Raw genomic sequence first — 115,343 nt, 5'->3', positions numbered from 1 at the left:
TATCCCGGCGCGACCTCGCCCGAATTCACCGGCGATTTCGATGACGCCGCCAGAAAGGCGCGCGCTTTCTCCGAACGCTGGAAGGGCCATCTGGCCGAAGCCGCCGAAAAATCCGGCGATGACGGGCTGGGGGCAGCAACCGAAACCTATGAGGCGATCGGCGACACGCTCGGCCGGCTTGGCTCGTTCGCCGGCCTTTCCTACTATGCCAATGCCGCCGATCCTGCGCTGCGCAAGCTTTACGGCGACACCTCCACCCGGATTACCGAAATCTACGCCGACCTCCTGTTCTTTGAGCTGGAACTGAACCGGCTTTCCGAGGAGGCGATCGAAAAGGCGCTTGCAAACGATCCGAGTTTTGCCCGCTACCGGCCCTGGGTGCTGGACCTCAGAAAGGAAAAGCCGCACCAGCTTGATGACCGGCTGGAACAGCTCTTCATGGAAAAGTCGACCACCGGCAGCCAGGCCTTCAACCGCCTGTTCGACCAGACCATGGACCGGATGCGCTTTACCGTCGATGGCGAGGAGATGCCGATCGAAAAGGCGCTCAACCTGCTTTCCGACAACAAGGAACCGGTGCGCCGCAAGGCGGCCGAGGCGCTTGCCGCCACCTTCAAGGACAATCTGCCGACCTTCTCGCTGATCATGAACACGGTCGCCAAGGATACCGAGATCAACAGCCGCTGGCACGCCTTCGAGGATATCGCCGACAGTCGCCACCTTTCCAACCGCGTCGAGCGCGAGGTGGTGGATGCACTGACCGAAGCCGTGCGCGACGCTTATCCGCGCCTGTCCCACCGCTATTACGCGATGAAGGCGAAATGGCTAGGCATGGACCAGATGAACTACTGGGACCGCAACGCGCCGCTGCCCGATACCGCCGAACGGGTGATCCCGTGGGAGGAGGCGCGCGAGACCGTGCTTTCCGCCTATGGCGCGTTCTCGCCGGAAATGGGCGGCATCGCACAACGCTTCTTCGACGAGCGCTGGATCGACGCCCCGATCCGCCCCGGCAAGCGCACCGGCGCTTTCGCCCATCCGACCGTGCCCTCGGCCCACCCCTATGTGCTGGTCAACTATCTCGGCAAGCCGCGCGACGTCATGACGCTTGCCCATGAGCTGGGCCATGGCGTCCACCAGGTGCTCGCCGCCAAACAGGGCGCGCTGATGTGCTCGACGCCGCTGACGCTCGCCGAAACCGCCTCCGTCTTCGGCGAAATGCTGACCTTCCGCGCGCTGCTGGCAAAGACCGAAGACAAGGCGACCCGCAAGGCCATGCTGGCGCAGAAGGTGGAGGACATGATCAACACGGTCGTGCGCCAGATCGCCTTCTACCAGTTCGAGCGCAAGGTCCACACCGCGCGCCGCGAGGGCGAACTGACGGAGGACCAGATTTCCGAAATGTGGATGTCGGTACAGGGCGAGAGCCTGGGCCCTGCGATCAAGCTTGCCGATGGTTACGAAACCTATTGGAGCTATGTGCCCCACTTCATCCATTCGCCGTTCTACGTCTATGCCTATGCCTTCGGCGATTGCCTGGTGAACTCGCTCTACGCAGTCTACCAGAACGCCGAAAGCGGTTTCCAGGACAAGTATTTCGACATGCTGACCGCCGGCGGCACCAAGCATCATTCCGAGCTGCTCAAACCGTTCGGGCTTGACGCCTCCGACCCCGCCTTCTGGGGCAAGGGGCTTTCGATGATCGAAGGGCTTATCGACGAACTCGAAGCGCTGGAATGAGATGACGCGCGGCAAGCAGGTCGTTTTTACCGACGATCTTTCGGGCCGGATGCTCAGCTTTCGCGCACCCGAAGATATCATCGTCGCCGAAACCGCCGAGGAATTTATTCCTGCGCTGGAGCGGATGGAGACCGTCAGGGCCTCCGGCCGGTTTCTCGCGGGCTATATGTCCTACGAAGCAGGTTTTCTGCTCGACCCCGCGCTTGCGGGCCTCGCGCCCCAAAAGCCGGACCTGCCGTATCTCTGCTTCGGCGTCTTCGACACGCCGGAGCAGGCAGCGCCGCCAGCACTGCAGCCCGAAACCGGTTTTCTCAGTGACATCCGCCCCGCCTGGGATTTTGACGATTATCGCCCCCGTTTCGACCGTCTGCATGCGCATCTGATGGCCGGCGATTGCTATCAGGGTAATCTGACCTTTCCGGTTCATGCGCGCTGGAGCGGCGATCCGCTGACGGCCTTTCACGGCCTCGCCCGGCAGCAGCCGGTGCGCTATGCAGCCTTCGTCGATCTCACCGGCCCGCGCATCCTGTCGCGCTCGCCGGAACTGTTCTTCCGCACCGACGCCGGCGGCATGATCGAGACCCATCCGATGAAGGGCACGGCCCCGCGCGGCCAAACCGTTGCGGAAGATGCGGCGATCATCGCGGCGATGGGCGAGGACGACAAGATGCTCGCCGAAAACTGCATGATCGTCGACCTGCTCAGAAACGACATCTCGCGGATCGCCGAGCCGGGTTCCGTCCACGTGCCGGAACTCTTCGCGATCGAAACCTATTCGACGCTGCACCAGATGGTGAGCAAGGTGCGCGCAAGACTTAGCCCGCAAGCCACGATCGAGGACATCTTCCGCGCGCTGTTTCCCTGCGGCTCGATCACCGGCGCGCCGAAGATCTCCGCCATGAAGATCCTGCACCGACTGGAAGCCGCCCAGCGCGGCGCCTATTGCGGGGCGATCGGCCATATTTCACCGGACGGGGCGATGCAGTTCAATGTGGCAATCCGCACCGTGAGCCTCTACGATGACGGCCGGGCGACCTTCAATGTCGGCGGCGGCGTGGTGCTCGATTCAACGGCGGCCGGCGAATACGAGGAAGCTCTTCTGAAAGCCCGTTTCGCCGCCCCCGCGCCCTTTTGCGCTGCCGCCGAGTGAGTTTGCCATGATCCTGATTTCCCTCACCTATATCCAGCCGCTCGAAGAGGTGGAAAAGCACTTCGAAGGCCATATCGCCTGGCTGAACAGCTATTATGAATCCGGCGACTTCGTTGCATCCGGCCGCAAGGTGCCGCGCACCGGCGGCGTGATCATGGCGCGCGGCACGATGGCCGCGGTCGAGGAAATCTGCCGGCAGGACCCGTTCGTCGCCGAAGGCGTCGCCAGTTTCGAACTCACCGAGGTCAATTTCACACGCACCCTTCCCTCCCTTGAAGGCCTGAAGGATGGCGACTGAGCACCTGAGGCTGATGCCCTATGGCCGCGACTACAAGCCGTTCTCGATCGGTCTCTCCGCGCTCGATCCCGACAAATGGCTGGAGCCCGGCGCCGATCTCGCGCGCTATCTCGCCGAAAAGGATCGCCTGCTGGCGACCCGTCGCGAGGAAATCTTCCGCGCCGAGGATGACAGCCTTGCGGCCGGGCGCGAGGCGCTGGCGCTGATCGCCGGCCACCTTGAGACGCGCCACGACGGCCTCTACCGGCGAGACGGCGGCAAGCTGCACTTTCTGGACCGCGCCGTTGCCCTCGACGATCCCGCCACTCCGCCGCTTTTGACGGCCGGCATGCTGATCGAGGATGATCTCGCGATCCTGATCAAGCGCGAGGATCGCTGGCATCTTGCGGCGGGCTTCATCGCCTTTCCCTCCTCCTGGTCGCTGACCGAGAAGGCCGGCCGGCCGATGGAGGAGGTCCATGCCGATGTGCCTGGTTTCTCGGCGGGCACCCGCAACGCCGCGCTGGTTGCCCGCATCTTCGACAATCTCAAGCCCGGCCTGCCCGCCGAACGATTCAACTGGTCGTTCAAGGGCGCCGATGCGCTGGCCATGCCGGTTTCAAAACATTTGCCCGAAGACCCGTTCCGCCCTGTGCGCCCGATCGCCGCCAATTTCATGCGGGTCGAGCGCCAGACGCTGACGCGTCTGCCGGAAACGGGCGCCATCCTGTTCACCATCCGCATCTACATGGATCCGGCAGAAGCGATCATCCGCCACCCGGAACGCAAGGCGATAGCAACCGCCATGATCGGCCAGCTTCAGGGGCTGAGCGCCGAAGAGCGCGGCTACAAGGGCATGATGGATGCCGACATAGATGCGCTGATCGCCTGGCTCGAAGCCCTTTTGCGCTGACGAACGGCATTGACGGCTGGCACTGTGGCCATAAATCCGCTTTACTTGAGCGCGTTGGTATGATCTCGCTTTGCGCGAGGGAACATTAACGCCGCGTCACAATTCCACTTTATAGCGCGTCCGGAAAGCCGGCCTGCGCGAAGTCGAGAAATGACCGCCGGTCACCCGCCAGGCAAACAAGAAGGACATGGAAATGCAGCAGGAATTCCCGATCCACGCCGAAATTACCGGCCCCATCGTCATGATCGGCTTCGGGTCCATCGGCCGCGGCGCATTGCCGCTGATCGAAAGGCATTTCCGTTTCGACAAGTCGCGCATGGTCATCATCGATCCGAATGACGGCCACGCAAACCTCGCCGCCAATCACGGCGTCCGCTTCATCCACGCGGCGGTAACCAAGGACAATTACGAGGAACTGCTGGAACCGCTCCTGACCGAGGGCGAAGGCCAGGGCTTCTGCGTCAACCTGTCGGTCGACACCTCCTCGCTCGACCTGATGAAGCTCTGCCGCTCGCTGGGCGTGCTCTATATCGACACCGTGATCGAGCCCTGGCTTGGCTTCTATTTCGACGAAAGCCAGGGCAATGCCGAACGCACCAACTACGCGCTGCGCGAGACCGTGCGCAAGGAGAAGCGCAAGAACCCCGGCGGCACCACCGCCGTTTCCTGCTGCGGCGCCAATCCGGGCATGGTGTCCTGGTTCGTCAAGCAGGCGCTTGTCGATGTTGCCCGCGAAACCGGCGTGAGCTTCGCCGAACCCGCCGCCGACGACCGCGAGGGCTGGGCGGCGCTGATGAAGGAGACCGGCGTCAAGGGCATCCACATTGCCGAACGCGATACCCAGCGTTCGAAATTCCTGCGCCCGCAGAATGCGTTCTGGAACACCTGGTCGGTGGAAGGCTTCGTGGCCGAGGGCATGCAGCCGGCAGAACTCGGCTGGGGCACCCATGAGAAATGGATGCCGAAAAACGCCAAGAAGCACAGGAAGGGCTGCAAGGCCGCGATCTATCTCGAACAGCCCGGCGCCAATACCAGGGTCAGAAGCTGGTGCCCGACGCCCGGCCCGCAATACGGCTTCCTCGTCACCCATAACGAGTCGATCTCGATCGCCGACTTCTTTACCGTCCGCAACGATCGCGACAAGGTCACCTATCGTCCGACCTGCCACTACGCCTACCATCCGGCCGATGTCGCCGTGCTTTCCCTCGACGAAATGTTCGGCAATGGCGGCACGCCGCAGAAGGACATGCTCGTGCTCGAGGAAGCCGATATCCTGACCGGGATCGACGAACTCGGCGTCCTGCTCTACGGTCACGACAAGAATGCCTACTGGTACGGCTCCAGGCTTTCGATGGAGGAGACCCGCAATCTGGTGCCCTACCAGAATGCGACAGCGTTGCAGGTAACCTCCGCGGTGCTCGCAGGCATGGTCTGGGCGCTGGAAAACCCGGAGGCCGGCATCGTCGAGGCCGACGAGATGGACTACCGCCGCTGCCTCGAGATCCAGATGCCCTATCTCGGCCCGGTCGAAGGCCATTACACCGACTGGACCCCTCTCACCGCCCGCCAGACCTTCTTCCCGGAAAAGAAGGACGAGAAGGACCCGTGGCAGTTCAAGAATATTCTGGTTCAGTTCTGAGGAAAGGCCGGCGAAAGCACCGCAACTCACAATCTCCCCCCTTGAGGGGGAGATGCCCCGACAGGGGCAGAGAGGGGTGAACCCTCTCCTCAAACTCGGAGTATGCGGCTTATGCCCTATACCCCTCTCTGTCGCTTTCGCGACATCCCCCTCAAGGGGGGAGATTGGAGGCTACCGGCTCAGCAGGAGCCGGCAGCATACCAAGACTATACCTCAGTCCTTCTTGGACTTCGCGCGCTCGATCGCCTCGACGATCAGCTTCTTGGCCTCGGCGGCGTCGTGCCAGCCGAAAATCTTGACCCATTTGCCGGGCTCCAGATCCTTGTAGTGCTCGAAGAAGTGCTCGATCTGCTTGAGCTGGATTTCCGGAATATCGGTGAAGTTCTCAACCTTGTCGAACCGGGCGCTGAGCTCGCGCGAGGGAACGGCGATGATCTTCTCGTCCTTGCCGGAATTGTCTTCCATCATCATCACGCCGATCGGGCGGACATTGATGACGCAGCCCGGCATCAGCGGACGGTGATTGCAGATCAGCACGTCGATCGGATCGCCGTCGTCAGAGAGCGTGTGCGGCACAAAGCCGTAATTGCCGGGATACATCATCGGCGTATAAAGAAAGCGGTCAACGACGAGAACGCCGGCGTCCTTGTCCATCTCGTACTTGATCGGCTGGCCGCCGAGCGGGACTTCGACAATAACATTGATATCATCGGGCGGGTTCTTGCCGATCGCAATCGCTTCAATACGCATCTAGGTCTCCAGAAAAGGGGAAGAATTCGCCGCCTTGGATAGCCAAAATGCCCCGACAAAGCAACCGCGTGAAAAGAGTTGCAGCAATCGGGGTAAACGCGCAAAAAGCCACTCAGTCCCAGATATAGGAAACCTTGCCGAGCACCTTGCCGCCATGCTCCTCCTCCGCAAAGGCGAAGGGCTTGCCGCCGAGCGCGGTGAAGAAGATGCCGGCGTGATCGAGCGCATCGAAACACCAGCAGATCGTGCCCTTGCAGCCGAGCGAGGCGAGCAGCCGGCGCGCCTCGGCGAAAAGCGTCCGGCCGAAGCCGAGGCCCTGATACTCCGGCAGAAGATAGATCTCGTAGATTTCGCCTTCCTGCGGCAGCGCCTTGACGCGATTGAGGCCGACGCTGGCATAGCCGACGGGCTGGCCCTGGACCTCCAGCACCAGCAGCGTCTCCTCGCTGGCGATCGCGTTCTTCCACCAGGCGATATTGCGGCTTGCGATCATGTCCTGAAGCGCGTGGTGAGGAAGGATGCCGGCATAGACCTGCTGCCATGCCAGCCAGTGAACCCTTGCGATTTTCTCGGCGTCGGCCGCCTCTGCTGGCCGCACGTCGCTGGATAGTATCCTCATCGTCTCCAACCGGCATGTCATTGCGGTTAAGACCCAAGGATATGACAAACTGAGCCAATTGCCCATCAAAAATAATTTACCGGTTGCCGACAGAGCGGCTCACCGCTTTTGTCGCTCCGCTTCAACGCGGCGGCGGAAGGCATCGAGCGTGGCGACGACCATGCCGGCAGGCATGGCCTTGTTTTCGAAAACGGCGGTGATCTCCACCACGCGGCTCTTCTCGCGCAACGCCGATATCGCCGGCCCGCCGCCGCCCTGAAGCCGGGCCATGTCCTTTGCAGTCGTGACCGGCAGCAGGGCCCCGGCATCGGCGAGCAACGAACGCGCCAGCGCCTCGGAGATCGGCTGGTGATCGGCAAGGGCGACGGCCCGGCGCACCCGCGCGCCAAGCGCTTCCAGCGTTGCGAAGAACTTCTCCGGATCGCCAATACCGGCATAGGCGAGCACTTCCTCGCCGGCAAATTCTCCGCTGTCCGACGTCGGCTGCTGATGCAGAACCTCGACCGGGCGACGGGCGCTGCGGGCAAACTGGCGCACCTCTTCCTCCGCGCCGCCGGCGCCATTCAGCAGCACGGCATCCACCTTCGGAAACTGCGCCGCAAGCGGCGCGCGCAGCGGGCCGGCGGGCAGGCAGCGCCCATTGCCGAAGCCGCGCTTGGCATCGACCACGGCCACGGCGAAATCCGGCTTCAGCCGCCCGCTCTGCAGCCCGTCATCCATGATGATGAAATCGACGCCCGCCTGTTCCAGAAGCGCTGCAGCATCCACCCGCGCGGGCGAGACTGCCACCGGCGCCAGCCGCGACAGCATCAGCGCCTCGTCGCCGACATCGCGAAAGCTGTGGCGCTCCGGATCGACCAGAACCGCACCTTCAACCTTGCCGCCATAGCCGCGCAGCAGAAAGCCGGGCCGTTTGCCAGCTTCGCGCGCCGCGCGCGCCAGAGCCTCGGCCACCGGGGTCTTGCCGGTTCCGCCGACAGTGAAATTGCCGACGCACAGAACCGGCACGCCCGCGCGAGCGCCTGCCGCCTGCCTCATCCGGCGGCCGGCGACAGCGGCGTAAATCCAGGAGACGGGAAGAAGAAGCAGGCTCAAAGGATGGCCGCGCTTCCACCAGAAGGCCCGTGTCGTTTTCTTCATATCGGGCACAACTCTCTGTCAGACCCCGGAGCAATGCGCTCTGTCAAGCAATCGCATTACGGTTCAACCAACAGATAGACCAGACAGACACGCCCGTGAAGTGCCGCTCCGCTTCACGAAGAGCGAGCCGCACGCCGCAAGGCCGCGTCCGCGCCGGTGCGGCCACGAAAAACCGTTACTGCAGCGCCTTGCGCAAATTCTGCTCAGGCAATTGCTCCGGAACGATCGGCAGGCGTTTCTTCTCGGGCACGGCCTTGGGACGCGCGGAAAAACGGGCCTCGAGAATGAGCGGCGCAAGATAGCGTTCCAGCCCCTTCATGGTGCGGATCAGCGCGCCGCGCATGTCGCGCACCCCGGCATAACCGGCGGCGATCATATGCTCGCGCGCGGCCTCGTCCCGCAAGAGAAGGTCGACGGACTGCAGCAGCGCTTCTGTACTGTCGACGGTGCGCACCGCGCCACGCTGGCGCAACTGACGATAGGTGTCGCGGAAATTGTCGACATGCTGGCCCGTCAGGATCGCGGTTCCCAGCATGGCGGGCTCCAGCGGGTTCTGCCCGCCGCGCGCCGTCATCGAGCGGCCGACGAAGGCGATATCCGTGAGGCGGAGATAAAGCCCCATATCCCCGATCGTGTCGCCGAGATAGATATCGGTCTCCGCGTCGGGGCTTTCGCCGAGCGAGCGACGCTTGACCGAAAGTCCGTCGGCCGAAAACTGGGCGGCAAGCGCATCGCCGCGATCGGGATGGCGGGGAACGATGACGGTCAGAAGACCGGGATGGGTTTCCTTCAGCGCGACATGCACGTCGGCGGCATTCTTTTCCTCGCCATCGAAGGTCGAGATCGCCGCCCACACTGGGCGCGCGCCGATTGCGCTCTTCAGCGCCTGCAGGGCCTCATCATCAGCGGGCGGCGCGCTGCGGTCTACCTTGAGATTGCCGGTGACCGAGACATGCAGCGCCCCGAGATCGGCGAAGCGTTCGGCATCAAGATCGGTCTGCGCCATGACCAGCGAAAACCGCGAGAACATGGTGCGGGCAAGTTCACGGCGCTGCATCCAGCGCTCGAACGAACGATCCGAAATCCGGCCATTGACCACAACCTGCGCGATCTTGCGCTTGGCGAGTTCCGCGATCGTGACCGGCCAGACTTCGGTTTCAACATTGATGGCGAGGTCCGGACGCCAGTGATCGAGAAAGCGTGTTACCGCTGGCAGGGCATCCAGCGGCACATATTGATGAATGACCGTGTCCCCGAAACGCTCCGCCGCCAGGCGCGCGGATGTCACCGTGCCGGTTGTCAGCAGAACCGAGATGCCGAATTCATGGATATTCTGGACGACCGAGGTGACGGCGAGCGTTTCGCCCACGCTTGCTGCGTGTATCCAGACGAGCGGGCCTTCCGGTCTCTGCCGGTCGGAGCGGCCAAGGCGCTCCCCCAGACGCGCCTTGTCCTCCTTGCCGCGGCGGACGCGATGATAGAGGATCGGCCGTAACAGCGGATAGCCGAGAATCCCGCCAAGTCGGTACGTGTTGCGGGCCAACCAAATAGAAATGCCTGATACCATTCCCTTGTCCGTTTACCCCGTTCTCGTGCATCGGATCAGCGGCCGCACCCACCACCATTGCGCGAATCATCCTACTTCAGAAAATAACATTTAGGAACAGGAAGAACCACATCCTAAATATTCTATCAAACGTCTTCAGGCTGACCCGGAACGAAGTTCTTTTTTTCTTCTTATAAAGACTTCATCTGCATTATTTTAAAGCAATTGCTTATTTTCAAGCCACAGAGCATTGCAGGAGCGCCGTCTGGCGAAAACGCTTCGGAGGCTAAAGCAGTCGCCTATACTGCGTCCGGAGCCATGAAAACACAATACTCACGATTCCGGGTCGAGAAGCCGGTGGAGATGGACGATGAAGTAGCGCATATGGGCGTTGTCGACGGTCTGCTGCGCCTTGGACTTCCAGGCTGCATGGGCGCTGGCGTAATTGGGGTAGATACCGACGATATCGAGCGCGTCCAGATCGGTGAACTTGACGCCCTTCAGGCTTTCGAGCTCGCCGCCGAAGACCAGATGCAGGAGTTGCTTGTTTTCAACCGTATCAGCCATTTCATATCTCTCTTTGCTCATAGCCTCCCGCCATAGCGTGTCTCGGGTTTGGCCGTTTTTGTCAAGTGACGGGTCACATGACGGGCGGCGGCGCGAATTCGCGCATCAGCGTGCCGACCAGTGCCGGATTGCCCGCAAACAGCGTCCCGTGGCGCAGCGTGCGGCGATTATAGGTCAACGGCCGCCCCGCGTCATCCACCAGCGACGCGCCGGCTGCGGTAAGGATGATATCGGCGGCGGCCAGGTCCCAGTCATGGGAGTTAGGCCTTACAAGTGTGGCATCAAGACGGCCATCGGCAACCAATGCCAGCCTGTAGGCGAGCGAAGGAATATGCGCGGCCTTGTTGACCCGCGCGCGAAAGGGCGGGCTGAAGCCGTCGAGCATCATTGCCGGCAGGCAAAGCTCCAGATTTCCGCTCTCGCCCTGCTGCGTTGAGGCCGCAATCGGCAGGCCGTTTTTCAGCGCCGGACCGCCGAGGGCGGCGGTAAACACCTCGTCAAGCGCCGGCGCGACGAGAACGCCGACCACCGGGCGCCCACCCCGGACCACCGCCACGCTGACCATCCAGTTCTTCTTGCCCTTGAGAAAACCGCGCGTGCCATCGATCGGGTCGACCACGAAGGTGGCATCGGCTTCCAGCCGGGCGAAATCATCGCCGCTTTCCTCCGAAAGCCAGCCGTAATCCGGCCGCGCCCTCAGCAGCAGGTCCTCCAGGCACTCATTGGCGGCGAAATCCGCGGCGCTGACCGGCGACTGGCCTGAGTTCTTCCACCAGACTTCCGGGTTCTGGCCGAAATGGGAAAGCGCGACCGCACCCGCCTCGCGCGCCGCATCGGTGATCAGCGCAAGATCGGCCTGGATATCGGCATCCGACAGTTCGGCCACGGCGGACCTCACGATCCCGCGAGGGTGACGCCCTCGACAAGAATGCTGGGGGTGGCGATCGAGAACCGGCGGTCGATGTCGCTTGCCGGCGTCATCGCCATGAACATGTCCTTCAGATTGCCGGCAATGGTCATCTGCGACACGGGATAGGCGATCTCGCCATTCTCGATCCAGAAACCGCTTGCTCCGCGCGAATATTCGCCGGTGACCATGTTGACGCCGTGGCCGATGAGTTCCGTGACATAAAGCCCGGTTCCGATCTCGGCCATCAGCTCCGCAGGCGTCTTCGGGCCGGTCTCGAGCACCAGGTTGGTCGGCGCGGCGGACAGCGAATTGCCGGAGCGGGTGCCGCGGCCATTGGTCTCGAAACCAAGTTCCCGGCCGAGCGCCGTCGACAGGAACCATTGCTGCAACACGCCATCCTCGACCATGACGAGCCGTTCGCTCAAAACGCCTTCGCCATCGAAGGGTTGCGAGCCCGCGCCTCGACGGATCGACGGATCGTCAACCAGATTGAGACCGGCCTTCAAAACCTGCTTGCCGAGCCTGTCTCTCAGAAAACTGGTCTTGCGCGCGACCGAAGATCCCGAAATCGCGCCGGCGAGACTGCCAATCAAGCTTGCGGCAAGGCGCGGTTCGAAGATCACGGCGGCGTTGCGCTGCGTCGGCACCTGGCGCGGTGAGAGCCGGGCTGCGGCCCGCTCGCCGGCCTTGCGGCCGATCTCTGCCGGCGGATCGAGATCGCCGTCATGGGAACGCGCGTCATAATCGTGATCGCGCTGCATGCCGGCGCCCTCGCCCGCCACGACAGAGACCGACACGGAGGAATAGGAGCGGCGGTAGCCGCCGGAAAAACCGTCGGAGGTTACCAGCACGAAGCCGACCTCACCACGTGACGCGCCTGCGCCGGAGCTTCTGGTGACGCCCTCGACCTCAAGCGCTGCCGCCTCGGCCTCAAGCGCGCGCTCGGCCAGCGCCTCGGGCGAGACATCGGTCTCGTCGTAAAGATCGAGGTCCGGTGCTTCGCGGGCAAGCCGGTCGCTGTCGGCAAGGCTGGCATAGGGATCTTCGGGCGAGACGGTGGCCATGGCGAGCGCGCGTTCGACGAGGGTATCGATATCGCTGTCGTCATTGGTGGAAACGCTTGCGACCTTCGCCCCGCGGAACACGCGCAGCGAAAAGCCCCGGTTCTCGGACGCCTTGGCGTTTTCGCGCTTCGCCTCGCGCACCGAGATGCCGTGCGAGGCGCCCTGCGAGACGACCACATCGGCCGCATCCGCGCCCTTCTTCTTCGCGACGTCGAGAATCTGCGACGCGGTGTCGATCAATTGATCGGGAACCCTTGATGATGACATGGCATTTGGCCTTTCCTTGCGCCCTCATTTATTGTTCACTTCATTGCGCATCAAGTGCCGTTCCTCCGGCGCTTCCGTTTTCTTGCAGCCCAGGACCCTTTTTATGGCAGCCACCCAGAGCCTCTTTACCGAAACCGTCTGGATGCTGGGAGCGGCAACCATTGCGGCCCCGCTTTTCAAGCGGCTCGGGTTGGGCACGGTTCTCGGCTATCTGGCGGGCGGGATCGTGATCGGTCCGGTGCTGCAGCGAATCAGCAATGGCGAGGAGGTGCTGCACGTCGCCGAGCTCGGGATCGTGTTCCTGTTGTTCATGATCGGGCTGGAGCTGAAGCCGGCCCGGCTCTGGACAATGCGCAAGGACATTTTCGGCCTTGGCCTTGCGCAGGTGCTGATCACCGGCGCGGTGCTGGTGCCGCTCGCCAAGTTCGGCGGGCTCGGAAACTGGCAAGCGGCGGTGATCGCCGGTTTCGGCCTGGCACTGTCATCGACCGCCTTCGCCATGCAGATCCTTGATGACAATGGCGACGTCAACACCCGCTATGGCCAGCGCTCGTTCTCGATGCTGCTGTTTCAGGATATCGCGATCGTGCCGCTTCTCGCGCTCGCCAGCATTCTGGGCGGCGGCGTGGAGGAGGCGAGCACTTCGGACATGCTGACGAATGCCGGGCTCGCCGCCCTTGTCGTGGTGCTGATGATCGCCGCCGGGCGCTATGTGCTGACGCCGGTGTTTCAGATCATCGCCGCCACCGGCGCGCGCGAGGTGATGATCGTGGCTGCGCTGTTCGTCGTCATCGGCGCGGCGATGATGATGCAGATCGTCGGGCTGTCGATGGCCATGGGCGCGTTCCTCGCCGGCGTGATGCTCGCCGAATCCTCCTACCGTCATGAGCTCGAGGCCGATATCGAGCCGTTTCGCGGCGTGTTTCTCGCGATCTTCTTCATCGCCGTCGGCCTGTCGCTCGAATTGTCCGTGGTCTACGAGAATATCCTTCTGATCCTCATCGCCGTTCCGGTGCTGCTCGTCGTCAAGGCCGCCGTCATCTACGGTCTGTGTCGCCTGACCGGCTCGCCCCACGAGGACGCGATCCGGATCGCGGCGCTTCTGCCGCAGGGCGGCGAGTTCGGCTTCGTGATGTTTTCGACGGCGGCTGCCGCCGGCATCTTCTCCAACGCCACGGCCTCGCTGCTGATCGCGATCGTGACGGTCTCGATGGTGGCGACGCCGCTGACCGTCCGTCTCGCCGAGCGGCTCTATGCCCGCCACGAGGCTCATGAGGAGATGGAGGAGGATTTCGACGGCGCGGGCGCCGACGTGCTGATGATCGGTTTCTCGCGCTTCGGCCAGATTGCCGCGCAGATCCTGCTCGCCAGCGGCCGCGACGTGACGATCATCGATTTCTCCGCCGATCGCATCCGCCAGGCCTCGGCCTTCGGCTTCCACATCTATTTCGGCGACGGCACCCGCAAGGACGTGCTGATCGCAGCGGGCATCGAAAAGGCCAAGATCGTCGCGGTTTGCACCCAGAAGCGCGAGATCACCGACCGGGTGATCGACGTGGTGCAGGAGAATTTCCCGCGCGCCCACATCTATGCCCGCTCCTATGATCGCAGCCACACGCTGGCGCTCAGGCAGCGGGGCGTCGAATACGAATTGCGCGAGACGCTGGAATCCGGGCTCGTCTTCGGCCGCGAGACGCTGGTGGCACTTGGCACCAGCGAGGAGGAAGCGATGGCGATCACCGACGATATCCGCAAGCGCGATGCCAAGCGGCTGGAGATCCAGGCGGTCGAGGGCATCATGGCTGGCGCGGATATGCTCCACACCCATCCGGTGAGCCCCGAACCGCTGATGCGCCCCAAGCGCCGACAGATCGACCCCACGGTGAAGGTGACCGGCAAGGACATGGCGTAGGTCCCGGACTTTAGTCGGCGCTGTACACGCGCTCGCCGGCTATATAGCTGGCGGAAAGCGCGAGATCTTCGGAAAGCAGCACGAAGTCGGCGTCCGCGCCCGGTTTCAGCCGCCCCTTGGACCGCGCGCCCACGGCCTCGGCCGGATAGAGCGAGGCCATTCTGAGCGCCTCTTCCAGTGGCAGGTCCAGCATATCGCGGACATTCTTCACGCAGGACAGCAGATCGGTATCGGCCCCGGCGAGCGTGCCATCGGCAAGCGTCAGGCGGCCATCCCTGCGATAGATCGTGCGACCGTTGAGCTCGAAACTCTGAAGATCCGTGCCGGTGACCGACATCGCGTCCGAGACCAGGAATATTTTCCCAGGCCCGGCCTTTGCCCTCAGCGCGATCCCCATCGCCACCGGGTCGACATGGTATCCGTCGGCGATCAGCCCGCAGGAAAAACCGCCATCGCCGAGCACCGCGCCGACCATGCCCGGTTCGCGATGGCCGAGCGGGCTCATGGCGTTGAAGAGATGCGTCGCCATCGTGGCACCGGCAAACCGGTATTCCCGCGCCACCGCGCAGGCGGCATCGGTGTGGCCGAGGCTGACGATATAGCCGGCCTTGCTGAGACGGGCGACCTGCTGACGGGTGACGTTTTCGGGCGCGACGGTCAGCAGCCCGACGCCGAAACTGCCGGCATTTTCCACCAGATAGTCACAATCGTCCGTCTCCATCGGCCGGATCAGCGCCGGATCATGCGTGCCCTTTCTGGCCAGCGAAAGATGCGGGCCTTCAAGATGCAGGCCGAGATAGCCCGGAATACCCGCCTCCCATGCGGCCTTGCCGGCTTCGACCGCTGCGCGCACCACATCGGGCCGGTCGGTGATCAGCGTCGGCAGCAGCGCGGTGACGCCGGAGCGGATCTGGGCGGCGCAGATGGTGCGCAGCCCATCAAGATCCGGCGCATTGTTGAACAGCAGCCCGCCGCCGCCATTAACCTGGAGATCGATGAGGCCCGGCGCCAGGAGCTGCCCGTCCGCCGGGATGATCTCGCATTCGTTCGGAATATTCCGCGCCGAGACGATCGCCTCGATGCCGGCTGAGGAAAACACCAGCGCCCGGCCTTCCAGAAAGCTCTCGCCGTCGAATATCCGCGCGCCGCTTATCGCCTTCTTCATGATTATTCGGTCTCCGTCACCTTGTTGAGCGCCACCGGCGCATCCGGGTTGAAGCCGCGGGCGCGCGACAGTTTCTCGATGACGCTGTAATAGGGCACGATCAACGCCAGCGCATCGGTCAGCGGATGGCCGGTCGCGACATGCGGCAGCAACGCCGTGCCCTCGCCGCGTTCCGACGACAGAAACACAGACGCGCCCTTTTTGGCCAGGCCGGACGCGATCTTGACGACGCTGTCCTCGGCCTTGTCGCGAGCGGCGAACGCGATCACCGGAAAGCGCGGCTCGACCAGCGAGACCGGGCCATGCATCACCTCCGCCGAGGAATAGGCCTCGGCATGCAGTTCCGAGGTCTCCTTGCATTTCAGCGAGGCTTCGCTCGCAATCGCAAAGCTCGGGCCACGACCGAGCACATAGAGCGACTGGGCGTCCTTCAGCGGTTCGATCAGCGCCGACCAGTCGCAGGCAAGCGCCTTTGCGAGATCGTCGGGCAGTTTGGCGAGCGCCGCCTTGAGTGCGGCGTCATCGGCCCATTCGGCAAGCAAGGCGAGGCCGGCGACTATGGAATTGACGTAGGATTTGGTCGCCGCCACCGCCTTTTCCGGCCCGGCCGCGATATCGATCGGCTGATCCGCCATTTCCGCCAGCGGTGAGGCAATGGTGTTAACGAGCGCAAGCGACAGCGCGCCGCCATCGCGCGCGGCCCTTGCGAGCGCCACGATATCCGGGCTCTTGCCGGACTGCGAAACCGCGATCGCGGCAGCGTTGTTCATTTTGAGCTTCGCGCCATAGATCGAGGCGAGCGAGGGGCCGAGGGAGGCGACCGGAATGCCGACGGCCAGCTCGATCGCGTATTTCAAAAAAAGCGCCGCGTGATCGGACGAGCCGCGGGCGATGGTGACCACCACCGCGGGGTCCTTTTCGGCGAGCGCCCTGCCGGCCGCCGCAAGCGCAGCGCTCTGGCCATCGAGCAGCCGGGCGGCGGCTTCGGGAATTTCGTCGATTTCGCGGCGCATATTGGTGATGTCGGTCATAGTGTCATCTTCCGTTTCATGGGTCGCCGGCATAGGTGAGCTCGGCGACTAGGTCATAAATATCGCTTCGATAATAGGTTCTGGTCAGTTCCACCGGCCGGCCGCCGGCATCGTAGACAGTGCGGCGGATCGCAAGCGCCGGGGCGCCGGGGGTTACCGTCAGAAGTGCGGCCTGTTCGGCGGTCAGGTTGCAGGCGGTGATCCGTTCGGTGGCTTTCGCCATGGTGACGCCGCGTTCGGCAAGCGCGGCATAGAGCGAGGTCTCCACGAGGTCGGGCCGTTCGAGAATATCGGCGGGCAGCGTCGAATGCTCGATCGCCATCGGCAAGTCATCGCCATAGCGGATGCGGCTGAGGCGGGCGACGGCGGCGTTTCGGGGAAGCTTCAGCGCCTCCGTCTCCTCCGCGCTGGCCGCATGAAGGCCGCGCTCCAGCCAGTGCGAGCGCGGCGTGAGGCCGCGCGCCTGCATATCCTCGGTAAACGAGGTCAGCCGCTGCAGCGGCTGCTCGATCCGTGTCGGCGGGCGCAGCACGAAAGTGCCGGCCCCGTGGCGGCGCTGCAGAAACCCCTCGCTGGTGAGTTCCGCGATCGCGCGCCGCACGGTGACTCGGCTGACGCCGACGAGCCGGGCGAGGTCGCGCTCGGGCGGCAGCGCCTCGCCATGGGCAAGCTTGCCGCTGTCGATAGCCCTGGCCAGTTCGGCTTTCAGCCGCCGGTAGATCGGCCCGTCACCCGAAATGTCGAAATTCTGGAAAACCCGCACGACCAACTCCTGCTACCAGAAAGATACCAATTTAATACCAAATAACAAGACCGTCGCAAAAATTCATGAATGGATCGTGCACGACCGGCCTTGCGTTGCAGCCCGCCGGATGGCTCAAATGTCTCTTCGGCAAATGCGAGACCGTCATGCAGATCGAGGCTCTTATCTATTTCAACGAACTGACGCGTTCGCGCTCGATCCGGCAGGCGGCCGAAACGCTGGGCGTGTCGCCGATGGCGGTCAGCCGCCAGCTTGAAAATCTCGAGGCCTATTTCAATGCCGTGCTGATCGAACGCGGCGCGCGCGGCATTGCGCTCACCCCCGCCGGTGCGCTGCTGGCCGAACGCGTCGATGCCATGATCCGCGATCTGGAAGGCGCACGGCAGGTGATCGACGATCTCAGGGGGCTGAATGCCGGCCATGTCTCGCTCCACGTCAACGGCGCGGTGATCAATGCGATCCTGGCCCCGGCGCTCGCCGAATTCTACGCGCTCTATCCGAAAATCTCGATTGCGGTGACGGTCACGTCCGCCGAAATCGCGCTCAACGCTGTGACAACCGGCGAGACCGATATCGCGGTGACGATGTTCTCCCCCTCGGATGCGCGGATCGAGACGCTGTTTTCGCTGTCGGTCCGGCATGATCCGGTTATGGCTCCGGACCACCCGCTTGCCGGCGAGCGCGAAATCACACTTGAAGCGATCCGCCGCCACGCGATCGCCATGCCCGACCGGGCCTTCAGCATCCGCCGCGATTTCGACGATCGCCAGCGCGCGGCCGGATTTGCGCCGGTGGAGGTTGCCTTTACCACCTCCTCGCTGGAGCTTCAAAAGGAGCTTGCCCGGCGCGGCACCGCGGTGCTGATCCTGCCGGCGATGACGGTTGCCCGCGAGCTTCGCGACGGCCAGCTTGTGCTGCGTCCCTTTGCAAAGGGCGCGGAAATCGCTAGCGACATGCGGCTTGTGCGCGCCGAGGGCCCGACGCCGACCTTTGCCGCGCTGAAGCTCGCGGAATTCCTCGAAGCCTACCTGCGCGAGCACGGGTAGTGCCGGTCAGACCTCTCCGCCCGCGAAGATCGTCTGCACCCATTCGAGAAACACCCGCAATCGCGGCGCGGTGTGGCGGTTCTGGGGATAGAGCGCGGTGAGCGGGGTCGGCGGCGGCGGGAAATCCGGCAGCACCTCGACCATCTCGCCTTCCGCCAGCGCCTCGGCAAAATGATAGCGCGGGGCCTGCACCAGCCCGAACCCAGCCCGCGCCAGCGCATTGGCCGTGCCGGAATCATTGGCGGTCACCCGTGTCTTCAGCGTCACGTAACGGGTGCGACCGTTCTCGATCAGTTCGAGCGGCATCACCTCTCCGGTGCGCGACGAGATGAAGCCGACGGCGATATGACCGGCAAGATCATCCGGCGTTTGCGGCACGCCATGCCGCGCAAGATAGTCGGGGCTCGCCGCCGTGACCTCGCGGAGCGCGCCGAGGCGGCGGGCGATCAGGCCGCTATCCTCCAGTTCCCCCGCCCGGATCACGCAATCATAGCCCTCGCGCACCAGATCGACATAGCGATCGCCCTGCCCGAAATGAATTCTGAGATCGGGATAGCGCGCCAGAAAGGCGGGCAGGCCCGGCAGCAGGAAATTGCGGGTAAGATGCGGGTGTGCATCGATGCGCAACAGCCCGTCCGGATTGCCGGCCCTGAAGGCAGCGTCGGCTTCCTCGACCTCGGCGAGGATGGCAACGCAGCGCCGGTAATAATCCTCGCCATCAAGGGTCGCCGCGACATGGCGGGTGGTGCGGTCGAGAAGCCGGACGCCGAGATCGGCCTCCAGCCCCTTGATCGCCTCCGTTGCGGTCGAGCGCGCAAGGCCGAGATCGAGGGCGGCGGCGGAGAAGCTGCCGCGCTCGACGACGCGGGTGAACAAGCGCATGCGATCAAATCTGTCCATTCACATTGTTCACCACAGGCGAATTATGTTGTCAATTTCCCGGTGATTGTTTCGCACATGCCAGAGCATATCTTTGGCGCGGTTCAACGAACATGGAGTGCATCATGACCAGAACAGCCATCATCACCGGCGCCTCGCGCGGCATCGGCGCGGAAATCGCCAGGCGGCTCGCCACCGACGGCATCGACGTCGTCGTCAACTACGCGTCGAACGCTGCCGCCGCAGGAGAGGTGGTTGCGTCGATCAGGGAAAAAGGCGCTAAGGCGATCGCGGTCAAGGCCGATATCGGCAGCGACGACGGCATGGCGGTGCTGTTCGATGCCGCCGAAGCCGAGTTCGGCAAGGCCGACATTCTCGTCAACAATGGCGGCATGCTTTCGCTCGCGTCTCTCGCGACGGTCACCGACAAGGATTTTGACCGCCAAGTCACCGTCAATTTCGGCGGCACGTTCCGCGGCCTGCGCGAAGCGGCGAACCGGCTTGCCGATGGCGGGCGGATCGTCAACTTCTCGACCAGCGTCGTCGGCACCAAACTCCCCGCCTATGGCGTCTATGCGGCAACCAAGGCCGCCGTCGAGACCCTGACCCATATCGCCGCCAAGGAACTGGCCGCGCGCGGCATCACCGTCAATGCGATCGCGCCGGGCCCGGTGGCGACCGAGCTGTTTCTCGACGGCAAGAGCGAGGAACTGGTCGCCAACATCACCCGCACGATTCCCGCCGGACGCCTGGGCGAACCGGACGATATCGCCGGCGTGGTCGCCTTTCTCGTCGGCGATGAGGCCCGCTTCATCAACGGTCAGGTGCTGCGCGTCAATGGCGGCATGACCTGACAAGGAGAACCGAGATGCCATTCGTCAACATCAAGACCCCCGAGGCGGCGCTGACCCGCGCGCAGAAGGAAGACATCATCCACCGCGTCACCGATATGCTGGCCGAGTATTTCACCGAGGCCGCGCGGCCCCACACCATGGTGCTGATCGAGGAGGTCCGCGACGGCGGCTACGGCCGCGCCGATGAGGTTTATGTCACACCCGAGGCCTGGCGCGCGGCCGGCTGAACACCTTACGCGTGCCGGCGCGTTGGCGGCCGCCGCCCGGCGGATGCCAGCGCGCGGAAAACGCCATAACCTCAATGCTCACCGCAGCCGCTGTCTCCCCTCACCCGGCGCATCCGCGCCACCCTCTCCCCTCCGGGGCGAGGGGAACCAAGCCGCCGCCACAAGCGTACGCGGCACGGCAGAGCCTCACAGGCGTCCCCTTCTCCCCGTGGAGAGAAGGTGGCCGAAGGCCGGATGAGGGTCGGCCGAAGGCCATCGGCACTGAGGCGATGTGAAGCCCAGCGAGCGCACGCGCGGCATTTACCAGGCTCGCGCGCAGAGCAAAGCCGCCACCTCAAGGCACGCGGCAGGCGCTGTCGCCCCTCACCCGGCGCATCCGCGCCACCCTCTCCCCTCCGGGGCGAGGGGGAACCAGGCCGCCGCCGCAGGCCATACACGGCACGGCAGAGCCTCGCCGGTGTCCCCTTCTCCCCGTGGGGAGAAGGTGGCCGAAGGCCGGATGAGGGTATAGGGCGCCGCACCACGCCCGGCCTTTCGGCTGATACACCCGCTTCACCCACATGACATAAATCAATTTCAGACCGCGCCCGTTCGGCTACACCGGAGGCAACAGATCGGCGGCTTGCTTTCCGTCAAGTATCGGTATACATAATTTTCAGAAATTTCTGAAAATTCAGATAGAGCAGGAATATCGATGCCATTGTCGCCGATCGTGCAGGATTTCGTGGCCCATTTCGGAGAAATGGGCAGCCGCTGGGGCATCAACCGCTCGGTCGGGCAGATTTACGCCCTGCTTTACGCCACGCGCGAGCCGCTCTGCGCCGACGACATGGTGGAAGCGCTGAAGATGTCGCGCTCGAACGTGGCCATGGGGCTGAAGGAATTGCAGGGCTGGGGCCTGGTCCTGCTGCGCCACAAACCCGGCGACCGACGGGATTATTTCACCACGCCGGAGGATGTCTGGGCGATTCTGAGGACGCTCGCCGAAGAGCGCAAGAAGCGCGAGATCGACCCGACGCTGACCATGCTGCGTGAAGTGCTGATGCGCGAGCCGGAGAACGAGGAGGAGCGCTATGCGCAGGAAAGACTCGGCGAAATGCACGCATTGATTGAAAAGCTTTCCGACTGGTACGATGATGTGAAGGTGATGGAGACCGACCGGCTTCTAATGTTGCTCAGCATGGGCTCGGCGGTGACGAAGCTGCTGGAAACGGCGGACAGGCTCCCCGGCTTCGGCCGGAAGGGCGCAAAAGACAGCAAGGTTTCATGATGGACGCGCTTGTCGAAAAATCCAGGGCAGAAGACGCCGCTCCCGCGCGGAGCGCCGCTCAGAGCGATGGCCGGGCCGCGTCACCGAAAGGCGCGGCACCGGGGCCCGCCCGTCAGAAATCCCGCGCGCCGAAAACCCGGGCGCTGAAGCTTGCCGCCTGGCTTTCCACCCTTGCCGAGCTGATGTGGCTGCCGCAAGCGGCCTGTCTTGCCTATGGCATCGGGCAGGTGGCGGCGGGCAATGGCGTCGCCGCGATCTGGCAGCTGGCCGCCGCCGTGCTGGCGCTCGGCCTTGCCAAGGCTGTGCTGGAGCGGGCGGGCAACCGCATGGCCTATCGTGGGGCCCGCAAGATCCTCTCGCAAAAGCGCGCCGCCGCGGTTTCCGCGCTTGCGCGCCGGTCGCCGCTCGATACCAGTAGGGCCGCCTCGGGCGAGGCCGCCAGCATTCTCGCCGAGCAAGCCGAACATATCGTGCCCTATCTCGCCCGCTTCCAGACCGCCCGCTTCAAGGCGAGCGTGGTGCCGCTCGCCATTCTGGCGGTGGTGCTACCCTATTCCTGGATCGCGGCGCTGGTGCTTTTGATCACCGCCCCGCTGATCCCGATCTTCATGGCGCTGATCGGCTGGAGCGCGCAATCGGCAAGCGAAAAGCACCTCGTCGATATGGGCACGCTCAACGCCTTCCTGCTCGACCGGTTGCGCGGTCTGCAGACCATCCGCTCCTTCGATGCCGTCGAGCAGGTCTCGCGCCGCCTCAGGCTGCGGGCCGAAAACCTGCGCCGGCGCACCATGGCGGTGCTGAAGATCGCGTTCTTGACATCCGCCGTGCTGGAGCTGTTTTCCGCCCTCGGCGTTGCGATGGCTGCGGCCTATATCGGCTTTCATTTGCTCGGCCAGATCGGCTTCGGTGCCTGGGGCGGCAAGCTGACGCTGTCGGAAGGCCTGTTCATATTGCTGCTGGCGCCGGCCTTCTTCGATCCGCTGCGCATGCTGTCGTCGGTCTGGCACGACCGCGCCGCCGGCGAGGCCGCGCTTTCCGCGCTCGACAGCCTTGCCGAGGACGGGCTTTCCATGGTCGGCGGCGCGACAGCCGATGCCGCACCGGCCACGGCCCGCCCGGCAAGCGTGGAGCTGCGCGATCTCGGCTTCGTCCATCACGGCTCGAAAGACCCAGTCTTCGATGGCTTCGACCTGACCGTCAAACCGGGAGAACATGTCGCCCTGCTCGGCCCGTCGGGCAGCGGCAAGTCTACGCTGCTCGCCCTCATCGCCGGCCTCGCCGAGGTCCGCCACGGTCGCATCGTCATCGACGACGTGACGCTTGGCGACGATACCGCCGACAGGCTGCGCCGGAAGATCGCCTGGATCGGCCAGAACCCGCATCTCTTTGCCGGTTCGATCGCCTCCAACGTCCGCCTTACCCGCGACAACATCAGCCGTGACGATATAGCGGGCGCGCTGAAGCTTTCCGCGCTCGACACCGTCGCCGAGGCCCATGGCAACGCGATGATCGGCGAAAACGGCGCGGGTCTTTCCGGCGGCGAGGGTCTGCGGCTGACGCTGGCGCGCGCCGCCGCCAGCAGGGGCGCTGGCCTTATCCTCGCCGACGAGCCGACCGCCCATCTCGACCACCAGACCGCCGCCGAAATCACCGAGGCGCTGCTGACGCTCGCCGCAGGCAAGACCCTTGTCGTTGCGACCCACGACCCGGTGCTGGCGGCAAGAATGGATCGCGTCGTCCATCTCGCCGAGGATTTCAGGGAGAACCGGTCATGAAACGGACCGCGAGAAGAACGGGCTTTGCAGCCCTTGGCCCGATCATCCGCCTGTTCTGGCGCGAGCGGCGCGGCGGGCTTGTGGCGGGTGCTGCCCTTTCCGCCTTCACCGTGCTCGCCGGCATCGCGCTGCTGGGCGTCTCCGGCTGGTTCGTAACCGCCACCGCGATTGCGGGGCTGAGCATGGCGACGGCGCTTGCATTCGACGTCTTCGCCCCCTCCGCCGCGATCCGCTTCCTGGCGCTGTCGCGCACCGCCGGGCGCTATTTCGAGCGGCTGCAGACCCATGATGCGACGCTGCGGGTGCTGGCGGGTCTGCGCGTCAACCTGTTCCGCGGCTTTGCGGCACCGGGTGCCGCCCGCGCGCTGGCGCTCCGCCCGGCGCGCCTGCTGTTCCGCCTGACCGCCGATGTCGACGCGCTCGATTCGCTTTATCTGCGGGTGCTGGTGCCAGGCGCTGTTGCCGTCATCGCCGGGCTTGCCGCAATCATCGCGCTCGGCATTCTGTCATGGCCGCTGGCGCTTGCCGTCGGCGCGGCGATCGTGCTGCCGGGGCTCGCCCTTCCCGCCCTTGCCGCGCGCGCGGCCGAAAAGCCCGCCCGCCGCCGGGCGCATGCGCAGGAGGCGCTGCGCGCCCGCGCCGTGGACATGGTTGCCGGCCAGAGCGAACTAGCCTTGGCCGGCCGGCTCGATGCCCAGCGTGCTCGGGTGGAGGATGCCGACAGCAGAGAATATGCCGCCGATCTGGCGCTCAACCGGATCGACAGCAATACCGGCTTCGGTTTCGACATGGTGACGGCGCTGATTCTCGCCGGCGTGCTGCTTGCAGGCGCCGCCCTTGCCGAGGCGGGGCAGATCACAGCCCCGCTTGCAGCGCTCGCGCTCCTCATCGCCTTTGCAGCACTTGAACCGTTTGCGGCGCTGCGGCGCGGCGCGATGGAGCTTGGCCGCACGCTGCTTGCCGCGCGCAGGCTGTCGCCCCGGCTGGAAGCGGAACCCGCCGCCAGCGCCGTTCACGCCGCGCCGGACGCCGGCATCGCGGTAGCGCTCGAAAATGTCGCTCTGCGCTATTCTGGACGCGGCAGCGCGGCCCTTTCCGGCCTGACATTGACGATCGCCGAGGGCGAGAGGGTAGCGCTGATTGGCGCGAGCGGAGCCGGAAAATCCTCGATCATGGCGCTGATTGCCGGCGAGGTCGCGCCGGACGCCGGCACCGTCGTCGCCCTGCCGGCCACGCTGTTGACCCAGCGCACCGAGCTGTTCCAGGATACGCTACGCGCCAATCTGAAGCTCGCCTTCCCCGCCGCCGGTGACGAACGGCTGATGGAGGCGCTCGACGCCGCCGGCCTCGGCGACACCGTGCGCGCTCTGCCCCACGGTCTCGATACCGAGCTTGGCGAACAGGGTCTCGGCCTTTCGGGCGGCCAGGCCCGGCGGCTGGCGCTCGCCCGGCTGGTGCTGCGCGACACGCCGGTATGGCTGCTCGACGAGCCGAGCGAGGGTCTCGATGGCAAGACAGCACGCGACGTCATGACAAAGATCAAAGCGCGCGCGGGAAAACACCGTAGTTTGCTGATCGCGACCCATATCCGCCGGGAGGCAGAAATTGCCGACCGACTGATCATGATCAATTCGGGGCGGATCATTTCCGCCTACAGAAGAGGCGAGCCCGGCTTTGCCGGAGCGCTTGCCGCACTGAGGCCGGACTGAAACCCGGCCTCCAACAATAATGCGGCTGCCGGTCAAACGGCGGTCGATGAACTGAGACCCGGTTTGAACGCGGGAGAGACGCAATGGAACTGGACATCGTGGCGCTATCGCGCCTGCAATTCGCTATGACGGCGCTATATCACTTTCTGTTTGTGCCGTTGACGCTGGGCCTTTCCATGATCGTTGCGATCATGGAAACGACCTACGTCATGACTGGCCGCAAGATATGGCGGCAAATGACAAAATTCTGGGGCGTGCTGTTCGGCATCAACTTTGCCATCGGCGTTTCCACCGGCATCGTGATGGAATTCCAGTTCGGCATGAACTGGAGCTATTACAGCCATTATGTCGGCGACATCTTCGGCGCGCCGCTGGCGATCGAAGGGCTGATGGCCTTCTTCCTGGAAGCCACCTTCGTCGGCCTGTTCTTCTTCGGCTGGGATCGCATGTCGCGGGTCGCCCACCTGATCATCACCTGGTGCGTCGCCATCGGCTCGAACCTTTCGGCGCTGTGGATCCTGATCGCCAATGGCTGGATGCAGAACCCCGTCGGTTCGGCCCTCAACCCGGCAACGATGCGCATGGAGGTCACCAACTTCTTCGAGGTGCTGACCAACCCGGTCGCGCAGGCGAAGTTCGTGCATACGGTTTCTGCCGGTTATGTCACGGCCTCGGTCTTCGTGCTCGGCGTCGGCGCATGGTATGTGCTGAAGGGCCGCCACGTTGAGCTTGCCAAGCGTTCGATGACGGTTGCCTGTTCCTTCGGTCTTGCCGCTGCCCTCTCGGTGGTCGTGCTGGGTGATGAAAGCGGGTATCTGACGACCGAACACCAGAAGATGAAGCTCGCCGCGATCGAATCCATGTGGGAAACGGAACCGGCGCCTGCCTCGTTCACGCTGTTCGGCATTCCCGATACGGAAAATCGCGAGACCCATTACGCGGTGAAGATCCCGTGGGTCATGGGCCTTATCGGCACCCGCTCGCTCGATACCCCGATCGAGGGCATCAACGAGCTGGTCGAAAACGGCAAGACCAAGATCGAAAACGGTATCCAGGCCTATGGCGCGTTGCAGAACATGCGCGCGAATATGGGCACCGGCACGCCGGACCCGGCCGACCAGGCGATCATGGAGGAATACGGCAACGACCTCGGTTACGCCTATCTCCTGAAGCCGTTCGTGGATAATCCGGCAGACGCAACGCCCGCCCAGATCGAACAGGCCGCAAACAGCCTCGTTCCCCCGGTCGGTCCGCTGTTCTGGTCGTTCCGCATCATGGTCGGCGCCGGCTTCCTGTTCATCGCCGTCATGGCTACGTTCTTCTACCTGTCGACCCGTCGCCGGCTGGACAGCCATCGCTGGCTGCTGCACCTCGCGGTCTGGATCATTCCGCTGCCGTGGATTGCCGCCGAATGCGGCTGGATCGTCGCGGAACTCGGCCGTCAGCCTTGGATCATCGAGGGCATATTGCCAACGGCGCTGGCCGTCTCGAGCCTCGGTGCCAGCACTGTGCTGCTCACCATCATCGGCTTTGTCGGAATCTACACGGTGCTGTTCATCGTCGAAATGGGCCTGATGCTCGCCGCGATCCGCAAGGGACCGCAGCCGGACAACGGACCCGACATGCCGGTTCTCGGCGCCCGCCGGGTTCAGGGCACCATGGCACCTGCGGAGTAAAACATCATGGTACTGCACGATCTTATCTCATACGAAGTCCTCCGCGTGATCTGGTGGTTGCTGCTCGGCGTTCTGCTGATCGGCTTCGCCATCATGGACGGCTTCGATCTCGGAACCGCCACCCTGCTTCCCTTCATCGCCAAGAACGACAACGAGCGCCGCGTCGTGATCAACACGGTCGGCCCGGTCTGGGAAGGCAATCAGGTCTGGCTCATTCTCGGCGGCGGCGCGATCTTTGCGGCGTGGCCGGCCATCTACGCCGTATCGTTCTCGGGCTTCTATCTGGCGATGTTCGCGATCCTGTTCGCGCTCATCCTGCGCCCGGTCGGCTTCAAGTATCGCTCCAAGCGCGAAAGCGCCACCTGGCGCAATACCTGGGACTGGCTGCTGTTCATCGGCGGCTTCGTGCCGACGCTGATCTTCGGTGTAGCGCTCGGCAACGTTTTGCAGGGCGTTCCCTTCCGGCTCGATGACGACCTTCGCATCTTCTACGACGGTTCGTTCTTCGGCCTTCTGAACCCCTTCGCGCTGGTTGCGGGTCTGGTCTGCGTTGCCATGCTGGTCATGCACGGCGCGGCCTATCTTTCGACCAAGACCGAAGGTCCGGTCAACGACCGCGCCCGCGGCTTCGGTTCGATCGCGGCCGTTGCCCTGATCGTGCTGTTCGCGCTGGCTGGCGTCTGGCTCTATTACGGCATTGACGGCTACGCCTTTACCGGCGCTGTCGATGCGGCCGGTCCGTCGAACCCGCTGATGAACGATGTTGCCCGCGAGCAGGGCGCATGGTTCGCCAATTACGGCCGTTATCCGTGGATGATGCTGGCGCCCGCGCTCGGCTTCCTCGGCGCGATCGGCGCGTTCATCGGGCTGAAGGGCAACCGCCCGGCGCTTGCCATGCTGTCGTCGTCGGCTTCGGTCTTCGGCGTGGTGGCAACGCCCGGCGTTGCGATGTTCCCGTTCATCCTGCCGTCGTCGGAACAGCCCGGCGCCAGCCTGACGGCCTGGGACTCGTCATCGAGCCACCTGACGCTGTTCATCATGCTGGTCTGCGCGCTGATCTTCGTGCCGATCATCCTCGCCTACACCTCGTGGGTCTACCACATCATGTGGGGCAAGGTGACCAATGCGGACGTGACCAATAAGGACAAGCACGCCTACTGAACAAGCCGGCGGGCTGGAAGGCCCGCCCCCTTTCACGAAAGGAGAATTCTATGTGGTATTTCGCCTGGATCCTCGGTCTGCCGCTCGCAGCGCTCTTCGCGGTGCTGAACGCCATGTGGTACGAACTGATGGACGACCGCGCCCGCGAGCGCGAAAACAAGGGCAGCGGCATCTGAACCGCTTCGCCTCAAGGTTACAAACGGCTCGCAGAGATGCGGGCCGTTTTTTGTTTATGGTGGGAATATCGTTGAGCGCTGGAGAACTGCAGAAGGGAATCGGCGTCACCGCAAAGCCCCCAATCTTCTCGCCCCGGCGGGGAGAGATGTCGCGAAAGCGACAGTGAGGGGGGAGTCTATCACCGCGAGCGCCTTCACGAGACGAGAAGCCGCGCCACCCTCACTGCCCCTGTCGGGGCATCTCTCCCGCCAGCGGGAGAGAGTATTGGGAGCAAGCGGTACGATCCGATGCCACTCATCTGCCCCGGCTGCTGGCTGCATCGCCCCGGGAAAACTACGCCTCGTGAAAGGCAGAACTCGGCTTACGTGCCACGCTGCAGATCCTCCGCCTGCGCGGCCAGCATCGCACGGACCTCTTCCACCAGCGCGTCTTCCGGCACGGTCTTCTGCGCCACGCGGGCCTCGCGCCATTCGGCGTTGTCCTCGATCTCGCCGGATAGCCGCTTGCCCTCGATCAGGTCCTTGATCTGGACCACGCCTTCCGCGCGCTCGTCGCCGCCCTGGATGATCGCGATCGGGCAGCCGCGACGGTCGGCATATTTGAGCTGGTTGCCGAATTTCTTCCAGTTGCCCTGATACATCTCGGCGCGGATGCCGGCCTTGCGCAGTTCCTGCGTCATCTTCTGATAGCGCCCCATCGCCTCGGCATCGCCATCCATAACGGTGACCAGAACCGGCTCGATGATCTCGGACGCGCCGAGCTTGCCGAGATTCTTCAGCGCCGTCATCAGCCGCGAAACGCCGATGGAAAAGCCGGTCGCCGGCACCGGCTGGCCCATGAACCGCGACACCAGCCCATCATACCGCCCGCCGCCGCCGACCGAGCCGAACACGACCTTTTCACCTTTTTCGTTGGTGACGTCGAAGGTGAGTTCGGCTTCGTAAACGGGGCCGGTGTAGTATTCGAGGCCACGGACGACGGAGGGGTCGATTTTGATGCGGTCGGGACCGTACCCTGCCGCCGAAAACATAGCAGCAAGCGACGTCAGACTCTCCCCTGCATTGATCAAGATTTCTGACTTAGAGCGCTCGCCATAACGAAGTACGCGGAGGGCATAGTCCATATTGGGGTTGTCAGATAGAGGAGTAGCGTCACCGGATATCGTTTGATTGATTTCGTGATCGGTCAATGTCTGAACGGGAATGTCGTCCACGAAATCCATTACTCGGTCTATTTGTTCTTCGTTCAGCCCCGCACCCTTGGTGAAATCGCCACTTTCATCCTTCCGGCCCTCACCCAACAGCAGCTTCACGCCCTCGACGCCAAACTTGTCCAACTTGTCGATCGCCCGCAGCACCGTCAGCCGCTGCGCCGCGTTCTCCTCGCCGCCAAGTCCGATCGCCTCCAGCACCCCATCCAACACCTTCCGGTTATTCACCCGGATCACATAATCCCCGCGCGCGATCCCGAGCGCCTCCATCGTGTCGGCCATCATCATGCACATTTCGGCATCGGTCTGGACGCCGGGGGCGCCGACGACGTCGGCGTCGAACTGCATGAACTGGCGGAAGCGGCCGGGGCCGGGCTTTTCGTTGCGGAACACGTAGCCGGCGCGATAGGTGCGGTAGGGAAGCTGGATTTCGTTGAAGTTTTCGGCGACATGGCGGGCGAGCGGCGCAGTCAGGTCGTAGCGCAGGCTCATCCACTGGTCGTCATCATCCTGCAGCGAGAACACGCCCTCGTTCGGGCGATCGCTGTCCGGCAGGAATTTGCCCAGCGCATCGGTATATTCGAACATCGGCGTTTCCACCGGATCGAAGCCGTAATTCTCGTAGACCGCCTTGATCTTCGCCACCATTTCCTCGGTCGCGCGGATATCGGCGGCGGAGCGGTCGCCAAAGCCGCGCGGCAGGCGGGCCTTCAGCTTCTGCGGTTTCTTCTTCTTGTCGCTCATGGTTGACCTATCCGGAACACAGCTTCATTTTCCGGGCCCTGATTAACGGATCGCCGGAAATCCGGCAAGCGCCAAGGCCGCAACCGGCGCGGCGCGGCGGAACGCGGCGGCGAAAAGGAGGACCGATCGTGATCGCAACCACATCCCTGCCCGAACTCGTCTGCATCGGTCTGATGGTGCGTGGCGCGTGGCACGACCTGCCGAGAGCGGTTCCCGCCGGCTGGGAGCGGCTGTTCGCCGCCGCCCCGGAGGCCGAGAACTTTCTGGAGGTCTCCCGCAGGCAGGAAGATGGCACCTATGCCGAGTTTCTCGGCTTTCTGGTCGCCGGCAAGACCGAGATACCGGACGGCCTGGAACGCCATGTGGTTGCGCCCGGGCGCTATCTTCGCCTTCGCCATGACGGGCCGCTTGCGGATATCGCCGGAGGCTTCACACGCCTGCACGCCCATGCCGAAGCGGCGGGCATGACGGCCGGCGCCCTGAAACTCGATTTCGGCTACCGGCGCGGCCTGCCCGATACGCCGCACGAGCTTTACCTGGAGATCGCGCCAGAACCGCTGGCCCTTGGCGGCAGCGCATCGGGCTGAGCCTCGATGCTGAAGGCCACCAGCGCGGCCGCCGCCTTGCTCAGATGCCGCTCCTTGTGGCTGAGCAACTGGAACGCGCGCGAGGGGAGATCGAAGGCGACGCGCTTCAGCCCGCCGGACGCCAGCCATGGGGCAGCGACCGCGCCGGAAACCGCCGTCGCAGCCCGGCCTGAGCGCACCGCCGAAAGCACCGCCTCGTTGGAGGGCAGCACCATCACCACGTCGAGATCGGAAGCCGCAATGCCGAAACCGGCCATCGCATGCTCGAACTCGAAGCGCGTGCCGGAGCCTTCCTCGCGCAGCACGAAGCCGGTGGCGGCGACCAGTTCCTCCGCCGTCACCGCCCGGCCATCGGCCAGCGGATGGCCGGGGCCGACAACCACCATCAGCGCGTCGTCTGTCAGGTGCCGTTTTCTCAGCCGCGGATTGTCGAGCGTGCCCTCGATATAGCCAAGCTCCGCCTCGCCCTTCGCCACCGCATCGGCCACCGTGGTGGTGTTGCCGATGGCGAGCCTCAGCTCGATGCCGGGATAGCGCGCGTGAAACCGCATCAGCACGTCCGGCAGCCAGTAGCTGGCGATCGTCTGGCTGGCATAGACGGAAAGCTGGCCGCGCTCCAGCCCGCCAAGCTCGCCCAGCACCTGCTCGGCGGAGCGGATGCGGGCAAGCGCCGCCCGCGCCTCTTCCAGAAACACCCGGCCCTCCGCCGTCAGCACCAGGCCCCGGCCAACGCGGTCGAACAGCGCCACCTGATAGAAGTCCTCGAGCTTGCGCAGCGCGCTCGACACCGCCGACGGCGTCAGGCGCAGCGCCTCGGCCGCCCGGGTCAGGTGTTCGCGCTCGGCCACGGCCACGAACACAACGAGTTGTTCCACGGTCATCATGGAAAAACATTCTCCAAAATCGAATGAAACGTCAATTATTATTCGATGGAACGCGACATTCAAGAAGACCATGTATTGCGCAAACGAGGAAAGACCCGCATGCGCATTGCCATTGCCCACCAAACCGACCGCTCCTGGACCGCGCCGATCATGTCGCTTGCGCCGGGCATCATCCTGTCCTGTCTGGTGGCGCTGGCCGCCTTCGGGCTGGAGGCGTTGGAAGTGCGGCTTTCCGGCCATCGCTTCATCGAAAACCTGGTGCTGGCGATCCTCATCGGCACGCTGATCCGCTCGCTCGTGTCGCTGTCGGAAGTGTTCAAGCCCGGCATCCGCTTCTGCGAGAAATTCATTCTTGAAGTCGCGATCGTGCTGCTCGGCGCGTCGATCAGCGTTCAGGCGCTGAAGGCGGCGGGCCCGGCGCTGGTGCTCGGCATTATCGGCACGGTGGTGGTCGCGATCGCGATCTCCTATGGCATTGGCCGCGCCCTTGGGCTCAACAGGAAGCTTGCAACGCTGGTGGCCTGCGGCAACTCGATCTGCGGCAATTCGGCGATTGCGGCCGCCGCGCCGGTGATCGATGCCGAGCCGCGCGACATCGCCTCTGCGATCGCGTTCACCGCCGTGCTTGGCGTGATCATGGTGCTGGCGCTGCCGCTGGCGCTTGTCGGCCTCGGCATGAGCGGCGCGCAATATGGCGTGCTCTCCGGCCTCACCGTCTACGCCGTGCCCCAGGTTCTGGCCGCGGCCCAGCCCGGCGGCGTGATCGCGGTGCAGACCGGCACGCTGGTAAAGCTGATCCGGGTGATGATGCTCGGCCCCGTGCTGTTTGCGCTTGGCATGGCGGCCCGCAGCAGCGCGGGCGGCGCCCAGGTCAAGCTCAAGCATATCGCCCCCTGGTTCATCATCGGCTTCGCGCTGATGATGGCGCTGCGCTCGGCCGGCGCCTTTCCCGAAGAATTCATCGAGCCGCTCGCCCACACCTCCAATGCGCTCACCGTGCTCGCCATGGCAGCCCTCGGCCTTTCAGTCGATATCCGTTCGCTCGGTCGCGCCGGCGGCCGGGTGGTCGCCACCGCCGTGCTTTCGATCGTGGCGCTGACGGCGATCGCGCTGGCGCTGATCTTCGCGCTGCAGATCGGCTGATCAGGACGGAAGGGGCCGCTTCAGCGCGGCCCGCAAACGCTCCACCTCGTCGCGGCAGCAGCAGCCTTCGAGGTGGTCATTCACAAGCCCCATCGCTTGCATGAAGGCATAGACGGTGGTGGGGCCGACGAATTTCCAGCCGCGCTTCTTGAGATCCTTCGAAATCCGCACCGAAACCGGCGTCGTCGGATTTGCCCTGAGCGTTTCGAGATCGACCACCGCGGGCCGGTCCTCCGGTCCCGGCTCATGCCCCCAGAAATAGGCAGCCAGCGAGCCGAATTCGGCCTCCATCTCGATGGCGCGGGCGGCGTTGTTGATCGCCGCCTCGATCTTGCCGCGATGGCGGATGATGCCGGCATCGGCCAGAAGCCGCTCGACATCCTTCTCGTCGTAGCGGGCGACCTTGTGAAAATCGAAACCGTCGAAGCCGGCGCGAAAATTCTCCCGCTTGCGCAGAATTGTCAGCCATGAAAGCCCGGACTGGAACCCTTCCAGGCAGAGCTTCTCGAACAGCCGGAAATCATCGGTGACCGGCCGGCCCCATTCCTCATCGTGATATCTGAGATAATCCGGCAGATTTCCATGCCAGAAACAGCGGTCCCTGCCGTCGTCACCCGTTATCAGCCCCGCCGTTTCGCTCACAGTCGCCTCCTGATTCTCAATGGAACAAAAAGGAAACATGATTTCGCCGGCACGGCAAGGGCCAACATCCCGGGCCGACATGAAACGCCGCTGTCGCGAGCGTGACCATTCACGAAGCCTTAACCAATTTATACTTTATTTAAAGTTAATATTAGGCCGCACCAGAGAGTCTCCATGCTTCGCCTCACCGCCTCAGCGGGCCTGCTCCTGCTTGCCGCGTCATTTGTCGCTTCTGCAGACCGCGCTTCCGCCGAAACCGCCTTCTCCGTCTATGGCGGCTATCAGACCGCGCCGCATTCATCGGTCGAGATCAATGGCGCTGACGCTTTCACCGCGGGTTGGGAGGGACGTTCGTTCAACTGGCCTGCCTATTGGGGCGCACGCGCAACCTATTGGCTCGACCGCTACCAACAGCCCAATCTCGGCGTCTCGCTGGATTTCAGCCATGCCAAGGTCTATGCCGATGACGCCACGCTCGCCAAATCGGGCTGGAGCCATTTCGAATTTACCGACGGCCTCAATCTGCTGACGCTGAACGCGCTCTATCGCTTTCCGATAAAAGACAGCAAGTGGACGCCCTATCTCGGCCTCGGGGCTGGCATCAACGTGCCCCATGTTGAGGTCACCCGGCCGTCGGGCCGCACCTATGGCTACCAGTTCGGCGGCCCGACCGTGCAGGCCCAGGCCGGCGTTTCCTATAGCTTCGCCAGGAACTGGGACGCCTTCGTGGAATACAAGGCAAACTATTCCTGGGTCGACGTCAAGATCGACAGCGGCGACCGGATGAAGACCGGAATTCTCACCAACGCCGTCAATTTCGGCATCGGCTTCCGGTTCTGAAACCAACTTCCCTTATGGCCGCGGCGGCTCGTCCGGCGGATCGGTCGGGTCGGTCGCAGCGGCTGCCGGCGGATGCGGCGGCGGGGTTTCGATCACGTCGGCCTTCCGGCGTTCGCGCCGCGCCATCATGCCGTGGCCGCAAAGCGCCGCCATGGCGCCGAAGCCCAGCAATACGACAACGATGTTTGCGATCCAGCCGAAGAACGGCAGATAGTGCAGCAATGACATCAGCACCAGCCCGCCGGCGATCGCCAGCAGCCGGTTGACGAGGCTGGGCTTCAGCGGCTTGATGCTGGTGACCACCCACCACGACAGGGCGTAGACCGCGAGCAGATAGGCGAAGGTCCACAGGACCACCGTTGCCAGAATGATGAACGGGATCAGCGGAATGGCGATGATCGTCATCAGCGCCAGCGGCACCGCGCCGAACAGCGTGGAAAGCGCAACGAAGCCGTAGCCGAGCGAGGCGAAGGGCCGGGTGATCAGCCGCACCCTGGCCGTTTCCGTCCGCTGCGGGGCCAGCACCAGGAACACCGTCGCCAGCGCCAGCATGAAGACCAGCATGGAAATGAAGCTCGCGACCACGGTCGTGTCGGAGACGACCTCGGTATCCTCCTCTTCCTCCGGCGCCGCTTCGGGCGTCAGCTTGCGGAAAGTCACCTTGTCGGCGGCGATCACCGATTCCGGAATGGCCACTTCATCGGGCGCGTAATAGGTCAGCGTGCCGCCGATCGTGGCATCCGGCCCGAAGGCAATATCGTCGCCCATGATCCTGACATCCCCGGAAACCGCCGCGTTCAGCGTCAGATCGCCGCTGCCGACCAGGAGACTACCCGCGATCGGCGCGTTGATGGCCACCGAGCCGCCCGCAAGCCGCGCATTGCCGCTGACGGCGGCATCAGGGCCGATCTCGATGTCCGCGCCGGCGGCCGAAAGATCGCCCGCGACCGTGCCGTCAATCCGCACGGAAAAGCCTGCGGCATAAAGGTCGCCGTTGACGGCAGCGTTGGAGCGAACCCTGGCGCCCGCCAGAAGCGCGTCACGCCCGACCGCGCCATCAAGCCGCGCGGTGAGACCGGAGACGAAAGCGCTGCGCGGGCTGTCCTGGTTCAGCACGGTTGTCGTGCCGCTGGCATAGGTATCGCCGCCGAAGACCATGATCTTGTCGTCGTCCGCCATGGCCGCGGCGCTGCCGAGCGCCAGAACCGCGAATGCCGTCGCCAGAATGCGTTTTATTCCGTTCATGACCAAAGCCCCTCTCGCCCGTCAGCCGGTATTCTTCGCTGGGTCATACTATCCCGCTTGTGATGCCATTCGTAAAGAGCCAATGCGGGCGGTCAGCCGGCGCGGCAGCCAAGCACCGCCGCCGACAGTGCCTCCATGCTGTCGCGCCGCCTGTCGGAACGCCGCCAGCAAAGCCCGATCCGTCGTGCCGGCTGAGGCTCGGCAAAGGGCAGGATGGTCAGCGGCGTGCGCGCGGTCTCCGCCGCCACCGCCATTTCCGGGATCAGCGTCATGCCCATGTCGTTCGCCACCATCTGCAGCAGCGTGGTCATCGACGTCGCCCCGACATTGACGACATTGCGCTTCGGCTTCTGCTCGCAAAGCGCCAAGGCCTGGTCGCGCAGGCAATGACCCTCCTCCAGGAGCAGCAGGCGATCCGCCTCCAGATCGGCCTGGGTCAGCGGCGAGGCGAGCACGGTTTCATGATTGCGGGCGACCGCCATGAAGAACCGGTCGGCGAAAAGCTCCGTCGTCTGAATGCCATCGCGCTCGATCGGCAGCGCCGCCACCACCGCATCCAGCGTCCCCTCCTCCAGATGGTCGAGAAGCTGGTCGGTGACCGCCTCCTTCAGGGCGACCTCCGCATCCGGGTAATGAAGCTTCAGATAGGGCACGAGTTTCGGGATAAGATAGGGCGCGACGGTGGGAATGAGGCCGATCGCCACCGGCCCCGATAGCGGCCCCGCGGCCGGCCGGGCGGCGTGTTCCAGAGCGGCCATGGCGGAAAGCACGCTTGCCGCATGGGCGAGCACCCGCTCACCCTCGCGCGTCAACAGCACCTGTTTGCGGGTGCGTTCAAACAGCGCCACGCCGAGCTCCGCCTCCATATCCATGATCTGGGCCGAAAGCGCCGGCTGGCTGATATGCACAGCCTCCGCTGCCCGGCCGAAATGGCGCTCGCGCGCCAGCGCCTCGAAGTAGCGCAATTGTTTGAGTGTAATCATGATAGGAAAAACCTATCGTATTTGCAGGAAATCGCAATTGGAAACTATCGACGCTTCGTGAGACCATCGCCATCAGCAACAATGGAGGAAACCATGGCCGATAAACCGACCCTGACGACAACCGCCGGCGCGCCGCTGCCGGATAACCAGAACTCGATCACCGCCGGCCCGCGCGGCGGTGTGATGATCCAAGATTACCAGCTCATCGAAAAGCTGGCCCACCAGAACCGCGAACGCATTCCCGAACGCGTGGTTCACGCCAAGGGCTGGGGCGCGTTCGGCACGCTGAAGATCACCGGCGACATTTCGAAATACACCAAGGCCAAGTGTCTCCAGCCCGGTGCGGAAACGCCGATGCTCGCCCGGTTTTCGACCGTTGCCGGCGAACTGGGTGCTGCCGATGCCGAACGCGACGTGCGCGGCTTCGCCCTGAAATTCTACACTGAGGACGGCAACTGGGATCTCGTCGGCAACAACACGCCGGTGTTCTTCGTCCGCGACCCCTACAAGTTCCCGGATTTCATCCACACCCAGAAGCGCCATCCGCGCACCAACCTGCGTTCGCCCAAGGCCATGTGGGACTTCTGGTCGCTGTCGCCGGAAAGCCTGCACCAGGTGACGATCCTGATGTCGGACCGCGGCATCCCGGTCGATCCGACCTTCATGAACGGCTACGGTTCGCATACCTATTCGCTCTGGAACGAGGCCGGCGAACGCTTCTGGGTCAAGTTCCACTTCAAGACCGAGCAGGGCCACAAGCACTACACCAATGACGAGGCCGAAACGCTGATCGGCAAGAGCCGCGAGACCTATCAGGAAGCGCTGTTCGACAAGGTCGAAACCGGCAATTATCCGCGCTGGAAGGTGCAGGTGCAGATCATGCCGGAAAGCGATACCGGCAAGACGCCCTACAACCCCTTCGACCTCACCAAGGTCTGGCCGCATGGCGACTATCCGCCGATCGATATCGGCGTGATGGAGCTGAACCGGAACGCCGACAATTACTTCGCCGAAATCGAGCAGGCGGCGTTCTCGCCCTCCAATATCGTGCCCGGCATCTCGCATTCGCCGGACAAGATGCTGCAGGCCCGCATCTTCTCCTATGCCGATGCCCACCGCTACCGCCTCGGTACGCATTACGAGGCGCTGCCGGTCAACGCCCCGAAATGTCCGGTTCATCACTACCACAAGGATGGCCAGATGAACTTCTTCGGCCAGAAGACCGGCGCGACGGATGCTTATTACGAGCCCAACAGCATGGGCGGCGCTGTCGAGGACACGTCGGCGATGGAGCCGCCGCTCGCGATCGAAGGTGCGATGGCGCGCTACAACCACCGCGAGGGCAATGACGACTTCGCGCAGCCCCGCGCCCTGTTCGAGCTCTTCGACAATGGCCAGAAATCACGCCTGTTCGACAATGTGGCGGCCGCCATGGGTGGCGTGCCGGGCGAGATCATCGAGCGTCAGCTCGCGCTGTTCAAGCAGGTCCACCCGAACTACGAGGCCGGCGTTCGCGCCGCGCTGAAGGAAGCCCACGGTTACGAGGCCAACGCGATCTCGACGCCGGGAACGCCGGACGCGGCTGAATAGGATCAGGCTTTCAGACTATCGAAGGCCGGCGCCCATCGCGCCGGCCTTTTTCATGTGTTTTGCGCACGCAGTGCTGCACGCGGTGAGCGGCCCTTGATGCGCTTGAAGGCGACGCCGAAGGCGCTTTGCGAGCCGTAGCCGAGGAGACCGGCCACCTCCGAGACGCTTCTGCCGCGGTGGATGAGGTCTTCGGCAATCTGCATGCGCCAGCGCAGGACATAATCGATCGGGGCGCGGCCGATCGCCTTGCGAAACCCCTCCGAAAACGCCGTGCGCGACATGCCGGCGATGCCCGCCAGCGCGGCGACCGTCCAGTTCCGCTCGGGGTTTGCGTGGATCGCGTCCAGCGCCGCGCCAAGACGCCTGTCGGCCAGCGCGCCGATCCAGTTGCTCTGGCCGGGGGCCGCAGCGGTCTCGCCCTCGCGGGCGGAGATCGCCCGCAGCATCTGCACCAGCAGCATGTCGGTCAGATGCCGTCGCATCGTCTCCGCGCCGATATCGGTGCGGGTGAATTCGCTCTCCAGGCTCTGCAGCGTCCGGCTGATCTGGGCGGCGGACGGCGCTTCCGCGGGGATCAGCATCAGCGGCGGCAGGGCGTCGCCCAGCAAATGCTCGTGCAGGGGGCTGGCGCGATAGGCCCCGCCGATCATCACCACATCGTCACCGCCATAACGGCCGGTATCGGACTGTGTCCAGTCGATGACGCGCGCGCCATCCTCCGGCGGAAGGGCCGGATCGCTTGCAAGCACGTAGGACGGATACTGCGACAGCAGGAACACATCGCCAGCGCGCAGGCGTATCGGCGGCCTGTCGCCATGCAGCATGAAGCAGGCGCCCTTGAGGACGGCAGCAAACTTGATCGCGCTCTTTTCGGGAAACCGCAGCGACCAGTCGCCGCCCGCCTCAAAGCGGGTGCAGCGGGCGCTGCGCAGATTGAGCAGGTTGAAGAGCGTCGTGAGGGTATCGGTCATGGGCTGAACGTTCGCTACAACAATATGAACGAAACACTATAGAACGAACAGAGGCCGCGCGATATCTCCTTCAGCAGAAAAGGAGATCATCCATGGAAAATGTGAAGGACAAGGTCATCGCGATCACTGGCGCCAGCAGCGGCATCGGCCGCGCCACGGCCTTGATGCTGGCGGAAGCCGGCGCGCGCCTGGTTCTCGGCGCCCGCCGCGCCGAGCGACTGGAAACGCTTGCCGCGGAAATCGAGGCCGCCGGCGGTACCGCCATTGCGCACGAAACCGACGTGACCGACCGCGCCTCCGTGCAGCGTCTCGTTGATCGCGCGACGGAGACCTTCGGCCGGCTCGACGTGTTCATCGGCAATGCCGGCGTCGGGCCGATCTCCGGCCTCGACGATCTGCGCGTCGCGGACTGGGAGGCGATGGTGGACGTCAATTTCAAGGGCGCGCTCTATGGCATCGCGGCAACGCTGCCCGTTTTCCGCCGCCAGTCGGCCGGGCACTTTATCAGCGTGATATCCGTTGCCGGCCTGAGCGTGGCGCCCGGAATGGCGGTCTACGCCGCCACCAAGAATGCCGTGCGCACCCTGCATGAGGGCCTTCGGCAGGAGGCGGGACCCAATCTGCGCGTTACCGGCATCTCGCCCGGCTATGTCCGCACCGAATTCGGCGACGCCATTCCTGATGAGAGGCTGAGAGAACAGGTCGCAAGCGGCATGGACATGGCGATCTCGCCGGAAGCCATCGCCCGGTCGATCCTGTTCGCGATCGCCCAGCCGGCCGATGTCGATATCGGCGATATCGTCATCCGCCCGACGGCGCAGGGCTGAGGCGGTTTCATTCCGCCGCCGCCTTGATCTCCGCCCGTGCGAAATGGGCGGGGGCGAGGCCGGTATGGCGGGTGAAGGCGAGGCTGAAGGCGCTGGAAGAGCCATAGCCGACCCGTTCCGCGATGGCGGCCACCGGCAGTTGACCGCGCTTGAGCAGGTCCTTTGCGAGGATCATCCGCCACCGATAGAGATATTCCATCGGCGGCACGCCCATTGTGCGACTGAATCGGGCGAAGAAGGACGAGCGCGACAGGGCGGCGAGAGCGGCAAGCGCGTCCACCGTCCAGGCGCGGGCGGGGTCGCGATGCATCGCCCGGATCGGCTCGGAGAGCCTCTGGTCGGCGAGACCGCGCAGCAGGCCGGGTGCGGAATCGGAAGCCGCCGTCGACCTCAACGCCTCGATGAACAGCACTTCCAACAAGCGTTCGAGCACGACATCGCGCGCCGCGCGTCTCGACAGCGTTTCGTCGCGCACCAGCCTGGCGAGCGCGGCAAGCCGCTCATCGCGGCGCACGACCACGGTTTCCGGCAGCAGCGCAACCAGCAGCGCCGCATCGGGCGAGCCGAAGACGCAATGGCCGACGAGATACTGGCAGTCGGCCGGCCCCTCCGCGCGTCCGACCCTGAGCGCGCCATTGCCGAGATGAACCGGCGTCGTCACGATCCCGGCTTCCGGCCTCTCGGTGGCGCTGGTGGTGGTGAAGCCGAATGAGGACGGTACCAGCACGAAATCGCCCTGGGCGAGCTCCACCTCATCCCGTCCATCCGTCTGAAACCGGATCGCGCCCTCAAGCACAAGCGCATAGAACACCTGGCCGGTCTGTTCCCGGCGAATGCGCCACGGACCGGCGCCGGTGACCCATTTGGAATAGGGCGCGCGCGGTTGCAGGAATGAGACGATATCGGCAAGCGGATCTGTCAAAACCGGACTTTCAATGATGTGAACGCGATGCTCCATTATGGTGCGTCCGGGTGCGGCTGTCTATATTGCCATTGTCGGCACGGCGTTTCGTGCCTGTCGTTTTCACCCGTTCAGTTCAGCCGGCAGCGGGCGCCTCCGCGCCTGTCGTGCCGTGCGAAGGAGTTCCCATGAAAACCGTTCTCATCACCGGCTGCTCGTCCGGCTTCGGCCTTGAAACAGCGAAAACCTTTCTCGATCGCGGCTTCAGGGTCATCGCCACGATGCGTAAACCGGACGCCAGCCTGCTTCCCGCATCCGACACCCTCGAACTGCTGCCGCTCGATGTCACCGATCCTGACAGCATCGCCCGCGTCGTGGAGGCCGCCGGCCCGGTCGACATTCTCGTCAACAATGCCGGCGTCGGCTGGCTCAACGCGCTGGAAGGTTCACCGGTCGAGGTCATCCGCAAGGTTTTCGAGACCAATACGATCGGCGTCATGGCGCTGACGCAGGCCTTCCTGCCGCAGTTTCGCGCCCGCCGCGCCGGCATGATCGTCAATGTCACCTCGACGGTGACGCTCGCCCCGCTCCATCTCCTGTCGGTCTATACGGCCAGCAAGGCGGCGATCAACGCATTCAGCGAATGCCTGGCGCTCGAACTCGCGCCCTTCGATATCGGCGTCCGCCTCGTGCTGCCCGGCCGCGCGCCCGCCACGGATTTCGGGAAGAACGCCGCTTCGCTTTCGCCCGATGGCATGCGCATTCCGGAAGCCTACAAGGAGATTGCCGACGGTGTGTTCAGGCAATGGGCGGAAGCGCCGGCCGATCTGGTGACCCGGCCGCAGGATGTCGCCGAAGCCGTCTATCGCGCGGCGACCGACCCCTCGACGCCGATGCGCATACCGGCCGGCGCGGATGCTGAAGCGGACATGGCCAAAAGCCGCCCGGCACACACCTAAACGCAAAAGCGCCTCTACGGGTCGGGATCATCCATCGCGTCGTGCTCCCCGGCATGGGCGATCATGTCGGAGACGATATGTTCGATATGGTGATCGGCGGCCTCGTAATACATCTGCCGCGCCTTTCGGGTGCGCCGCACCAGCCGGGCGCCCCGCAACAGGCGCAAATGGTGGCTGACGAGCGAGGGCGAGGCCTCCACCTTGCTCGCGATATCGCCGACGGCCACCGGCTCGCTCAGGCAGGCGATCAGGATTTTCAGGCGGGTGGGGTCACCGAGCAGCTTGAAAGTCTCGGCGACGACCGCAATCTGCGCCTGCCTGTCGGCGAGCGTCTCCTCGAAATGCACCGGATCATCGTCCGGACAGACGCTCATGCCGGGGCCTCCAGCGGGCAATCCGCCGGGTGCTGGCCCCAGTTGATCTCGATCGTGGCGTGGCGGATATCGTAGCGCCTTGCCAGCACCGCCTTCACGCGATCGACGGCGGTGGCGGCATTGCCATTTTCCGCAAGGCTGATTTCCATGGTTGCCGCCGGCCGGCCCGAGGTGATCGACCAGACATGGACATGGGCGACATCGCTGACGTCGGCGACTTCATTCAGCACGTAGCGGCGCAGTTCCTCGATCTCGATATTGCTCGGCGTTCCCTCCATCAGGATCTGCGCAGCGCTGCGCAGCAGCGCCCAGGCGGCCCTGAGGATGAGGACCGACATCAGAACCGACAGGATCGGATCGGCCGGCGTCCAGTTGGTGTAATAGATGATCACCGCTGCGGTGATCGCGCCGACGGACCCCAGGAGATCGCCGAGAACATGCAGCAGAGCGCCCTTTATGGTGACATGGTCGCGGTCGCCCCGCATCAACAGCAGGAACACGCCGATATTGACGAACAGCCCCAGAATGGCAACGACCAGCATCGGCCCCGCCAGCACCGGTTCCGGCGTGATCAGGCGTTCGACAGCCTCATAGGCAATCCAGATGGTGAGCAGGAACAAAGCCAGCGCATTGACGAAGCCGGCCAGCACTTCGGAGCGCATATAGCCGAAGGTGCGCTTCTCATCGCCGCCCCGGCGACCGAAGCGGAACGAGGCCCAGGCAAGCCCCAGCGCCGCCGTATCCGTCAGCATATGCCCGGCATCGGCGATCAGCGCCAGCGACCCCGACAGCCAGCCGCCGACAAATTCCGCCACCATGAAACCGGCCGTCAGGCACAGGCCGATCAGCACCACGCGCTCATTGTTGCGCGACACGGAAGGCGCATGGCTGTGGTGTCCATCGCCGTGGCCATGCGCGTGGTCGTGATGGTCACCATGGTCGTGTTGGTGCTCGTTGTGCTTGCCTGGCTCGCCGCTCTTGGCACCATCGATCATTTTCAAAGCTCCATCTCGAAATATGAATATATAAATATACATTCATACATCAGGTCAAGATGAAAATTGGCGACTTATGATCGCGAGCGCGACCTCACATGCGGCGTAGTTCAGTGCCGGCTCTTGCTGTCCTCGGACGGCAGGGCGTCGAACAGGGCGCGATAGGCGGAGGAGAAGCGGCCGAGATGGCGCATGCCGACGCGCCGGGCGGCGGCGCTGGCCGACAGCCCGTCCTCGACGATCAGTCGCCGGGCTTCCTCCATGCGAATCCGGGTCAGCATTTCATAGGGCGTCTTCTGGTAATGGCGCTGAAAGCCTTCATAGAGGGCCCTTTCGGAGACACCGATCTCCCAGGCGACCGCCGACATCGACAGCCGTTCGCCGAAACGGGCGTGGAACAGGTCCATCACCCGTTTCACATGGCGCGGCGTGGCGCTGAGGCGATCAGGGACGACGGACTGGCCGTTCAGATAAGGAATATTGCCTAGAATCAGATCGATGATGCGATCGGTGATCGCCTCGCGGTGCGGATCGTTCGCGTCGCCGCCCTCGGAAAAATCAGCCGCCAGCACCTGAAACGCTTCCACAAGACGCCTGCCATGCGCGGTTTGCAGATCGATCAGCGGATCGAACACCGGCGCCTCGGCCTGGGCGCGATGGGTGAGCCGCGCGATCCGCTGTTCCAGCCGGCAGCGATCGATCTGGAGCATCCATTGCCGGGTCGCGGCCTGCCAGCGCGAACGGAACCGCGGCCCGGGCGACAAGAGCAGCGCCTGACCGGGGGCGGAGCTGATCTCCTCCTTGCCGAAGTCGATCCGCACCCCGCCGCTCAGCGGCATTTCCAGCATGTAGAATTCCTCGAAACCGTGGGCGCTGACCTCGATCTCGGCGCCGTATTCGAGGCGATTGAAGGCGCCGCAGGCCGTCTTCACAGCATGGTGGCGGAAACCGACCTTGCTGCCGGCATAGACCTCGAGACGATGATCGCAGAACGACCGGGTCATGTAGTGTTCGGCCTCGAGCGGATCGCTCGCCCGATAGCTCACGGTGTTCTCGAACATCGCCCCCTCCAGGACATGCGGCCACCTGCCGCGGCGAACGAGCATATTGGAACAATTCGTGGCATCAAGTCCACCATAGCGGATGCGGAACAGGGCCGCGCTGTAGTCCGCGGTCGGGGTCCAGGGCGGAGAACACTTCCTCTGTGGGGAACAGAAGGGAAGGTCATGCCGCCCTGGATGCCGACTCAAGGCCGGCATGACGGAGGTGGAGACCCTGCCCTTAAGCGGCAAGCCGTGTCAGATAGGCGTCCGCCTCTTCGGGAACCGCGAACCACGGGAAGAAATCGCGCGGATCGTTGAAGCCGTTGGCGATGCGTTTCGCCAGTTCCGGATAGGCCTGGGCCGAGCCCATGATGTTGAGCACATGCGGCGGCGGCGGGGCGAGCAGCGCGTTGGTCCAGCCGACCACGAACTGCGCGTAGGCCCAGTAGGCCTCGAAGGTGGCGACCATGAAGGCCTCGTCGAAGGCGTTGTCGCCATGGGCAAGGATGGCGTCGAGATAGCATTTCGCCGCCTTGGAGGCGTTGTTCGATCCCTGCCCGGTGATCGGGTCGTTGAGGCAGACGGCATCGGCCATTCCGAGGACGATGGCGCCGGATGGCAGACGCCCGACCGGCTTGCGCACCGTGGGCGGAAACGCGCCGGCGAGAATGCCGTTGTCGTCGGTGAGCGCGATATCCGTATTGCGCTCGGCCTCCCAGGGCAGGAAGGTGTCGAGGATCCATTTCGACTTCGCCAGATGCTCCTCCGGCGTTTTCACCTCTTTCCAGCAATCCATCGGCCCGCCGGGAATGCCCTCGAACACCATGATGTCGCACGGACCGGTCGTGGTCAGCGCCGGGAAGGTGAAATATTCGCCGACCGTGGGGATGAGATTGAAGCTGACCGCCGAGTGATCCGGGCGCGGCGCCATGCCGGTGACATAGGTCAGCGCCAGCGCGCGCTGCGGCCTGTCATAGGGCGAGCGCTCGGCGTCGCGTTCGAACATTTTGGCGATGTCGCCCTTGCCGGCGGCGACGATCACAAGGTCGCTCTCCTTCGCATAGGTTTCGAGATCGTCGAGGCTTGCGTCATGGATCACCATATCGCCGCCGAGGCGGGTGAATTCCTTCATCCAGCGCGGGATCTTGACCCGCTGGTCGACGCTCTGGGCGTAGCTGTCTAGCTTGCCGTTCCAGTCGATCGCCTTGACGCCCGGCGCATCCGGCGCGGGCACTGTGAAGTTGATGGAATCGACCGTCGGGCATTCGGCCTCCCAGAAATTGATGCCGAGATCGCGCTCGTTCTGGAGTGCTGCATCAAACATGCACTGGCTGGAAAGGACCTTACCCTTTTCAATTTCCTCGCCGGTGCGGTTCTGGACGATGCGCACCGCATGGCCGGCCTTCAGAAGGCCGATGCCGAGCTGGAGGCCGGACTGGCCACCGCCGACAATGGTGAAATGTTTTGTCATGTCATTCCCCTTTTCGTGGATTGTTTGTTGTTGTGGTATCAGTCCATCAGCAGCGGGATCGCCGGTTCGGCCTGTTCCGGCCCCATCGCCGTGTAGCCGCCGTCGACGCGGATATCCGTGCCGGTGATGAAGCTCGCGCTGTCGGAAAGCAGGAAGGCGACCGCCTCGCCGACCTCGTCCGGACTGCCGGTGCGCCCGAGCAGATGGAAGGGCTTGGCGACGCTGTCCGCCTTGGCGCGGGTGTCATGGGTCAGTTCCTGCATGATGTTCGACCATGTCCAGCCGGGCGAGACCGCGTTGACGCGAATGCCCTCGGGCGCGAGGTCCATCGCCTGGTTGCGGGTCAGTTGCAGGATCGCGGCCTTCGAGACCGGATAGACCCAGCGCCCGGTCTGGGCGACGCGGGCGGAAATCGAGCCGAAATTGACGATCGCGCCCTTGTTTTTTGCAAGGTGCTCGCGCGCGGCCTGCATCAGCATGACGGAGCCGACAATGTTGACGTCGAGGGCTGCGAGCCAGTCGGCGCGGCTGGTTTCCGCACCCTCGTCCAGATAGGTACAGGCGACGTTGACGAGATAGTCGAGCCGGCCGGTTTGCTCGACCGCCTTTGCGACCAGCGCTGCGATCTCCTCGTCTTTGGTGATGTCGGTGGCGATAAAGCGCGCGCCGGTGGCCGCCGCCGCCTTTTCGCCGGCCTCGGCGTTGATATCGGCGATCACGACGTTGATGCCGTAGCCCGCGAGCACCGTTGCGATGCCCTGCCCGATCAGCGTCGCGCCGCCGGATATGATGGCGGTCTTTCCGTTCAGACCTTTCATGATGGCTTCCCCTTTATTGTTGCAAGAGATTTCGAAAAATCAGGCCGGCGATGCCGCCAGGCAGGTCGTCAGGAAAGCGCCGTCGCCATAAAGCAGCGGCGGCGCCTCGCCTTCGGCGCAGCGCGTCGCGGCGACCTTGCCGATCAAAATCATGTGGGTGCCGAAGGTAACGGTTTCGGCGAGCCGGCAATCGAAGCTGACGGCGGCGTCGGCCAACACCGGCGCGCCGGTTTCCGCAACGCCCCAGTCGCCGACCGAAAACCGGTCCTCGCGCGAATGTCCGGTGCGGCCCGCAAAGGTTTCGGCAACCGCGCGCTGGGCTGTCGCCAGCACATTGACGGCGAAGACGCCGCGCTGTTCGACAACCGCCGCGATCGAGGTCTCGCGATTGACGCAGGCCACCAGCGAAGGCGGATCGGTCGACAGCGAACAGACCGCCGTTGCGGTGATCCCGCAGCGCCGCCCTTCGGCATCCAGCGATGTGATGATGGTCACGCCGCCGGCAAGACGTCGCATGCCGGCCCGGAAGAGTCCGCTTCCCATATTTTCGTTCCCGCGATTGCGAATGGATTTCCCATTCATTTTATGTTTAAATTAATCTTCCGCCGAACTTGACGAACCGCAATCCGGATTGCGCAACGCCTTGTCCGTTTTCGGCAGACGTGCCTTGTTTTCGATTGGGAAGCCCCCGATGATCGATGCGCATGCCACACCTTTGAAGCATCATGGTCTCGTCGATACGAAGAGCGTCGATGAGGCGCGCGACGCGATCGGACGCATTTTCTGTCCCCATTTCCTGACCGTGCATGACAGGCGCGCCGGCGGCTTCCACGCCGTCCACAACGCCGTCGAGCAGCCGGGCTACTCGGTCAATTTCGTTTCGTACGGCGCGGAGGTTGAAATCGACCCTGGCGAGCTTTCCGATTTCTTTCTGCTGCAGCTTCCCGTCGCCGGCACCGCCCATGTGCGTTGCGGCACGCGCGTGACCGAGGCCGAGGCCGGCCGGCGCGCCTCGCTGCTGTCGCCGACGCTCGCCTCGCGCATGGTCTGGCGCGAGAATTGCGAAAAGCTGATCGTGCTGATGCGCCGCCGCGTGGTCGAGGACTTTTTCGAGACGCTGACCCATCGCGCCGTGACGCCGCTCGAATTCGAACCCGGCGTCGATCTGACGACGCCGGTGGGCGCCAGCGTCATGTCCCACGCCCGGCTGCTGTTCGAGGCGGCGGAAGGCGGGGCGGCGCTGCCGGATTCCTACCGCGTCATGCTGCGCGACGGGCTGCTGTCGCTGCTCCTCACCGGGCTGGAGAACAACCGCTCCGAAATGCTGCACGCCCCCGCCGCCGCGGCGGGTCCGCTATCGGTGCAGAAGGCCGACGAGTTCATCCAGTCGCGCGCCGCCGATACGATCGCGATGGCGGATATCGCCGCTGCCGCCGGCCTGCCGCTGCGCACACTGCAGGATGCCTATCGCAAGGCCCGCGGCCACACCCTTTCCGACGCCGTGCAGACGGCCCGCCTTCAGAAATTGCGCGAGCTGCTTCTCAAGCCCGGCCCCGGGCTTTCGGTCGCCGACGCCGTTCTGGCCTCCGGCTTCGGCCATCTCGGCCGCGCCGCCTCGGCCTACCGCGCAGCCTATGGCGAAAGCCCCTCCGAAACGCTGCGGCGGACGCGATCGGCGTAACCGCTTCAGGCCGGGCACGCCCGGTAAATTCGAACCGCAAACCGCTCGCAACCGGTCAGCGGAGATATTGGGCAAAGGTCATGGATGACCGCGGCGACGTAATATTGTAGGATGGGACGCCGGTCGACGGAAAAGGAAGCGGCCGGCGGGAGGAGACAGCCGGTGGCGCCATGACGCCGCATCGCCGGGCGCGGCGGGAAATATCAGGCTGCGTGACATGGGAGGAAATGCCGATGGTTTTTCCATCAAGGGTAACGGATGCTCATATCCATGCCGAAACCGTTTTGGCGACGGCACTTTCTTCAAAAGAACCGGCCTTCTCGCCTGTCGCGGCATCGTGGTGGCGGTCGTTGGTCCAGCACAAGCTCGATCCGACCGGCGCAACCGACACCGGGGAAAGAAGGCTCGGCAGCGCCGAACTGCGCGAACGGCGCGAACGCGCCGATCCGATGGTTTCGATCGCCGGCGCCCGTCTCGACCGCCTGTTCCGCTGTGTTTCACAGTCAGCCTGCGGCGTATTCCTGAGCGATGCCGACGGCTTCGTTCTCGAACACCGCTATCGCGACGCGGACCGCGAGAGTTTCGAGCTTTGGGGATTACGGAAGGGACGAAGCTGGTCGGAATCCGTTGAAGGCACCAACGGCATCGGCACCTGCCTTGCCGAGGGTCGCGCGCTCATCATCCATCGCGACGAGCATTTTTTCAATCGCAACACCGCCATGAGCTGCATTGATGCGCCGATCTTCGGGCCGGACGGGCGGTTGATCGGGGCGCTCGACGTTTCATCGGCGCGCGCCGACCAGACCGCATCCGCCAATCAGATGATTGCCGCGCTGGTGCAGCAGACAGCGCGGCAGATAGAAGCTGACTGCTTTCGGGCCAGCCATCCGGGCTATCGCATTCTGCTTGCCGATGGCGGCACCGGCGGCGACGATGCGGTCACCGCGCTGATCGCGGTCGATAATGACGATCTGGTGGTCGCGGCGACCCGTTCGGCCCGGCAGGCGTTGGGCCTGGCGCTCTCCGGCGACTTCACACCGATACCGGCGGCGGATCTGCTTGGCAACGATACCGGCAAACGCGGCTTCGACGCCGCTGAGCACGCCGTGGTGATGCAGGCGCTCGCCCGGATGAACGGCAACGTTCAGGCTGCGGCGCGCGCGCTCGGAATCAGCCGGGCCACGCTCTACCGCCGGATGAAACGGCTCGGCATTACCGGATTTTGACGCCGGGTCGCTTTTTCTTCCCGGACTGTTTCAGAATTGAGACAGAACGCGTCACACTCCCTGTTCGTACAGGTGACAACAGGCATTCGGTCGCCCATTTTTTCCTCATCATTCAACGTTCAGAACGTTATGGGAGGAAAAGCCATGAACGAGATGCCAAAACACGAAGGATTGCTGAAGTCCCCCTTCAAGGACCGTTATGACAACTTCATCGGCGGCAAGTTCGTGCCGCCGAAAAACGGTCGCTATTTTACCAACACCACGCCGATCACCGGGGCCGCGATCAACGAGATCGCCCGTTCCGACGCCGCCGATATCGAGCTGGCGCTCGATGCCGCCCATGCCGCAAAGGCCAAATGGGGTTCGACATCGCCGGCCGAACGCGCCCGCGCGCTGCTGAAGATTGCGGATGTGATCGAGGCCAACCTGCCCTTCATCGCCACCTGCGAGACCTGGGACAATGGCAAGCCGATCCGCGAGACGATGAATGCCGACATTCCGCTCGCAGCCGACCATTTCCGCTATTTCGCCTCTGCGCTGCGCGCCCAGGAAGGCACGATGAGCGAGATCGACGACGACACCGTCGCCTACCACTTCCACGAGCCGCTCGGCGTGGTCGGCCAGATCATTCCCTGGAACTTCCCGATCCTGATGGCCGCCTGGAAGCTGGCACCGGCGATTGCCGCCGGCAACTGCGTGGTGCTGAAGCCCGCCGAACAGACGCCCGCCTCGATCCTGGTGCTGGCGGAACTGATCGCCGACATCCTGCCGCCGGGCGTTCTCAACATTGTCAACGGCTTCGGCCTTGAAGCCGGCAAGCCGCTGGCGCAGAGCCCGCGCATCTCCAAGATCGCGTTTACCGGCGAGACCACGACCGGCCGGCTGATCATGCAATATGCCACCGAAAACCTCATTCCGGTGACGCTGGAGCTTGGCGGCAAATCGCCCAACATCTTCTTCAAGGATGTGATGCGCGAGGATGATGGCTTCCTCGACAAGGCGGTCGAAGGCTTCGTGTTCTTCGCGCTCAACCAGGGCGAGGTCTGCACCTGCCCGTCGCGCGCCCTGATCCAGGAAGACATCTACGACGCCTTCATGGAAAAGGCGATTGCCCGCACCAAGGCGATCATCCAGGGTGACCCGCGCGCCGACAACACCATGATCGGCGCGCAGGCATCGAGCGAGCAGAAAGAGAAGATCCTCTCCTATTTCGATATCGGACGTCAGGAAGGCGCGGAGGTGCTTTTGGGCGGCGCTGCGGCCGATCTCGGCGGAGAGCTGTCGAACGGCTACTACATCCAGCCGACGATCCTCAAGGGCCACAACAAGATGCGCGTGTTCCAGGAGGAAATCTTCGGGCCGGTCGTTTCCGTCACCACCTTCAAGGATGAGGCGGAAGCGCTCGAAATCGCCAACGACACGCTCTATGGCCTCGGCGCCGGCGTGTGGTCGCGCGATGCCAACACCTGCTACCGCTTCGGCCGCCACATCCAGGCGGGCCGTGTGTGGGTCAACAACTATCATGCCTATCCGGCGCATGCGGCCTTTGGCGGCTACAAGCAGTCCGGCATCGGGCGCGAAACCCACAAGATGATGCTCGATCACTATCAGCAGACCAAAAACCTGCTGGTGAGCTACAGCACTGAAAAAGTCGGCTTCTTCTGAGGCTGACGGGATCTCCTCCCAGGTGGCGGGCGGAGCTTCGGCTTCGCCCGTTCGCTTTCGGTTCAACAAGGAGACGGATATGGAAAAGCCTGACATCCACTGCGTCACCGATGCCGACCTGCCTGCCGGCGCCGAAAAGGGCAGCCGGGTAACCGCGACGCTTGCCGCGCGGGAACTCATCCGCGAGATCAAGGCCGACCACGGCGAGATCATGTTCCACCAGTCCGGCGGGTGCTGCGACGGCTCGTCGCCGATGTGCTATCCGAAAGCCGAATTTCACCTCGGTAGCGGCGACGTCCTGCTTGGCGAAGTGGAAGGAGCGGAAGTCTGGATATCCGGCCCGCAATTTCAGGCCTGGAAACACACCCAGTTGATCCTCGACGTGGTGCCCGGTCGCGGCGGCATGTTCAGCCTTGATAACGGCCGCGAAAAACGCTTCCTCACCCGCTCGCGCGTATTGACCGAAGACGAGCTCGAAGCGCTGGAAACCCCGCGGTCTTAAAACATCTCTGGCTCAATAGCCGTAATAAAGCGTCACCGTGTGGCGCGCTTCGGCGAAGAACAGCCAGCGTTCGACCAGCATGCCGGCAAGTTGCAGGGGCACTGCGGCAAGGGCGAACGCCAGTGCCAGCGGTCCGGGGACCAGCAGCGACAGCGCAAGACAGGCAGCCGGCAGGGCAAAGGCAAGCGCTTGGGCGATCAGGCGCAGCATTGCGGCATGCTTGCGGGCGACGCGATAGCCCATTTCCTTGAGCAGGTAATTCTGCTCGCTGTGCGGGGACTGCACCTGGCGAATTTGGCCCTCGCCGAGGCCGAGCGCCTGATTGGCGGTGGGTTGGGTTTGACCGCTGTCGCGCCAGGCCCAGTAGCCGCGCTTGACCGCCCATCCCGCCAGCGCAAGGATCACGGCCAGCACGGCAACGAGCCGGCTTGCCGGGCCGAAGGTGGCCAGCAGGGCGTTGAGCAGCGTCAGGCCGGTCATCGCCGCGAAGACGAGGTAGCAGGGCAGCGTCCAGGGGCCGTGCCATTCCGCTATCGGCTTGAGCGAGGCGTAGATCATCGCCGTCATGATGACGGTCGCGACCGCGCCGAGAGCGGCAAGCCCGCCGGCGAGCACCATCCAGCCGCCGCTGGCCTGCAGGATCACCCAGCCGAAGGCGAGCGCGACGGCGGGAACATAGGTCGCCACGGAGGAAACGCCTTCGCGCGAAAGCCATGACGAGCGCCACTGGCTGAAGGCGCGCCAGGCGCGCTCCGGGCGGCCGAGATGGGCGGTGGATGACAGCAGGCCGGCCGAGATCAGGCCGAGCGAAAGGCCGAAGCCGACGAGACCGAACCACGGGTCGGGCGGCAGCAGGCCGAAGACGGCGGCAAGGCCCAGCAGGAAAAGCAAGCCATAGCCCGCGCCGGAAGCGGTGGTGAAGAAGATGACGGAAAAGGCGGGATGCATCGGCGTCTACCTCGAAAGCATGCGGTCGACCCAGCCGAGAAAGCCGCCCTCTGGCGAAGCATCCTCAAGCGGCAGGGCATCCGTCGCGGTAGCCGCATCGCGTCTGGGGCGCGGCGGCAAATAGCGGTTGGTCGGGTTGTAGCCGAGCTCCGGCATCAGCGCGACGCCGCCGCGTTCCTCCGAGAGCTTCGAAATCGCCGAATCCGGATCGCCGAAATCGCCGAAATGGCGCGCGCCGGTGGGACAGGCGGCGACGCAGGCGGGTACCCGGTCCTCCTCGGCGAGGTTTTCATTGTAGATCCGGTCGACGCAGAGCGTGCATTTCTTCATCACGCCGACATCCACGTCGAATTCCCGCGCGCCATAGGGACAGGCCCAGGAGCACAGCTTGCAGCCGATGCACTTGTCCTCGTCCACCAGCACGATCCCGTCTGCGGCGCGCTTGTAGGACGCGCCGGTGGGACAGACCGTGACGCAGGCCGGCGTCTCGCAATGAAGGCACGAGCGCGGGAAGTGTATGGTCGCGCCGCCCTTCGGCGTGTCCTGCTCATAGGTGTGGACCCGGTTGAAAAACACCCCGTCGACCTTGTCGGCATAGGGGTTCAGGTCGGTCAGCGGCGCCATGTGCCCGCCCGCATTCCACTCCTTGCAGGAGGTGACGCAGGCATTGCAGCCGACACAGGTATCGAGGTCGATGGCAAGGCCAAGCTTGCGGTCGGTCCTTTCGGGAAGACAGGTCATTGCGCGCGCTCCTTGGATGAGTGGGTTGGCTTGAACTCCGCGCCGTAGGTCAGCTTGTCGGGGCCATCGGAAAGGCCGGGCGGCAGTTCCGCCGGCGGCTCCAGCGGGGCGGTGCTCCCCGCCTCTTCCGGCGTGCATTTGATCAGCCGGATGCGCAGATCGAACCATGCCGCCTGCCCGGTCACCGGATCGGAATTGGAGAACCGTCGGCCCTTGGCATCCGGCGGCAGCAGTTCGGTGATGGCATGGTTCAACAGAAAGCCACGGTTCGATTCCCCGGCATCCTTGTGCAGGCCCCAGGTTCCGCGCCGCTTGCCGATGGCGTTCCAGGTCCACACCGTCTGCGGGTTCACGCCCTCGACCAGCGAAATCTGGCCGCGCACCCTTCCGTGCGGGCTTTCGATCCAGACCCAGTCGTCGTCGACGAGGTTCAGGCTTGCGGCGAGATCGCGGTGCACGAACAGCTTGTTCTGGTTCATCACCTGCCGGAGCCAGGCATTCTGCGAACCCCAGGAATGGTACATGAACATCGGCCGCTGCGTCAGCGCGTGGATCGGGTAGTCGTCGGTCGAAATCACCCCCTCCTCGAGCGGCTCGGACCAGAAGGGCAGCGGATCGAAATGGGTGGCGACCCGCTCGCGCTCGTTCTCGGGCGGCTGGACAGGGCCGTGCCCCAGGGCCGCAAGCCGAAAGCGCTGCAGCGGCTCGGAATAGATCTGGAAGATGATCGGTTCGGGTTTCGACAGAAAGCCGAACTGGACCGCGGTTTCCAGATAAGCCTTGTTGGCCATCTTGTAGAACCGCTCTTCCGGCTTGAACTCGTGATGCCAGAAACCGCCATGTTCGATATAGCGCTTGAGCTGGTCCTGGTTCGGCGCGCCGCGACCTTGCTGGTCGCCGTTCTCGCCGCGCCAGCCGGCAAGCGGGCCGATGCCGGGGCTGCGTTCATGGTTGACGATGTAATCGGCATAATCGCGGTATTTCGCGCTGCCATCATCGTTGACGAAGCCCGGCAGGCCGAGCCTTGCGCCGATATCGATCAGCACCGACTGGAAGCCGCACACATCGCGGTCGGGTTCAAGCACCGGATGACGGATCGCATCGCCCGGCCCGTCGGCATGGCTGATCGGCCGGTCGAGCAGGCTGATGCAGTCGTGGCGTTCGAGATAGGTGGTATCCGGCAGCACCAGATCGGCGTAGGACACCGTCTCGGAATGATAGGCGTCGGAATAGATGATGAACGGGATCTTGTAGTCGCCGTTCTCGTCCGTGGCCGTCAGCATCCGCATCGTCTCGGATGTGTTCATCGACGAGTTCCACGCCATGTTCGCCATGTAGAGAAACAGCGTGTCGATCGGATAGGGATCACCTTCATACGCGTTGCGGATCACCATATGCATCAGCCCGTGGGCCGAAAACGGCGCCTGCCAGGAATAGGCCTTGTCGATGCGTACCGGGCCGCCGTTTTCGTCCACCAGCAGATCGGCGGGGTCGGTGACGAAGCCGAGCGGCGGGCCGCCAAGCGGCGTGTTCGGCTTGCCGCCATCCTTGCCCGCGGGTTTCAGCGGCGGCGGCACCGGCTTCGGATAGGGCGGCTTGTAGCGGAAGCCGCCGGGGACATCGACGGTTCCAAGCAGGACCTGAAGCAGGTGAATGGCGCGACAGGTGTGAAAGCCGTTGGAATGGGCCGAGATGCCGCGCATGGCGTGCATCGAGACCGGGCGGCCCTTCATGGTCTTGTGTTCCCTGCCCGCCCAGTCGGTCCAGGCGACGGGAATCTCGATCTCCTCCTCGAAGGCGACCTTCGCCAGTTCCGCGGCGATGCGGCGGATGGTGTCGGCCGGAACGCCGCATTTGTCGGCGACCGCGTCCGGCGCGTAACCCTTCGACAAATAGCGCTCGGCGAGAAGTTGGAAGGCCGGGCTGACGGTGCGCCCGAGCGCCTGGAAGGTGCCGGTCAGCGCCGGGGCAATTGTCGGATCGCCGGAGATGGCCGTGGTGCCCTTCTCCCGCTCCCAGCTCAGGATATTGCCGTCGCCATCGCGCAGGAACAGGCCGTCATCGGCGGCGCCCTCGTCGCGGATCACCAACTGATGCAGATTGGTGTAGCGGATCAGGTAGTCGAGATCGACCTTGCCCGCCCGCAAAAGCTCGTGCACAAGCGCCAGCACGAACAGCCCGTCCGTGCCCGGGCGGATGCCGATCCACTCGTCGGCGATCGCGTTATAGCCGGTGCGACAGGGATTGATCCCAACCACCTTGGCGCCGTTGGCCTTGAGCTTGCCGAGGCCGATCTTGATCGGGTTGGAATCGTGATCCTCGGCGACGCCGAACAGCATGAAATATTTCGAGCGCTCCCAGTCGGGCTCGCCGAATTCCCAGAACGCGCCGCCGATGGAATAAAGCCCGGCGGCGGCCATGTTGACCGAACAGAAACCGCCATGGGCGGCGAAGTTGGGCGTGCCGAACTGCGTCGCCCACCAGCCGGTAAGCGATTGCGACTGGTCGCGACCGGTGAAGAAGGCGAGCTTTTTCGGGTCGGTCGCGCGGATGCGGGCAAGGCGCTCGGTGACGATGCTAAGCGCTTCCTCCCACTCGATCTCGCGATATTCGCCCTTGCCGCGCGGGCCAGTGCGCAGCAGCGGCTTTTTCAGCCGCGCCGGGCTGTAGTGCTGCATGATGCCGGCGCTGCCCTTGCCGCAGAGCACGCCGCGATTGACCGGGTGATCCTTGTTGCCGTTGATGTAGCGCACCTTGCCGTCGCGGATATGCACGTCGATGCCGCAGCGACAGGCGCACATGTAACAGGTGGTTTTCGCCACATGGTCACCGATCTTCGGGGACGTGACGACGCCATCGCCCTCATCCGGGGCGGGGCTGTCACGCAGGGCTTGCTGCGAGGGGGCGGCGTTCGCGCCGCGGTCATTGCGCGCCATCTGAGGCTCCTTCAGGCGTGAGGTCGGTCGGAAACAACGGGCGCGTCGCCGCGATCAGCGCACAGCGATCATCAGGAGCGTGATCGCCCCCAGCAAGGCGACAGAGACGCCGGTGAGCAGCACCTCCTGTCTCGGCGCGAGATCGCGTGGCAGCGGGCGCAGGCGCAAAAGCCGCGTGCGCCGGGAGCCGGTCAGCATCATCATGATCGAAAGCGCCAGGGCGAAACTGCCAGCGAGAATTGACAGAAGGTCCTGCGGCGCGCCTTCGCGCAGCAGCAACAACCCGCCATTGATGGCCACAACCAGCGCGGTGCGCACCCAGGAAAGGTCTGTCCGCTCGGGCTGCAAACCGGGTCGGCCTGGTATCAGACGTTCGCTCATGGGCTAGTCCTTGTCCGATCACACGAGACCTCCGCTCACAAGCGCCGTGATCCCGGCGAGACTGCCGGTCAGGATGATGAGGCCGGACAGGAACCAGATGGCCGTGCCGCCGGGCAACGGCGCGTCATGCGACATGGCCCGCTGTACGCTGTGCCAGCGCCAGGTCGCATAGATGATCACCAAGAGGCCGGCTGAAGCCAGCGCAATGCCGAAGAGCTTGTCGGGGTCGAGGCCGGCCAGCGGTTTGGCGAAATGCATCAGCCCCACCGCGCCGGCCAGAAGCGCCAACGCCGTGCGCACCCATGCAAGGAAGGTCCGCTCATTGGCAAGCGTGAAACGGTAGTCGGGCTCATGGCCATCCGCAGCCTGTTGCGGCGGTTGCGGCCCGGTCAAGGCGCTCCCCGCATCCGGGCGTTCGACCCTATGATCGGCCTGCGGTTTGATACCTTCGTGACTGGCGTTGCGCATTGTCGGCTTCCTCATCCGGAATTCCGGTTAGCGCAAAGGTAGAGAAGCCGGGCAAGGCGGTCCAATACTGTGATCGGATGCAATCAATCTGGATTCAAGATGGATTGCGGACACGAAATCCGGTCCATCGATCATTTTATGAGAGGCATCGCCCATACATATCGCCGAGCCCAAGCCTCAACCCTGCCCTTCGGTCTCCGCGCCATTGACCGCCTCGACAATGCCAAGCTGGTTCAGGAACGCCGTTACCGCCCGGGTGGGGCGGCGGGCGGCGAGGCGCAGGGCGCTGAACTGGCGTTCGGGCAATTCGATCGGCACGTGATGCAGCAGTCCCGCCTCCAGGCTGGGCGCTGCGACCGAGGCCGACATCGCCGCCGCCCCGAGCCCGGCCTCGACGGCGGCGCGCACCGCCTCGTTGGACGGCAGTTCCATCGCGATGCGGAAACCCGCCACATCCGCGCCCATCGCGCTGGCGGCATGTTCGAAAGCGGAGCGCGTGCCCGATCCGGTCTCGCGCCGCACCCAGTCGCTCTCCGACATTTTCGCGGGATCGAGCCGCTTCAGACCCGCCCAGGGATGGTCGGGCGCGACGACGACGATCAGCCGATCGGCGGCGACGGGGTGGCAGACAAGCTGCGGATGCACGACCTCGTCTTCGACAAAGCCGAGCTCCACCGCACCCGTCAGCACCGCATCGGCAACCTGCTGGGTGTTCTCGATCTTCATACGCAGGTTTATGCCGGGATGCGCGCGGCGAAACGCGGCAAGTCGCGCCGGCAGCCAGTAGCTCGCAATCGTCTGGCTCGCCTCGACCTGCAGCGTTCCGCGCAACAGCGTGCTGAACTCGCTCAGCGCCAGTTCGGCGCGCTCCACCTGGCCAAGGATCGCGCTCGCCTCGGCAAGCAGCGCGCGGCCGGCCTCCGAGAGCTCGATCCGGCGACCGACGCGGTAGAAAAGCTGCACGTCGTAGCGCGCCTCGAGCTGGGCGATGGCGTGGCTGGCGGCGGACTGCGCGATGTTGAGCGCCTGCGCGGCCTGCGTAACGTGCTGCCGTTCGGCCACTTCGACAAAGATGCGCAATTGCTCGAACGTCATCACGGCTCCAGCCAAAAGTCTTGTTTGCTATCGCTGTTATTTCAATAGCTTTCCCTCATCCGATACGCAAATGGCAGCCTGCACGCAGGAGACGGCACGGTTTTGTCTGTTCAGGGTGCAAGGCAATGGCCGCACATGGCGGCCATCCCAGAAACGCTTGAGCGTATTGTCGAAACTGTTCTGCACGAGCGGTCGCGGCCCCAACGATCCGCCGTGCCGCGCGATCAGGCGTGGAAGTCGGCATTCTCAGAAAGTAAGCGTGAGCCGGCCCTGCACCGAATTGTCGCTCGAACCGTCGCCGAACTGGCCGGCGTAGAACACGCCGAGCGCGGCCCGCCCCTTGCCGTCCCTGCCGAAGGCGCCGAGATCGAAATCGAGGCCGGCCTCGACAACCGCCGCGTTTTCGGCAATCGGCGCGCCATCGACGACGAACGGCATGCCGCCGGCAAAGCTGTTCGCGGCCGTCGGCACCGTTGTGCCGAAGGCGTGGCGCCAGCCGATCATGCCGGAAAGGCTGGCGGAGCCGCCATTGGCGATCTCGAAATCGGTCGAGGCGCGCAGGCCAAGCGTCGAAAACGTGGTGTCGGTGTCGCCGGAGGCAACCGCCAGCGCTGCCGACCCGCCGGTCTCGCTATAGCCGTCGGTATGCAGGTTGACATAGGCAAGATTGGCGAAGGGCTGAAGCGCGGCCGCGCCCAACTCGAACTTGTAGCTGGCCTCGCCGAAGACCTGGGCCGTGCCCGCATCTGTCGAGCCGGAAAGGTATTCGGAAAAGCCGGGGAACGCCGCCGTTCGGGCGGTGTCGACCGTTGACCAGCCATAGGCCGCGCCGGCGCTGAGGCCGAAGCCCTGCCATTCGCCGCCGCCATAGACGCCGAGCAGGAAGGTATCGGCTGTCGCCTTCGCATCGCTGCCGTCTTCCTCATAGCGCGAGGACTGGTAGCCGGCGATGACGCCGGCGCGAGCGCTGTCGCCAAGGGCGAAGTCGCCGCCGCCAAGGACGCCGCCGGTGTTGCGGTCAAGCCCGCGCGCATTGCCGTCGCCATCCGTCGTGCCCCAGCCGCCAAAGGGCTGCAGCCAGAAACCCGGCGCGCCGGCTGCTTCCTCAAGGCGCGAGAAGGCAGCAGCGCGGAGATAGCGGCTATCCTCGATCAGGCCGGTCTTGAGGCTGGCGTGGATGTCGCCCGAAAGCGCCTCGAAAGCCTCTGTCGCCCCGGCTCCATCCTGCACAACGACAGCGCCGTAGAGCGCGCTCGACTGCGGAAGGGCATCGAGTGCATTGGCGGCGGCCCTCTCATTGGCCGTCACCGCGTAGTCGGCGAAGGCGACATTATTGCGCGCCATCTGCACGGTCACGGCGGTCGCGCCATAATCGACCCCGGTCGCAAGGAAGGTCGAGCCGGCATTGGAGGACACGGTGTCGAAGCTTCCGGTCACGCCGCCATCTGCGGTCAGGACGGTGTAGGCGTTGCTCCAGTTCGCGGCCGGATCGGCCATCATCAGCGACAGGGTCCCGCCCGAAAGCGTGGCGCTGCCGGTCGCGGCCGCCCGGTCGGCGTTGCCCGAAACGCCGTCGGTTTCAATGATCAGCGTCGAGCCGGGCGCGAAGCTGACATCGCCCGCAACGTTGATCAGGCCGATGGAATTGCCGGGCGAAACGGTTGCGCCGTCGCCGACCGTCAGGTAGCCGATCGTGCCATTGCCCGCAAGCCACGCCCCCGTACGCATATCGAGCGCAACATTGGCAAGCGACCCGTCAAGCCTGAGCGTTGAGCCGGAAAGCGTCATGGTCGACGCGATTGTCGTCTCGCCGGACAGCGTCCAGTTCGAGCCCGCCGCGAAGGCAAGCGCCTCGAAATTGCGATAGGTGGCGGCGCTGCCGAGAAGGCCGAGGTCGAACGCGCCGTCGCGCGCGCCGAATTCGAACGTGTCGGTTCCGCCTTCGGCATCGACATAGCCGATCACGCTGCTGCCGGCCTGATAGACGAAGCGGTCATCGCCATTGCCCATCGAGACGGCGTATTCCGTGCCAGAGATCGTGCCGTAATTGATCAAGGTATTGCCGAACGTGCCGGCATTATTGACCATCTTGATGCCGAAGCCGTTCTTGCCTTCGATCGTGCCGTAATTGGTGACGGTCAGCGCATAGAAGGCATCGCCATTATTGCTGTTGTCGTCGAGAATGCCGTTATCGGCGCCGGAGATCAGCGCCTCGGTGTAATCCGCGCTGCCATTGACGATGATGCCGCCGCCGGTCGCGATCGCCTCGCTGGTGCTCGGCCTGGTCTCGCCGCCCTTGGTGCCCTTGGAGCCAAGCCCGAGAATCTGGCCATAATTGTAGAACTCGCCGCGGTGGTCGAAATCGACGCCGTCGCCATCGCCGAAATCGGCGGCTGGGTCGAACGTGCCGGAAATCAGGCCGTAGTTGACGATGCTGCCCGAGCCGTTGGAATTCACCCCGGAGCCGTTACGGCCTTCGATCGTGCCGCCAGCGGCGTTGGTCACCGTCAGGACGTCGTTTTCGCCGGACGCCTTGACGCCGTGATAGGCGCCGGTAATCGTCGCGCCGGCGTAATTGTTGACGGTCATCGCCATGCCGTCGGCACCGTCATTGTCGAGCTTGATGGCGCTGTTGTTCTGATCGCTCGCCTCGCCTTCGGCATAATCGCTGCGGATCATGCCGTAATTTTCGACAATGGTGCCGTTGCCGGCCCTGATGCCGTCATTGTCGGCGGCCGAGATCGTTCCGGTCTGCCTGTTCGTGATGGTGATGCTCGAGCCGGCGGCAATGATGTCGGCAAGATCAAGCGCCTGTCCGCCATCGGACGAGGAGATTTCGCCGGCATTGTCGATGGTGATGACCGCTGCGTGGCTGCTGTCCTTGTCGGCCTTGATCTTCAATGCGTCGTCTGTGGCGGTGATCACGCCGGACGCGCCATTGGTCAGCGAGAAGGAGGCAAGCGTCTCGAAATTCCCGTCGTCATCGAAGGAAATGGCGCGCTTGTCCGCTTTCGTCGTCGATATCGTGCCATCGTTGACGAGCGTTATCGTGCCGGCCCCCAGACGGATGGCGTCGCTATCGCTCGAGGTGATGGTCGCGCCGGCGCTGTTGGTGATGCCGACGACCGCGCTTTCTGCCGTGGCGTTGTTGAAATCAAGCGCCTGGCCGCCATCCGTGGTGATGATGCCGGAATTGTCGACGATCACCGCGCCGTTCTCCAGCGCGCTGTCGACGCGGAACGCATCGGCTTTCTTCGACTGGATCGTGCCGGTATTGGTGAGCGTGAAACGGCCGCTGACGTCGTCCTCGGTGTCGATGGCGCGCTCCTTCTTGCCGTCGATCGTGCCGTGATTGACGATGGAAATGCCTTCCCCGGTCGCGGACCCTTCCCAGAGGATCGCCTGATCGTCCGTCGCCGTGAGCGTCGCGCCGCTTTCAATCACGCCGCTGTCATCGCCCGAAACGGTCTGCGAGCCGGACGCGGGCGGAACATTGAAATTCGCAACCTCGGCCGTCGCCATGAGAGACAGGCCGCCCAGCACGAAGACGCTGGCGCTCAGCATGAACAGCGTGCGTCTGTTTCGGATGGAAGACTTGCGGAAATGGGGCGAACGGGACATCAAAAAACTCCGGCTTCCGCTGCTGCGGAATCACATTGGCGATAGGCAACGCGCACCTAACCAGAGAGCTGTTTCAGTTTTGCGACAACGGCATTTGCCTGCGCGCCTGCCCTTGTCCGTGTCATGATCGTCGCATCGCCGATGCTATGTGACTGGCTCACCTGCAGAATGCCTAACAGGAGATTTTCGGCGCGGCGCGCGGCATGCGTGATGGTGTGAAATCGTCAGGACTTCGCCGCGCCCGCCGCATGGCGGTAGCGCCAGCCGGACTGTGCCATGATGGCGAGATGGATGGCGAGCGCCGCGGCAAGGCCGAAAGCGTGATCCAGAATCGTGATGCCTGGCATCGCGCTCGCGCTCAAAAGCGTGGCGATGCTCAGCGGCAGGAACAGCACGATCGCGGTAACGAGACCGGGATTGTAGCACCGCAGCCGCAGCGTGGTCACGATATGCAGCACGGCGTTGACGAAGAGAAGATAGGGCGCCACGAGAGCTGCGGCCGGCCACAGCAACAACGCGGCATAGAATGCGAACAGGTTAACCCCCCAGACAACCGGAAGATTGACCACGATGACGTCGACCGGGCGCAGCACGTCTTTCCCGCCGAACAGCCGCTCATTCGCGAAACGGCGGAACCGGTCACCCTCATGTTCCTCGAATTGATGAAACATGTAGATCGGCAGGTGCAGATAGACAAGCGTTACGAAACCGGAGAAGGCGAGGAAGATAGCCGGCGCCAGCGCCACGAAGCCGCACGCCATGAACAGCGCCGCGGAAACCCATCGCCTTGCCAGCCAGTCCACCATCGCCACGTCCCCCGCCTGCCAGTTTTAAAGATCACAGGCCGTGACGGTGCATGAAGGCCGCAGCGAAAGCAAGTCTCTCACGCTCCGCAACGCTGGCGATCGCAGGGAGCGGCGGCACCGCTGCGGAAGGTGTTCGCGCCGGGCTGCACCACCGAGGATCACAGTGCGCGGGAAAGCCGCCAGCGCGCGCTGACTATTTTTCAATATGTGAAATTTGTAAACTTCGCTGCTCCAGTGTAGAAGCGTTCAATCGAAGCGAGGATGCACCGGAAAGAGGGCATGGCGGGCAAAACCTTTAAGTCTATGGAAGATTTCGCCAAGGCCTGTGGCGTATCGCGGCCTACGATCGCGAAATATTTCAACAATCCGCTGGACGTCAAACCGGTGACCCGCCGGCGTATTGAGGCGGTTCTGAAGCAGTCCGATTTCGAACCGAATTCGTTCGTGCGCCACCTCAGCAGCAAGATGGCCATCAATGTCGGCATTATCGTGCCGACAATCTACGACCCGTTCTTTGCCAAGTTCACGTCTCACATCGAAACCGCCCTGCGCGGCAGCGATATGCGGCCGATCCTGATTTCATCCAAGACGGCGGCCGACCTTGAGGAAGAGGCCGTCCAGCGGATGCTCGATTTCAAGGTCGCCGGCGTCATCGTCGCCCCTCTGGGCAACCAATCGCGGCCGGGCGTTTTCGACCGTTTGAAGAGCGAGATCCCAGTTGTCAGCTTCGATGTGCCGATGGGAGACGACGTGCCGTTCGTCAGCAACGACCATGATTTTGGCATGAGAGCCATGGTCCAGTATCTCTGCCGCTCCGGCGAGCCGCCCGTGCTGATAGAAGGGCCGCACCTTACCGACAATGTGCTGATCCGGCAGAATGCCTATCGCCAGGCCATGAAAGCCGAAGGGCACGAGCCGCTGATCGTGGATTTCGATTCCGAGGTCTCATGGGACATGGAGCGCCTGGGTCGCGAGCAGATGCAACGGCTTCTGGCAAAGGGCCTGCCGGGCAAAACCCTGCTTTGCTCCAATGATCGCATCGCCTTCGGCGTTATTTCGGCTGCCTGCGAGGCCGGGCTGAAGGTCGGTCGGGAACGGGATGACGATATTCGCGTCGCCGGACATGACGACCATCCCCTCAGCCAGTATTTCTGGCCGTCGCTGACAACCACCGCTCAGGACACCGAGACAATCGCCTCCGAAACCGTGCAGCAGCTCATCGAAGTCATTGAAACCCAGGCGCTTGGCGTGAAGGTCGTGCCGCGCCGCAAGCAGATCCGGTCGACCCTGATGATGCGTCGATCCGCCTGAAGCCACGAGGCGGTGTATCAGGGCGCGATGTCCAGCCAGGCATCGCACAGCCAGTTGGCGGCTTCGACTGCCTCGGGGATCAGGGCCGACATCGACAGGAAGCCGTGGATCTGACCCGGCCAGCAGCGCACAACCGCCCTGCCCTCATCCGTCAGCCGCGCCGCATAGGCAGCGCCCTCCGCATAAAGCACATCATGCCCGGCGAGAATGACCGCCGCCGGCGCGACGCCTTGAAGCGAGGGGGCCTTCAGCGGCGCGGCGCGCCAGTCCGTCCGGTCAGCTTCCTTTGGCAGATAGTGATCGCGAAACCAGCCCATTTCCCGCGCGGTCAATCCGTAGCCCTCGCCAAAACGGCGAAAGCTTTCGCTATCCTGGGTCTGGTCGGTATTCGGATAGATCAGCAATTGCGCGGCGATATCCGGGGCCTTTCCATCATGCGCCAGAAGAGCCAGCACGGCGGCCAGATTACCGCCTGCGCTGTCACCGCCGACAGCGATCCGCGCCGGGTCGATATCGAGCGCGGCAGCGTTGCGGGCAAGGTGAGAAAGGACTGCGACGCAATCCTCGACCGCGCCGGGAAAAGGCGTTTCGGGCGCGAGTCGGTAGTCTGGCGAAACAACGACGGCGCGCGCGCGATTGGCGAGCCGCCGGCATATCTCCTCATGCGAACCAATGCTGCCGATCACCCAGCCGCCGCCATGCAGGTAAAGCAGCGCGCGGCCATTGGGCTCGGCCCTGTGCCCGCGCCAGATCCTGACACGGTGCCCGTTCCAGTTAGCGTCAGCGACGTCTGCCACATCCTCGTGCCGCAACTGATTGACGGCATATCCCGCATTGAACTGAAGGCGGGCCGCCTCAGGCGTCAGCTCCGCGATCGAGGGCGCGTTCGAGGACGCCATCGTTTCAAGCGCATATGCCGCGGAAGCATCAAGTTCGGTCATGCCAAAAGTCCCTCGGCTTCATCCTCATCCAGGATAGCGGGCTGGCAATCGACCGGATCGACGGCCACGGCTTCGCCGGTCCCGCCCGCGTTCAGGATCGCCTCCATCACATCGAGAACATGCAGCGCCAACGCGCCGGATGCGCGGGGGGTCCTGCCTTCGACGAGAGCCTGTGCCATGTCCGCAAGCCCCAGCATCCGATAATTGCCGCGGTCCGGCGCATCGAGTGGCCAGTTCAGCGCCCCGAAGGACATCGTCGCGGTATCCACATCCTGCCACGGCGCGCCAAGCCTGGAGAGGCTGACCACGCCGCTGAAATTGTCGGGGTCGGGCAGGCCAAGCGACCCTTCGGTGCCATGCAGCTCGATCTGGCGGCCGGAATGGCGGAAGACATCCCACGAGGCGACAAAGGTGATCTGCGCGCCCTTGTCGAACTCCAGCAGGGCGGCGACCGTTGTGGGCGTGTTGACCGGTATCGTTTTCCCCTTCAGCGGACCCTCGGCGCTGACGAAACGCTCCGCGTAAGCGCTGGTCGCCGTCGCCTGAACGCGCCTTACCGGCCCGAGCAGGTTGACCAGCATGGTCAGGTAATATGGCCCCATATCCAGAACCGGCCCGCCGCCGGGCTGATAATAGAAGGTCGGATCGGGGTGCCAGTGCTCCATGCCGCGCCCCATCATGAAGGCCGTGCCGCTAACCACCCGGCCGATTACACCTGTCTCGATCTGCTGACGCGCATAGCGGCCGGCGGCGCCGAGAAAGGTGTCGGGCGCCGATCCGATCAACAGGTCCCGTGCCCTGGCCTCGTCAACCAGCCTGCGTCCCTCCGCGAAAGTGGCGCTGAGAGGTTTTTCGGTAAACACGTGCTTGCCGGCCTGAAGCGCCTGCATCGAGACATCGAAATGCGCGGTTGGCACCGTCAGGTTGAGGATCAGATCGATTTCAGAAGACGCCAGCATCTCGTCATAGGCCACGGCCCTGATCCCGAAAGCGTCCGCGCGCGCCTTTGCGACGCTGGAATTGAGATCGGCGCAGGCCACCGGCCTGATTGCCGGAAACATTGCGGCGTTATGCAGATAAGCCTTTGAAATGTTTCCGCACCCCACGACCCCGATCCGGATCTGAGGCTTGACGTCCTTTGGCATGCTGGTCTCTCCCGACATTTTTTTATTTGACGTATTGTAAAAATAAATTTTACATTATGCAATAAAGTTATCGGACTGGCGCGCCGGGAGGGTGCGCCTGCCGCAGCGCTCTGCCAAAGGCGAGCGTGCAGAGGAGAGGGAGGACGACCATGGCAGGACGCCGCATCGCGTGTCAGACATTCACCTGGGAAATGCTCGGCGATGGCTGGGCCGGCGGGCCGGACGATCTGGTGGAGGCCATCGCGACGGCCGGATATGCCGGCATCGAGATCACCGACACCATGATCGGCCGCTACGCCGATCAGCCCGAGGCTTTCGCCCGCCGCCTCGCCGAGGCCGGCCTGACCCTTGCCGCCTTTGCCTATGGCTCTGAGGGCGGCTTTTCCGAAGCCGGCCAGGCCGAGGCCGATTACGTCGCCTGCAGACGATGGTCCGAGTTTGCAGCGCACTTTCCCGGGGCCGTGCTGTCGATGGGGTCTGCGACCGCCATGTCCGAGGGCGCGCGCGCCGACAAGATCGCCCTTGCCGCCGACATCTACAATCGCTCCGCCGAAATCGCGCGCGCGGCCGGCGTTCCGCTGGCCCTGCATCCCTCTTCGCACAAGAACACGCTGCTGTTCGACAAGGCCGATTACGATCTGATCTTCAGCCTTCTCGACAAGGAGATCGGCTGGGTTCCCGACACCGGCCACATTCTCAGGGCAGGACAGAAGATCGACGTGACCCTCCGCGATTTCGGCGATCGCATACGCTACGTCCATCTCAAGGATGTCGATGCCAGCGGCGACTGGGCGATGCTGGGCGAGGGCATCTGCGACCTCGCCACCGTGCTCGCGACCGTCGAGCGGGCGCCGCGCTTCAACGGCTGGATCGTGGTCGAGGAAGAATCCGACGAGGCCGCGATAGACCCCGCTGCCGCCGTTCGGCGCAATTTCGATACGATCAGCGCTCTGACGCAAGCCTGAGCCGCATACGGCGACAATCTCAACAATCACAGGAGGAAACTGCAATGACCCTGGGTACCACGGTGCGTCTGGCGCGCCTGTTTTCGCACCCTTCAGGAAACCTTTTCGGCGGCGCCGTGGACCACTTCGTCGGGTATGGCGATGTCCGCAAGGGCGGCCTTGCCGACCTACCCGGCGCGCTTGATCGCGTCATGCAGGGCAAGCCCGACTATGTCAGCATTCAGCCGGGCGCGGCGCGGCTTTTGTGGGCGCGCTACGCCGGTCAGGCATCGCTGGTCATCCAGGCGGGATGCTTCACCCCGGACGACCGGATCAGCCAGTTGATCGCGACGCCGGAAGATGCCGTGCGGGCAGGCGCAGATGCGCTGGCCGTCGCCATTCCGGTGCGCGGCAGCACGGAAGGGCAGTACATCCGGTGGCTCACCGACTCCGTCAATGCAGCGGCACGCTTCGGCATGCCGATTGTCGCCCATATCTATCCGCGCGACTTCACCGACGGCGCAAAGATTGTCTTCACCCCGGAAGAGATCGCCTATGCGGCGCGCATTGGCATCGAAACAGGCGTCGACGTGATCAAGATCGGCTACACCGGCGATTTCGACGGCTACAAGGAAATCGTCCGCACCAGCCCGGTTCCGGTCGTGATTGCCGGCGGCCCCAAGACGCATACCCTGCTCGGCGCACTGGAGCAGACGGCGGAGGCCATTCAGGCCGGTGCCCGCGGCGCCGTTGTCGGGCGCAACCTCTGGGGGCACGGCGATCCCGTCACTGCGGCGCGCGCCTTCCGCGGCGTCATTCACGACGGGCTTGCCGCCGAGGACGCCCTAAAGAAGGCGCAGGGCTGACAATGTCCCGGCCCGCCAGGATCATCGGCTTCGGCGCGCTGTCGGTCGATGACATCTATTATGTCGATGCGCCGTTGCAGGCGGGCAAAGGCCGGGTGGTGCGGCGCGCCAGCGCCTTCGGCGGCAATGTAGCGACCGCTCTGGTCGCCGCAGCCCGCCTCGGCGCCGAGGCAAGCTTCATCGGCTGGCTCGATGAGAAACCCGATGATCCTGTCGTGGCGGCGCTGCAGGCCGAAGGCGTGTTCACGGATGACGCGCCGCGCGCGGCCGGTTGCCGACCGGTCCGTTCCACGATCACCGTCGGCTCGGACGGCGACCGGTTCATCGCCTTCGACGACGACGTCCGGCTCGGCGCCGCGCCGGACCTGCCGGATACAGTTTTGACATCCGCCGGCGCGCTGCTGATCGATGGCTATGCAACGCGCTCGCCGGAAGCCGTATTCCGGGCGGTGAGCCTCGGCCTGCCGGTGATCGCCGATATGGAATGGAGCGAGGGCGAGACGACCGACCTGCTGCTTGAGGCTTGCGATCATCTGGTGCTGCCCTTCGGTTTTGCGCGCCTTTATACAGGGCAGAAACGGCCGCGGGACGTGCTCCACGCCTTGTGGAGCGATCGGCGCAGCGCCGTCGTGCTGACCGATGGGCAAAACGGCGCCTATCTGCTGGACGCCGATCGCCGCCCCCGCCATCTGCCATCGCACGCCGTCAGTGTGGTCGACACCACCGGGGCAGGCGATTGTTTTCACGGCGCCTATGCCGTGGCGCTTGTCCGGGGGCATGACATCGGCGATTGCGTCAGGTTTGCCGCGGCAGCGGCCGCGTTGTCGGTCTCGGGCCGCGGCGGAAGGGAGGCGCTTCCGACAGGCCGGGCTGTCGACGCTCTGCTGGAAGCGAGTGGCGCTCCGGCATTTCAGCTCTTGTGAAAAATTCGAAACAGTCATTTTTTTACATTAAGTAATTTTATAATTTGTATTTTGTAATTTTTATCGTATAGTTTTTTTGAGGAGAAAGTGTCCAGCGCGGTCAACGCGCGGAACGAATCGCTTCGGCGCCGGGCTTTTCACCAGCGTCGCCGGCGTAGGGAGGATTTAGATGGCAGAGGTCGTTCTCGAGAACATCTGCAAGACCTACGGAAACAGCTTTCGCGCGATACAGGATCTCAATCTGACGATCGCGGATGGCGAATTTCTGATCCTGGTCGGCCCCTCTGGTTGCGGCAAGTCGACAGCTTTGAGAATGATCGCCGGGCTGGAGGAGACCACCAGCGGGCACCTCTATATCGGTGGGCGCGATGTGGTGGACATGGCCCCGAAAGACCGCGACATCGCCATGGTCTTCCAGTCCTACGCGCTTTACCCGCATATGACCGTCGCCGAGAACATCGGGTTTTCAATGCGGCTTGCCCGCAAAAGCAAGGCCGAGCGCAAGGCGCGGGTCGCCGAGATCGCCAATATTCTCCAGCTCACCGACCTGCTGGACAGCAAGCCTGCCAATCTCTCCGGCGGCCAGAGACAGCGCGTGGCGATGGGCCGCGCCATGGTGCGCGAGCCGGCAGCCTTCCTGATGGACGAGCCGCTGTCCAACCTCGATGCAAAACTGCGCGTGAAGATGCGGGGCGAAATCGCCGGCCTGCAACGTCAGCTCGGTGTCACGACCATCTATGTCACCCATGACCAGACCGAAGCGATGACGATGGGCGACCGCGTTGCCGTCATGAAGGGCGGCATCCTGCAGCAGGTCGATGTGCCGAAACGCCTTTATAACGAACCGGTCAACGCCTTTGTCGCCGGCTTCATCGGATCGCCTTCGATGAACCTGTTCGAAGCGGATCTGGACGCCGGTGCCCTGAAGACGCCGGGCTTTGAATTGCGCCTGCCCGAAAGTGTGCTTGCGCGCCTGCCGTCCCTGGAGCGCTACAACGGAAACAAGGTCGTTTTCGGCATCCGCCCGGAGGATCTTCACGACAGCAGGCTGGAAGCGGCGCGCGGCTATCAGACCATTCCGGCGGAGGTGGTCAATGTCGAGGAACTCGGTTCCGAGCACATGGTTCATCTGCGGCTGAATGCCATTGAGGTCGATTCAGGCGACCCGGACGCCGTTGCCGATCTTTCGGGGCTTGCCAATGCCGTGGCCCGGTTCGGTCCGACGAGCGAAGTCAGGGCCGGCGATCCGATCGCGGTGGCCGTCGACTGTACGAAACTGCATTTTTTCGATCCCGACAGCCATGTCGTCATTCGCTGATATTGCAGCCCGGCCCGCGACGGCCAGTTTCGGCCGCCCCTGTAAACGGCGCGGAGGAGGCACCGTCGGATCGAGATAAACGAGGTGCAATCAATCAACGGTCAAGGTCCGGACATTTGGGAGCGTGCGGGGCCAGCGGCCATAATTCACCAGGCCAGGAGGGCCTATTTCAGCAAGGGAGGAGAGACCATGAAATACTCTGGAAGAATGAACCTTTTGAAAGGCGCGGCCGCAATATGGCTGATTGGCGCCACGGGCGCGCTCGCGCAGACGGAAATCGAGTTCTCGCAATGGTGGGAGCCGGAGCTTCCCGCGGGATCGCTGCGCGCCATCATGGATGATTTCGAGGCCGAGAACCCGGACATCAAGGTGACGCTGATCAGCGGCCCCTACGCAACGACCCGCGATCAGATCGCGATCGGGGCGGCAAGCGGCACGATGAGCGATGTCGTCGGCCTCGACGGCGCCTGGGTGAACAGCCTTACCGCGCAAGGCGCGATTGCGGACATGGCGCCGCTCATGGACAGCACCGGCTTCGACAGAAGCGAAGCCGCCGACATCATCAAGATCGATGGCAAGTCCGTCATGATGCCCGTGGCATCCTTCGTCTATCCGATCTTCGTGAACCTTGACTTCGCCGAGGAGGCCGGCGTCACCGAACTGCCATCGACCAGGCCGGAATTCCTTGAAGCCGCCAAGAAGATGACGAACGCCGAAGAAAACAAATATGGCTGGGCGCTGCCGCTTTCGCTGCAATCGCCGTCGAGCGTTCTCAACGACATGATGTCATGGGTCTGGGCGTCCGGCGAAAGCATGCTGGACAATGGACAGCCCGCGCTCGACAAGCCGCCGGTGATCGACATGCTCGCCTATATCAATTCGCTGAACGAGGCCGGCGTCATCTCGCCCGGCATTGCCACCAAGACCGAACAGGAAAAGGTCGAGGAATTCGTCAACGGGCGCATCGGCATGATGGTCGACACGCTGGCCCATGTGAACCTGATCCGCGAGCGCAACCCTGATCTGAACTTCGACGTGACCCCGATCCCTGTGGTCGAGGGCTACGAAGGCAAGCGCGGCCTGCCTTACGCCTCCTGGGGCATCGGGATTTCAGAATCCACCGAACATCAGGAAGAGGCCTGGAAGCTGGTGGAATACATGATGCGGGAAGATGTGAATGCCCGTCTCGTATCGCTCGCCAACGCGTTTCCCGGCAATGTCAACGCAAAGCCCGATTTCGTGACCTCCGACGATGTCTATGCCAAGGCATTCGAGATTTTCCAGGAGGGGTATCTGGCAAACGAATTCACCGGGCTTCCCGTCGCCGTGGACCTGATGCGCCAGTTCGCAATCGAGAGCCAGAAAATGCTCGAGGGCCAGCAGACGCCGGAACAGACCGCCGAGGCGGCGCAGGCCGACTGGGTCAAGGAGTTCTGATCTCCAGGCTCTGATATAGACGTGCTTTCGGGGGCGCGAAAATCGCGCGCCCCCGATCAGACCGAGCGTATCGCAAAACCCGGAAATCTATGAGCGTGCCAATGATCAACCCGACCTCGATGGCGAGCTACAGGCTCAAACGGAAGGCAGCACCCTATCTATATCTGTCGCCCTCGCTCATCGTCGTGGCGCTGCTCATGCTGCTGCCGATGTGCATGGTGATTGCCTATTCCTTTCAGGAAAGCGCCGTGCTGCGTCCGGACGCCAGCTTTGCGGGTTTGAAGCATTATCGCGAGATCTTCAGCGACAACGTTTACTGGGCGGCGCTCTGGCACACGCTGTATTTCACCATCGTCAGCGTCATCATGCACATGATCCTCGGCCTTACATTCGCGCTGATGCTAAACAGCGACCGGGTCAGCCCGTGGCTGCGCAGCCTGCTGCGCGTGCTCTATATCCTGCCCTGGCTGTTCACCCAGGTCATTATCGCCGTGATCTGGCGGCTGCTGCTGGAGCCGAATGGCGTGGTCAACAGCGTGCTGATGAATCTCGGCATCATCGGCTCCAAGATCCAATGGTTCGCATCGACGGAAACTGCCCTGCAGGCCGTGACCTTCGCCAATATCTGGGCGGGTTATCCGCTGTTCATGGTCAGCCTTCTGGCCGGCCTTCAGGGCATTCCGAAAGATCTTTACGAAGCCGCCGACATCGATGGCGCTTCGGGGCCGCAGAAGCTGTTCTTCATCACCATTCCGCAGCTCATGCCGATCATTATCAGCATTTCGCTGCTGGACTTCATCTGGACGATGCAGGTTTTCCCGCTGATCTGGCTGACCACCGGCGGCGGCCCGATCTATGCGACCGAAGTGCTCAGCACATACACCTACAAGCTGGCCTTCGCCCAATATGACCTGTCCCAGGCCGCCGCCAGCGCCGTGACCATCCTGCTGCTCTCGATCGGCCTCACCCTGTTCTACATCCGTCATCAAAAAGCGAGGTAGATCCGATGCGCAGACGAAACAGCAGACGCGAACGACTGATCACACTCTCGCTTTATCTCGGACTTGCCGCCGGCCTGTTCTTCGCAGCCTTTCCGATTTACTGGATGCTGGGCAGCTCGTTCAAACCCAACAGCGAGATCTTCGCGCTGCCGCCGACGATCCTGCCGCGCGCCTTCACGCTGGAGGCCTATACCGCGATCTTCACCGATCCGGTCAAGCTGCGCTTCTTCTTCAACAGCTACCTCGTCGCCATGCTGGTCACGATCTTCACCGTGGTGTTCGCGCTTCTGGCCGCCTATGGCTTCAGCCGTTTCAATTTCCGCGGCAAGGGCGTTTTGAGCACGCTGTTCATCAGCACCCAGACCCTGCCCCCAATTACGCTTTTGATACCGTTCTTCGGGCTGGTGGTGTCCTACGGGTTGTTCAATACCTATGCGGCGCTTGTGCTGACCTATCTGGTCTTCACCCTGCCCTATGCCATTCTTCTGATGACCGGCTATCTCAATACGCTGCCGCGCGATCTGGACGAGGCCGTGGCCGTCGACGGCGGCTCGAGCTGGACGGCGCTGTGGCGCGTTATCGTTCCGATCTCGCTGCCGGGCATCGTCGCGACCGCGGTCTACACGTTTCTGCTGTGCTGGAACGAATTCCTGTTCGCGCTGACTTTGACCAAGTCGACCGACATGCGCACCGTGCCGATCGGCATTCAGCTTCTCATGGGCCAGCACGCCTTCGAGTGGAACCAGATGATGGCGATGAGCGTGCTGGGCTCCGTGCCGCTTCTGCTGATCTATCTGCTGGCACAGCGTTATTTCCTCGCCGGCATGTCAGCCGGCGCGGTGAAATAGCCACTGCCGCAACGAAACGGAACACCACAACCGGAGAAGGACAACTGACATGGCCACTTTCGGAAAAGGCCCCATTCTCGTAACCGGGGCCAGCGGCGGGATCGGCGCGGCCACCGTAAGGCAACTGGTTGCCGCCGACGCCACCGTTATCGCCAATGGCCGCAACACCGAGACGCTTGCCGCGCTTGCCGCGGAAACCGGTTGCGCCACCCTGCCATTCGACCTGACGAGCGAGGACAGCATCCGCGAGGCGCTCGACGGGCTTGATCTCTGGGGCGTGGTCAACTGCGGCGGATTTGGCGGTGAAATCGCGACGCCGATGGAAACCGATATCGACGTTTTCGACAAGGTCATTTCAGTCAATGCCCGCGGCGCGCTGCTGGTCACCAAATATGCTTCCCGGTCGATGATCCGGCTCGGCAATGGCGGCGCGATCGTCAATGTCTCGAGCCAGGCTTCGCTCGTGGCGCTGAAAGGCCATATCTCCTACGGCTCTTCGAAGGCGGCGCTCGACAACATCACCCGCGTCTCGGCGCTGGAGCTGGGCCCCCACAATATCCGCGTCAACAGCGTGAACCCGACCGTGGTCATGACCGAGATGTCCGCCTTCTATTGGGGACGCCCCGAAATCGGCGAGCCTTTCCTGGCGAACATGCCGCTCGGGCGCTGGGCAAGCGAAGACGAGATCGCCGCCCCGATCGTATTCCTGCTAAGCGACGGGGCTTCCATGATCACCGGCGTATCGCTGCCGATCGATGGCGGTTTCACGGCCTGCTAGGGTCAATTGAAGCTGACCGAAAAGCCAGCCGGAGAAGAAGCTGTCTTCAACCTCTGGCAACGCTCAAGGAAAGCTGGGCGGGGATGGTGAGATCGCGCACGATCGCGGCGACGCGCTCCGGTGTGTAATGATCCGTCTCGTGCAGCATGTTGACCGTCGCGACGAGCTCGCCGCCGAGAATCACCGGCAGGTTGACGACCGACTGGCAGCCGAGTGAATCGATCAACGCGTAATCCGGAAACACTTTGGCGATGTCCTCGATCGTGTTGGCGACGAAGGGGCGGCGTTCGATATGGACGATATCGAACCAGGCATCGTGATGGATCGGCTTGGTGCCGGTTGCCGGATAGGATTTGGGGTCGCTGGTATAGGCGCGGCGCGCAAGGCCCGCTTCCATGTCCACCGTCATCACCGTGAATAGTTTTACGCCGACGGTGGCCTCTGTCAGCGCCTGAAGCGCTTCGAAAGCGGCGTCGGCCGTGGTGGCGGCCGCGATGTCGGTGGCAAAGCGGGCGAGCGCCGTTTCGGTGGTCATGTCAGTGTCCTTCGGTATGTCCGCCGCTCGCCGCATAGAGCTCGCGGGCGTAGGGGTGGGTCAGAGTGCCGGTCTTGAGCTTGTCGACGCCGGCGATCTCGACGATTTGTCCGCGCCGCATCACCGCCAGCCGGTCGCAGAGAAACGAGACCACGGGCAGGTTGTGGGTGACGAGCAGGAAGGTGAGGTTCTGCTCGGCGCGGAGCCGCTTCAAGAGGTTGAGGATCTCGGCCTGCACCGAAACGTCGAGCGCCGAGGTCGGTTCGTCGAGAAGCAGGATTTTCGGCTCCAGCATCAGCGCCCGGGCAATCGCCACCCGCTGGCGCTGGCCGCCGGAAAGCTGGTGCGGAAAGCGGAACCGGAAGCGCCGGTCGAGGCCGACAGCCGCCAGCATCGCCTCCACCCGTTCGGACCGGTTGCCGATGCCATGAACGGCAAGCGGTTCGGAGAGCGTGGCATCGATGGTCTTGCGCGGATGGATCGAGCCGTAGGGGTCCTGAAACACCATCTGGCAGATGCGGGCGAAATCCTTGTCGAGTTTCTTGCCGCGCGGTTTGCCGAGAACGGAAATTTCGCCGGTCCAGTCCGGCGCGAGCCCGGCGATCGCGCGCAGGATGGTCGATTTGCCGGAGCCGCTCTCGCCGACGAGGGCAAAACTCTCGCCCTCGGCCACATCGAGCGAAGCGCCGAAGACGACCTTGGTGTCACCGTAGGAAATATCGACATTGTTCAGGGAAAGCGCGGTCATCACGTGTCTCCCCGTTCGAGAACCGGCAGGAAGTCGCGGTTCTCGTCCATGCGCGGCATCGCCGCCAGCAGGCCGCGCGTATAGGGATGGCGCGCCTGGGAAAGCTCGGACGCCACGCATTCCTCGACGATCTCGCCGGAGCGCATCACCAGAATACGGTCGCAATAACGCGAGACGAGATCGAGATCGTGGCTGATGAAGATCAGCCCCATGCCCTTGTCGCGCACCAGCCGGTCCATGATGTCGAGCACCTGGCCCTGCACCGAAACGTCGAGCGCCGAGGTCGGCTCGTCGGCGATCAGGAGGTCCGGTTCGGGGATCAGCATCATTGCGATCATCACCCGCTGGCCCATGCCGCCGGAAATCTCGTGCGGATAAAGCCCTATCACCCGTTCGGGATCGTCGATCCTGACCGATTCCAGCATAGCGATGCTGCGTTCGCGGATTGCGCGCCTGGAGAGCGAGAAATGCGCGGCCAGCGCCTCGCCGATCTGGGCGCCGATAGTCAGCACCGGATTAAGCGAGAATTTCGGGTCCTGCATCACCATCGAGATGCGCGCCCCGCGGATCTTGCGCATCTGCCGGGACGATTGAGCCAGAATGTCGATGCCGTCGAAATCGAGCCGGTCGGCGATGACGCGGCCGGGCGGAGCGATCAGTCTCAGGACCGAACGGCCGGTCATCGACTTGCCGGAGCCGGATTCGCCGACGATGCCCAGACGTTCGCGGCCGAGCGTGAAGGACAGCCCCTTCACCACCTCGACGCGGCCCTTGTGGGTCGGGAAGGAAACGCGGAGGTTTTCGATATCGAGCAGCGCCGTCATCGTCCCGCTCCCTGTTTCGGGTCCAATACGTCGCGCAAACCGTCGCCGAGGAAGCAGAAGCCGAGACTGACGACGAGGATCGCAAAGCCCGGCATGGTCGCCACCCACCACTGGTCGAGAATGAAGGCACGCCCGCGCGAGATCATCGCGCCCCATTCCGGCAATGGCGGCTGCGCGCCAAGCCCGATGAAGCCGAGGCCCGCCGCCGTCAGAATGATTCCGGCCATGTCGAGCGTGACGCGGATGATCATCGAGGAGGTGCAGAGCGGCAGGATGTGGCGGAAGATGATTCGCGCCGGGGATGCGCCCTGCATCCGGACGGCATCAATGAATTCGGAGTTGCGGAAGGTCATAGTTTCGGCGCGGGCGATGCGGGCATAGGCCGGCCAGGCGGTGATCGCGATGGCGATGATCGCGTTCTCGATGCCGGGGCCGAGGGCGGCGACGAAGGCAAGCGCAAGGATCAGCTTCGGCATCGACAGGAACACATCGGTGATGCCCATCATGATCCGGTCGGTCCAGCCGCCGAAATAGGCCGAGACCGCGCCGGCGAGAAGGCCGATTGGCGCGGAGATGATCGCAACCAGAGCGACGATCATCAGCGTGATCCGCGCGCCATAGATGACGCGGGAGAGAATGTCCCGGCCAAGCTCGTCCGTGCCCATCCAGTGCTCCATGCTCGGCGGCTGCAGCCGTTCGCCGAGCGACTGCCCGAAGGGCGAATAGGGCGCCAGCCACGGGGCGAAGATCGCCATGACGATCAAAAGCAGCACGATCACAAGCCCGATGGCGGCGAGCGGATTGCCAAGCAGCGCGAGACCGGCGCGATAGGATGCGCCAAGCCGCGCCTGCAGGAGCGATGTGGGAGAATCGGCCAGAAGCCAGTCGCGTGTGGTCATCGGCGGGCCCTCGGGTCGATGACGCAGTAGAGCATGTCTGAGAGTTTGTTGATCAGGATGAACACCGCGCCGACCACCAGCGTCGCGCCGAGTACGGCGTTCATGTCGGCGTTCAGGAGCGCGGTCGTCAGGTAGTTGCCGATGCCGGGCCAGGAAAACACCGTCTCGATCATCACCGAGCCCTCGAGCAGGCCGGCGAAGGAGAGGCCGATCACGGTGATCAGCGGCACCAGGATCGGCCGGAAGGCGTGACGCCAGATCACCAGCCATTCGGCGACGCCCTTGACCCGGGCGGTGGTGACGAAATCCTGCCCGAGCTGGTCGAGCATGAAGGAGCGGGTCATGCGAGCGATATAGGCGAGGCTGAAGAAGCCCAGCACCGAGGCCGGCAGGATGATGTGGGAGACGGCGTTGAAGAAGATATCGGTATCGCCGGCAATCAGGCTGTCCACGAGAATGAGGCCGGTGACCGGCGGCACCAGCCCGTCATAGAAGATATCGAGCCGGCCCGGCCCGCCGACGAGGCCGAAGCGGGCGTAAAACAGCGCAAGCCCGACAAGGCCGAGCCAGAAGGCGGGCACCGAATAGCCGAGCATGCCGATGACGCGGATGACCTGATCGAGCGGGCGGCCCCGGTGGGCGGCGGCATAGACGCCCATCGGCACGCCGAGCACGACGCCGATGATGATGCCGATCGTCGCCATTTCCAGCGTCGCCGGAAAGAAGCGGGCGAGATCGTCGGAGACGAGCCGACCGGTGGAGACCGAGCGCCCGAAATCGCCCGACAGCACATTGACGACATAATGGAAGAACTGCACCGGCAGCGGCTGGTCGAGCCCCATCTGCACGCGGGCGGCCTCATAGACTTCGGGCGTCGCGCGATCGCCGACGACCGCAAGCACCGGATCGATCGGGATCACCCGGCCGATGAAGAAGGTGATGGCGAGGAGGCCAAGAAAGGTGAACGCGATGGTGACCAGCACAGAGGCGATGGCGCCCAGCACGCGCCCGCCGCGCTTGACGCGTGACGGTCCGGCCACGGGCATGGTTTCGTCTGTCGGGCCGGCTGGCTCAAAACTCAATTCGGGTCTTTCCCTTGTCTGGCGGGAGGCTCTGCCGCCGCGAAGCGCGACGTGATGAATATTTTCGCTTGGATAATACAAGTATTTTTGCTTAGATCAAAAAAATTTTGATCGGGATGAAATATGCGCGAAACGCTCGCCGCCATGCGGGACACGACACAACCCCGGGTCGGATCGATTATCCGGGCCCGCCGGCAGCAAATGCAGATGACGCTGACGGCACTCAGCCAGGCATCGGGCGTTTCCGTCGGCTATCTGAGCCAGGTCGAGCGCGATCAGGCCGTGCCCTCGCTCGGCACGCTGGCGCAGATTGCCCGGGCGCTGGCGGTCGGTATCGATTATTTCATCGCCGCGCCGACGCCGCGCGACGCGCTGACGCGAGAGGGCGCGCGCACCAAATTCTCGGTCGACGGCTCCTCGGTGATCTATGAGCGCCTCGGGTCCGATTTTCCCGGCAATACGCTCTCCTCCTTCGTGATGACGGTGCCGCCCGGTTACCGCTCGGAACTTGTCAGCCATGAGGGCGAGGAAATCATCTACGTGCTGGAGGGGTCGATCACCCAGCGCGTCGATAATGAGGAAATGATCATGTCCGCGGGCGACAGCCTGCATTTTCGCGGCAGCCAGCCGCATGCATGGTCGAACCATACGGACAGGCCGGCAAAGCTTCTCTGGGCGGGAACGCTGGCGCTCTTCCGATCCAATGCCGCCCCGAAACCAGCCGCACAGACGGCGAAACCGAACCAGAAAGAGGAGAACTGACCATGAAACTCTTCAAAGCCGCATTGCTCGCGGCAGCGCTGACCATGCCGATGGGCGCGGGCGCCGCCTTCGCCGACACGCCCGCAAACATGCTGGTCGTGGCGCAGAATATCGACGATATCGTCGCCATCGACCCGGCCCAGGCCTATGAATTCACCTCCGGCGAGCTCGTCACCAACACTTATGACCGGCTGGTGCAGTATGATGCCGAGGACCCGACCGTGCTTTCGGTCGGCCTTGCCAGCGACTGGACGGCCGATGACGAGGCCAAGACCATCACCTTCACGATGCGCGACGACGCCACCTTCTCCTCCGGCAATCCTGTCCGTGCCGAGGATGTGGCGTTTTCACTCGGCCGCGTCATCAAGCTGAACCTGACGCCCGCCTTCATCCTCGCCCAGCTCGGCTGGACGCCGGAGAATGTCGACGACATGGTGACCGTCGACGGCAACACCGTCACGATCAAGTATGACGGCGACTTCTCTTCCGCCTTCGTGCTCAACGTGCTCGCCTCCCGTCCGGCCTCGATTGTCGACGAGAAGGAAGTGATGGCGCACGAGACCGATGGCGACATGGGCAATGCCTGGCTGAACTCCAATACCGCCGGCTCCGGCCCCTTCAGCCTTGCCGATTACCGTCCGGCCGAGCTGATCCGGCTGACCGCCAACCCGGATTACTTCAAGGGCGCGCCGGCGATGGAATCGGTGATCATCCGCCATGTGGCGGAATCGGCGACGCAGCAATTGCTGCTGACCTCCGGCGATGTCGACCTCGCCCGCAACCTGACGCCGGACCAGATCGCTTCCATCGAAGGCGACGGCATCAAGGTCGAGACCTTCCCGCAGGCCGCCGTTCACTTCCTGTCGTTCAACCAGAAGACCGAGGCGTTGCAGCCTGAAGCCGTCTGGGAGGCCGCGCGCTACCTCGTCAACTACGAGGGCATGACCGACAGCTTCCTGAAGGGCCAGATGGAAATCCATCAGGCGTTCTGGCCGAAGGGCTTTCCGGGCTCCTATGACGAAACGCCCTTCACCTACGATCCGGAAAAGGCCAAACAGATCCTCGCCGATGCCGGCGTCGAAACGCCGATCGACGTGACGCTCGACGTCATCAATGCGGCGCCGTTTACCGACATGGCGCAGTCGCTGCAGGCAAGCTTCGCCGAGGCCGGGATCAATTTCGACATCATCCCGGGCACCGGCGCGCAGGTGATCACCAAGTACCGCGACCGCACCCATGAGGCGATGCTGCTCTATTGGGGCCCGGATTTCATGGACCCGCATTCCAACGCCAAGGCCTTCGCCTACAATTCCGACAATTCGGACGACAATTATCAGGCCACCACCACCTGGCGGAATGCCTGGGCCGTGCCGGACGAGATGAACAAGGAAACCATGGCCGCCCTTTCGGAATCCGATCCGGAAAAGCGCCTCGACATGTATGTCGACCTCCAGAAGAAGGTGCAGGAAACCTCGCCGATCATCATCATGTTCCAGGCTGCCTACGAGGTCGCCATGCAGGATGATGTCGATGGTTACGTCAACGGCGCGACCTCGGACTTCGTCTATTACCGGCTGGTGACGAAGTAGGCTCGCCGACGGGAGGCGAGCCCCCAAGACCGCGAGAAACAGCGCAAAACCCCCGGCAATCGCCGGGGGTTTGTTCGCAGTAGAAAGCCGGAGATATTTCCCCGGCTTCCTTTTCGACTATGACACTGACCTACCACTTCACGCGGAAGCCGAGATTGCCGCCGTAGGAGTAGGAGCCGCCGCTGAGGCCGGTGGCGGCGGTGACTTCGCCGTAGACGCCGTAGTTGACGTTGTTGGCGTCGGTCCAGTCATAGGTCCCGCCGAAACCGATCTCGCCGGTCCAGGGATCGAGTTCGGACGATGCCGTGAAGGACTGCTCGATCACCGCTTTCGTCTCGCCCATGAACTCATGGTAGATATTGGCGATGCCGTAGACATTGCCGCGGCGGGCGAGGCCATTGGCATCCGTCGATATGAATTCCTTCTCCACCGCCAGTCCGAGGCGCGCCTTCAGGCTGTCGCCATTGTCGAAGGTCGCATCGTCGTTATAGGCGCCGGTGAAGCTGTCGATGTCGACCGACGACCAGGCGAGCTGGCCCTGCGGCGTCAGGATCAGATCCTTGCTGTCCAGCAGGAACTGCTGGCCGGCTTCCACCGACACCGCGTAGCCGAAGGCGTCGGAGTTTTCGACGCCCTTGTAAAGGTCGTCCGCCTTCAGTTCGCTTGAATACCAGGTCGCCTGGGCCTGACCGTCGGTGTAGAAACCGTTGTCCCCATACCATGTCAGCGTGCCGCCGAAGCCGTAGCCGTCCGGATGAACCTTGCTGTCGCCATAGACGGAGTCGAACTTGGCCTCGCCCGTGCGGTAATGCACCGTCAGCCCGCCGACCAGAGCGCCCGGCCCGTCATCATAGAACAGCCCGTCCACGCCGGCCTGCATCTCGAAGGTGGAAAGATCGTACTTGTAGCCGGTCGTGGAGCTCGTGGGATCGAGGTGCGAGAAATCGCCGCTGATGCGTCCCCAGACGTTTTCAAGAGCCGGCGCGGACTGCTGGAGCGGGATCGCGAAGGTGGTCTCGCTTTCGTTCTGATCCAGCTTGGGCGCGCCGTCGCTGTCAACGGAGACGCTCGCCTGCGAATAGTAGCCGGGGTCCTTCGGCGTCAATACAGGCGCGGGCGGCGGAACAATCACTTCCCTGCCGAGCCAGGCCCGCTTGCCGACGCGCTGGCGCAGGGTCGGCAGCGTGTTCATGTCCAAAAGCGCCGACTGATAGCCTTCGTAAAGCGGTACGAACGGCTGGAGGCGGGGCTGCGGTGGGCTGGGAGGCGTCGGCCCCGGAGCGCCGGTCGCCGAAAGGTAGACGCCGGGCGGATAGCCGTTACCGGGGTCGCCCTCAAGGCTGTATTCCAGCCCGTAGGCATAGATGCCCGATGCCGTCATCTGCTTCTTGTCGAGCGTGAACTCGTTCTTGTCGATACCGGTCCCCGTGGTGGTGTCGACGATCAGGATCGCGCCGGGATTGCCGGTCGTGCCGATATCGGCGATCTCGAGCTGGGTGACGCCGCCGAGATCCTTCCCGACGGTCAGCACGTCGGCCTTCAGATCGCCGAAGTCGACGTCCAGGCCAAGCCTGCCGCCATCGCTGGTGTAATCGCCCTCGACGATGAAATTGCCGCCATAGGCGCCATCCTGCATGGTCAAAAGGCCCTTGTTGGACAGGTTGCCGTTGAGGGTGAAGCTCTGCCCGGTGCGGGTGCCGCCCGTCACACTCGAACCGGCGAGCATGTAGAGGTCACCCATGCCATTGGCGTTGCCGCCGTCATAGCCGTCGAGCGTCATGCCGTCATCGATGAACTTGATCGCGACATTCTCGTTGACGGTGAACTTTTCCCAATTGTTGATGTTGCGACCGGCAACGCTGTCGTTGTTGGCGGCGAAGGTGATCTGGTCGATGTCGGAACTGATCCGGTTTTCCGGTGCGCCGCCATCCTCGCCGCCATCCAGAATGGCCGCCGCGAAATTGGCCGAACCCGGCACGTAGATCGTGGCCGTATCATTGCCGCCCTGACCGTAGAACCCGCTGTTGAGCGTGCCGCCGGACCAGATGAAGTTATCGACGCCCTGGTTGGCGGCCGGCGTTTCCGACGGATCGAAATCGCCGTAGATATTGCCGGTGAAAGAACCGCCCGCCAGCGTGAAGGTGGAGTTGCCGCCGCCCATATTTGCCGAGCCGGTTACCGTGCCCCAGGTCGTGAGGTTCATGTTGGTGCCGGCCTGATCGTCGGCATTGTAGAAGGCATGCTGGCCGGCGGCAGCGGAGGCGTCGATGACGAGACCGCCGCCGAAGGTGATCGTGGCCTGGGTCGCCGCCTGACCGGCGCTCCAGCGCTCGGCAAAGCCGACCGCCGCCTTGGCGTTGCCTGTGGCAGTGATCGTCATGGCGTCGAGCGAAAGCGTGGCGGTGTTACCCTGACTATAGGCGCTCACACCAAAGGCGTCCGAACCGGAAACATTGATTGAGGACGCATAACCGTTGCTGGTCGTCGTAACATCTGCCGTGCCGGAACCAAGCGCTTCGGCATAAAGGCCGTAGGCGCCGTTGCCCGTCGTGGTAATATGGCCGCTCTGGTAGCCAATGCTGACCTTGCCGGCAGCACCCGTGTCCTGGTTGGTCACATAAATCGCGTGGGAGCCGCTGCCGCTCGTATTTATCTTGATGACGTCCCCGGTAAACTGCGCGGTGCCGTCATTCGACGACTCCAGATACACTGCATGGGAGCCATCGCCCGCTGTGGAGATGCTTGAGCCATTGGCCTCCTCTCCCGAAAACGTGCCGACCACATTACCCCTGCCATGGTTGTTCATGTATATGCCGTGGGATCCCGCACCTTGCGTTGAAATATCGGCGTTACTGACGGTCGCGGTGATATCTGGCGCGGCTGTGCCCGTGCCAAGAAATTCGGCGCCGACACCATAGGACGCCGCGCCCGTTGTTTCGATCTTGCCCTTGATGAAGAGGTCGATCGCGCCTCCCCTTGACGTGGCGTAAGCCCCGTGCGCGCCGTCGCCCGAGGTGGAAAGCTTCTGCCCCCGATCCGGATAGTTCTGCAGGATCATGCTGACATTGCCTGCTCCCGCCCGGGCGTAAACGCCGTGAGCGCCATCACCGGCGGTGGTGATATCGCCCCAGAAGTAATTGGTCTCGACGTCCCCATCGCCGGTGGTCGCGGCAATGCCATAAGAGCCATCGCCCGACGTTTCGATCTTGCCGCCCTGCATCCCGGCATAAGCCGTCCCTGTATTGGCAGCCTCGGCGTAAATACCATAGGCGTTTGCGCCATAGGTCGTGATCGTCAGGGGAGCTGCCTGCCCCGAGGCAAAAGCATAGGCCTGGCCGGAGGGGCTCACGCTTGTTGCGTACAAGCCGTGAGACCCGCTTCCCTTTGTTGCATCCGACGAAGAACCCGTCGTGACCGACCCCGCGGTGGCATAAACCTTGGCGTCGGATAGGTCGTAGATAGTATTGATCTCGGCAACAAGAGCGGAGGAATCTTTGCCCGTTGTCGTGACTGTGCCGCCCGTCAGGTTGACCTGAACTTCGCCATATCGCCTGCCCAGGGCGTAGACCCCGTAGCTGTTGTCGCCTTCGGTCGAGACCGTGCCGCCCCCGATACTGGCATTCGCGGTTCCCGAGGTGACACTGTAGGCATAGACTGCGGGGGCAGTGGAGCCCTTGGTCGTGACCGTGCCGCCCAGAACGGAGACCCCTGCCGTGCCCGTCGATGAGTCGCTGCCTTGCACCCGCGAGTGCAGTGCCGGCGAGTAGTCGCCTTCGGACGTGACGCTGCCGAGGGTCATCGTGATCTGGGAGTTACCGCCATTGTCAGCTTCCCCGATCACCGTGGAAGAGGCATTGCGATAGTTTTTTGCGTCGTTCGCCGCGCCCTGCCCGGTGGAGACCACTGTCGTTCCCTTGAGGTTGATCGCGACATCATTCGGGCCGCCCGCGATCGCGATCACCGCGTTGGACTGGTCGGCATTCATCGTGACGGTGCCGCCCGACAATTCCACGAGATTCAGCGCGGAAGCAGGCGCGTTGAAAAACGTTGCACTCTGGATACCGCCCAGATTTGTCGCCCCCGGGCTTGCGTTGGCGGTGATCGTGCCTCCGGTCATCTTCACGACCGACGAACCGGTGCCGATGTTGTTGACCGTAATGCCGCCCGCCTGATTGCCTGAAACCTCGATGCTGCCGCCCGAAAAATCGACCTCCATATCGGAACTCGCTGTCGAGTCGCCAGTCAACATCAAGCCCGCAGTGTACTGGCCGTTGTTTTGGGCCGCACCGCTCTTCATGACGACGGTAAGTTTGCCAGACGCCCCTGCGCCCGCTTCGATCCGGACAGCCCCTGGAAAATGGTCGACAACAGGATCGCTGCCGGTGGGCGAGGCGACGACGCCCGGCCCAGTATCGAGATTCACGGTGACATCTCCGGTTGAAGACGGCGCTGTTGTAATGGTAACGCCATCGGTGACGCTGACGCCGCTAGGCAGGCTGAGCGAAAGCGCATTCACGCCGGAATAAGTAATCCCCGACGGGTAGGAACCCGAACAGGTGGCAGTCGGCGGCGCTCCGCAGTCAGCGGCATAGACCGCGCTTGCCGGAAACCCGATCGCGGCTGCCGCGACGATTGCCCCGGCAGAAACGGACGCCAGCATCGATGAAGACGAGGCGTAGGCTCGTATTTCACTGTTCCCATGAAATAACATTTCAGCTCTCCTGAACTTACGAACAAATCGATGAATAAAAAATCTGCTTTAATGGTTAATATTGATTTAAAACCGTTTAAAACTGCCGGTCATCTTCCGTTATATATTTAATCTACAATTATATTATTATAAAAGCATATATAATATTACAATAATAACAAATATATCTCATGATTTTGCGGCGCATTATCCGTAGGAAGCAAAAGGCGCCCCGCATGCAACCGCACTCGGAATCATCCGACAGGAGTAATCTTTTCTGATTTTGCTCGAATACATCGTGCCACGGGACGTGGCGTGGCCTGATCCAGCTTGGCGAGCCGCAAAGATCGTGCCGCGGGCGCAATGACGGTGTTGGCCCGAAACGCGGGTCATCGCCTCGCAGAGAACTGCATTTTCAAAATTCACCGCTTCGGTTGACAGCCATACGTACTGCCGCCTGCCCGCGCGACATAAACCCTCCGCATCGCCTAATTAAACCATAGGTTGTATTTTTATATGGACAACCTATGATGGTTTCCGCTACCTTTTCATCTGGCGTCGCGCAAAAGCCCGTTGCCGAAGAAGTTCCAGATCAACGCACCATCTTGGAGAGCAACCATGTCTATGGAGACCGGGGACCTGATGTCCCTTAAACCCGAAGCCGAGCGGCCGCTGCCGCCGGAGATCAGCTTCGATCCCGCAACCGGGGTGTTTTCCGGCGCGACGTCGCCGGGCACGTCGATCAAGATCGAAAGCAGTGACGACAAGCAGTCGTTTACGGCCAAGCCCTGCGCCGACGGCAAATGGGAAGTGGCGCTTGGCAAGCCGCCACGCTGGTATACTGTGTTCACCCTCTGGGCCGAGCATTTGGGTTCGGGCGCAGCCTCCGAGAAGGTCCAGTTCACCTTTGGCGGCAGCACTGCGAAACTGAAGGATATCTATGTCAGCGAGACATTTGCCTGCGGCATTTCCGACGCGCCTGCAGACGTCAGAGTCTATGGCGCGAACGGTAATCTCCTCGGTTGCGCCTACGCCTTCGGAAAAAAAGGCTGCTGGAACGTCAAGTTCCTCGAAAAACTCGCTGCCGGAGATCGGGTCTGCATCGTCGCCAAGCTGCCGAACGGCAATAATTCCATGCCGCTGTTCGCCGAGGTGAACGCATTCTCGGTCGAAGAGCGCTGCCCCTCTCATTTTGCAGGCACCGGGGCGCTTCCGGGCGACAGAATCCAGATTTTTGACGCTGGACGCACGGCCTTGCTGGGCACGGCCAAGGCGACGGCGACCGGCGCCTGGTCCGTTTCGTTCGACACGCCGCTCGCGGCAAACGAACGCGTCTACATCCGCCGTGTCCACAAGAACGGGACCACCGCCGAAGGTCTGACCATTTTCGGCTTCACATCCTCAGTCGTTTCCGCCGACATTGACGGCGTCAATAGCCAGATCGCATGGGGAACCGGCACGCCGTACTATTATGTCTGGGTTGAGCGGCACTCGAATTACGGTCCGGTCAAGACTTACGGCCCGGTTATGATCAGCAGCAATGGCAGCTGGTTCATGAACGCACCGGCTCTCGGGCATGGGGATCAGTTCAAGACCATAACCGCAAACCAGACTAGCAACCCCGAATATGCAACCTACTACAGTTGCGCCGAATACCTTGGCAGCCGGCCAAACCCGCCTCATATTTCCACGATCGATTCTTCCGGCGCTACAGGTTACGCGAATGCTGGCACATATGTCTTCATTTCCTCGACCGACCACGGTGCGATCACGACGGTTCTCGCGGATAAAAACGGCTATTGGTACTTGCCGAGCACGTGGTCGGATTATGGCGTGCATCCGGCCAACCAGGTTTTCACCTTCGCCATGGCCTTGGATCCCAACGGAACCAACGTAACATCTTCTTCCTCCGCCAATTTGGCGTCGGATCCGGATGACACCGTTCCGGCTAAACCGGTTATGACCCAATATGACGGTTACACCTTCGCCGGCACCGAGCAGACGATGCCCACGGATATCAAGGTCTTCGACGTTGATCAAGGCTCCTCCATTACCCAGCAACCGATGCCCGTCAACAATAACGCGTGGACATCGGCCAATTCGGTACTCGAAAACCTCCACAATGGCGAACAACCGCCAATTCCGTACGGCGATCGTGTCTATCCGCAGGCGCGCTACATCAAGACGACCGGCGAACCCGGCGCGACCCACGACGGCGATATTGTTTATGTGGGTACACAACCCAGCGCCCTCATAGTCCCCTTCCCGCCCCAAATCGACTCCCCCAACGGCACGGAGATAAGCGGAACATCGCAAATCAATGTCAATATCAAGCTGACGTCGAATTACCAGGGTCAGATCGTGGACTATCCGACAATTCCATTCACCACAGACGGAAACTGGTCTATCGACATTCCGGCGGCAATGCCATCAGGCACGGTTTTCACTGCTGTAGCCTATTATGAAGCGGACCAGCCATCGGATCCCTACATCAGATGGGTTAACCACACGACCAAGGTGACCCCCACTATCACTGCGCTCACGACGTCGAGTGTGACGGTTAATAACCTCGACCCAGGTCCACAGCAGATCCTGGGCTGGCGCTCCAGCGACGGGCTGAAGATCGTTGACAGCACACTCAATCCCCAAGCGCCGTCGCCGACCCAGAAGGACCCGCATCCTACTTACGACTCGAGCACGCCTTTCACTCTTGACTTCATCGGGGGCAACACGCTTTCCGCACACGACCAGCTCAATCTGGTCTCAGCCCTCCCGGATGACGGCACGATGTCGCCCTACAACTCCAAACCGGAGGGCTACCCACAGGTGCAGTAACGTCATCGAGGGCAGACAGCGCAAACGAGCCGCCTGCCCTCCTCGACAGCCGACGCAGCGCCGCCGGCTGTCGCTTCCACGAACACATCCGCGCGCCGGCCAGCATCAGGCTCGCGTGCGCCCAACATTTGCCGAGCGGAAGCCAACCTGAAGCGTCCGAACCGGACCACAACACTTACTGCGGAGAACACCATGTCTATGGAGACCGGGACTACCGTGCCCCACACCCCGAATACGCAGCGGCCGCTGCCGCCGGAAATAAATTTCCACATCCCCACCGGCACCTTCTCCGGCACGGCAGAACCGGGCCAGGTCATCAAACTCACGAACACCGTCGACGAACATACCCGGTTGGCGACAGCCGACAAGGACGGCCGATGGAAAATTGTGATGGGAAGGCAACCGCGGTGGTACACCATATTTAAAATCTGGGCCTGCGACCCCGCCACCGGAGCGACCTCGCACACCACGAGTTATACTTTCGGCGGCAACCCGGTGATGCTGAAAGACGTCTACGCCAGCCGTTCGCTCGTCTCCGGCCGTGCGCGGCCCGGCACCGAGATCACGGTGTTCGGACCGGCGGGCCAGACCCTCGGCCGCGCCTTCGTCTTCGGACGGGGCTCTGGATGGGCCGTCAAATTCCGCGAACCGCTCGACGCCGGGGAAAAGATCTGCGTCATTGCATCACGCACCGACGGCAGCACGTCCATGCCCCTTTTTGTCAAGGCCGAAACCTTCTCGGTCGATGACCGCAATGTGGGCCGGATCGCCGGCGCTGGCGCCAACGCCGGAGACAGAATCGAAATCATCGACGTCGCATCCGACCAGAAGATTACAGAGGCAACGATCACGGAGGCGGGCAATTGGTCGGCAGAATTCTCCGATCTGCTTGAGCCCGGCACACGGATCGGCATCGAGCGCTTTCACCAGGACGGATCTTCGTCCAAGGCGCCGATCGTGGCTGTAACGACGCATATCTGCCCCGCTCCCATCCTCGACCTGATTTCAGCTTCTGAAGTCGCGGGCACCGCGCGACCCGGTCTGCTCGTCCATTACGAGCAACGTCGAGATGACCAACTGGTTGTCTCCAAAATAATCCGCGTTCCCTCTTCCGGCACATGGGCCGTTCCGGAAACCGACCTAAGGGAGGGAGACAGCATTGTCGTGACGACGGCGGACGGGTCCGGGAAGACGACGTCGCAACTCTATGCCTCTGCCATTGTGGGACGTGCACGACCGGGCATACCGCTCGTGACATCGATGTCAGTGGATTGCGCCTCGGGATACGCGAATCCAGGCGATTATATCGTGGCTTCCACCATTGCGGATGGCGTGATCGGCTGGAGCAAGGTGGAAGACGACGCGTCGTGGGAAGTGCAATGGACGCCGCTGCCGGACTGGAGCGACGAAACGCTGCTGGTGCACTTCACCGTCCATACCGCTCTTGCCGGAACTGGTCACGACAAGCCATCTTCGCACGCGTGCATTCGCTACGCCAGTGAATCCCAGACTATCCCGCCAAAACCCGTGATTACGAGCTGGACTCCAGCCACCGCGATCTTTGCGGGCACAGAAGGCATGATTAAAACCAAAATCAAGATTTTCGATACCAATACCGGTTCAACCGTATCGCGAGATCCGAAGGAAATTACCAGCACTGACTGGACGGAATACGCCGACAATCCTCCTAGCCCCGGGGACCAGGTCTACGCGCAGGCTATCGGAACGACGGATAGTGGCGACCCCGGCGCCACATCACAAAGTTCGGGATTTTTCTATTGCTAATCCGATTTTCGCAAGCGCGTCGAAAGTGAACCCTTGAGTGCGCTTGATTCAAAAAACAATCTAAAGATGAATAATGCGGCCAGGTGACGATGCCCCATCTGGCCGCCTTCACATGATCCCAAGGATCAATCACGCACACAGCCGCTCGTATTAGGACGCTCGCCGCCTTCTAAACTTTTCACGCACCGCATACTTCTTGAAGCATTTCGCTGTCAGGCGATATCACCTGACGCCCGTTAAAATGCGTCAAAACAAGGTGATAGAGCGGTTCCGAACTTTCGTGGAACGCGATCCCACTCCAGAGATTTGCGCGACCGGCCACCTCTCGTGGAACGGAGCCGAAACTGCCGCACGCGGAATCAACAGCGATACACGACAAGCGCTACCATCCTATCGACTCACAAATCAAAAGTTGCAGTTTTATATAGACAACCTATGGTTGTTTTTTGTATCATTAGAGAGGCATCGCGCTCCAATCCACTCGTCGCGAAGCTCCACGAAGAAACAACCTATACGGAGATGAACCATGTCAATGGAGACAGGGGACCTGAGGGCCCTTACACCCGATACCCAGCGGCCCTTGCCGCCAGAAATCAAGTTCAATTCAACGGCCGGGACATTTTCCGGGACCGCCACACCAGGACTGTCCGTTAGGCTGACAAGCAGCGTCAACCAGCAGATGAGGACGGCGGAAGCGGATGCGGACGGCAACTGGAAAATCACCATTGGCCAGCCCCGCTGGTACACCATTTTCAAGATATGGACCTGCGACCCCGCAACGGGCAAGTCTTCCGAAACGATCAAATTCACCTTCGGCGGCAGCAGCCCCAAGCTTGATGAAGCCTATGCCAGCGAAACGGTCGCTTTCGGCCGCACCGGCGCGGGCACGGAAATTTCGGTTTTCGGCCCGGCTGGACAGGTTCTCGGGCGCTGCTTCGCCTTCGGCAAGCTTGGCGTGTGGGCGGTGAAGTTCCATGAACGGATCAATGCCGGGGACAAGGTGTGCATCGTCGCCAAACTCCCGAACGGCAACACCTCCATGCCGCTGTTCGTCGCCGCAACGGCATTTTCCGTCGACGACCGCAACGTCGCCCATATCGCAGGTTCGGGCGCGGCGCTCGGCGACAGGATTCGCCTCTTCGATGCCGCATCCGGAGAGCAGATCGCCGAAACGGCGGCGACGGATTCGGGCAGTTGGTCGGTATCATTCTGCAACGCGCTCGAAGCCGGCAAACGCATCGCCATTCAGCGGCTGCACGAGAACGGCACGACCACCCGGGGCCCGGTCTTCACAGCCACCAAATACGATTGCCCCGTTCCGGTGATCGAGACTTTCGCAGGCAGCCAGCTGGGCGGCATGGGGGAACCCGGACTTAAGGTTGGCTACGCGCAGATCCGTGATCACGTCGAGATCCGTAGCGGCACCGTGACGGTTGACGAAACGGCGCTCTGGAACACCTCAGACGGACCGGACAACACGCCGTTCGATTTCCAGCCCGGCGACATCCTCGTCGCCAGGAGCCAGAGCACCGACGGAACCGCTGAATCGGTGGTTTCATCAAATGTCACGATCGGCGACACGCGGCCGGGTTCCCCGTTTATTGAATCTATAGACCAGAACAGCGCAAGCGGATGGGCAGAGCCGCACACCTTCGTGCTGGCGTCAACGGCGGACAAGGGCGTGATCTGCGCTGGAAGAACCACCTGGGAAGGCCATTGGTATCTCGACTGGTCGAGCCATGTCGGATCGCTGCCGACGACAACGGTGGTTACCTTTGAGGTCTTCGAATCCCTGATGCCGACTACAGACGCGTCGACATCTCTGTCTTCTGCCCGCTACGCGGACGCAGCCGCCGCCTATCCCGCCCAGCCCACGATCGACCTCTATACCGGTGAGCAGTTCGCCGGTGGGGAAACCGTTATCAGTCCGGCCACCTGGGTGAGGGTCACCGCGGGCGGCTCGGTTCTCAATCCAGGAGGTGCCAAGACCGATCCCACCCAGCGGTGGAGTCTTGATCTGAGTGCGACCCCCGGCCTCATTCCGGATGATAGCACGCCCGCCTACGCCCAGGCTTGGTTCAAGTCAGGCACAACCCTCACCCTTGCCGGGCCGCAATCAACCACGGTTACCGTCGACAGCTACACCCCGCCGGCCCCGGATGTTACAACCTCTTATACCAACGATATCAAGGGTTACGAGCCTGTATCGCTAGCCGACCAAACGCAAATTCCGAATATCACGATCTATATTTGCGATGCGGCAGACCTGACCCGAACGCCGGTTGCAAATAGCGGCCACCTGACCAGCCGGCAGTGGGAGATAACGCCCGCCCCGCCCCGAACGCCCGGCGAAAATATGCTTGCATGGGCGCAGACCGATGCGGGCGCGAAGTCTAGCTATACGCCCTTCACGATCGCGGCGGCTTCCAAGCCTATCCCCCCCGAGATCACAATCGATCAAGTGGCGGATGTCAGCGGCTCGGGCACCTATCAAACAACGGTGGAGCTGTCGAAGGATGGGACCGTCGTGGGCACGACCACGGTTCCGGCAAGTTTGGCCTGGACGATCAATGTCGGCTCGACGCCTACGCCCGGCACCAAATTCAAGGCCGTCGCAATCGACAGTTCGAGCAATAGATCGGATCCTTTCTACGCAATCGTTGGAGACACCCCGACGACCCTTACAATCGATCCGGCAAATGTGACGACCACGAGCGTGACCGGCACCGTCACCGACCCCAATCAGAGACTGCAGGGGTGGCGGTTGTCCGATGGCCTGAAGGTGATGGACACGCTGCTTAACTCAACCAGCTTCACAGCGAACTACATCTCCACCGTGACCGTCGTCAGCGGAGATATCATCGAGTTCACGGCGCAAGACACGCGAACCGACGCCACCGAGGGCACGATGACCCACTATGACGGTAAGCAGGTCAACTAAACGGCTTGTCCCAAGGGAAGACAACCGGCGGAGCGTCCGCCGGTTGTCCGCTCATCGGGCCAGTACCGCCAACCGGCCCCAGAGTAGCGCGACGCAAAGCCACGGCGGACTATCGCCCTGCGCAATACAACCTGAGACAGCATTTCATCTGCTCGCGATCATCGCGCGATGCCGCCGGTGTGACAGATCCGGCTCAAACATTTTTACGGAGAACAGATATGGTTATGGAGACAGGGAGCTTCATGCCCCTCCCCACGAGACTTCCGCGGCCGCTGCCGCCCGAAATCAATTTCAATGCGGCATCCGGCATTTTCTCTGGCACTGCCCGACCAGGCGTATCCGTCCGGCTGACGAGCAGCACCAATCCGCGCCTGCAATCCGCAACCGCGGACAGCGACGGCAAATGGGTGATTGACCTCGGCGGGGCCCCGCGCTGGTATACGATCTTCAGCCTCTGGACCTGTGACCGAGCGACGGGCGCTGGATCGGAAGAGATAAAATACACCTTTGGCGGCAGGCGTCCGACATTCGAAGATGTCTATGCGAGTAGCACCGTTGCGTTCGGCCGCATCAGGAACGGCAACGAAATCAAAGTCTATGGGCCTGACGGCAACCTGCTCGGACGTACATCCGTCCTTGGCAAGGAAGGTACATGGGCTGTCACCTTCCGCAAACCGCTCAAGGCCGATGACAGGATCTGTATCGTCGCGAAAATCCCCGGCGGCGACACGTCCTTCCCTCTGTTCACATCCGCCAACGCCTTTTCGGTCGATGACCGCAGTGTCGACCATATCGCAGGCTCCGGAGCTCAGCCGGGCGACAGAATCCAGCTCTTCTCCGCAGACGCAAATCTGCTCGCAGAAACCGATGCAGCACCGTCGGGCACATGGTCGGTTTCATTCTGCAAGGCACTTGCGGCCGGCACGCGCATCAGCATTCGCCGCGTCCACCTCAACGGTTCAACGTCCGAAGGCCCGTTCTTCACGGCCAATACCAAGCAATGCCTGCCCCCTGTTATTGATACTTTGACGGGCTCGACAGTCAGCGGCCTGGCGCTTGCAGGTCTGATTGTGGATTGCAAGCACTATCGAGACGGAATCCTGATCAAGTCACGTGAGGTGACCGCCGACGAAAATAATCGCTGGCAGACCGAAGCAGTTTTCGGCTCTTACCAGGAATACGACACCATCGTCGCCACGACCAAAAGCAAGGACAACGGGCAAGTCTCGCTGATCCATTCAGCTATAACCATCGGCATGCAAAGGCCTGGCATGCCGGGGATAACGTCAATTGACCAGAACGGCGCCAGCGGGACCGGCCAGGATGGCCAGTTTATCGTGATCTCGACCGCCGAATACGGCCTCATCGATATGGTGCTCGTCAGCAGCCAAAACACATGGAGTATCGACTGGACCGGAAGCGTCGGCTCTCTTCCGAAATCGACCATCGTCTACTTCATTCAAATAGAAGAGTTTCTTCACAACTTTCATCAACCCACCTCGCAATACGCCGCGCGGTATGCGGATGCGGACGCCGAGATCATCGAACCGCCGGTAATATCCGGCTATCGCAATGAACAGATCTTTTACGGAACGGAAGCGACAGCCGACGTCTTCATTCGCATGTTCAACCACACCCAAGACGATAACGAAATGAAGCGGGGCGACTCGCCAGTCTTGCTTGGAGAATGGACGTATAAACCGCAGTATCTCCCCAACCAGGGCGATCAAGTCTACGCGACTGCCAGCACCAAGACCGACAACAACTACGGCGTGACATCGGAACCCTCGAAATTCTTTACCGTCGGCGGAACGCCTGCGGCGAAAGTCCCCTTCCCGCCCGAGATCGACTATGTTTTGGGCGATCCAATCAGCGGAACAGCCCAGCCGGGAACCTATATAACGCTGACGCTCTCCGTAAAAGGCTCAAGCCCGCAGACATTCCCCGCAGTCCCCGCGAACGACGGAAATTGGCAGGTTCAGACTGGCACCGTCGCACCGCCGGACGCGGTGTTCTCCGCAACGGCAACCTTCGGACAGACCGGCGATCCGTCAGACCCGTATTTCAAGGTTGTGGGGCAAAACCAGCTGGGGCCTCTGGACGTCGACAGCGTCAGCGAGACCAACGTCACAGGAACCGCACCTCAACCCGGGCAAGTGATCATAGGCTGGCGATCGAGCGACGGAAAAAAGATCGTCGAGCAGACGCTGAAGGGCATGGAAACAGCGTTCGATATTTCCTATCTCGACAGCCATAAACTGGCTCAACACGATCAGCTGAACCTCGTATCCGCCTTTCCCAACAACGGAACGATGACGCCTTACAATTCCAAGCCCGAGGGGTATCCGAACCAGTAGCACGCATTTGCCGGCTGTGCTCACTATGAAAGGCCAGTAGCGCCACCCGGGAGACTATGAAGTGCGGTCGGGGAGGTTGCACCCGACCGCCGAATGAGGACGACCTCCATTGTCGTTCTCACGGCAATACGCCATCTCTTTCGCGCGTATCCGCAAGGGTCATGATCTGATTCACGATCAAAATTCCGCGCGGGATCTGCTGTTGAAGCCTTCGGTTTTCGGTTTGACGGGCTCAGGCCCGCCGTGTGTGTCGCCGGTGGCTCTGCGGCGCCCGCTGAACGCCTCCCTCCACCCCCGCCAGGAACAAAACCGCCTTCCGCCTGTTGTGGCCGCGTTCGAACGCAAGGAGGTTACGCTCATGCATACACGACAGAACGCGGTGGGCAGGTATCCCTACCGCTCCGTATTCGTCCCGTTTCCGCTGGTGGCATTCAGCTTCGCGCTGATCACGGATATCCTCTATTGGCGGACGTCCGTTTTGATGTGGCAGCACTTCTCCGAATGGCTGTTGCTGGGCGGGCTCGTTTTCGGCGCGCTTGCGGTGCTTGCCGGCATCGGCGATGCGTTGCGCCCCAACGCCCGCCATTACCGGCCCGGCTGGGGCGAAACGGTCGGCTACATCGTCGTTCTCGCACTCGCGATCCTGAACAGCTTCGTCCACGCTGGCGACGGTTGGAGAGCGGTGGTCCCGGGCGGCCTGATCCTCTCCGCGATCACCTTCATCGCGATCCTCGCCACGCTCTGGCTTTCCGCCGTCCGCCCGTTTTCCTATGAATGGAGGATCCTCCATGATTAAGTTCAGCCTTACACGAAAACGCGTCCTCGCCCTTGCGGCGGGTTCGGCGCTCATCACGCTGTCCGCCTGCGGCGACGGCGGCCAGGTCGATCCGTCGGAGCAGATCGGCGCCGATCCGGTGCTGCCCGAGCCGGAGCATTCCCTGCTGCCGAGCATGAAGGTCGCCGAAGTCGTCGGCTGGGACGAGGGCGAGACGCCCGATGTGCCCGATAACCTGACTGTCTCGGCCTATGCCGGGGATCTCGCCAATCCGCGCACGGTGCACACGCTTCCCAATGGCGATGTGCTGGTTGTCCAGGCGCGCGGACCGGCCGGCCAGCCGCCGGACCGGCCGAAAGACCTGATCCGCGGCTGGATCATGTCGATGGCCCATGGCGGCGGCGGGCAGCCGAAGGAAAGCAACCTGATCACGCTGCTCAGAGACACCGATCGTGACGGCGCGGTCGATGAACGGCACGACCTTCTGACCGACCTGAACTCGCCCTTCGGCGTCGCCTGGGCCGACGACACGCTCTATGTCGCCGCGACCGACGCCATCCTGACCTATCCCTACGAACTCGGCCAGACCGAGATCACGGCAGCGCCAGAGGTGCTGACGCCGCTTCCGGGCGGACCGATCAACCACCACTGGACGAAGGATCTGGCGCTGAGCCCGGATGGCGAAACGCTTTATGCCTCCGTAGGGTCCAACTCCAACATTGCCGAAAACGGCATCGAAGCCGAAAAGGGCCGCGCGGCGATCTGGCAGGTCGACCGCGAGACCGGCGCCGCGCGTATCTACGCCTCCGGCCTGCGCAATCCCAATGGCCTTTCGATCAATCCGGATACCGGCGCGCTCTGGACCGTCGTCAACGAACGCGACGAACTCGGCCCCAATCTCGTGCCGGATTACATGACCTCGGTTGAAGACGGCGCGTTTTACGGATGGCCATGGAGCTATTACGGCGATCATGTGGACGCGCGGGTTCACCCGCGGCGCCCGGACATGGTGGATCAGGCGATCGCCCCAGACTATGCGCTCTCCAGTCACGTGGCCCCGCTCGGCATGGCCTTTTCGCAAGGTTCGGCACTGCCCGAGGACTATGCCGCCGGCGCATTCGTCGGCGAGCACGGGAGCTGGAACCGGACCGTGTTCAACGGCTACAAGGTCGTGTTCGTGCCGTTCGTGAACGGCGAGCCGGCTGCCGCTGCGGTCGACGTCGTCACCGGGTTTCTGGACGGGGATGAGGCGCGCGGCCGGCCGGTCGATGTCGGCATCGACGGAACCGGCGCATTGCTCATTGCCGACGATGCCGGCAACACGGTCTGGCGGGTCGCCGCCGCCGATGGCGCGATCACGCCGGAGCCGCTCGGAACCGACGAAATGCCGGCAGGCTCCATGGCCGCTGGCATGGCGGCGGCAGGCGGCGAAGGCAACACCGGTTCACAGCCCTCGGAGATACCTGCCGCGGCGGCCGGCGACGACGGCAATGCGTCTGGCGACGGGGAAGCCCCGCCGCCCTCCACCGACGAACAGCTCACCGGCCAGGAGCCGGTGGAAGGCGGGCAGGCGGACACGCCCCCGCAGACCGATATCGTTCCGGCCACGGAGCCGCCCGGCAGCATCGAGGACACGCAATAACCGATAGACGCGGCGGGCGCAGGGCGTCCGCCGTTTTTGAACGGTCGCCGGTTACCCTGAAAGGAGATAAGCATGAGAGGTTGGAGCATTGCGGGCGCAGCCATCATCATCGTGGTGATCATCGCTGCCTTCGCCATCGGCAGGAGCAGCGCCGACAATGAAGATCAGGCGGATAAGGCGCCCCCTCACGCGATGAATCCGAGCAACTGATCGGCGAAAGAAAAGCGCCGGACGCAAGCCCGGCGCTGCTATTTGGAATCGAACTTCACGCTACTTGCGGCGGTTGGCGTTGTGGTCCTTGTATTCCTCGTTCTGCACATTCTTGCCATCAAGCCCGCGCTCCTCGGAGTGGCGGGCCTTGTCGCGGTTGGACAGAACCTCGTTCTTCGGCAGGATTTCGTCCTCAAGGTCCGTCATGGCGCCTTCGCCGCTGCTCTTGCCCTTGGAACCCGGTCCGAAATGTTTCTTGTCGGCATTTGCCATCGGTTTCTCCTATCGTTTCGGTCCGTCAAAGACCGGCCTTTGCGCCTAACCGGAGAGAGGTCGCGATGTTCCGGGAAGAGCGGAATCATGTCCTGTCGTCGATCAGGCGGGCATTGCGCTGGCCCGTGAGGAAGGTCCAGATCCACTGGACGCTGACGAGCAGCCGTTTTTCGAAGTTCACCAGCAGGTAGACGTGGATGATCGCCCAGAGCCACCAGGCAAGGCGACCACTCAGCTTGAACCGGCCGGACTGGAACACCGCCGCATTGCGGCCGATGACCGCGGTGATGCCGCGATTGCGGAAGCGGAACGGTGTATCATCATCACGGCCTTCGGCTTTTCGTCGCAGCTTTCTGCCGAGATATTTGCCCTGCTGCTTGGCGACCTGCGCCAGCGCTGGAAACGGTCCGTCTTCGCTCTTAACCGAGGCCGCATCGCCGAGAATATAGATATCCTCCAAGCCGATGGCGCTAAGGTCGGGCGCGACCGCAACCCGGCCACCGCGCTGCGGCTCGACGCCAAGCCATTCCGCCACCGGCGTTGCCCTGACGCCCGCGCCCCAGATGACGCAGCCGGTCGGGATTGTTTCACCGCCCGCGGTGACCTCTTCAGCAGCGATCGCCTCGACCGGTGTGTTGACGCGGACATCCACGCCCCTCGCCTCAAGTCGCCTCAGCGCGTAGCGGGAGAGCTTCTCGTCAAAGCCCGAGAGAATGCCCGGCCCGGCCTCCAGCAGAATGATGTTCAGTTCTTCGGGCGCGATGTTCCTGAAATCGCGCCGCAGCAGAAAAACGCCCAGTTCGGCGATGGCTCCGGCAAGTTCGACCCCGGTCGGGCCGCCGCCGACGATCACGAAGGTCAAAAGCTTTTGGCGCTCTTCCGGTTCAAGCGTCAGTTCGGCCCGCTCAAAGGCGAGAAGCAGCGTCTCGCGCACCTTCCGGGCATCGCGGTTGGTCTTGAGGCCGGGGGCATGTTGCTTCCATTCGTCATGGCCGAGATAGTTGTCGACGGAGCCGGTCGCGATCACCAGCGTATCATATTCCACCGGCGCGCCATCCCGCGTCAGCACGGCCTTGCGCTGCGCATCGATGCCGACAACTTCGGCCATCACCACATCGACATTGCGCTCCTTTCCGAGCGTTCGCCGCAGCGGCTCGGAAATATCGGCGGGCGACAGGATGGCGGTCGCGATCTGGTAGAGCAGAGGCTGAAACAGATTGTGGTTGCGCTTGTCGATCAACGTCACATCCACCGGCGCGCCGCCAAGCTTCGATGCGCAGGCCAGACCGCCAAATCCGCCGCCGACAATGACGATGCGGTTCGGCCGTCGGGCCGCTGCGTCAGGTTCCGACTTCGTTGCGCGGCCGGTCGCCGAAAGTCTCTCGACGCCATTGGCTGCCCCGGCCGAGCGGGTGTCTTCGCTGGATGCGATCATTGGCAATGCTCCTTGGGTGAAATCGGGTAGCAAGCGATCTCCGCTCCGCATCGAACCTCAACACGGAAGAAATGTTCCGCACCGGACAAAAAGCTCCGGAACAAATCTCAAAGTCGGATGTTCGGCGACAGCGAATTCATGGCGAGTATCCATGGCGAGAGCGCCATGGCGCGCTCGAAAGCCGGAACCAATCGGACATGCCGGTGTTAACCAATAGAGTTGCCCTGCCCGGGCGACGCCGATCAAGGGGGCCGGCGTGACACAGATTTTCACCGCCTCAGCGGATGCGAAGCTTCGGCTTTTCGCCGGAGCGGTCGCGCTCGTCATCCTGATGGCGGGGGCGCTGTGGTGGTCGGCGGCGAGTTCCAGCTATCGCACCGGCGTCGACTGGGTCAGCGAACAGCCCGTCCCCTTCAGCCATCAACACCATGCCGGCGAACTCGGCATCGACTGTCGCTATTGCCACGACACGGTCGAGACAAGCGCGAAAGCCGGCCTGCCGCCGACCGAGACCTGCATGACCTGCCATTCGCAGATCTGGACCGATGCGCCGATGCTGGCGCCGGTGCGCAAGAGCCTCGCCACGGGAGAACCGCTTGAGTGGAACCGCGTCGCGCGGGTTCCCGACTATGTCTATTTCGATCACTCGATCCATGTGGCCACCGGCGTGCCTTGCAAGACCTGCCACGGACGGGTGGACCTGATGCCGCTGATGAAACAGGCAAAGCCGTTCGAGATGGGCTGGTGCCTCGATTGTCATCGCGATCCCGCCCCCGAACTGCGCCCGCCGAGCGAAGTCACCCGCATGGACTGGTCGGGCTTTGATGACGATCTCGCGGCGCATCGCGATTACGGCGCGCTCGTCGTCGAGGCGCGCGGGATCGAGCCGGACCGTCTCGACGACTGCAATGTCTGTCACCGATGAAGGAGGGCTCGTGACGCAAGAATCCGACATCTTCCGCAAGCATCTCGACGGCCGCTCGGGCAAGGCGCTCTGGCGCGGACTGGAGCAGCTTTCCGCGACAGACGAATTCAACGCTTTCCTGACGTCGGAATTCCCGGCGCTTCAGGCCATCGGCGACGGCATCACCCGCCGCGGGCTGTTGAAGACCATGGCCGCTTCCTTCGCCCTTGCCGGGCTCACGGGCCGCGAGGCGCGCGCCGATGAGAACGCGCTGCCCTATGTGCACGCCGCCGCAAACCGCGAAGAGCCGGTGCTCTATGCGACCGCCACGCGTCTTTCGGGCTATGCGCTTCCTGTTCTCGGCCGGACGGTCGCGGGACGGCCGGTGAAGCTCGAGGGTAATCCCGATCATCCGGCCACCGGCGGCGCCACCGATGTCTTTCTGCAGGCAGCCCTCCTGGGCCTTTACGATCCCGACCGGTCGCAGGCGCCCAGGGAATTCGGCGATCCGGCAAGCTGGGCAGCCTTCGACGCCTTTCTGGCGGAAAAAAGCGCGACCCTGGACGCGACCGCCGGCGCGGGGCTCAGCATTCTTACCGGCCAGATCACCTCCCCCACAATGATACGCCAGCTCGAGACGCTGCTTGCCCGCTGGCCGCTGGCGCGCTGGCACGTCACCGAACCGGTCAACGAGGACAATCGCATTCTCGGTGCCGAGGCGGCCTTCGGCCGGACACTGATGCCGCAGCCGGATTTCAGCCGCGCAGAAACCATCGTCTCGTTCTCCGATGATTTTCTGGGCCCCGGCCCACGCCAGTCGGTCAACGCCCGGCAATGGAGCAAAAGACGCAAGGCTTTTCGCGATGGCGACGGCGAGAGCCGCATCCTTGTGGCCGAGGCCAGCCCGAGCCTCACCGGAGCCCGCGCCGACGAGCGGCTGATCGCCGCCGAACAGCGAATGCCCACGCTGCTGTCGGCACTTGCGGCGCGGCTTGGCGTCGTCGATGAGGCGCCGGAACTGAGCGAAAACGAAAGCCGCTGGATCGACGACGTCGTGTTGAAGGTGGAAGCCCGGCCGGAACGCGCGCTGGTGACGGTCGGGGCGCATCACGCGCCGGCGCTGCATGAGCTTGCCTACCGGATCAACCAGCATCTCGGCGCGATCGGCGAGACGCTCGCCTTCACCGAACCCGTCGCCGCAACGCCGGCTGGCCAGCGCGATCTCGACAGCCTGATCGATGACATGGATGCGGGCGCGGTTTCGACGCTGTTCGTCCTCGACTGCAACCCCGCCTATGCCGGACCGCCCGCTTTCGCGAAGGCGATGGCCAAGGTCGAGACGACTCTGCATGCCGGGCTTTATAACGACGAGACGGCCGCGCTCTGTCGCTGGCACCTGCCGATCCCCCACGATCTCGAAAGCTGGAGCGATGCGCGTGCGGTCGACGGCACGGCGAGCGTCCTGCAGCCGCTGGTGCGGCCCTTCTATGCGGTCCGCTCGCCGCACACGCTCCTTGCCAACCTGACGGGCGAAGCCGAGACGGATGCCCGCGCGATCGTGAGGACGACCTGGCGGGAACGGCTTACGGGCGACTTCGATGCGCAATGGAATGAAGCCCTGTTCGCCGGTTTCGTTGAGGGTACGGCGGCCCCGACGGTTGCACCACCTGAAGCCGCAGGCGGGCCATGGGCGATGCCGACCCCGGAAGACGCCGCGCTCACCCTGCTCATCCAGCCGGACCCGTCGATCTGGGATGGCCGTTTCGGCAATAATGGCTGGCTTCAGGAAACGCCGAAGCCGATGACCAAGCTGACATGGGGCAATCCGATCCTCATCAGCCCGGCGCTTGCCGAGCGCGAAGGCCTCGCCGCCGGCGACGTCATCCGGCTCCGCCATGGCGAGAGAACGGCGGAAGGCCCGGTCTGGATCCTGCCCGGCCAGCAGGCCGAAACGCTCACGCTCAATCTCGGCTATGGCCACCGCAGCTTCGGCACGCTCGCCGATGGTCTCGGCACTGATGCCTATCCGCTGGCGGCGCACGGCACCATGTTGAACGGGGTCACGCTAGAGAAGACGGGCACGCGCGAAAAGCTCGCCTCGACCCAGCTTCACCAGGCGATGGAGGGGCATGATTTCGTCAGGACCGTCAGCGCAGAGGCATCGCGCCAGGCGGCCGCAACGCACGACGAAAAGCCGGGAAGCTTCTATCCGGAAAAGCCAAAGACCAGCCCGGCCTGGGGCATGTCGATCGATCTCGACGCCTGCATCGGCTGCAATGCCTGCGTGGTGGGCTGCAATGCGGAGAACAATATCCCGGTGGTCGGTAAGGACCTTGTGGCCGAGGGGCGTGAGATGCACTGGCTGCGCATCGACCGCTATTACGAAGGCCCGCCGGAGGCGCCGCTTTCCTATTTCCAGCCCGTGCCCTGCATGCATTGCGAGGATGCGCCCTGCGAGATGGGCTGTCCGGTGAACGCTACCGTCCACAGTTCCGACGGGCTCAACGTGCAGGTCTATAACCGCTGCATCGGCACACGCACCTGCGCCTCCTACTGCCCCTACAAGGTGCGCCGCTTCAACTGGTTCGACTATACCGGCGACGATCCCGAGCAGCTGCGCGCCATGCGCAATCCGGAGGTCACCGTCCGCTCGCGCGGCGTCATGGAGAAGTGCACCTACTGCGTCCAGCGGATCGAGACCGCGCGCATCGACGCCGACCGCGAGAACCGGCCTCTCCGCGATGGCGAGGTGGTGACGGCCTGCCAGCAGGCCTGCCCGACACAGGCGATCAGCTTCGGCGATGTCGCCGATCCTGACACCGAGGTCAGCCGGCGGAAGGCGGAGCCGCGCGACTACCTGCTGCTGGAAGAGGTCAACACCAAGCCGCGCACATCCTATCTCGCACGGGTGGAGGGGTGATGGCGGAGGCAAGACCACTTTCTGCCGAACGGATCGACGCCGTCACCGACCTGCCGCTCGGTTTTCCGGCACCACGGGCGTGGGCGCTCTCGTTCGCCTTCGCCCTGCTGCTGCTTCTCTGCTTCGCCGTCGCCGTCACGGTGCTGTTCTGGCGCGGCGTCGGCGTGTTCGGCAACAATATCCCGGTCGCCTGGGGCTTTCCGATCGTCAACTACATCTGGTTCCTCGGCATCGGCCATGCCGGAACGCTGATTTCCGCGCTGCTGCTCCTGACCGGCGTCGGAAAGCGCAATGCGCTCAACCGCTTTGCCGAGACGATGACGCTCTTTGCAGTCGTCTGCGCCGGGCTCTATCCGATCCTCCATCTCGGTCGGCCGTGGCTGTTCTACTGGACGGCGCCCTATCCGAACACGATGGGCATCTGGCCGCAATTCAAGAGCCCGCTCTCCTGGGATTTCTTCGCCGTGCTGACCTATCTCGTGGCCTCCGCCGCCTTCTGGTATGTCGGCGCGATCCCGGATTTCGCCCGTTTGCGCGACAGGGCAAAGGGCCGCCTCGGGCAGGTCTGCTACGGGCTCGCCGCCCTTGGCTGGCGCGGCTCCATGCGGCACTGGCGGCGCTGGGAACAGGCCTACCGGCTCTGCGCCGGGCTTGCCGTCACGATGGTTTTCATCATCACCGCCGCCTATTCGCTGCTGCTCGGCGGCGGCCCCATCCCCGGCTGGAACTCGTCGATCTTTCCGCCTTATTTCCTCTGCGGCGCAGTGTTCTCCGGCTTTGCGGTGGTGGCGGTGATCATGGCGGTGCTGCGCCGCGCCTTCCGGCTCGATGACATTCTGACTGATGCCCACAGCGACCTGATCGGCAAGCTCCTGCTCGCAGTCGGTCTTATGACGGCCTACGGCTACCTCGCCGATATCTTCAACGCGCTCTATTCCGGCGAACAATCGGAGCTCGAAACGCTGCATGACCGGCTTTCCGGCGCCTATGCCTGGAGCTTCTGGGGCGCGGTGATCTGCAATTTCGTGCCGTTGCAGCTGCTCTGGCTGCGGCGCGTGCGGCGAAACAGCCTGCTGCTTGCCGCCATCGGCGTTTCGGTCGCCGCCGGCATGTGGATGGAGCGCTACATGCTGATCGTCACCGGACTTTACCGCGACCATCTTGTCTCCTCCTGGGGCACGTTTCAGGCCAGCCTCTGGGACTGGGCGCTGTTTGCCGGCATGATCGGCGTCTTCCTGGCGCCGTTCCTGCTTTTCGTCCGCCTGCTGCCGATCGTCTCCGGCTTCGAGTTGAAAAAGGCGTCAGAGGAGGCCCGCCATGCTCGCTGACCGTCCCGACACGCATTATCACGCCGCAGCCGCCGGCTTTGCCGGACCAGAGGAGCTTGCTTCCCATCTCGCAACATTGCGGCAGCGCGGCTACCGCAAGCTGGACGTTCTCGGCCCCTATTTCTCCGAGGAGATCGCCGACGCGCTCGACGCCGGCGACAACCGCGTTTCCTGGATCACGCTTGCCGGCGGGCTTTTCGGCGCGCTTGCCGGGCTCGGCGTGCAGCTTTATGCAAATTATGCCTACCCGCTGAATATTGGCGGGCGGCCCGTGTTCGCCTGGCAGCCGCTGCCGATCATCACGCTGGAAGTCGCGGTGATGTCGGCCATCGTCTTCGCTGTGATCGGCACACTTCTGTCCTGCCGGCTGCCGAAGCTGCACCACCCCGATTTCGAAATCCCGGATTTTTCCGCGAGCGTTCGCTTCTACATCCTCGTCCACGCAACGGACGAGCAATTCGACACCGTGCGAACCCCGGATGACCTGAAGAACCTCGGCGCCGATACCGTCGTCCTGGTGCCGCTGCCGGAGGCGCCGTCGTGACCCTGCAGCCCTTGCCCCTTCTCGCCTGCCTTCTCATCCTTGCCGCCTGTGACGGCATGAATGATCAACCGCGCTATGACGACTATGAGGAAAGCTCGCTCTTCTCCGATGGCAAGGCGCTCCAGCATCCGCCGGAGGGCACCGTCTCGCGCAGCGCCCCGGCCCAAACCGCCGCACTTCAGACCCGCCCGCCGATGGACCGCGCGCTGCTGGAGCGGGGGCAGGAGCGCTACGCGATCTTCTGCGTGCCGTGTCATGATCCCGCCGGCTACGGCGATGGCCGCATCCCCTCGCGCGGCTTTCCCGCCCCGCCGAGCTTCCATTCCGAGCGTCTGCGCAACGTCGATCCGCGCTACATTGTGAACGTCATCACCGAAGGCTATGGCGTGATGTATCCCTATGCCGGCCGCGTGCCGCCGCGCGACCGCTGGGCGATCGCGGCCTATGTCAAGGCGCTGCAGCTCAGCCAGGATGCGCCGGAGCCGCTGCTATCGGCGCAAGACCGGCAAAAGCTTGCGGAGGCGCGGCCATGACCCTTCGACCGACCGTCCCGTTGATCCGCCTGATTGCCGGCCTGCTGCTGTTGGCGGTCGCCGGATTGCTGATCGCCGACCGGCCGGAACCGGGCCTCGCCGGCCTGCTCGCGGCCAGCGTTTTCACGAGCGCCATCCCGACCGGCGCTGCCTTCCTGCTGCTCGTCATGGCGCTCACCGGCGGGCGCTGGCAGCGTGAACTCGCCGGGGCGACGGCGGGTCTCGTCCGGCTTGTGCCGATCTTCGTGGCCTTTCTGCCGCTGCTTCTGTTCTCGCCAATGCTCTATGGCTGGCAGGGGATGGAGCGCGACACCACGTTCCGCGCTCTGTTTCTCAACGAATGGTCCTACGCGCTTGTTACGATTGGCTTCCTGCTGGCACTGCTGATCGCGCCCTGGTGCGCGGCGCGTTCCCGCGCCATAGCGGCCGTAGCCCTCATCCTGTTCGTCATCCTGCAGGGGCTGGCGACAAGTCTGTGGCTGATGCCGCTTGCGCCGGATTATTTTTCCTCCGGCTTCGCGCTCTATGTGCTGTCGCTCCAGGTCGGTATCGCGCTTTGCCTGCTGGTGCTTTCAGCCCCTGCATCACGCCCGCCGCTCTCCGGCACGCTGCTGCTGGTCGCCGTGCTGTTCTGGCTCTATTTCGCCTACATCCAGTATTTCGTGTCCTGGAACGTCAATTCCGCCGCGGGGCTCGAATGGTTCGCGCCGCGCAGCGCGGGGCTCTGGCGCTATGTCGAATACCTGCTGGCGGCAAGCGGCGCGTTGCCTGCAGTGCTCCTGCTCTTCCCCCCGATCCGGCAGTCGCGACACTGGGTCGTGGCGCTCGCCGCCATCATCCTCGGCGGCAAGGCGATCGAATGCCTCTGGCTTGCGCTTCCCGGCCGCGGCGGCCTTGCCGTAGCACTCCTTTCCGGCGCGGGCCTGATGCTCGCCGCAAGCGCCGGGTTTCGCCCGCCACGGGAGGTCCGGCCATGAGCGAGAACAATAACAGCGCAGAGTATGAACAGCGCGATGTCTCCGTCCGCATGGTCCTTTATGCCGGCGCCATTCTCGTGGTTTTCGTGGCCGTATCGCTGGCCTTTGTCGCTTTCCTCACCGGCCTTTTCAGCGTGCCGGACCGTGAACCGACGCCCGTCCAGACCGCCGAAAGGCCCATCGCCGGCCCACGGCTGGAAGTCTATCCGAAGGCCGATCTGGACGCGCTGAACGCAAGCAACCGACGCCTTGTCGAAACCTACGGCCGGAGCGAGGACGGCCGAATCCGCATTCCCGCCGCTCGCGCCATCGACATCCTCGCCGACCGTGGCTGGCCGAACGAGACCAATGGAGATGACCGATGATCAAGCTCCCCGTCCTGGCGTTGCTCCTCGCGCTTCTCGCCGTTCCGGCACTCGCCGCGCGCGACGCCAATTTCGACCCGTTCGGGCTTGCGGGCATTGACGAGCGGCCTGACGCCGAGATCCCCCTCGATCTGCCTTTCCGGAACGCCGATGACGAGACCGTGACGCTCGCCGAACTTGCCGACGGAAAGCCGATCGTGCTGGTCCCGGTGCTGCATGACTGCCCGAACATCTGCGGGGTGACGCTTTCGGGCGTCATGCAGGCGATCCGGGCGCAGGAATTCAGACCCGGCGAGGATTTCGCCATGCTCGCCTTCGGCATCGATCCGGCCGAAGGGCCCGAGGATGCCCGCGCCGATCTCGCGGTGCTGCGAAAGTCCTTCCCGGACATCGATATGACCGGCATCTACGCGACGACCGGCACAAAGGAGAACATCCGCGCGGTCACCGATGCACTCGGCTATCGCTATGCCTATGACGAACGCATCAGCCAGTACGCCCATGTCGCCGCCACCGCCTTCCTGACCCGCGACGGCCATCTGAGCCGCTGGATCTATGGCCTGACGCCGCAGCCTACCGACGTGAAGCTGGCGCTGACGGAGGCCGGCGAAGGCCGGATTGGCGACTGGGGCGACCAGATCCTGCTGCTCTGCTACCACTATGACCAGGTCACCGGCCGCTATGGCTCGCTGGTGCAATCCATGCTGAGGATCGGCGGCGGACTGACGGCGCTTGCCGGCGGCGGGCTGATCGCGATGGCGCTTATGCGCGAGCGCCGGAAGCGAAAGGAGGCGGCGGAATGAGCGACTTCATCGCGTTCTGGCCAGAATCCGCCTCCGCCTATAGCGGCCGGATTGACCTGTTGATGTGGGTGTTCACCGCACTGGTCGTGGCGCTTTCGGCGCCGGTCTTCATCCTGATCGCCTATTATGCCTGGAAATACCGCGCCGGCCGCAAGGCGGACCGCAGCGACCGGATCAACCGCAACACTTTGCTGGAAATCTCCTGGGCGCTGGTCCCCTTCATCCTGATCGTCGCACTGTTCGTCTGGTCGACGCGGATGTTCTTCACCGTCCATCAGCCGCCGCCGGATGCGATGGAGATCAACGTCGTCGCCAAACAGTGGATGTGGAAATTCGAGCATGCCGGCGGCCAGCGCGAGATCAATGAGTTGCATGTGCCGGTCGGCGAGCCCGTCAGGCTGTCGATGGCCTCGCAGGATGTGATCCACAGCCTCTACATTCCGGCGCTCAGGCTGAAGCAGGACGTTGTCCCCGGCCGCTATACCTCGCTCTGGTTCGAGGCCGACAAGCCCGGCACCTATGCACTCGCCTGCGCGGAATTCTGCGGGGCCGACCATTCGGAGATGACCGGCCGCTTCATCGTCATGGAAAAACCCGCCTTCGCCGCCTGGCTGGAGCAGTCCGGCACCGATGCGTCGCTGACGGCGGAGGGCGAAAAGCTGTTCCGCAGCAATGGCTGCAGCGGTTGCCATGGCCCCACCGCCACCGTGAAAGCGCCCGATCTCGAAGGGCTTTACGGCAGCCCGGTTCCGCTTGCCGACGGCAGCATGGTGACGGCCGATGACCAGTATATCCGCGACAGCATCCTGCTGCCGCAATCTGAGATCGCCGCCGGCTATCCGCCGATCATGCCGACATTCAAGAATGTGCTCAGCGAGGACGAGGTGATGAAGCTCGTCGCCTATATCAAGTCGCTCGCCACGACGGAGGACACGCCGTGACCGCCAACCCGCCAAGCTATCTCGATGCCGGCCATACCATCCGCTCCTGGCTGCTGACCACCGATCACAAGCGTATCGCCGTCCTCTATCTGGTTTCGGTGACCTTCTTCTTCCTGGTCGGCGGGGCCGCCGCCGGGCTGGTGCGGGCCGATCTTTTGACGCCGGAAGGCGATCTGCTGACCAATGAGGGCTATAACCGCGCCTTCACGCTGCACGGCGTCATCATGGTCTGGTTCTTCCTGATCCCGTCAATCCCCAATGTCTTCGGCAATTTCCTGATCCCGCTGATGATAGGCGCGCGCGATCTCGCCTTTCCGAGACTGAACCTTCTGAGCTGGTATATCTATATCCTCGGCGGCCTGTTCACGCTGATCGTGCTGCTTGTCGGCGGCGTCGATACCGGCTGGACGTTTTATACGCCGCTGTCATCGATGTTTTCGAACGGTCATGTCGTGCTGGTTGCCGCCTCTGTGTTCATCGTCGGCTTTTCGTCGATCCTGACCGGCCTCAACTTCATCGTCACCATCCACAAACTGCGCGCGCCTGGCATGGGCTGGGGACGCATGCCGCTCTTCGTCTGGTCACACTACGCCACCTCGATCATCCTGGTGCTGGCAACGCCGGTGCTGTCGATCACGCTGGTGCTGATTGCGGCCGAACGGCTGTTCGGCCTCGGCATCTTCGATCCGTCACTCGGCGGCGATCCGCTGCTGTTCCAGCATCTCTTCTGGTTCTACAGCCACCCGGCGGTCTACATCATGGTGCTGCCGGCGCTCGGCGTTATCAGCGAACTTGTGGCCGCCGCCGCCCGCAAGCCGGTCTTCGGCTACAGCTTCGTCGCCGGCTCATCGATTGCGATCGCGATCATCGGCTTCTTCGTCTGGGGCCACCACATGTTCGTCTCCGGTCAGTCGATGTATGCAAGCGCGGTGTTCTCGTTTCTGAGCCTCGCCGTCGCTGTTCCCTCCGGCATCAAGGTCTACAACTGGACGGCGACGCTCTACAAAGGCAATATCCTGCTCGATCCGCCCTTCCTGTTCGCCATGTCCTTCATCGGGCTCTTCGTCGTCGGCGGGCTGACGGGGCTGGCGCTGGCGATGCTCTCCATCGACGTGCATGTCCACGACACCTATTTCGTCGTCGCCCACTTCCACTACATCATGGTCGGCGGCACGATCTCGGCCTATTTCGGCGCGCTGCATTTCTGGTGGCCGAAGATGTTTGGGCGGATGTATCCGCTCACCTGGGGCCGGATCACCGCGGCCACGATCTTCTTCGGCTTCAACCTGACATTTTTTCCGCAGTTCATCCTCGGTTTTCTCGGCATGCCGCGGCGCTACCACGTCTATGCGCCGGAGTTCCAGACGCTGCATGTGCTCTCGTCCGCAGGCTCCACCCTGCTCGGCTTTGCCTACCTGCTGCCCTTCGCCTATCTCGGCTATTCCCTCGTCGCCGGCAAGCGCGCGAGCGCCAATCCGTGGGGGGCGACCGGGCTCGAATGGACGGTGCCCTCGCCGCCGCCGAAGCATAATTTCGTCGAGATACCGACGGTCACCGGCAAACCTTACGATTACCCGGTCGACAAGGAGGACAGCCGATGACCGAGGATCTGCCGCGCCTGAAGGAGCCCTACAGCACGCGCAGGCAGCAGCGCGAGGCCGACATGCTCGGCGTGTACCTGTTTCTCGCAAGCGAGATCATGCTGTTCGGCGGCCTGTTCGCTGTGATCTTCGTCGCCCACTACCTGCACCCGGAAGAATTCGTCGCGGCATCGAAGAAGATGCATGTGGCGATCGGCGCCGCCAACACGATGATCCTGCTGACATCGAGCGCTCTGGTGGCGATCGCGGTGAAGGCGGCGCGCGCCGGCCATGCCCGGCCGGTATCGCTCTGCTTCGCGCTTTCAGCACTGCTCGGCGTCGCCTTCCTTGGCCTCAAGGCCTATGAATACTGGAGCGAATATCGAGATGGCCTGCTGCCTTTGCCGGGCGCCCGAACCGATTTCACCTCGCCCGGCGAGCATCTGTTCATGAACATCTACCTGATCGCGACCTCGCTCCATGCGCTGCATCTGACGATCGGCATCGTGGTGCTGAGCCTGTTCGCATGGCTCGTCCGTTCCCGACGCGTGAAGCTCCCGGCAGGCGCCACGGCCACCGAGACGGCGGCGACCTACTGGCATCTGGTCGACATCATCTGGATCTTCCTGTTTCCCGTCCTCTACCTCGCGCGGTGATCGCTATGCGCCAATATCTGCAGACCTCCGTCATCTGGCTGCTCCTCGCCCTCCTGCTGGGCCTCACGGTGCTGGCAAGCCATGTGCTCACCGGCCCCGTCAGCCTATTCACGGGCCTGTTCATCGCGGCGATGAAGGCGGGACTGGTCCTCTGGTTCTTCATGGGCATGCGCCACGAGACGCCGATGATCCGCCTGTTCGGCACAGGAGCGCTGTTCTGGCTTGCAGCGCTGCTTCTACTCACCTTCATCGACTATCTGTCCCGGGGTGCGGTCTGACGGGAAGGGCCTGCGTGAAACAAAATACGCCGAAAGGTGTTCGGTCACTAACAGCTTGTTCAATCGAACCTCGCCCGCAGCAAACAGAAAGGAACGATCCCGTGCCTGTCTGGATCCATATTCTCTCCATTCTTTCCCTGATCGTCGCGATCGCCTGTGCCTTCATCATCGCGCTCGACTTGAACCGTCATCCGCAACACATGTGGATCATGAACCTCGTCTGGCCGCTGGTGGCGCTTTTCGGTTCCGTGGTCGCGCTTTGGGCCTATTTCCGTTATGGCCGGCTCGCAACAGCCGCCGCGCACCACGAGGCGATGGAGCACGACCGAAAGCCACCGAGCCAGACCGAGACGCCGTTTTCGGTCATGGTCGGCAAGGGAGCGGCCCACTGCGGCAGCGGCTGCGCGCTCGGCGACCTGATCGCCGAATGGCTCGCCTTCCTCGTGCCGGCGATCGCCGTCTGGTTTGGCTGGAAGTCGATCTTTCCGGAAAAGATGTTCGCCGTCTGGGTGCTGGACTATATCTTCGCCTTCTCGCTCGGCGTCGTCTTCCAGTATTTCACGATCAAGCCGATGCGCGGCCTGTCTGTGGGCCAAGGCATCATCCAGGCGATCAAGGCCGACTTCCTGTCGTTGACGGCCTGGCAGGTCGGCATGTACGGCTTCATGGCCTTCGCCCAGTTCTTCCTTTTCCGCCACCTCCTCGGCATCAAGCTGGAGGTCCCGACCGTCGAGTTCTGGTTCATGATGCAGATCGCCATGTGGGCCGGCTTCGCCACCGCCTATCCGGTCAACTGGTGGCTGCTTTCGAGGGGCATCAAGGAGAAGATGTGATCGCAAGGCCCGAAGCTTTTTGCACGATCGGGGCTGGCGCGATATGAACGGCCAATGGCCCTGACGAATCCTTGGCCCGACCAGCACGACAGGAACCCGCATGACGCTCGCTCCCAAAACATTCCTGACTGTCGGTGTAAGCGCCTCGGCGCAGGCCCTAGCTACGGTGGAAGACTTCTTCCGAGGACTGCCGTCCGACCACGACATGACATTTGTGCTCATGATCGATGACCATGGGGAAGCCGGAAATCTCGTAGCGACCCTGCACGATCTGACGGCGATGCAGGTGATGAATGCTGCGGAAAACCAGCGGCTGGAAAAGCGCACCATCTATCTCGTAACGGAGAACGCGTCGCTTTCAATCCGCGACGGTCTCTTTCGCCGCCTGCCGACCTCGGAGACCTCCGACCTGCGCCCTGGCGATACGCTGTTGAGTTCCATCGCAAAGGACCAGGGCGATCATGCCGCTGCGGTGATCCTCTCGATGCCGGACGGCATGCTCGGCGCCAAGGCCATCAAGGAACAGGGCGGTCTCACGCTGGCGCCAGCGACCGACGCTCCCTCCGCAGAAGCCGGCCTGCTCCACAATGCGCTGCGTGAAAGCGTGATCGACATCACGGAGGACGTCGGGCGTATGGGAAAGCGGCTCGCCGACTATGCCCGTGGGTTTGTCCTGCTCGCCGACCTGGAACGCGATGACGATCACGTCGACCGCATCCTCGATGCCGCCCGCCTGTCGATATGTTCGGTGCTGAAGCAGCATACCGGACACGACTTTTCCGGCTACAAGACCAAGACCTTCCTGCGCCGCGTCCGCCGCCGCATGCAGTTGAAGAATATCGAGAAGATCGAGGACTATCTCGACCTTTTCGAGAAGGACGAGGCAGAGGTCGATGCCTTCTATCGCGACCTGCTGATCAATGTCACGAGCTTCTTCCGTGATGCCAGGGCGTTTGAGATCCTCGCCAGCGACATCCTACCGCGCATCTTCAAGAACAAGCGGGCTTCCGACAGCGTCCGCATCTGGGTGCCCGGGTGTGCCACCGGCGAGGAGGTTTATTCGATCGCGATTCTGGTGCGGGAATATCTGAACGCGCATGACGGACCTAAGCCGCGCGTTCAGATCTTCGCGACCGATATCGACGAGGATGCGCTGACGATCGCGCGGGCCGGCCGTTATCCGGAAATCCTGCTGGAGGGCGTATCCGCGGAGCGCCGGCGCCGGTTCTTCAACCGTGACGGCAACACCTATGTGGTCAAGAACGACATCCGCGAACTGTGTATCTTTTCGCCGCACAGCGTCATCCAGGACCCGCCCTATTCCCGCATGGAGCTTGTGTCCTGCCGCAACCTGCTGATCTATTTCGGCCCGGAGTTGCAGAACCGGGTGATCCCGACCTTCCATTATGCGCTCAAGCCTACCGGCTATCTGTTCCTCGGTACATCCGAAAGCATCGGCCGCCACAGCGATCTGTTCACGCCGGTGGACAAGCGCAACCGCATCTATCAGGCAAGCCCCTACGCCAACCCGACCAGCCACCTTCGTCACTTCTTCGGCGAAGGACCGTCCGTTGCGCGCAATACGGGCGGGCGCGGAGAAAGTCAGGGTTCTTCGGGCTTTGCACTGACCACGAATGTCGAAAAACAGGTGCTCGAGCACTTCTCGCCGCCCCATGTCGTCACCGACAAAGACGGCGATATCGTCTACTACTCCGCCCGCACCGGGCAATTTCTCGAAGCCCAACAGGGGCTGCCCAACCGGCAATTGCTGGCGATGGCGAAATATGGTCTGCGGCTTGAACTGAGAGCCGCATTTGCCGAGGCGGTGGCGCGCGGCGAAAGAGTGGTTCACGACAACATCGCATTCGATGAGGCCGGCGAGCGCGCGCAACTGGTGCGCATCACCGTCGAGCCGCTGCGGCACGGAAAGGACGACGCCAACCCGCTTTATCTCGTACTGTTCGAGAAGACCGGCGCGAAGCCCGAACCCGCCGACCGGCAAACGCCGCCGCCCGGCGCGGACGCGGTTGCGGGCCTTGAGCGGGAACTCCAGGAAACGCGCGAGCGCATGCACTCGACCATCGAGGAATACGAGACCGCGCTTGAGGAGCTGAAATCCTCCTACGAAGAACTCATGTCGGTGAACGAGGAAGCGCAGTCGACGAACGAGGAGCTTGAAGCCTCCAAAGAGGAAATGCAGTCGCTCAACGAGGAACTGGGCACGATCAATGCGGAACTCAACAGCAAGATCGAGGAGCTCGGCCGGGTCCACAACGACCTGAAGCATCTATTCGCCAGCACCGAAATCGCCACGATCTTTCTCGACCGAAGTCTCGTCGTGCGCAATTTCACCCCGGCGGCGAGCGCCCACTTCAACCTCAGAAGCCATGACATCGGCCGGCCCCTCACCGAACTTTCAAACACGCTTGACTATCCGGACCTGGCAGATGACCTCGCAACGGTTCTCAACACGGACACCGGACTGGAAAAACACATCCGGCAGGAGGGCGGCTCGCGGACCTATCTGGCGCGCATCCTGCCCTACCGGACCGCCGACGGCAAAACCGACGGCGCGGTGTTCACGCTCACCGACATCACCAATCTCAAGGAAGCGGAAGCGCATCAGAAGGTACTGATCTCCGAGCTCAATCACCGGGTCAAGAACATGCTGGCGGTGGTCTCGGCCGTGGCCGACCAGATGCTCGATTCCTCCTCATCCGTGGAGCAGTACCACTGCGCGCTGGTCGGGCGGCTCAACGCCATGTCGCGCGCCTATGTGCTGCTGTCGCGCGAGCAGTGGCGCCAGGCCTCGATCCGTCAGATCCTGACCGCCGGTCTTGAACCCTTTAGCCTCCCGCGGATCACCCTTGACGGTCCGGAGCTGAAGGTCGCGCCGGAAAGCAGCCTGGCGCTCGGCATGGTGGTCCATGAGCTGGCGACCAATGCCGCCAAATATGGCGCGCTCAGCACCAGCGGCGGCAAGGTGGAGGTCACCTGGCTCGTCAGCGACGGTCATTTCCAGATGAACTGGCAGGAAAAATGCGAGACGCCGATCGAGACGCCCGAACACAATGGCTTCGGCAGCAGTCTCATAAAGGGCGAGATCTCGTATCGCCTCGACGGCACGTTCGAAGCCGAGTACGCGGCTTCCGGGCTGATCGCGACGATCAGCATCCCCTTCGACAAGCTGCATGCCCTTGAGGAATAGCGCCTTCAGGCCGATTTTACCTTTGGGGTATCTTTCGGCGGATCATGGGCGTATG

At 63.2% G+C, this 115,343-nt stretch carries 99 protein-coding genes (1 of these 99 running past the window's edge); 57 read left to right on the top strand and 42 right to left on the bottom strand.

Annotated elements, in window-relative coordinates; translation table 11 throughout:
* The 5 genes from V6765_RS19095 to V6765_RS19075 all read left to right on the top strand — a co-directional run.
* Positions 1-1,740, top strand: partial view of a M3 family oligoendopeptidase gene (locus tag V6765_RS19095; RefSeq protein ID WP_448431716.1) — the 3' portion only. The gene continues 102 nt to the left of window position 1, outside the view; 1,740 of the gene's 1,842 nt are visible here — the last part of the coding sequence; its start codon lies off the left edge, out of view; it ends in the stop codon at positions 1,738-1,740.
* Between the two features lies 1 nt (position 1,741).
* Positions 1,742-2,890 carry an aminodeoxychorismate synthase component I gene (locus tag V6765_RS19090; RefSeq protein ID WP_448431714.1) on the top strand — a complete coding sequence of 383 codons (1,149 nt, stop codon included), beginning with the start codon at positions 1,742-1,744 and terminating at the stop codon, positions 2,888-2,890.
* Between the two features lie 7 nt (positions 2,891-2,897).
* Entirely contained in the window at positions 2,898-3,188 is a 291-nt protein-coding gene (locus V6765_RS19085; RefSeq protein ID WP_448431712.1) for a YciI family protein, read from the top strand.
* Complete coding sequence (locus V6765_RS19080) at positions 3,178-4,080, top strand: heme-dependent oxidative N-demethylase family protein (protein ID WP_448431710.1); 903 nt, start codon at positions 3,178-3,180, stop codon at positions 4,078-4,080. The genes V6765_RS19085 and V6765_RS19080 overlap by 11 nt, the downstream gene beginning before the upstream one ends.
* A gap of 193 nt (positions 4,081-4,273) precedes the next feature.
* Positions 4,274-5,719, top strand: a complete 1,446-nt coding sequence (locus V6765_RS19075; RefSeq protein ID WP_448431708.1) for a homospermidine synthase — start codon at positions 4,274-4,276, stop codon at positions 5,717-5,719.
* Between the two features lie 213 nt (positions 5,720-5,932).
* On the opposite strand, the gene ppa is transcribed toward V6765_RS19075, so the two are convergent.
* From ppa to V6765_RS19040, 7 genes are all read right to left on the bottom strand, one after another.
* A complete protein-coding gene (gene ppa / locus V6765_RS19070) occupies positions 5,933-6,469 on the bottom strand; it encodes an inorganic diphosphatase (RefSeq protein WP_448431706.1) in 537 nt (178 codons plus the stop codon).
* 112 nt (positions 6,470-6,581) lie between these two features.
* Positions 6,582-7,088: an N-acetyltransferase family protein gene (locus tag V6765_RS19065; protein ID WP_448431704.1), complete on the bottom strand. Its 507-nt coding sequence runs from the start codon at positions 7,086-7,088 to the stop codon at positions 6,582-6,584.
* Positions 7,089-7,187: 99 nt separating this feature from the next.
* Positions 7,188-8,228: a tetraacyldisaccharide 4'-kinase gene (gene lpxK, locus V6765_RS19060; protein ID WP_448431702.1), complete on the bottom strand. Its 1,041-nt coding sequence runs from the start codon at positions 8,226-8,228 to the stop codon at positions 7,188-7,190.
* 175 nt (positions 8,229-8,403) lie between these two features.
* The gene (gene waaA, locus V6765_RS19055; protein ID WP_448431700.1) at positions 8,404-9,795 is read right to left on the bottom strand and encodes a lipid IV(A) 3-deoxy-D-manno-octulosonic acid transferase; all 1,392 of its coding nucleotides are present in this window, start codon (positions 9,793-9,795) and stop codon (positions 8,404-8,406) included.
* 312 nt (positions 9,796-10,107) lie between these two features.
* Complete coding sequence (locus V6765_RS19050) at positions 10,108-10,341, bottom strand: DUF4170 domain-containing protein (protein ID WP_018065149.1); 234 nt, start codon at positions 10,339-10,341, stop codon at positions 10,108-10,110.
* A 73-nt stretch (positions 10,342-10,414) separates the two neighbouring features.
* Positions 10,415-11,227, bottom strand: a complete 813-nt coding sequence (locus V6765_RS19045) for a 3'(2'),5'-bisphosphate nucleotidase CysQ (protein ID WP_448431698.1) — start codon at positions 11,225-11,227, stop codon at positions 10,415-10,417.
* 8 nt (positions 11,228-11,235) lie between these two features.
* Entirely contained in the window at positions 11,236-12,582 is a 1,347-nt protein-coding gene (locus V6765_RS19040; protein WP_448431696.1) for a TldD/PmbA family protein, read from the bottom strand.
* A gap of 103 nt (positions 12,583-12,685) precedes the next feature.
* On the opposite strand from V6765_RS19040, the gene V6765_RS19035 reads away from it, so the two are divergent.
* Entirely contained in the window at positions 12,686-14,494 is a 1,809-nt protein-coding gene (locus V6765_RS19035; RefSeq protein WP_448431694.1) for a monovalent cation:proton antiporter-2 (CPA2) family protein, read from the top strand.
* Between the two features lie 10 nt (positions 14,495-14,504).
* Here the strand turns inward: V6765_RS19035 and nagA are convergent, their stop codons facing one another.
* From nagA to V6765_RS19020, 3 genes are read right to left on the bottom strand one after another with little or no spacing between them, the layout of a single operon-like run.
* Positions 14,505-15,659, bottom strand: a complete 1,155-nt coding sequence (nagA, locus tag V6765_RS19030; protein ID WP_448431692.1) for an N-acetylglucosamine-6-phosphate deacetylase — start codon at positions 15,657-15,659, stop codon at positions 14,505-14,507.
* A 2-nt stretch (positions 15,660-15,661) separates the two neighbouring features.
* On the bottom strand, positions 15,662-16,690 hold the full coding sequence (locus V6765_RS19025; protein ID WP_448431690.1) for an SIS domain-containing protein: 1,029 nt from the start codon (positions 16,688-16,690) through the stop codon (positions 15,662-15,664).
* Positions 16,691-16,706: 16 nt separating this feature from the next.
* Positions 16,707-17,459: a GntR family transcriptional regulator gene (locus tag V6765_RS19020; protein ID WP_448431688.1), complete on the bottom strand. Its 753-nt coding sequence runs from the start codon at positions 17,457-17,459 to the stop codon at positions 16,707-16,709.
* Positions 17,460-17,518: 59 nt separating this feature from the next.
* On the opposite strand from V6765_RS19020, the gene V6765_RS19015 reads away from it, so the two are divergent.
* Complete coding sequence (locus tag V6765_RS19015; protein ID WP_448431686.1) at positions 17,519-18,499, top strand: LysR family transcriptional regulator; 981 nt, start codon at positions 17,519-17,521, stop codon at positions 18,497-18,499.
* A gap of 6 nt (positions 18,500-18,505) precedes the next feature.
* Here the strand turns inward: V6765_RS19015 and V6765_RS19010 are convergent, their stop codons facing one another.
* Entirely contained in the window at positions 18,506-19,399 is an 894-nt protein-coding gene (locus V6765_RS19010) for a LysR family transcriptional regulator (RefSeq protein WP_448431684.1), read from the bottom strand.
* Between the two features lie 104 nt (positions 19,400-19,503).
* On the opposite strand from V6765_RS19010, the gene V6765_RS19005 reads away from it, so the two are divergent.
* The 8 genes from V6765_RS19005 to cydX all read left to right on the top strand — a co-directional run bounded on the left by V6765_RS19005 (position 19,504) and on the right by cydX (position 28,226).
* Entirely contained in the window at positions 19,504-20,232 is a 729-nt protein-coding gene (locus V6765_RS19005) for an SDR family oxidoreductase (protein WP_448431682.1), read from the top strand.
* A 14-nt stretch (positions 20,233-20,246) separates the two neighbouring features.
* Positions 20,247-20,459: a tautomerase family protein gene (locus V6765_RS19000; RefSeq protein WP_448431680.1), complete on the top strand. Its 213-nt coding sequence runs from the start codon at positions 20,247-20,249 to the stop codon at positions 20,457-20,459.
* Positions 20,460-21,153: 694 nt separating this feature from the next.
* On the top strand, positions 21,154-21,729 hold the full coding sequence (locus V6765_RS18995) for a GbsR/MarR family transcriptional regulator (protein ID WP_448431678.1): 576 nt from the start codon (positions 21,154-21,156) through the stop codon (positions 21,727-21,729).
* On the top strand, positions 21,729-23,504 hold the full coding sequence (cydD, locus tag V6765_RS18990; RefSeq protein WP_448432016.1) for a thiol reductant ABC exporter subunit CydD: 1,776 nt from the start codon (positions 21,729-21,731) through the stop codon (positions 23,502-23,504). Before V6765_RS18995 ends, cydD begins: the two co-directional genes overlap by 1 nt.
* A complete protein-coding gene (gene cydC / locus V6765_RS18985) occupies positions 23,501-25,213 on the top strand; it encodes a thiol reductant ABC exporter subunit CydC (RefSeq protein ID WP_448431676.1) in 1,713 nt (570 codons plus the stop codon). Before cydD ends, cydC begins: the two co-directional genes overlap by 4 nt.
* 83 nt (positions 25,214-25,296) lie before the next feature.
* Entirely contained in the window at positions 25,297-26,889 is a 1,593-nt protein-coding gene (locus V6765_RS18980; RefSeq protein WP_448431674.1) for a cytochrome ubiquinol oxidase subunit I, read from the top strand.
* Positions 26,890-26,895: 6 nt separating this feature from the next.
* On the top strand, positions 26,896-28,050 hold the full coding sequence (cydB, locus tag V6765_RS18975) for a cytochrome d ubiquinol oxidase subunit II (RefSeq protein ID WP_448431672.1): 1,155 nt from the start codon (positions 26,896-26,898) through the stop codon (positions 28,048-28,050).
* Between the two features lie 50 nt (positions 28,051-28,100).
* Positions 28,101-28,226: a cytochrome bd-I oxidase subunit CydX gene (gene cydX, locus V6765_RS18970; RefSeq protein WP_018065131.1), complete on the top strand. Its 126-nt coding sequence runs from the start codon at positions 28,101-28,103 to the stop codon at positions 28,224-28,226.
* Positions 28,227-28,588: 362 nt separating this feature from the next.
* Here cydX and hisS read toward each other — a convergent pair whose 3' ends face one another.
* Positions 28,589-30,085, bottom strand: a complete 1,497-nt coding sequence (gene hisS / locus V6765_RS18965) for a histidine--tRNA ligase (RefSeq protein WP_448432014.1) — start codon at positions 30,083-30,085, stop codon at positions 28,589-28,591.
* Positions 30,086-30,309: 224 nt separating this feature from the next.
* On the opposite strand from hisS, the gene V6765_RS18960 reads away from it, so the two are divergent.
* Entirely contained in the window at positions 30,310-30,768 is a 459-nt protein-coding gene (locus V6765_RS18960; protein WP_448431669.1) for a hypothetical protein, read from the top strand.
* On the opposite strand, the gene V6765_RS18955 is transcribed toward V6765_RS18960, so the two are convergent.
* Entirely contained in the window at positions 30,714-31,649 is a 936-nt protein-coding gene (locus tag V6765_RS18955; RefSeq protein WP_448432012.1) for a LysR substrate-binding domain-containing protein, read from the bottom strand. The genes V6765_RS18960 and V6765_RS18955 overlap by 55 nt on opposite strands.
* A 102-nt stretch (positions 31,650-31,751) precedes the next feature.
* On the opposite strand from V6765_RS18955, the gene V6765_RS18950 reads away from it, so the two are divergent.
* Positions 31,752-32,795, top strand: a complete 1,044-nt coding sequence (locus V6765_RS18950) for a YeiH family protein (protein WP_448431667.1) — start codon at positions 31,752-31,754, stop codon at positions 32,793-32,795.
* Here V6765_RS18950 and V6765_RS18945 read toward each other — a convergent pair whose 3' ends face one another.
* On the bottom strand, positions 32,796-33,476 hold the full coding sequence (locus tag V6765_RS18945; protein WP_448431665.1) for a DNA-3-methyladenine glycosylase I: 681 nt from the start codon (positions 33,474-33,476) through the stop codon (positions 32,796-32,798). It abuts the gene before it with no gap.
* Positions 33,477-33,611: 135 nt separating this feature from the next.
* Between V6765_RS18945 and V6765_RS18940 the strand changes: the two genes are divergently transcribed.
* Positions 33,612-34,277, top strand: a complete 666-nt coding sequence (locus V6765_RS18940; RefSeq protein WP_448431663.1) for an outer membrane protein — start codon at positions 33,612-33,614, stop codon at positions 34,275-34,277.
* Positions 34,278-34,289: 12 nt separating this feature from the next.
* Here V6765_RS18940 and V6765_RS18935 read toward each other — a convergent pair whose 3' ends face one another.
* Positions 34,290-35,522, bottom strand: coding sequence for a hypothetical protein (locus V6765_RS18935; RefSeq protein WP_448431661.1), 1,233 nt, complete (start codon positions 35,520-35,522; stop codon positions 34,290-34,292).
* Between the two features lie 92 nt (positions 35,523-35,614).
* On the bottom strand, positions 35,615-36,505 hold the full coding sequence (locus V6765_RS18930) for a LysR substrate-binding domain-containing protein (protein ID WP_448431659.1): 891 nt from the start codon (positions 36,503-36,505) through the stop codon (positions 35,615-35,617).
* Positions 36,506-36,598: 93 nt separating this feature from the next.
* Here V6765_RS18930 and V6765_RS18925 point away from each other — a divergent pair, with 93 nt between their 5' ends.
* Positions 36,599-38,095: a catalase gene (locus tag V6765_RS18925; RefSeq protein WP_448431657.1), complete on the top strand. Its 1,497-nt coding sequence runs from the start codon at positions 36,599-36,601 to the stop codon at positions 38,093-38,095.
* 50 nt (positions 38,096-38,145) lie between these two features.
* On the opposite strand, the gene V6765_RS18920 is transcribed toward V6765_RS18925, so the two are convergent.
* Positions 38,146-39,066: an AraC family transcriptional regulator gene (locus V6765_RS18920; RefSeq protein ID WP_448431655.1), complete on the bottom strand. Its 921-nt coding sequence runs from the start codon at positions 39,064-39,066 to the stop codon at positions 38,146-38,148.
* A gap of 92 nt (positions 39,067-39,158) precedes the next feature.
* Between V6765_RS18920 and V6765_RS18915 the strand changes: the two genes are divergently transcribed.
* Entirely contained in the window at positions 39,159-39,893 is a 735-nt protein-coding gene (locus tag V6765_RS18915; RefSeq protein WP_448431653.1) for an SDR family oxidoreductase, read from the top strand.
* Positions 39,894-39,900: 7 nt separating this feature from the next.
* Here V6765_RS18915 and V6765_RS18910 read toward each other — a convergent pair whose 3' ends face one another.
* Positions 39,901-40,815, bottom strand: coding sequence for an AraC family transcriptional regulator (locus V6765_RS18910; protein ID WP_448431651.1), 915 nt, complete (start codon positions 40,813-40,815; stop codon positions 39,901-39,903).
* A gap of 167 nt (positions 40,816-40,982) precedes the next feature.
* Between V6765_RS18910 and V6765_RS18905 the strand changes: the two genes are divergently transcribed.
* Entirely contained in the window at positions 40,983-41,753 is a 771-nt protein-coding gene (locus V6765_RS18905) for an SDR family oxidoreductase (protein WP_448431649.1), read from the top strand.
* A gap of 14 nt (positions 41,754-41,767) precedes the next feature.
* Here the strand turns inward: V6765_RS18905 and V6765_RS18900 are convergent, their stop codons facing one another.
* The 6 genes from V6765_RS18900 to V6765_RS18875 all read right to left on the bottom strand — a co-directional run bounded on the left by V6765_RS18900 (position 41,768) and on the right by V6765_RS18875 (position 46,997).
* Positions 41,768-42,127: an ArsR/SmtB family transcription factor gene (locus tag V6765_RS18900; RefSeq protein ID WP_448431647.1), complete on the bottom strand. Its 360-nt coding sequence runs from the start codon at positions 42,125-42,127 to the stop codon at positions 41,768-41,770.
* Entirely contained in the window at positions 42,124-43,122 is a 999-nt protein-coding gene (locus V6765_RS18895; RefSeq protein ID WP_448431645.1) for a cation diffusion facilitator family transporter, read from the bottom strand. The genes V6765_RS18900 and V6765_RS18895 overlap by 4 nt, the downstream gene beginning before the upstream one ends.
* Before the next feature lie 110 nt (positions 43,123-43,232).
* Positions 43,233-44,183, bottom strand: coding sequence for an AraC family transcriptional regulator (locus V6765_RS18890; protein ID WP_448431643.1), 951 nt, complete (start codon positions 44,181-44,183; stop codon positions 43,233-43,235).
* Positions 44,184-44,403: 220 nt separating this feature from the next.
* On the bottom strand, positions 44,404-45,636 hold the full coding sequence (locus tag V6765_RS18885; RefSeq protein WP_448431641.1) for a styrene monooxygenase/indole monooxygenase family protein: 1,233 nt from the start codon (positions 45,634-45,636) through the stop codon (positions 44,404-44,406).
* Between the two features lie 38 nt (positions 45,637-45,674).
* Positions 45,675-46,454 (bottom strand): SDR family oxidoreductase, encoded by a 780-nt coding sequence (locus tag V6765_RS18880; RefSeq protein WP_448431639.1) that lies wholly within the window; start codon positions 46,452-46,454, stop codon positions 45,675-45,677.
* Positions 46,455-46,493: 39 nt separating this feature from the next.
* Complete coding sequence (locus V6765_RS18875; protein WP_448431637.1) at positions 46,494-46,997, bottom strand: flavin reductase family protein; 504 nt, start codon at positions 46,995-46,997, stop codon at positions 46,494-46,496.
* A gap of 148 nt (positions 46,998-47,145) precedes the next feature.
* Between V6765_RS18875 and V6765_RS18870 the strand changes: the two genes are divergently transcribed.
* From V6765_RS18870 to V6765_RS18855, 4 genes are all read left to right on the top strand, one after another.
* Positions 47,146-48,135, top strand: coding sequence for an AraC family transcriptional regulator (locus tag V6765_RS18870; protein WP_448431635.1), 990 nt, complete (start codon positions 47,146-47,148; stop codon positions 48,133-48,135).
* A 233-nt stretch (positions 48,136-48,368) separates the two neighbouring features.
* Complete coding sequence (locus tag V6765_RS18865; RefSeq protein WP_448431633.1) at positions 48,369-49,361, top strand: GAF domain-containing protein; 993 nt, start codon at positions 48,369-48,371, stop codon at positions 49,359-49,361.
* A 144-nt stretch (positions 49,362-49,505) separates the two neighbouring features.
* Positions 49,506-51,026, top strand: a complete 1,521-nt coding sequence (gene adh / locus V6765_RS18860) for an aldehyde dehydrogenase (protein WP_448431631.1) — start codon at positions 49,506-49,508, stop codon at positions 51,024-51,026.
* 79 nt (positions 51,027-51,105) lie between these two features.
* Positions 51,106-51,528: a DUF779 domain-containing protein gene (locus V6765_RS18855; RefSeq protein WP_448431629.1), complete on the top strand. Its 423-nt coding sequence runs from the start codon at positions 51,106-51,108 to the stop codon at positions 51,526-51,528.
* Between the two features lie 12 nt (positions 51,529-51,540).
* On the opposite strand, the gene V6765_RS18850 is transcribed toward V6765_RS18855, so the two are convergent.
* The 8 genes from V6765_RS18850 to V6765_RS18815 all read right to left on the bottom strand — a co-directional run bounded on the left by V6765_RS18850 (position 51,541) and on the right by V6765_RS18815 (position 62,524).
* Positions 51,541-52,476, bottom strand: coding sequence for a dimethyl sulfoxide reductase anchor subunit family protein (locus V6765_RS18850; protein ID WP_448431627.1), 936 nt, complete (start codon positions 52,474-52,476; stop codon positions 51,541-51,543).
* 6 nt (positions 52,477-52,482) lie between these two features.
* Positions 52,483-53,217, bottom strand: coding sequence for a 4Fe-4S dicluster domain-containing protein (locus tag V6765_RS18845; protein ID WP_448431626.1), 735 nt, complete (start codon positions 53,215-53,217; stop codon positions 52,483-52,485).
* Complete coding sequence (locus V6765_RS18840; protein ID WP_448431624.1) at positions 53,214-56,153, bottom strand: molybdopterin oxidoreductase family protein; 2,940 nt, start codon at positions 56,151-56,153, stop codon at positions 53,214-53,216. Before V6765_RS18840 ends, V6765_RS18845 begins: the two co-directional genes overlap by 4 nt.
* A gap of 54 nt (positions 56,154-56,207) precedes the next feature.
* Positions 56,208-56,534 carry a DUF202 domain-containing protein gene (locus V6765_RS18835; protein WP_448431622.1) on the bottom strand — a complete coding sequence of 109 codons (327 nt, stop codon included), beginning with the start codon at positions 56,532-56,534 and terminating at the stop codon, positions 56,208-56,210.
* Between the two features lie 18 nt (positions 56,535-56,552).
* Positions 56,553-57,002 (bottom strand): YidH family protein, encoded by a 450-nt coding sequence (locus V6765_RS18830; protein WP_448431620.1) that lies wholly within the window; start codon positions 57,000-57,002, stop codon positions 56,553-56,555.
* A 177-nt stretch (positions 57,003-57,179) separates the two neighbouring features.
* Positions 57,180-58,097, bottom strand: a complete 918-nt coding sequence (locus tag V6765_RS18825) for a LysR substrate-binding domain-containing protein (protein WP_448431618.1) — start codon at positions 58,095-58,097, stop codon at positions 57,180-57,182.
* Between the two features lie 246 nt (positions 58,098-58,343).
* Entirely contained in the window at positions 58,344-61,718 is a 3,375-nt protein-coding gene (locus V6765_RS18820) for an autotransporter domain-containing protein (protein WP_448431616.1), read from the bottom strand.
* Between the two features lie 224 nt (positions 61,719-61,942).
* On the bottom strand, positions 61,943-62,524 hold the full coding sequence (locus V6765_RS18815; protein ID WP_448432010.1) for an HXXEE domain-containing protein: 582 nt from the start codon (positions 62,522-62,524) through the stop codon (positions 61,943-61,945).
* A gap of 279 nt (positions 62,525-62,803) precedes the next feature.
* Here V6765_RS18815 and V6765_RS18810 point away from each other — a divergent pair, with 279 nt between their 5' ends.
* On the top strand, positions 62,804-63,835 hold the full coding sequence (locus V6765_RS18810) for a LacI family DNA-binding transcriptional regulator (protein WP_448431614.1): 1,032 nt from the start codon (positions 62,804-62,806) through the stop codon (positions 63,833-63,835).
* A gap of 17 nt (positions 63,836-63,852) precedes the next feature.
* Here V6765_RS18810 and V6765_RS18805 read toward each other — a convergent pair whose 3' ends face one another.
* Together V6765_RS18805 and V6765_RS18800 are read right to left on the bottom strand one after the other, a co-directional pair.
* Positions 63,853-64,776: an alpha/beta hydrolase gene (locus V6765_RS18805; protein WP_448431612.1), complete on the bottom strand. Its 924-nt coding sequence runs from the start codon at positions 64,774-64,776 to the stop codon at positions 63,853-63,855.
* Complete coding sequence (locus tag V6765_RS18800) at positions 64,773-65,921, bottom strand: Gfo/Idh/MocA family protein (RefSeq protein WP_448431610.1); 1,149 nt, start codon at positions 65,919-65,921, stop codon at positions 64,773-64,775. The genes V6765_RS18805 and V6765_RS18800 overlap by 4 nt, the downstream gene beginning before the upstream one ends.
* Positions 65,922-66,070: 149 nt before the next feature.
* On the opposite strand from V6765_RS18800, the gene V6765_RS18795 reads away from it, so the two are divergent.
* The 8 genes from V6765_RS18795 to V6765_RS18760 all read left to right on the top strand — a co-directional run bounded on the left by V6765_RS18795 (position 66,071) and on the right by V6765_RS18760 (position 74,036).
* Positions 66,071-66,886: a sugar phosphate isomerase/epimerase family protein gene (locus V6765_RS18795; protein WP_448431608.1), complete on the top strand. Its 816-nt coding sequence runs from the start codon at positions 66,071-66,073 to the stop codon at positions 66,884-66,886.
* A 44-nt stretch (positions 66,887-66,930) separates the two neighbouring features.
* Positions 66,931-67,731, top strand: coding sequence for an aldolase (locus tag V6765_RS18790; protein ID WP_448431606.1), 801 nt, complete (start codon positions 66,931-66,933; stop codon positions 67,729-67,731).
* A 2-nt stretch (positions 67,732-67,733) separates the two neighbouring features.
* Positions 67,734-68,654, top strand: coding sequence for a PfkB family carbohydrate kinase (locus tag V6765_RS18785; protein WP_448431604.1), 921 nt, complete (start codon positions 67,734-67,736; stop codon positions 68,652-68,654).
* A 169-nt stretch (positions 68,655-68,823) separates the two neighbouring features.
* The gene (locus tag V6765_RS18780) at positions 68,824-69,972 is read left to right on the top strand and encodes an ABC transporter ATP-binding protein (RefSeq protein ID WP_448431602.1); all 1,149 of its coding nucleotides are present in this window, start codon (positions 68,824-68,826) and stop codon (positions 69,970-69,972) included.
* Between the two features lie 189 nt (positions 69,973-70,161).
* Entirely contained in the window at positions 70,162-71,409 is a 1,248-nt protein-coding gene (locus V6765_RS18775) for an ABC transporter substrate-binding protein (protein ID WP_448431600.1), read from the top strand.
* A 101-nt stretch (positions 71,410-71,510) separates the two neighbouring features.
* A complete protein-coding gene (locus V6765_RS18770; protein WP_448431598.1) occupies positions 71,511-72,410 on the top strand; it encodes a carbohydrate ABC transporter permease in 900 nt (299 codons plus the stop codon).
* Positions 72,411-72,415: 5 nt separating this feature from the next.
* The gene (locus tag V6765_RS18765; RefSeq protein WP_448431596.1) at positions 72,416-73,258 is read left to right on the top strand and encodes a carbohydrate ABC transporter permease; all 843 of its coding nucleotides are present in this window, start codon (positions 72,416-72,418) and stop codon (positions 73,256-73,258) included.
* 49 nt (positions 73,259-73,307) lie between these two features.
* A complete protein-coding gene (locus V6765_RS18760) occupies positions 73,308-74,036 on the top strand; it encodes an SDR family oxidoreductase (protein WP_448431594.1) in 729 nt (242 codons plus the stop codon).
* 46 nt (positions 74,037-74,082) lie between these two features.
* Here the strand turns inward: V6765_RS18760 and V6765_RS18755 are convergent, their stop codons facing one another.
* Genes V6765_RS18755 through V6765_RS18735 form a run of 5 tightly spaced genes read right to left on the bottom strand, consistent with a single transcriptional unit; the run spans position 74,083 to position 78,124 of the window.
* Positions 74,083-74,571 carry a GAF domain-containing protein gene (locus tag V6765_RS18755; RefSeq protein WP_448431592.1) on the bottom strand — a complete coding sequence of 163 codons (489 nt, stop codon included), beginning with the start codon at positions 74,569-74,571 and terminating at the stop codon, positions 74,083-74,085.
* Between the two features lies 1 nt (position 74,572).
* On the bottom strand, positions 74,573-75,319 hold the full coding sequence (locus V6765_RS18750) for an ABC transporter ATP-binding protein (RefSeq protein ID WP_448431590.1): 747 nt from the start codon (positions 75,317-75,319) through the stop codon (positions 74,573-74,575).
* The gene (locus V6765_RS18745) at positions 75,319-76,143 is read right to left on the bottom strand and encodes an ABC transporter ATP-binding protein (protein ID WP_448431588.1); all 825 of its coding nucleotides are present in this window, start codon (positions 76,141-76,143) and stop codon (positions 75,319-75,321) included. The genes V6765_RS18750 and V6765_RS18745 overlap by 1 nt, the downstream gene beginning before the upstream one ends.
* Positions 76,140-77,042 carry an ABC transporter permease gene (locus V6765_RS18740; protein ID WP_448431586.1) on the bottom strand — a complete coding sequence of 301 codons (903 nt, stop codon included), beginning with the start codon at positions 77,040-77,042 and terminating at the stop codon, positions 76,140-76,142. Before V6765_RS18740 ends, V6765_RS18745 begins: the two co-directional genes overlap by 4 nt.
* Entirely contained in the window at positions 77,039-78,124 is a 1,086-nt protein-coding gene (locus V6765_RS18735; protein WP_448431584.1) for an ABC transporter permease, read from the bottom strand. The genes V6765_RS18740 and V6765_RS18735 overlap by 4 nt, the downstream gene beginning before the upstream one ends.
* A 123-nt stretch (positions 78,125-78,247) precedes the next feature.
* On the opposite strand from V6765_RS18735, the gene V6765_RS18730 reads away from it, so the two are divergent.
* Both V6765_RS18730 and V6765_RS18725 read left to right on the top strand, forming a co-directional pair.
* Complete coding sequence (locus V6765_RS18730; RefSeq protein ID WP_448431582.1) at positions 78,248-78,886, top strand: helix-turn-helix domain-containing protein; 639 nt, start codon at positions 78,248-78,250, stop codon at positions 78,884-78,886.
* Positions 78,887-78,888: 2 nt separating this feature from the next.
* On the top strand, positions 78,889-80,475 hold the full coding sequence (locus tag V6765_RS18725) for an ABC transporter substrate-binding protein (RefSeq protein ID WP_448431580.1): 1,587 nt from the start codon (positions 78,889-78,891) through the stop codon (positions 80,473-80,475).
* A gap of 130 nt (positions 80,476-80,605) precedes the next feature.
* Here the strand turns inward: V6765_RS18725 and V6765_RS18720 are convergent, their stop codons facing one another.
* On the bottom strand, positions 80,606-85,186 hold the full coding sequence (locus V6765_RS18720) for an autotransporter outer membrane beta-barrel domain-containing protein (RefSeq protein WP_448431578.1): 4,581 nt from the start codon (positions 85,184-85,186) through the stop codon (positions 80,606-80,608).
* Positions 85,187-85,783: 597 nt separating this feature from the next.
* Here V6765_RS18720 and V6765_RS18715 point away from each other — a divergent pair.
* The 7 genes from V6765_RS18715 to V6765_RS18685 all read left to right on the top strand — a co-directional run bounded on the left by V6765_RS18715 (position 85,784) and on the right by V6765_RS18685 (position 97,710).
* Positions 85,784-88,000, top strand: a complete 2,217-nt coding sequence (locus V6765_RS18715; protein WP_448431576.1) for a hypothetical protein — start codon at positions 85,784-85,786, stop codon at positions 87,998-88,000.
* A gap of 192 nt (positions 88,001-88,192) precedes the next feature.
* Positions 88,193-89,785 (top strand): Ig-like domain-containing protein, encoded by a 1,593-nt coding sequence (locus V6765_RS18710; protein WP_448431575.1) that lies wholly within the window; start codon positions 88,193-88,195, stop codon positions 89,783-89,785.
* A 526-nt stretch (positions 89,786-90,311) separates the two neighbouring features.
* Positions 90,312-92,726 carry an Ig-like domain-containing protein gene (locus V6765_RS18705; protein ID WP_448431573.1) on the top strand — a complete coding sequence of 805 codons (2,415 nt, stop codon included), beginning with the start codon at positions 90,312-90,314 and terminating at the stop codon, positions 92,724-92,726.
* Positions 92,727-92,944: 218 nt separating this feature from the next.
* Positions 92,945-95,083 carry a hypothetical protein gene (locus V6765_RS18700; RefSeq protein ID WP_448431571.1) on the top strand — a complete coding sequence of 713 codons (2,139 nt, stop codon included), beginning with the start codon at positions 92,945-92,947 and terminating at the stop codon, positions 95,081-95,083.
* Between the two features lie 358 nt (positions 95,084-95,441).
* Positions 95,442-95,879, top strand: coding sequence for a DUF2231 domain-containing protein (locus tag V6765_RS18695; protein WP_448431569.1), 438 nt, complete (start codon positions 95,442-95,444; stop codon positions 95,877-95,879).
* Entirely contained in the window at positions 95,872-97,500 is a 1,629-nt protein-coding gene (locus tag V6765_RS18690; protein WP_448431567.1) for a PQQ-dependent sugar dehydrogenase, read from the top strand. Before V6765_RS18695 ends, V6765_RS18690 begins: the two co-directional genes overlap by 8 nt.
* A 72-nt stretch (positions 97,501-97,572) precedes the next feature.
* On the top strand, positions 97,573-97,710 hold the full coding sequence (locus V6765_RS18685) for a hypothetical protein (protein ID WP_448431565.1): 138 nt from the start codon (positions 97,573-97,575) through the stop codon (positions 97,708-97,710).
* Between the two features lie 60 nt (positions 97,711-97,770).
* On the opposite strand, the gene V6765_RS18680 is transcribed toward V6765_RS18685, so the two are convergent.
* Positions 97,771-97,983 carry a hypothetical protein gene (locus tag V6765_RS18680; protein ID WP_448431563.1) on the bottom strand — a complete coding sequence of 71 codons (213 nt, stop codon included), beginning with the start codon at positions 97,981-97,983 and terminating at the stop codon, positions 97,771-97,773.
* A gap of 85 nt (positions 97,984-98,068) precedes the next feature.
* Positions 98,069-99,418, bottom strand: a complete 1,350-nt coding sequence (locus tag V6765_RS18675; RefSeq protein WP_448431561.1) for an NAD(P)/FAD-dependent oxidoreductase — start codon at positions 99,416-99,418, stop codon at positions 98,069-98,071.
* Positions 99,419-99,674: 256 nt separating this feature from the next.
* On the opposite strand from V6765_RS18675, the gene V6765_RS18670 reads away from it, so the two are divergent.
* The 14 genes from V6765_RS18670 to V6765_RS18605 all read left to right on the top strand — a co-directional run bounded on the left by V6765_RS18670 (position 99,675) and on the right by V6765_RS18605 (position 115,288).
* Positions 99,675-100,343, top strand: coding sequence for a cytochrome c3 family protein (locus V6765_RS18670; protein WP_448431559.1), 669 nt, complete (start codon positions 99,675-99,677; stop codon positions 100,341-100,343).
* 10 nt (positions 100,344-100,353) lie between these two features.
* Complete coding sequence (locus V6765_RS18665; RefSeq protein ID WP_448431557.1) at positions 100,354-103,242, top strand: TAT-variant-translocated molybdopterin oxidoreductase; 2,889 nt, start codon at positions 100,354-100,356, stop codon at positions 103,240-103,242.
* Entirely contained in the window at positions 103,242-104,570 is a 1,329-nt protein-coding gene (nrfD, locus tag V6765_RS18660; RefSeq protein ID WP_448431555.1) for an NrfD/PsrC family molybdoenzyme membrane anchor subunit, read from the top strand. Before V6765_RS18665 ends, nrfD begins: the two co-directional genes overlap by 1 nt.
* Positions 104,560-105,114, top strand: a complete 555-nt coding sequence (locus tag V6765_RS18655; RefSeq protein WP_448431553.1) for a DUF3341 domain-containing protein — start codon at positions 104,560-104,562, stop codon at positions 105,112-105,114. Before nrfD ends, V6765_RS18655 begins: the two co-directional genes overlap by 11 nt.
* A 56-nt stretch (positions 105,115-105,170) precedes the next feature.
* Positions 105,171-105,647 carry a c-type cytochrome gene (locus tag V6765_RS18650; RefSeq protein WP_448432008.1) on the top strand — a complete coding sequence of 159 codons (477 nt, stop codon included), beginning with the start codon at positions 105,171-105,173 and terminating at the stop codon, positions 105,645-105,647.
* A complete protein-coding gene (locus V6765_RS18645) occupies positions 105,644-106,624 on the top strand; it encodes a hypothetical protein (RefSeq protein WP_448431551.1) in 981 nt (326 codons plus the stop codon). Before V6765_RS18650 ends, V6765_RS18645 begins: the two co-directional genes overlap by 4 nt.
* On the top strand, positions 106,621-106,989 hold the full coding sequence (locus V6765_RS18640) for a hypothetical protein (RefSeq protein ID WP_448431549.1): 369 nt from the start codon (positions 106,621-106,623) through the stop codon (positions 106,987-106,989). Before V6765_RS18645 ends, V6765_RS18640 begins: the two co-directional genes overlap by 4 nt.
* Positions 106,986-107,792, top strand: coding sequence for an SCO family protein (locus V6765_RS18635; RefSeq protein WP_448431547.1), 807 nt, complete (start codon positions 106,986-106,988; stop codon positions 107,790-107,792). The genes V6765_RS18640 and V6765_RS18635 overlap by 4 nt, the downstream gene beginning before the upstream one ends.
* Positions 107,789-108,733: a cytochrome c oxidase subunit II gene (gene coxB / locus V6765_RS18630; RefSeq protein WP_448431545.1), complete on the top strand. Its 945-nt coding sequence runs from the start codon at positions 107,789-107,791 to the stop codon at positions 108,731-108,733. Before V6765_RS18635 ends, coxB begins: the two co-directional genes overlap by 4 nt.
* Positions 108,730-110,334, top strand: a complete 1,605-nt coding sequence (locus V6765_RS18625; RefSeq protein ID WP_448431543.1) for a cytochrome c oxidase subunit I — start codon at positions 108,730-108,732, stop codon at positions 110,332-110,334. Before coxB ends, V6765_RS18625 begins: the two co-directional genes overlap by 4 nt.
* Entirely contained in the window at positions 110,331-110,969 is a 639-nt protein-coding gene (locus V6765_RS18620; protein WP_448431541.1) for a cytochrome c oxidase subunit 3, read from the top strand. The genes V6765_RS18625 and V6765_RS18620 overlap by 4 nt, the downstream gene beginning before the upstream one ends.
* A 5-nt stretch (positions 110,970-110,974) precedes the next feature.
* Positions 110,975-111,247, top strand: coding sequence for a cytochrome C oxidase subunit IV family protein (locus V6765_RS18615; RefSeq protein WP_448431539.1), 273 nt, complete (start codon positions 110,975-110,977; stop codon positions 111,245-111,247).
* A gap of 101 nt (positions 111,248-111,348) precedes the next feature.
* Positions 111,349-112,080 (top strand): DUF4396 domain-containing protein, encoded by a 732-nt coding sequence (locus V6765_RS18610; protein WP_448431537.1) that lies wholly within the window; start codon positions 111,349-111,351, stop codon positions 112,078-112,080.
* Between the two features lie 100 nt (positions 112,081-112,180).
* Positions 112,181-115,288: a CheR family methyltransferase gene (locus V6765_RS18605; RefSeq protein ID WP_448431535.1), complete on the top strand. Its 3,108-nt coding sequence runs from the start codon at positions 112,181-112,183 to the stop codon at positions 115,286-115,288.
* Positions 115,289-115,343 lie beyond the last annotated feature (55 nt).

Source organism: Martelella sp. FOR1707 (assembly GCF_053484265.1).
The sequence above is the reverse complement of the archived record's forward strand: the minus strand, read 5'-3'. Positions and strand labels throughout refer to the sequence as shown.

Bases quoted from the DNA above. Each gene is read 5' to 3' on its own strand.
- V6765_RS19090 (WP_448431714.1), top strand. From the start codon at position 1,742: ATGACGCGCGGCAAGCAGGTCGTTTTTACCGACGATCTTTCGGGCCGG.
- V6765_RS19085 (WP_448431712.1), top strand. From the start codon at position 2,898: ATGATCCTGATTTCCCTCACCTATATCCAGCCGCTCGAAGAGGTGGAA.
- V6765_RS19080 (WP_448431710.1), top strand. From the start codon at position 3,178: ATGGCGACTGAGCACCTGAGGCTGATGCCCTATGGCCGCGACTACAAG.
- V6765_RS19075 (WP_448431708.1), top strand. From the start codon at position 4,274: ATGCAGCAGGAATTCCCGATCCACGCCGAAATTACCGGCCCCATCGTC.
- ppa (WP_448431706.1), bottom strand. From the start codon at position 6,469: ATGCGTATTGAAGCGATTGCGATCGGCAAGAACCCGCCCGATGATATC.
- V6765_RS19065 (WP_448431704.1), bottom strand. From the start codon at position 7,088: ATGAGGATACTATCCAGCGACGTGCGGCCAGCAGAGGCGGCCGACGCC.
- lpxK (WP_448431702.1), bottom strand. From the start codon at position 8,228: ATGAAGAAAACGACACGGGCCTTCTGGTGGAAGCGCGGCCATCCTTTG.
- waaA (WP_448431700.1), bottom strand. From the start codon at position 9,795: ATGGTATCAGGCATTTCTATTTGGTTGGCCCGCAACACGTACCGACTT.
- V6765_RS19050 (WP_018065149.1), bottom strand. From the start codon at position 10,341: ATGGCTGATACGGTTGAAAACAAGCAACTCCTGCATCTGGTCTTCGGC.
- V6765_RS19040 (WP_448431696.1), bottom strand. From the start codon at position 12,582: ATGTCATCATCAAGGGTTCCCGATCAATTGATCGACACCGCGTCGCAG.
- V6765_RS19035 (WP_448431694.1), top strand. From the start codon at position 12,686: ATGGCAGCCACCCAGAGCCTCTTTACCGAAACCGTCTGGATGCTGGGA.
- nagA (WP_448431692.1), bottom strand. From the start codon at position 15,659: ATGAAGAAGGCGATAAGCGGCGCGCGGATATTCGACGGCGAGAGCTTT.
- V6765_RS19025 (WP_448431690.1), bottom strand. From the start codon at position 16,690: ATGACCGACATCACCAATATGCGCCGCGAAATCGACGAAATTCCCGAA.
- V6765_RS19015 (WP_448431686.1), top strand. From the start codon at position 17,519: ATGAATGGATCGTGCACGACCGGCCTTGCGTTGCAGCCCGCCGGATGG.
- V6765_RS19010 (WP_448431684.1), bottom strand. From the start codon at position 19,399: ATGGACAGATTTGATCGCATGCGCTTGTTCACCCGCGTCGTCGAGCGC.
- V6765_RS19005 (WP_448431682.1), top strand. From the start codon at position 19,504: ATGACCAGAACAGCCATCATCACCGGCGCCTCGCGCGGCATCGGCGCG.
- V6765_RS19000 (WP_448431680.1), top strand. From the start codon at position 20,247: ATGCCATTCGTCAACATCAAGACCCCCGAGGCGGCGCTGACCCGCGCG.
- V6765_RS18995 (WP_448431678.1), top strand. From the start codon at position 21,154: ATGCCATTGTCGCCGATCGTGCAGGATTTCGTGGCCCATTTCGGAGAA.
- cydD (WP_448432016.1), top strand. From the start codon at position 21,729: ATGGACGCGCTTGTCGAAAAATCCAGGGCAGAAGACGCCGCTCCCGCG.
- cydC (WP_448431676.1), top strand. From the start codon at position 23,501: ATGAAACGGACCGCGAGAAGAACGGGCTTTGCAGCCCTTGGCCCGATC.
- V6765_RS18980 (WP_448431674.1), top strand. From the start codon at position 25,297: ATGGAACTGGACATCGTGGCGCTATCGCGCCTGCAATTCGCTATGACG.
- cydB (WP_448431672.1), top strand. From the start codon at position 26,896: ATGGTACTGCACGATCTTATCTCATACGAAGTCCTCCGCGTGATCTGG.
- cydX (WP_018065131.1), top strand. From the start codon at position 28,101: ATGTGGTATTTCGCCTGGATCCTCGGTCTGCCGCTCGCAGCGCTCTTC.
- hisS (WP_448432014.1), bottom strand. From the start codon at position 30,085: ATGGTGGCGAAGATCAAGGCGGTCTACGAGAATTACGGCTTCGATCCG.
- V6765_RS18955 (WP_448432012.1), bottom strand. From the start codon at position 31,649: ATGACCGTGGAACAACTCGTTGTGTTCGTGGCCGTGGCCGAGCGCGAA.
- V6765_RS18950 (WP_448431667.1), top strand. From the start codon at position 31,752: ATGCGCATTGCCATTGCCCACCAAACCGACCGCTCCTGGACCGCGCCG.
- V6765_RS18945 (WP_448431665.1), bottom strand. From the start codon at position 33,476: ATGTTTCCTTTTTGTTCCATTGAGAATCAGGAGGCGACTGTGAGCGAA.
- V6765_RS18940 (WP_448431663.1), top strand. From the start codon at position 33,612: ATGCTTCGCCTCACCGCCTCAGCGGGCCTGCTCCTGCTTGCCGCGTCA.
- V6765_RS18935 (WP_448431661.1), bottom strand. From the start codon at position 35,522: ATGAACGGAATAAAACGCATTCTGGCGACGGCATTCGCGGTTCTGGCG.
- V6765_RS18930 (WP_448431659.1), bottom strand. From the start codon at position 36,505: ATGATTACACTCAAACAATTGCGCTACTTCGAGGCGCTGGCGCGCGAG.
- V6765_RS18925 (WP_448431657.1), top strand. From the start codon at position 36,599: ATGGCCGATAAACCGACCCTGACGACAACCGCCGGCGCGCCGCTGCCG.
- V6765_RS18920 (WP_448431655.1), bottom strand. From the start codon at position 39,066: ATGACCGATACCCTCACGACGCTCTTCAACCTGCTCAATCTGCGCAGC.
- V6765_RS18915 (WP_448431653.1), top strand. From the start codon at position 39,159: ATGGAAAATGTGAAGGACAAGGTCATCGCGATCACTGGCGCCAGCAGC.
- V6765_RS18905 (WP_448431649.1), top strand. From the start codon at position 40,983: ATGAAAACCGTTCTCATCACCGGCTGCTCGTCCGGCTTCGGCCTTGAA.
- V6765_RS18900 (WP_448431647.1), bottom strand. From the start codon at position 42,127: ATGAGCGTCTGTCCGGACGATGATCCGGTGCATTTCGAGGAGACGCTC.
- V6765_RS18895 (WP_448431645.1), bottom strand. From the start codon at position 43,122: ATGATCGATGGTGCCAAGAGCGGCGAGCCAGGCAAGCACAACGAGCAC.
- V6765_RS18890 (WP_448431643.1), bottom strand. From the start codon at position 44,183: ATGTTCGAGAACACCGTGAGCTATCGGGCGAGCGATCCGCTCGAGGCC.
- V6765_RS18885 (WP_448431641.1), bottom strand. From the start codon at position 45,636: ATGACAAAACATTTCACCATTGTCGGCGGTGGCCAGTCCGGCCTCCAG.
- V6765_RS18880 (WP_448431639.1), bottom strand. From the start codon at position 46,454: ATGAAAGGTCTGAACGGAAAGACCGCCATCATATCCGGCGGCGCGACG.
- V6765_RS18875 (WP_448431637.1), bottom strand. From the start codon at position 46,997: ATGGGAAGCGGACTCTTCCGGGCCGGCATGCGACGTCTTGCCGGCGGC.
- V6765_RS18870 (WP_448431635.1), top strand. From the start codon at position 47,146: ATGATCGATGCGCATGCCACACCTTTGAAGCATCATGGTCTCGTCGAT.
- V6765_RS18865 (WP_448431633.1), top strand. From the start codon at position 48,369: ATGGTTTTTCCATCAAGGGTAACGGATGCTCATATCCATGCCGAAACC.
- adh (WP_448431631.1), top strand. From the start codon at position 49,506: ATGAACGAGATGCCAAAACACGAAGGATTGCTGAAGTCCCCCTTCAAG.
- V6765_RS18855 (WP_448431629.1), top strand. From the start codon at position 51,106: ATGGAAAAGCCTGACATCCACTGCGTCACCGATGCCGACCTGCCTGCC.
- V6765_RS18850 (WP_448431627.1), bottom strand. From the start codon at position 52,476: ATGCATCCCGCCTTTTCCGTCATCTTCTTCACCACCGCTTCCGGCGCG.
- V6765_RS18845 (WP_448431626.1), bottom strand. From the start codon at position 53,217: ATGACCTGTCTTCCCGAAAGGACCGACCGCAAGCTTGGCCTTGCCATC.
- V6765_RS18840 (WP_448431624.1), bottom strand. From the start codon at position 56,153: ATGGCGCGCAATGACCGCGGCGCGAACGCCGCCCCCTCGCAGCAAGCC.
- V6765_RS18835 (WP_448431622.1), bottom strand. From the start codon at position 56,534: ATGAGCGAACGTCTGATACCAGGCCGACCCGGTTTGCAGCCCGAGCGG.
- V6765_RS18830 (WP_448431620.1), bottom strand. From the start codon at position 57,002: ATGCGCAACGCCAGTCACGAAGGTATCAAACCGCAGGCCGATCATAGG.
- V6765_RS18825 (WP_448431618.1), bottom strand. From the start codon at position 58,097: ATGACGTTCGAGCAATTGCGCATCTTTGTCGAAGTGGCCGAACGGCAG.
- V6765_RS18820 (WP_448431616.1), bottom strand. From the start codon at position 61,718: ATGTCCCGTTCGCCCCATTTCCGCAAGTCTTCCATCCGAAACAGACGC.
- V6765_RS18815 (WP_448432010.1), bottom strand. From the start codon at position 62,524: ATGGTGGACTGGCTGGCAAGGCGATGGGTTTCCGCGGCGCTGTTCATG.
- V6765_RS18810 (WP_448431614.1), top strand. From the start codon at position 62,804: ATGGCGGGCAAAACCTTTAAGTCTATGGAAGATTTCGCCAAGGCCTGT.
- V6765_RS18805 (WP_448431612.1), bottom strand. From the start codon at position 64,776: ATGACCGAACTTGATGCTTCCGCGGCATATGCGCTTGAAACGATGGCG.
- V6765_RS18800 (WP_448431610.1), bottom strand. From the start codon at position 65,921: ATGCCAAAGGACGTCAAGCCTCAGATCCGGATCGGGGTCGTGGGGTGC.
- V6765_RS18795 (WP_448431608.1), top strand. From the start codon at position 66,071: ATGGCAGGACGCCGCATCGCGTGTCAGACATTCACCTGGGAAATGCTC.
- V6765_RS18790 (WP_448431606.1), top strand. From the start codon at position 66,931: ATGACCCTGGGTACCACGGTGCGTCTGGCGCGCCTGTTTTCGCACCCT.
- V6765_RS18785 (WP_448431604.1), top strand. From the start codon at position 67,734: ATGTCCCGGCCCGCCAGGATCATCGGCTTCGGCGCGCTGTCGGTCGAT.
- V6765_RS18780 (WP_448431602.1), top strand. From the start codon at position 68,824: ATGGCAGAGGTCGTTCTCGAGAACATCTGCAAGACCTACGGAAACAGC.
- V6765_RS18775 (WP_448431600.1), top strand. From the start codon at position 70,162: ATGAAATACTCTGGAAGAATGAACCTTTTGAAAGGCGCGGCCGCAATA.
- V6765_RS18770 (WP_448431598.1), top strand. From the start codon at position 71,511: ATGATCAACCCGACCTCGATGGCGAGCTACAGGCTCAAACGGAAGGCA.
- V6765_RS18765 (WP_448431596.1), top strand. From the start codon at position 72,416: ATGCGCAGACGAAACAGCAGACGCGAACGACTGATCACACTCTCGCTT.
- V6765_RS18760 (WP_448431594.1), top strand. From the start codon at position 73,308: ATGGCCACTTTCGGAAAAGGCCCCATTCTCGTAACCGGGGCCAGCGGC.
- V6765_RS18755 (WP_448431592.1), bottom strand. From the start codon at position 74,571: ATGACCACCGAAACGGCGCTCGCCCGCTTTGCCACCGACATCGCGGCC.
- V6765_RS18750 (WP_448431590.1), bottom strand. From the start codon at position 75,319: ATGACCGCGCTTTCCCTGAACAATGTCGATATTTCCTACGGTGACACC.
- V6765_RS18745 (WP_448431588.1), bottom strand. From the start codon at position 76,143: ATGACGGCGCTGCTCGATATCGAAAACCTCCGCGTTTCCTTCCCGACC.
- V6765_RS18740 (WP_448431586.1), bottom strand. From the start codon at position 77,042: ATGACCACACGCGACTGGCTTCTGGCCGATTCTCCCACATCGCTCCTG.
- V6765_RS18730 (WP_448431582.1), top strand. From the start codon at position 78,248: ATGCGCGAAACGCTCGCCGCCATGCGGGACACGACACAACCCCGGGTC.
- V6765_RS18725 (WP_448431580.1), top strand. From the start codon at position 78,889: ATGAAACTCTTCAAAGCCGCATTGCTCGCGGCAGCGCTGACCATGCCG.
- V6765_RS18720 (WP_448431578.1), bottom strand. From the start codon at position 85,186: ATGTTATTTCATGGGAACAGTGAAATACGAGCCTACGCCTCGTCTTCA.
- V6765_RS18715 (WP_448431576.1), top strand. From the start codon at position 85,784: ATGTCTATGGAGACCGGGGACCTGATGTCCCTTAAACCCGAAGCCGAG.
- V6765_RS18710 (WP_448431575.1), top strand. From the start codon at position 88,193: ATGTCTATGGAGACCGGGACTACCGTGCCCCACACCCCGAATACGCAG.
- V6765_RS18705 (WP_448431573.1), top strand. From the start codon at position 90,312: ATGTCAATGGAGACAGGGGACCTGAGGGCCCTTACACCCGATACCCAG.
- V6765_RS18700 (WP_448431571.1), top strand. From the start codon at position 92,945: ATGGTTATGGAGACAGGGAGCTTCATGCCCCTCCCCACGAGACTTCCG.
- V6765_RS18695 (WP_448431569.1), top strand. From the start codon at position 95,442: ATGCATACACGACAGAACGCGGTGGGCAGGTATCCCTACCGCTCCGTA.
- V6765_RS18690 (WP_448431567.1), top strand. From the start codon at position 95,872: ATGATTAAGTTCAGCCTTACACGAAAACGCGTCCTCGCCCTTGCGGCG.
- V6765_RS18685 (WP_448431565.1), top strand. From the start codon at position 97,573: ATGAGAGGTTGGAGCATTGCGGGCGCAGCCATCATCATCGTGGTGATC.
- V6765_RS18680 (WP_448431563.1), bottom strand. From the start codon at position 97,983: ATGGCAAATGCCGACAAGAAACATTTCGGACCGGGTTCCAAGGGCAAG.
- V6765_RS18675 (WP_448431561.1), bottom strand. From the start codon at position 99,418: ATGATCGCATCCAGCGAAGACACCCGCTCGGCCGGGGCAGCCAATGGC.
- nrfD (WP_448431555.1), top strand. From the start codon at position 103,242: ATGGCGGAGGCAAGACCACTTTCTGCCGAACGGATCGACGCCGTCACC.
- V6765_RS18655 (WP_448431553.1), top strand. From the start codon at position 104,560: ATGCTCGCTGACCGTCCCGACACGCATTATCACGCCGCAGCCGCCGGC.
- V6765_RS18650 (WP_448432008.1), top strand. From the start codon at position 105,171: ATGAATGATCAACCGCGCTATGACGACTATGAGGAAAGCTCGCTCTTC.
- V6765_RS18645 (WP_448431551.1), top strand. From the start codon at position 105,644: ATGACCCTTCGACCGACCGTCCCGTTGATCCGCCTGATTGCCGGCCTG.
- V6765_RS18640 (WP_448431549.1), top strand. From the start codon at position 106,621: ATGAGCGAGAACAATAACAGCGCAGAGTATGAACAGCGCGATGTCTCC.
- V6765_RS18635 (WP_448431547.1), top strand. From the start codon at position 106,986: ATGATCAAGCTCCCCGTCCTGGCGTTGCTCCTCGCGCTTCTCGCCGTT.
- coxB (WP_448431545.1), top strand. From the start codon at position 107,789: ATGAGCGACTTCATCGCGTTCTGGCCAGAATCCGCCTCCGCCTATAGC.
- V6765_RS18620 (WP_448431541.1), top strand. From the start codon at position 110,331: ATGACCGAGGATCTGCCGCGCCTGAAGGAGCCCTACAGCACGCGCAGG.
- V6765_RS18615 (WP_448431539.1), top strand. From the start codon at position 110,975: ATGCGCCAATATCTGCAGACCTCCGTCATCTGGCTGCTCCTCGCCCTC.
- V6765_RS18605 (WP_448431535.1), top strand. From the start codon at position 112,181: ATGACGCTCGCTCCCAAAACATTCCTGACTGTCGGTGTAAGCGCCTCG.